Origin of the sequence: Microbulbifer sp. MLAF003 (assembly GCF_030012965.1) — a bacterium.
GTDB classification, from domain to species: Bacteria; Pseudomonadota; Gammaproteobacteria; order Pseudomonadales; family Cellvibrionaceae; genus Microbulbifer; species Microbulbifer variabilis.
Genome location: NZ_CP120232.1, coordinates 4,722,280 through 4,837,622, shown reverse-complemented (window position 1 = coordinate 4,837,622; position 115,343 = coordinate 4,722,280). Strand labels below are relative to the sequence as shown.

Below are 115,343 nucleotides of genomic sequence, written 5' to 3'. Positions count from 1 at the left end.
CACCGAAAAGTTATGATATTTTGGGCAGCAATGTCGAGTTTATTCAGTGGCTGATCGATCAGGAGACACAGGTGGAACGACTCGGCTCCATTTGTACCGGAGCCTTGATACTGGCCAAAGCAGGCTTGTTGAATGGTCATCGAGCTACTACCCACTGGGCAAATGTGGCAGCACTACAAGAGTATGCCGACATAGAAGTGGACCCCGATGCCATTTATATACGAGATGGTAATCTCTACACCTCTGCGGGGGTTACAGCAGGTATCGATCTTGCGTTGGCACTGGTCGAGGAGGACCACGGCCGTAGCCTGGCATTGTCGATTGCGAGAATGATGGTGCTCTACTTGAAACGCGATGGCGGGCAACAGCAGTACAGCACCCACCTGATGAATCAGCTGCAAAGTGATCGATTTGCCGGGTTGGTGGAATGGATTTACCAGAATTTAAAGGAGCCACTTACCGTAGAGAGGCTTGCACAGGAGTCCGCCATGAGTCCACGTAATTTTGCTCGATGTTTTTCTCGGGAATTGGGCGTAACTCCGGCACGCTTTATTGAGAGTATCCGGGTGGAGAAGGCCTGTCAGTTGCTCTCAGAGCAAAACTTGTCTCAGGAAAGGGTGGCTTGTCTGTGTGGCTTCCAATCCCAAGAGCAGTTGAGACGAACATTCCGCAGGCACAAGGGAATTCTTCCAAGTGAATTCCGCCGCCGCTTTCATTAAGAGCCAAATTTTACGGATTAAATATTTTAGCGGTTGTGAGAAAGTAATTTTTATTATGAACCAAATAATTTTTTTATAATAATTAAAAATACCTGTACTTTAATGCGCAATGATTAACTTATCCTGGATAAACATAAAAAATTTAAAAAATATAGAAAGTAAAAATAGATATATCCTAACCTAATAAAAAAGATATTTTTGTAAATCATACTGTTTTTACTTTATCAAGATGCTACTTAATCTACTCATTTTGGAACTATTGATGAATAGTACTTAGGATAGAGTATGTATGTGATTTTCAGATAAAAGATAGCAAAGGTAAAAAGCGGCTAGTGTCAGTTAAAAAGAGTGAAAGTTTACTAAATAGTACCAGCCCCCCTGTCCCAAGGTATGTGGTCTTTGCAATGTCAGAATTGGTCGTAACCGAGTCTCTTGATATACGGGTGGCAATATAACATTGAGAGAACCGGGCTTGGAGAGTTTTACTACAACTGTTACAGCCCATCCTTATGAATTTGGGAATAAGCTGATGAGTCATAAAAAATTCCTGCTGGGCAGTCTCGCTATTCTGTTATGCGTTGGTTACCTACTATGGCCTGTTTATCAATTTTATGCATGGTCACTTGACTCCCTGCCACTAAGCCCTTTTGGCTGGCGAGCCTTACCTGATAAGGCACCGTCGACACAGGTACTTTATAACGATGAATATAAATCCGCCGCAGAATATTCCCTAACCGTAATCGAAAAACACCGCGAGAAAATTGGTGCTCCGGCTATTTCTGCGGCAGTTTCAGCCTGCGGCGAGGTGGTCTGGGCTGGTGCATCCGGATGGGTGGATTTAGCAAGGCAAATACCAGTCTCCACTGAGACTCGTTTTCGTATCGGCAGCACCTCCAAGGCGTTGACCGGAACGGCTCTCGCAAGGTTGGTACAGAATGGGAGAGTTGATCTTGATAAGTCAATCGCAAATTATTTTGAAGTGATGCCGAACTCGGGATGGGCGGATATAACGCCGCGTCAGTTGGCCGCACATATGTCAGGTTTGCCACACTATAAGAATAATTCTGACTGGCTCGGTTTATATAAAACTCTAGCGCTGCGTAGTCATTACGAAAGTATGTACCAAGCTTTGGGGGTTTTTGATGATAGTGAATTGCTTTACAAGCCAGGCACAGAGTTCTACTACAGTAGTTTCGGTACCGTTCTTTTGGGTGCAGTCTTGGCTGAAGCCGAAGGGCAAAATTATCTGGAAGTGATGAGGAGGGAGGTTTTTAGTCCCGCCTCAATGAAAAATACAGAGGCATCACCGGTAAATGGAGATCCGACTCGTAATATTGCTCGCTTTTATAAAAGTAATGGTTTAAGTGGAAAGGAGCTTCGTCTACGCGAGTGGCGTCCGGTGGATTTAAGCCATCGATTGCCAGGAGGTGGTTTTATTTCTACGCCAAGTGATTTGGTTAAACTCGGCGCCCTCTATCTCGACGATCGCTACTTAAGCCCTGAAACCAGGGAAATATTTTGGACGCCACAAAAGCTTGCGAATGGAGATGTGAATGAGCAAAACTACGCTTTGGGTTGGCGTGTTCGAGAAATGGAAATTTCTGAGGTGGGTTTTTTGCGTGTTGTCAATCATGGTGGCGTCAGTCGAGGCAGCCAGAGTTGGTTAATGATAATACCAGAATACAAACTATCAATTGCGGTGAATATTAATCGCAAAACAAAAGTTTTCTGGGATTTTGGTAATGTTTCTATGGATATCGCTGCGGCATTTATTCGACAACAAGAAAAACTGGTTTGTAAATAAAAAAACTGGCCGAGGTTTTATGCCTCGGCCAGTTTCTAAAAATGAATGCTCATTATTAATGAGGGTTCATTTTTACTGGGTGTTCACCATGATCTCGGTTTCGGCAAATACCTGTTCACCGTTACCGTGGCTGAGGATACCCAGGGCTCGGGTACCGGGGGCGAGACCTATCCACTCTAGCTTGATATCGCCATTGCTGTTCATTTGTGCCTGAGACGGAGCTGTGAGCTGGGTGTTGCCACTGTCACCACTCAGGTTGAAGTTAAACAGGGTAAATGGCGTGGGGCCCTCTGCAGAGGCGTAGTCCACAACGAATACCGCATACTGACCTGCGGCGGGATTGACCAAATCGACAGATTCAGCGGAAGTCGGTGAGCCGCTGGTGCCCACTTCTGGGAAGTCGGGGCCGGGGCCATAGACTTGCAGGTCCAGATCATCGCTGCCACTCCCATCACCTACGTCAGCATCAAACAGAGCTACGCGGGCAAGCTTGGTGCCTTCAGGAATATCGAAGAAAATCAGCTGGTTATCTCCATCTTCAACGCTGCCAGGGAAAGCTACACCTTCAGCCAGGCCTTGAATACCAACTTGATAGTCACCGCTATAACCGAATGCCACGCCCAGGTCTAAGGCACCATCAGTACCTTCAGCTGTGACCAGCTGGGATGTGGATAACGGCACCGGGCGTACGGCAATGGGGCTGCGTACGTCCTGGCGTATACCAACAGATTTCCAGGTAAGATCACCAAACGCCCACTCGTTCATAGCCGCTTCTTCGGTAACCGTGAAAGTAACCTGAAATTCGGCACTTTCTCCTTCGCCCAGGCGCAGGACTTTTGGATTAACGCTAACCTCTACACCCTCAGGAGTGTTTACTGAGGCCCAATACCACTTCTGGCCGCGACCAACACTGGTAACACGTCGCTTGATGGTCTGGGTACCGACCAGATCACCGATGCCGATAGATGGCAGGTTCAGGTCACTGGAATCCAGTGAGTAGCCCTGAGAGACAAGCTCAGTACAGGTAGTTTCTTCGATAACCTCCGGTTGGTTTTCCGCACCACATAGAAATGCCAGGTAGTCGTTGAAACCGGCATCGTAGACTAACCCAGGGCGGAAGGCGGCGGCAGGTACAATTGCACCGGCCCCAATATCAAATGGATCTGCAGCTTCGGGTCCGAAGGACTTCAGCAGGTCAGTTCGCGCTGTGCTCATCAGGGCAGACTTGGCCATTGCCGGGCTCCAGTCAGGGTGAGCCTGCTTCAGTAGAGCCATAATACCGGCAACATGGGGGCTGGCCATGGAGGTGCCACTCTTGGTACCAAACAGGCTGCCACCGCTCAATACTGGAGAGGTACCTGCGAGGATGCCAACGCCCGGCGCGGCCACATCCGGCTTGATAATATCCGGCGCGCCGACGTTGTGGCCCCGAGAGGAGAAGCTGGCGATGCGGTCTTCGCGAGATATTTTCAACTCTGGATCCAGAATGCCAGCGGCCCCGGTATTTTCGACCAGCATGGCGCCGTCGGCATAGCGAATCATCACTCCGGGAATTGTGGTATCGGGGGCTGACATTACGATTGGATCCATACGATCCACGGCGGTGCCGTCGTTGTATACGACAATTGCTACAGCGCCGGCATCGGCCGCATTATTGTACTTCTCTGTGAAGGAGCAGCCGCCACGTTTTACCAGGGCAATTTTCCCTGCCATCTCCCCGGGGTTAGTGAGTTGGGAACAGGCTTCCAGTGGAGCACCGGCAACCAGGGCAGCAGACAGCAGACCGGTGTCCTCCATAGTTACCGGGCCACCCCCTTCACGGGCATCGTAAGTGCCGGAGACAGCTTCTGGTGCGTTTACTTGCAGGGCTGTGCCAAAACTCTGGTCATCTTCTGCGGCTGCTACCGCAGTGATCCAGGGTACGCCAGAGGGAGTTCCCATGGTCTCCGGAGCAGGTCCGCTGTTGCCAGCAGAAGTGGCGACAAATACGCCAGCGTCAGCAGCGAACAGGAAAGCGATATCGTCCGCGCCAGTGAAAACGGTACTGGAGCCGCCCACCGAGTAATTGATCACGTCGACGCCATCGGCTACGGCCTCGTCAATGGCCGCCATGGAGTCTGCTGATGAGCAGCCACTGTCATCGGGGTCTGGCGCATCCCAGCAGACTTTGTACGCCGCAACCCGGGCACGCGGTGCCATGCCGGTAAGGGTCTCACCTTCCGGTGTCACTACGCCGTAGTTACCGGCGGCAGTGGTAGCAGTGTGAGTACCGTGTCCGTCTGCATCGCGCGCAGACAGGAACTCATAATCGGCTAGGGTATTATTTGTGAGGAAGGCATCGGAGAACGATTTGGCCTTAATCAGCTTGTTGTTACAGGTAAAGGCGACGTCTTCCGGATTGAATTCGGTATTGCCAAATTCACAACCCTCGCCGATAAAGGATGCAGGTACGGGACCATAGGCAATATTTCGGCCGCGATTCCCCTGACGTGGGGTCGGGATATCGGCGAGACTTGGGTGCTCAGGATGGATACCGGAATCAATGACACCTACTATCACATCCTCACCTGTGATACCCCACAGCCAGGGGCTGGGGATACGGGTCAGGCCGAGAAAGTCCGCGGTGGAATCCGTGTGCATCTTAAGCAGGCGGTCCTCCCAAACACCCTTCACATCTTTGTGGCTACGAAGCGCTTCAGCTTCCTTCTCGCTCATCACTGCTGCGAAGCCGTTAAAGGCGGCTTCGTACTCATGCACCCTACGCGCGTCTGGAATAGATGAGAGCACTCGCTCGCGGCGGCTTTTAAGGAAGTTGGCGTAATGACGATAACTGCTGCTGCGAGGGTCCAGCTTGCGACGCACCTCCGATTTGGTGGCAGATAGTCCTGGAATGGTTCCGCTATAGGAAGAAAGTGGCTCGCCGTCCAACTGGACGATAAACACTTTCCTTTGTTTTTCCAGGCTGGGTACGAGTGTGTGTTTGGGTGTTTCTGCAAAGCTACTGGCCGAGGCCAGTATCCCTGCCAGAAGCGTGAAAATTATTTTTCTTTTCATCGATGTGTCCCGTTTTTATTTTTAGTGGCAGGCGGGATTTAGCATGAAGTAGGGACTATCCGCAGGTATAAACAAAATATATTTTGTTATATGCGGTACTGCAAAGTATTGCCTCCAAGCAGTGTGCACTTTTGGTTTGATGGTATTCCCCCAAGCCAAGATGGACAGAACCGCCCAGCTATATGCTTTTAAAGGAATATGTCGCGTAACTCAATGAGTGAACACTGAATTTAATACTTCACTCAAATTTGAACACAAAAGGATGAGAAATAAATACAGTTAAGTCATTTATGCCTGTTGGACTCTTTAATATTTGAGCGAGCTAAACCTGCCTATGGTACCGGTTCTTTTTAAATTCAGTTTTTAAAAGAAGTTTAGAGAACTCAGATAAATTATAGAATGCTGCTGTATTCATCTGGCACGGGGGAATGGTGGATATCTTTGTATTATGAATATAACAGGTGTTTTTGTTTATCAGGTGGGGTAGATAGCTTCCGTGTCAATAAAAAACCGACCAAAGCACAAGGCTTTGACCGGTTCCTAAAAGCATAATTCTTACCGCTTCTCAGCGAAGCGAATTATTGAGTATTAACCATAACCTCGGTCTCAGCAAAAACCTGTTCTCCGTTACCGTAGCTAAGGATTCCCAGAGCGCGAGTACCAGATGCAAGACCCATCCACTCTAGTTTGACGTTATCATTGCTGCCCACTTGTGCCTGGGAGGGAGCTGTCAACTGAGTATTGCCGTTGTCGCCGCTTAGATTGAAGTTGAACAGGGTAAATGGCGTGGGGCCCGCGGCGGAGGAATAGTCCACCACATGCACTTCATATTGACCTGAGGTAGGATTCATCATATTGACAGACTCGTTAGAAGTCGAAGATGTGCTGTCGCCTACTTCTGGACCATTAGGGCCGGGACCGTAAACTGTTATATCAAGATCGTCGCTGCCGCTACCGTCACCAACATCCGTATCAAAGAGGGCTATACGTGCCATCTTGGTACCCTCTGGGATATCGAAATAAATCACTTGACTAGCTTGGTCTTCAATACTGCTGGCTACTGTCTCAGCCTCAGCCAAGCCGCTTATGCTGACTTGGAAGTTGCCGCTATAGCCAAACACCACTCCCAAGTCATGGACACCATCAGTACCCTGTACATTCACTAGTTCGGAAGTAGATAGGGGGACAGGTCGCACAGCGATTGGGCTGCGTACTTCCTGGCGGGCACCTACGGATTTCCAAGTTAAATCGCCGAAGACCCACTTGTTTATAGCGGCAGTGTCAGTGGCACTAAAAGTAACCTTGAATTCTGCGCTCTCTCCTTCCCTAAGGCGTAGGATTTTTGGGTGGACATCCACTTCAATACCTTCTGGTGCATTTACCGATGCCCAGTACCACCTCTTTCCTGGGGCCACGCTGGTCACTCGGCGTTTCACTGTCTGGGTCCCGACTAATTCACCTATGCCGATTGACGGCAGATTGAGGTCGCTGGAGTCCAGGGAGTAATCCATGGATACCAATTCCTCACAGGTTGCAGGCTCTAGAATCTGCTCCTGGAACTCGGCACCACATAGAAATGCCAAATAATCATTAAGCCCTGCATCGTAGACTAGACCGGGACGGAAAGCTGCGGAAGGTACGATCGCGCCAGCACCAAAATCAAATGGGTCTGCGGCTTCAGGACCGAAGGACTTCAGCAGGTCGGTGCGTGCAGTGGTCATCAGTGCGGACTTGGCCATTGCTGAGGACCACTCAGGGCGGGCTTGCTTAAGAAGAGCCATAATGCCGGCTACATGAGGGCTGGCCATGGAGGTACCGTTTAATGATTCAAATAGGCTACCACCACTCAATACCGGTGAGGTACCTGCGAGGATACCGACCCCCGGTGCTGCGACATCCGGTTTAATAATATCCGGTGCACCAACGTTATGGCCGCGGGAGGAGAATTCGGCAATTCGATCCTCGCGGGATACTTGTAGCTCCGGATCAAGAATTCCGCTAACACCAGCGGTAGCGGCAATAAGCTCACCGTCTTTGTAGCGGATCATGACACCTGGGATAGTGGTATCTGGAGCAGACATTGAGAGTGGATCCATACGGCCATCGTCAGCCCCATCGTTGTACACTACGATAGCCACGGCACCCGCATCAGCGACATTGTTGTATTTACTTGTGAAAGAGCAGCTGCCGCGTTTTACCAGGGCAATTTTACCTTCCATTACTTCGGGGTTTTCCAGCGCGGTACAGGCTTCCAAGGGCTCGCTTACAACGATAGGTCCTGACAAAAGGCCACTATCCTCAAGGGAGACAGGTCCACCACCTTCCATCAGTTCATAGGTACCAGCAATAGCCTTGGGTGCATCGACTTGGAGCACAGTTGCGAAGCTTTGGTCATCCTCAGATGCTGCTACTGCAGTGATCCATGGAACGCCGGAGGGTGTACCCATAGTACGTGGGCCGGGGCCGTCATTGCCTGCGGAAGTGGCGACAAAGACGCCTGCATCGGCGGCAAACAGGAAGGACAAATCACGACCACGAGTAAATACAGTGCTTTCTCCACCTACAGAGAAGTTGATTACATCGACTCCATCAGCGACAGCCTCGTCAATGGCCGCCATAGAATCAGATGAGTAACAGCCGCTTCTGTCTGGATCTGATGCGTCCCAGCAAACTTTATATGCAGCAATTCGTGCTCTGGGAGCCATACCGGTGAGGGTTTGGCCATCTGGAGTTGCTACTCCATAGTTACCGCCGGCGGTGGTGGCAGTATGGGTTCCGTGACCGTCAGCATCTCGGGCGGACATAAACTCATAGTCTGCCAGAGTGTTGTTGGTAAGGAAGGAGGTGTTGAAGGCTTTGGCCTTGATCAATTTATTATTACAGGTAAAGGCGGCATCCCCCGGGTTGAATTCGGTATTACCAAAGTCACAGCCTTCGCCGGTGAAGGATTCTGGAATTGGCCCGTAGGGAATATCAACTCCTCGATTGCCCCGACGTGGCGTTGGTGTATCGGCAAGACTTGGATGCTCGGGGTGAATCCCTGAGTCAATTACACCAATAACAATATCTTCACCAGTGATGCCCCAGAGCCAGGGACTGGGTATTTGGGTCAATCCGAGAAAGTCCGCAGTGGAATCTGTGTGCATCTTGAGCAACTCATCTTCCCAAACACCCTTTACATCTTTATGAGCGCGCAGAGCCTCAGCTTCTTTCTCACTCATTACTGCGGCAAATCCATTAAAGGCTGCTTCATACTCATGTACTTTGCGGGCCCTGGGAACTGCGGAGAGTACCCGTTGGCGACGTGTTTTCAAGAAATTGGCGTAGTGGCGGTAACTGCTACTACGCGGATCCAGTTTGCGCTTTAGGGCCGGCTTAGTAGCAGAGAGGCCTGGAATAGTGCCACGGTATGCAGATAGAGGCTCTCCATCCAGCTGAACAATAAAAACTTTTTTTCGTTTTTCCAGATTGGGAGAGGGTGTATCGCTAGGGGCATCAGCGAAGCTGCCAGCTGAGGCCAACATTCCCGCAAGAAGCGAAGAAATAATTTTTCTTTTCATTGTAATTACCGTTTTATTTTTCTATCAGGAAGGATCTTTTTTTGAATAAAAAATTTTCTTCAGCTGCTTAATTTAAAAAATATTTTTTTAAATTGAGGTGGTGGAAGTTGCTCTTTCAAACTACGTCCATTTCTGATCTGCTGAATATTTAAAAAAACAGAAGAGAAATACCCGTCCTGCTATCAGCTTTTAAAGGAAAATGGCGTGTAATTCAATGCGGAGGTTCTGAATTTAGTACTCCAACTATATTTAAATGCGAAGTGGTGTGATAGAAAGACAGTAAAGGTATTAAGGTCCAGTAAATAACTCTAATTTTTATAATAAATAATTAGCAACAATGTTGTATTTAATATTCACTCCTAAAAATAGGAAGCAACATTAAATTTACTAACACGGCAGCTGTTATCTCACGGGAAATTGCTACACGCTTTGCATGCCATGTGAACTGGTTGCTAAAAGTATGATTCTGATCCCTTCTCAGCGAAGAGAATTATTTTCTTTTGTGTATCTGCCATAACCTCGGCCTAAAAAAACCTGTTCGCTGTCGCCAAGATGCTCAGAGCACGGGTGTAGGGGGCGGGGTCCTTGCAGTCAAGGTTACTGTGCCCAGATTGTTAATTTGAGCCCGAGAGAGAGGGGCGGTAGGTTGGGTATTACCCTCTTTACCGGTGATGTCCAAAGTAAATAGTTTGGAGCCTTATACTAAGCGAAATCTTCGACAAATACGGTATATTGGCTCGTTGTAGGACTGTGATGGGGTTAGCCCCCAGCTTACGAAAAACTAGTGTTTACAAAAGCGGCTGGGGAAAGCTTATAGTTAGGCAAAGCTCATAGATAGCGACACATTTAAACCAGCACAAATTGACTGAACTGTTTTAGGTCCCTGAAAACTTTAGTATCAGCCAGTCTAGGGTCCGGCTTTTCCACCAACTGTTGAAGAGTGAGTATACCTTCGCCGGATTGTACCAGTACTGGTTGGCAGCCTTTTTCCAGCGCCAACTGTAAATCCGCCAGCTTGTCGCCAATCAGATAGCAACCGTGCAGGCTGGTATCGAATTCCGCTTCGATTGCATCAAGCAGGCCCGTCAGGGGTTTGCGGCAACGACAGTTATCTTCAGGGCTGTGGGGACAGTAGAAAATCGCGGCGATCTCACCGCTGGCATCCTCTACCAGAGTACGCATTTTGGAATGCATCGCCTCTAGATCATCCAGATCAAATTGGCCCAGTGCCAAGCCGCTTTGATTAGTGGCAACTACCAGTTGATGGCCGGCCTGACTGAGCGCTGCCAGCGCCTCAATACTGCCGGGCAAGGGTTGCCATTCGTCGGCGGATTTGACGAATTTATCTGGATTTTCGTTGATCACCCCGTCGCGGCCGAGAATGATAATTGCCATATTCGTATCTCCCTAATCTGCGAGGCGGGGCTTAATGCCCCGCCTCAGCAAGTCATTACTTGGCAGGAACCAGCAGGGAAATATCGGCAACTTCGAGGAACAGTGCACGCAGCTGGGCCAGCAGCGCCAAGCGGTTGTTGCGCAGTTGCTCGTCGTCGCTCATCACCATCACATGGTCGAAGAAGTTGTCCACGGTTTCACGCAGCCCGGCCAGACCGGCGAGGCCTTCGGCGAAGAGTGCATCGCTATACAGCGGTTCAACTTCTGTGCGGGCAACCTGTACGGCGGCGAATAGGGCCCTCTCCGCTTCCTCCTGCAGTAGGGCTTCATCGACATTGCTGGGCACGGCGCCATCCAGTTTGGCGAGAATATTGGAGACGCGCTTGTTCGCTGCTGCGAGGGCACCGGACTCCGGCAGCTGGCTGAAGGCGTTGACCGCATGCACACGATTGTCGATATCCAGCGGTCGTGACAATTTTCGCGCGGCAACCGACATAAAGACCTCGGCGGCAATGCCCTGATCCTCGTAGCGGGCGCGGAAGCGCTCAAGTACATATTGCAGAGTCTGCTCTACCACCTTGTCGTATTCACCCAGGGCGGTGCGCGGATAGTTGTCACGGGCCAGTTCCAGTAACTCGCGCAGGTCCAGATCGAGGCGCTTCTCTACGAGAATGCGGATAATGCCCAGGCTGGCGCGGCGCAGGGCGAAGGGGTCGCGGGAGCCGCTGGGAGGCTGGCCAATGCCAAAGATACCCACCAAGGTATCGAGTCGGTCTGCCAGGGCGATTACAGTACCGGTGTCGCTGACGGGCAGCTCGTCACCGGCAAACTTGGGCATGTACTGCTCGTACATGGCCTTGGCTACATCCAACGGCTCGCCATCATTTTCGGCGTAGTAGTAACCGGCGATGCCCTGCATATCGGCAAACTCGAACACCATCTCGGTAACCAGGTCTGACTTACACAGGCGGCCGGCGCGCTCGGCCCAGTCGCCGTTACTACCGGTTTTCTCGGCGATAGTGCGGGCCAAAGCGGAGACCCGCTCGGTTTTGTCGTAGACGCTACCCAAATGCTGCTGGAAAACGATCTGGCGCAGTTTTTCGCGGCGTGATTCCAGGCTGGTTTTCTTGTCAGTTTCGAAGAAGAAGGCGGCATCTGCCAGGCGTGGGCGGATTACCCGCTCGTTGCCGTGGATAACCTGGGCGGCATCCTGACTCTCGATATTGGACACGGTGATAAAGAAAGGCAGCAATTGGCCGTCTTCATCCACCACGTGGAAATACTTCTGGTGCTCCTTCATGGAGGAGATCAGGGCCTCGGCGGGCACTTCCAGGAAGCGCTCTTCGAAGCGGCCAGTAAGGGCGACAGGCCATTCCACCAGTGCAGTCACTTCGTCGAGCAGATCGTCGTCGATGACCGCTTCACCATTGACGTTGTTGGCTTCGGCAATCACCTGGGCACGAATGGCTTCACGGCGTTCGGCGAAGTCCGCCATGACGTAGCCGGGTTCGCGCAGAACCTGTGCATAGTCGTGGGCGGAGTGGATCTCCAGCTCCCGATTGCAGTGGAAGCGATGACCACGGCTGATGCTACCGGCTTTTAAGCCGAGTACTTCACCATCTACCACCTTGTTGCCGAACAGCATGACGAGCCAGTGTACCGGGCGCACGAACTCCTCGCGGCGTGCACCCCAGCGCATACGCTTGGGAATGGGAAGCTGGGCCAGGGCTTTCTCGACAATACCAGCCAACAGGGATTCAGTTTCAGCGCCTTTTTGCTCGCTGATAAAGGCCAGGCGCTCGCCTTTGTCGGTCTCTTTGCGCCCGAGTTCTTCAATGGTTACGCCATTGCTGCGGGCGAAACCCTCAGCGGCTTTACTGGGCTTACCCTCTTTATCGAAGGCGGCTTTGACGGCCGGGCCCAGCTTTTCAATTTGCTTGTCCTGCTGTTTGTCTGCCAAGCCAAACACCGCTACTGCCAGGCGGCGGGGGGCTGCGTAGGCTTTAACTTCACCAAAAGACAACTCGGCGCCTTTGAGGCCCTGGGTAATACCATCGGCGAAAGCGCTCATTAATTTGTGTAACGCTTTTGGTGGCAGCTCTTCAGTGCCCAGCTCTACCAGAAAATCCTGAGCCATTACTGCTTCTCCTCTTGCTCGATGTCTTCCACCAAAATATCTGCCCGCAGTGCTTCATCTGCCAGGGGGAAGCCTAAGGCGCGGCGCGCATCGTAGTAAGCCTGTGCCACGGCGCGGGCCAGGGTGCGTACACGCAGGATATAGCGCTGGCGCTCGGTCACTGAGATGGCGTGGCGCGCATCCAGCAGGTTGAAGGCGTGGGAGGCCTTCATGACTTGCTCGTAAGCGGGTAGTGGCAGGCCCAGCTCGATCAGGCGCGTGCTCTCGCGTTCGCAATGATCGAAGGTAGCGAACAGGAATTCCACATCGGCGTGTTCAAAGTTGTAGTGGGACATCTCCACTTCATTCTGGTGGAAAACGTCGCCATAGGTGACGGGGCTGCCATCCGGGTTGCGGGTCCAGACCAGATCGTAGATGGACTCGACACCTTGCAGGTACATGGCGATACGCTCCAGACCATAGGTGATCTCGCCGGTAACCGGGTAGCACTCGAGGCCACCGACCTGCTGAAAGTAGGTAAACTGGGTGACTTCCATACCGTTCAGCCAGACTTCCCAGCCGAGGCCCCAGGCACCCAGGGTTGGGGATTCCCAGTTGTCTTCTACGAAGCGAATATCGTGAATAGCCGGGTCCACGCCCATGGCGCGCAGGCTGTCGAGGTACAATTCCTGAATATTGTCCGGGGACGGCTTCATTACTACCTGGTATTGGTAATAGTGCTGAAGGCGGTTGGGGTTCTCTCCATAGCGGCCATCGGTGGGGCGGCGGCAGGGCTGTACATAAGCCGCATTCCAGTTTTCCGGGCCTATGGCGCGCAGGAAGGTCGCCGGATGAAAGGTGCCGGCGCCCACTTCCATATCCAGAGGCTGTAGAATGACGCACCCTTGGCGCGCCCAATAATCCTGCAGGGCAAAAATGAGTCCCTGAAAGGTACTGAGATCGTATTGCTTGGACACCGCTATCTCCGGATCAGTATCTGCTGTGGGCAAAGGGACGCAATTATAGCGGTAGCGGCTGCTGCGCTTAAAGCGTTGTGGTCACGCTGATGGTTTGAACCGCCATACTTGGCTTTAGGGCCGCCAAACGGCGGTATTTTTGTATAGGAAGTTGTTGCATTGGATATTAAGGGGCACCTGGCTGCAGGTGCACTGAAACTGATTGGCAGATTACCGCTGTCCTGGTCGAGGTGCCTAGGGCGCTTGGCTGGCAAGACGGCGGTGTTGTTGCGTACCGAAGGTCTGCGCCTGAGTAGAATTAATCTGGCGCAGTGTTACCCGGCGATGAACCCTAAGCAGCGGGAGAAGCTGGCCCGGGAAAGTGTGGTTAATACCGCTGTCACTGGATTCGAGATGGCGAGTATTTGGCACCATCCCTGGGCGGTCAATGAAAAGACCATAGTGTCGGTACGCAATCAACACTTGTTGTCTTTAGGAGAAGAGGGTGGTCGCGGCACCCTGGTATTAATGCCGCACACAGGCAACTGGGAAATTTTTGGTATGTACCTGGCGGCTATGGGGCCGTCTATGGCATTGTACCAACCGCCCAAAATTGCTGAGTTGGACCCGGTGATTCGCGGTGGCCGCGAGAAGACCGGCGCACAAATGGTACCCACCAATATCCATGGTGTGCGCTCCCTGCTCAAATGCTTGAAAGCCGGTCATGTCGCGATGGTATTGCCGGACCAGGAGCCCGATATGGGTGGGGATTTTGCCCCTTTCTTTGGGCGGCCGGCATTGACCATGACACTGGCTCACAATCTACTGCAACGCACTAAATGCCACGTGGTATTCGGTTTTGGCAAGCGTGTGGAAGGGGGTTTGAATTGGTGTTTCTGCCCGCCGAGAACGCAATTTACAGTGAAGAGCAGAAGGTCTCCCTGGCGGCGATGAACCGTGGTGTAGAGGCCTGTATCGCCCAGGCACCGGAACAGTACCAGTGGGAGTACAAGCGCTTCCGCAAGCAACCGGAAGGCAAAAGCAAAATTTATCGCAAGAATAGATAGCGCTGCCGTGTGGCAGCCCTATCTAAGTGATTGTCGGACTGGTTTCAGGCAGCGTGACGAAATGCCACTATCACTGGCATACGCGCTGCGCGCCAAGCAGGGAAAAGCCGCTGACAAAGCCGATCGCCAGAGCCAGTATGGCGCCCTGCAGGAACAGGTCCGGCGACATCTCAAAGCTGAATACCACTTGAGTGAAGCTACCACCCAAGGTTGAGGTATTCAGCCCATCGAAGAAGACAAATGCAGCTAGTGAGCCCAGAAGTCCACCCGTTACTGCCAGTACCATGGCCTCGGCGATGGTGCCGCAAAAAGCTGAAAAGTTGCTAAAACCCAAAGCGCGTAGTGTGGCAATCTCCTTTGCGCGATCTGCAACAGATGTATACATGGTATTAAGGGCCCCGGCGAGGGCACCGAGAGCCATTACCGCGCTGATAATCCAACCGAAAGTGGCTATGTACTGCAGTTGTTTGCCCTGGCTGGCAAAGTACTCCTGCTCTGTCTGCACCTCCAGATTTAAGCGTGGCTCTCGCTCAATACTATCCTGCAATGGCTTTATGTCGCTGTCATTTTGCAGCTTTGCTCGGATTGACTGGTAGCTATTTCCGCGATTGTAGTGGCTCTGAATAGTTTTTATGTCCGCCCAGAGTTCGCTCTCAAAAATATTACCTCCTGTGGAAAAAACACCAACGACTTTCCACAGGTTCTTGCCAAAACGTACTTCCTTTCCTATTTCGAAGCCATTGAACTCCCGCAGCACGCCTGCTCCCACAACCATCTCGTTGGTTCCAGGAGTAAACATGCGTCCCTCTACCAATTGCATATTCGTGCGCATATCCATGCCGGTCTTGTTGAGTCCGCGCAAAGGAATATTCGCCTCGGTACCACTGGATTTCTTAATACCATCGACAATCACATAGAGCTCTGGTGAAACCAGTGGACCATTGGCATCGCGGGCTACTCCAGCTGATTCCCCGATAAGATTGACCTGATCCTGCAAGATTACTGAATTGAGCTCGGTTGATGAGCCCTCCCGCATAAGGATAGCGATCTGGCTTGAGCCAGCTCCGCGCATGGTCTCCTCAAAGCCTTTGGCCATGGCGAGAAATGCCAGCAATATGGCTACTACAACTGCCGAGGCCAGTACCATGGCTAAAGACATCCACAGGCGCCGGCGCAGGCTGCCAAGATTCATGAGGGTCACTGAGACTATTTGTGCAATAAGAGAACCCATTATTTTCCCTCCATATAGGAGTTTTGCTGCGATTCGTAAAAAAGAAAAGACAGCGAAGCCGAGTATCAGCTGATTTATTGTTGACGGTTAAATGCCGTGACGATGTTTAGGCGCAGAGCATTAAATGCTGGCAGTAACCCGGTAATTAACCCTAGTAAAAGCATAAATACCAGCGCTTGCAGGGCGATATTTCCGTCCAGAATCAGGTTGGGTAGAAACCTGGCAAGGAAAGTTTTAACACCCTCGACCAGCAACCAGGCTGCGGCAAGACCCGAGAGTCCACCGACCAGCGCGACCAGCATGGATTCCGAAAGCACCATACGGAAAATTCTGCTACTGGAAAAACCTAAAGTTTTCAACACAGCAATCTCCCCGGTGCGTTCGCGAATAGCCAGTGCCATGGTGTTGCCGACCACAACCAGAATGGTGAAGAAAGCGGTAAATACAACTGAGAAAATGATCAGTCCAATATTTCCGATTTGTTCAATAAAAGCCTTATTAAAGGCCTTTTCAGTGCTGGTATCCGTTTCATTTTGAGAGTTGGCAAAAGTATCATCAATAGTTTTCGCCACTTTTTCATTGAGGGAAGAATCTTCAGTGGTAAGGGCCATCCAGCCGATCCAGTCACCACCAAATGTTTGGGTTTCCATAAAATACTTATAGTGGAAAAGCATCTGACGTGTATCGTATTGTTCAGTATCCCCTTTAAAAATTCCGGATACTACAAACTCCCAGGTGTAGCCACCGTCTTTGTGGGTGAAAATATTGGAGGAAATTGGAATCCGATCACCAATTTTCCAACCATAAATTTGCGCGAGTTTTTCACCGACTAAAACGCCCTGACGATTGTTGAACCAGGCCCTCTTTTGGTCTTCGGGAACAACAACTTCCTTGTAAACCCTTAGGTAAGATTCTGGTTCCACTGCCATAGAGACTACTTGTCTTGCCGGTTCCTGGTAATAGCCGCCAAACCAATTAAGATGGGTAACGTCCTTTACCCCCTCTACTGCGGCAACTTTTTGGTAGTACGCAATGGGTAGCGACTTGGTAAAATTTATACGATTAAAAACCACTAAACGATTGTCTGCAGAAAGTTCCACACTGGAATTTAGTGCAGTTTTTAAACTGGTAACCGCGCCAAAAATCAGAAAGGCAATAAATATGGCAAAACATGTGAGGAAAAGCCGTAGAGGCTTTCTCGTCATGTTTTTATAAATTAAATAAAATTCGTTCATGCCACTATTTCCCTCTGCACAAATTGCCCTTTATCGAGATGCAGGGTGCGTTTGGCGTATTTGGCTGCAGCGGGGTCGTGGGTGACCATGACGATAGTTTTTCCATGGTCGCGATTTAGCAACTGCAACATTTCCAGGATTTCATCGGCAGTAGCACGGTCCAGATCTCCTGTGGGTTCGTCACACAATATCAGTTTGGGATCGGAGACAATTGCGCGGGCGATGGCCACTCGTTGCTGTTGACCACCGGACATCTCGCTAGACATGTGTTTGGCGCGATCGCTCAACCCCACAAGAGCGAGTGCTGTTTCCACATTTTTACGTCGTTGCGCTTTAGATAGCTTGGTCAGCATTAGTGGCAGCTCCACATTGCGCTGCGCATTCAGCATTGGCATTAAATTGTAGAACTGGAAAATAAAACCAATATTTTCCGCTCTCCAGCGAGTCAGGGCACCTTCGCTAAGAGAATCAATACGTGTACCGTCAAACCAGACCTCGCCACCACTGGGTTGATCAACACCGCCTAACATGTTTAGCAGAGTGGTTTTACCTGAGCCGGATGGCCCCATGATAGCGACAAAATCCCCCCGATCTATGGTCATGTTGAGGTCGTCAAAGATAGAAATTTTCTCTTTGCCTTTGACAAAATTTTTACTGACGTTCTTTAATTGAAACAACACATCTTCTGACATCTAAAAATCCCTCTTAATATAAAATGAATGGTGATGTCGCCTGTGCCGCTAGATAGCCAATTCCTCCCCGGCCAGGAACCCAACTTTGACACCCATATCCGGCAGGATACGAGGGTCTTTGTCATCAATACCAATACGTACCCGCACAGTGGCCTTGGCGCGATCGGCGGTTGGAATAATGGCAATTACTGTTGCTGGAATATTCCATTCCGGGTAGGCGTCCAGATTGGCATTTACCCGCTGTCCAGTAGATACGCGGCCGATAAATGCTTCATTGACGTCTACTTCGATCTCCAGTGAGTTCATGTCCACGATGGTACAGATGCCTGTGCGGGTGAAGCCACCGCCAGCAGAGCTGGGGGCGACAATTTCACCAGGCTGCGCATTTTTTTGTGTGACGATCCCGGTGAAGGGGGCGCGAATAGTGTGATCTTCCAGCCGTTCGCGCTGACGTTCGGCTTCGAGTTTAGCGACCTCAATGTTGGCTCGGGCACTTCTTAAGTCGGCCCTGAGGCCCTCCGCACTTGCCTGGCTCTGGGTAAGCTGCGCTTTGCTCGAATAGTTCTTATCGCGCAGTCCCGCAAAGCGCTGATACTGTCGTTCGGCTTCTTTTAGTTTGGCGCTGATACTGGCTTCCTGGGCTTGCAGCACCTCTATCTGGGCTAAGGCAAAATCCAAGCTGACCCGTGCTTTTACATCATCGAGACGTGCCAGCACCTGGCCCTCACTGACTTGCATTCCCTCCTCGACATCCACACTGCTGATCAGGCCCATCACTTCTGCAGATACTGTGGCCATGCGCCGTGCTGTAATGTAGCCGGACGCATTGAGGACGGTTTCCATCCTTGCGGGGGAATTGTGTGTAGGTGCTGATGCAGTGGAGTTTTCTGGTCGAGCTTGCACTGGTGACTCAGGGGCTGCTCTTCCGTCAGTAAGTTACCAGCGGCAAATCCTATTACCAGGCCGGCAATGGTGCCAATAGAGGCCGCCAAAAGGGTTTTCCGCGGTGATGAAGGTATTTCTTGAGCCGCATCCCGGTCAATTTTTAACTGACCGAGCAACTCACTGGTGTTTCTGCTCATACAGCCATGTTCTTATTCGTTACTTCCTGTAGAAGATAACTTTGGCAGAAACTAAAAAATATTGCTATGCGTCAAGCGTCCAAGGAGACGGGGCAGTTTTAATGGCGCCAGAAAGCCGGAGTCAGTAGTACCAGCAAGGTGAAAATTTCCAGGCGGCCCATCAACATGGCGAGGATCAGGAACCACTTCGCCACCTCATTGACGGAGCCATAATGGGAGGCCGCATCCCCGAGCGCGGGTCCGATATTACTGAGGCAGGAGGCTACGGTGGTCACAGAGGTAACAAAATCCTCGCCGGTGGCGATCACAATAATTGAGAGAATAAAAAACGACAGCACATAGACGGCAAAGAAACCCCATACGGCATCGGTTACGCGGTCGGGTACGATTTTGCGGTTGATCTTAATGGGGATCACCGCATTGGCATGTACCAGGCGGTTTAGCTCGCGCATGCCGGATTTCATGATCAACATGCCGCGCACGGCCTTGATACCACCAGAGGTGGAGCCGGCACAGGCGCCGAGAATCCCTAGGAGTAGCAACGCATAGGGAAGGAATACCGGCCAGGCTGAGAAGTTTTCAGAGGCAAAACCCGCAGTAGTACTGATTGAGACCACCTGGAAAAAGCCGTGTAGCAGGCTGTTTCCGGGCGAGAAAATATTCAATATCCACAGGTAGCAACTGATCAGCAAGCCGGCGCCCAAAATAAGCATCACGTAAAAGCGAAATTCGGAGTCGCGCCAGTAGTGCTTTATGGTTTTGTTACGAAAGGCGTAAAAGTGCAAGCCGAAGTTGATCGCTGCGGTAAACATGAAAATGATACAGATCACCATGATCGCGCGGTTGTGGGCGTAAAAGCCCATACTGGCATCATGGGTGGAGAAGCCGCCGTTGGCTACGGTTGAAAAGGCATGGCCAACGGCGTCGAAAACGGTCATGCCGGCCCACCAGTAACCGATACCACACAGGATAGTGAGGATTACATAAATCACGATCAACGCTCGCGCCGTTTCGGCGATACGCGGTGTTAATTTGGTGTCTTTCACCGGTCCGGGAATTTCCGCTTTGTATAACTGCATGCCACCAATACCGAGCATGGGCAGGATAGCCAGCGCAATAACAATTACGCCGATGCCACCAAACCACTGCAATTGCTGGCGGTAGTAAAGGATTGCTGGAGGCAGAGTGTCCAGGCCGGTAATTACCGTGGCACCAGTGGTTGTCAGTCCGGAAATCGATTCGAAAATCGAATCGGTAATACTCAGGTCTGGCTGTGGGCTGATAATGAAGGGCAGGGAACCAAAACTACCAAGGATCAGCCAAAATAGCGAAGTCACCACAAAGCCATCCCGTGTACGTAGATCCTGGCGCAGGTCATGCACAGGTAGCCACATAAACAGACCGGTAATCAGGGTAATAGCAAAAGCGGCAATAAAGGCACTGTGGGTGTCGTCGCTATACCATAGGGACACCACGATAGGCGGCAGCAGTGTCAGGCTGAACACCGTCAGTAGAATTCCAAAAACTCGCGCAATTACCGCTATTCGCATTGGCGCCTATTAGCCTGTTATCTGTAGTTTCTTTATGTGGACGAAAGGAGTAGTGATCGCCGGAGTTATAAATCGAATTCTGGCTTTAGAAAAAGCCGAAACCCACCTGGAACAGTTGTTCCACATGGCGTGTCTGGCGGCGATCTACCAGAAACACAATTACATGATCGTCACTTTGCACAATCACATCATCATGGGCCATCAAAACTTCACTGCCATTTTCTGTCTCACGCACAATGGCTCCGATAGAAGCGCCATCGGGAAGGTCGATGTCCTCGATTTTTTTACCAACCACCTTAGAGGTGCGTTCATCACCATGGGCGACAACCTCAATGGCTTCAGCTGCACCGCGGCGCAGGGAGTGGACATTAACCATGTCACCACGACGCACATGGGTAAGCAGGCTACCGATCGTATTTTGCTGTGGTGAAATAGCAATATCGATCTCACCACCTTGTACCAGGTCGACATAAGCACGGTTATTGATGAGGGTCATTACCTTGCGCGCGCCGAGCCGTTTAGCCAGTAGTGATGACATGATGTTAGCTTCGTCATCATTGGTGAGGGCGAGGAACACATCCGTATCCTCGATATTTTCCTCCAGCAACAGTTCCTGGTCAGAGGCACTACCGTGCAAAATAATGGTGTGGGAAAGCTCTTCGGACAGGAAGATACAGCGCTCGTGGCTCTGCTCAATAATCTTGACTGAATAGCGGTTTTCCAGCTTGGTGGCGAGACGCAGGCCGATATTGCCGCCACCGGCAATGACTACGCGTTTGTAGCCGTGCTCCAGACGGCGCAATTCGCTCATTACTGCACGAATATCAGCGCGCGCAGCGATAAAGAATACTTCGTCACCGGCTTCGATAACTGTGTCACCCTGAGGAATTATGGGACGGTTGCGGCGGTAGATGGCTGCCACCCGGGTATCCACCTTCGGCATATGTTCGCGCAGGTAGCGCAATTGGTGCCCCACCAGAGGGCCGCCCTGTACCGCTAATACCGTAACAAGCTGTACTCGGCCATCGGCGAAGTCCAGCACCTGCAGTGCGCCGGGGTGTTCCATCAAGCGTGCAATATATTCTGATACCAGTTGCTCCGGACTAATCAGGACATCAATAGGAATGGCCTGGTTATCGAACAGCTCTGGGTGACGCAGGTAGGAAGAGGCGCGAACCCGTGCAATTTTAGTGGGTACGCGAAACAGTGAGTGTGCAATCTGGCAGGCCGCCATATTGGTTTCATCGTTGTTGGTCACCGCCACCAGGATATCGGCATCTTCAATACCTGCATCCATCAGTACGTCAGGATGAGAGGCGTGGCCGATAACCACGCCGATATCGATACGATCACGAAGCTCGCGCAAGGTTTTCTCGTCGCTGTCCACCAGGACAATATCGTTGCGTTCTGAGGCCAGGGCCTCCGCCAGTGAGCCGCCCACCTGGCCGGCGCCGAGAATGACAATTTTCATATCGGATGAGACTCGCGGCCCGCGCCGCTGTTATTCGGCTTTGCTCAGCAGAGCGTAGTAGAAACCGTCGCCGCCACTGTTCTGGGGCAGAAGCTGTATCCCCACAGGCTGCTTTTCTCCCCAGGACTTGCCGTTTAGCAGTTCAGGAGTATTGTCGCTCGCATCTACAGTCTCCGCAATGAAAGCCGCGACAACTTCACTATTTTCCGTTGGTAGTACTGAGCAGGTAGCATAAACCAGGCTGCCACCGGGTTTCAGCAGACCCCAGCTGGAGCGTAATATCTCACCCTGCAGCCGAGCCAGTTCGGCAATATCTTCATCGCGTCGTAATAATTTGATATCTGGGTTGCGGCGGATCACACCAGTGGCGGAGCAGGGGGCGTCGAGCAGGATACGATCAAATTGCTGCCCATCCCACCAGGCCTCTGGTGCGCTCGCATCAGCACAGATTAACTGCGCACTCAGCCCACAGCGGTCGAGGTTCTCCCGCACACGATCAAGGCGATTTTCCTCGATATCCAGTGCACTTAGCTCAATAGTGGGCTGTTGTTCCAGCAGGTGGCAACTTTTGCCGCCCGGTGCCGCACAGGCGTCAAGCACCTTCTCGCCAGGTAGAGGATTGAGCAGTAGCGCCGCCAATTGAGCAGATTCATCCTGCACGCTAACCAGCCCTTCTGTGAAGCCCGGCAAAGCGCCCACCGATACCGGCTCAACCAGGGTGATACCAACTGGTGATACCGGGCAGGGTTCTGCGGATAGGCCGGTTTCAGCAAGCTCCTGCAAATAATCCGCACGGGAAATTTTGCACGTATTTACCCTCAGGGTCATAGGAGGGTTGGCGTTGTTGGCACGGAAAATTCCTGATGCCCGATCTGGCCAAGCGGCTTTGATACGTTGTTGTAGCCATGCAGGGTGTATGGAGCTGAATTGGGGGTTGCCGGATAGTTTGCGCTGTAGTTGTTCGCTGTTGCGTAGTGCATTGCGCAATACGCCGTTAATCACCCCGGTAGCTCGATCCAAGCCCAGACTGCGCGCGGCGTTTACCGTAGCTGAAATAGCCGCATGATCGGGAATACGAGTGTATTCCAGTTGATATAGGCCCAACAGAATCAAAGCGCTGACCAGGGTGTCTCCGGGCTTCCTGCGCAGCAGCTTGGCCGCGATTAATTGCAGTCGCGGTGCGTAGCGGGCGCTGCCGTAACAGAGTTCGCGTAGGAGTGCGCGGTCGCGCTCCTCTACCTTGTCTTCGGCCTTTGGTAACAGGCGTGCCAGCGAACCCTGCTCTTCCAGTAGGGCGGCGATAATTCGAGCGGCTTCGGCGCGTACATCTCTACTCATCGTATTGTTTCACCCAGCAGCGTGCCTGGGGCGAACTGCTCTCGATAGCCTTTCAGGATTTCTGCTGCCGGTAGGGCCTTTTTGCCAGGCAGTTGCAGGAGTTGTAGGCGCAGGGCCTCGCGGCCACAGGCAACCAGGATACCTTCATCATCGCTGGCGAGGATAGTGCCGGGTGCCTGATCGTGACAGCCGCGCTCTAGTGCGGCACTGTAAATACGTAACCGCTGCTCGCCTTTTTTATCGAGGTAGGTAGTCCAGGAAACCGGGAAGGGGTTAAAGGCGCGGATCTGTCGTTGCAGCTCCTCTGCGGATCGCCGCCAATCTAGACGTGCCTCTTCCTTGGAAATTTTATTAGCGTAGTTGGCCTGGTTTTCATCCTGGATTTCTGGCTTGGCTGTGCCGGAAGCCATTTTTGTCAGGGCTTCAATCAGGGCAGGACCGCCGAGCTCTGCCAACTTGTCGTGCAGACTTCCGCCAGTCTCATCCTGTTCAATGGCACAACGGCGTTCCACTATAACCGGCCCTGTATCAAGGCCAGCCTCCATTTGCATAATGGCCACGCCACTCTTGAGGTCCCCAGCTTCTACCGCGCGCTGTATGGGCGCGGCACCGCGCCAACGTGGCAATAAAGAAGCGTGTACATTGACACAGCCCAAACGGGGAGTATCCAGAACCGCCTGGGGAAGAATCAGGCCATAGGCCACCACCACCATTATATCTGCGCGTAAAGATGCAAGTTCGGCCTGGGCATCTTTGTCGCGCAGGTTCAGTGGTTGGTACACTGGAATATCGTAGGAAAGGGCTAATTGCTTGACCGGGCTGGACAGCAGCTTCTTGCCCCGACCCGCCGGCCTGTCCGGTTGGGTGTATACGGCAATGACATTGTGCTCACTATCTAGTAGCGCTTGCAGATGCACGGCGGCAAAGTCCGGCGTGCCGGCAAAAATGATATTCACTGGCTGATTCTCAAATCGGAGGAAATAGCTGGCGCCGGATATGCCGGCGGCCAGCCTTCTTTATCAGGCGCGTCGGCGCTGGGATTTTTCCAGCTTGGAGCGAATGCGGTTGCGCTTGAGTGGGGAGATGTAATCCACGAACAGTTTGCCATCCAGATGGTCGACTTCATGCTGGATACATACTGCCAATAGTCCCTCTGCTTCAATGGCAAAGGGTTCACCATTGCGATCCAGGGCCTTGATCCGCACTTTACGCGGGCGCTCCACGGTCTCGTAGAAGCCTGGCACGGATAGACAACCCTCATCGTACTGGTGGATTTCCTCTTCCAGTACTTCGATTTCCGGGTTGATAAAGCCGAGTGGCTCGCTTCCATCCTCGGATATATCCACCACCACAATGCGCTCCTGCACATTGACCTGGATAGCGGCGAGGCCGATGCCGGGTGCGGCATACATGGTTTCAAACATGTCGTCCAGCAACTGGCGATGTGCATCGGTCACTTCAGCGACCGGTTTTGCGACCTCGCGTAGACGAGGATCGGGAAATTCCAGTATCTCGAGTTTAGCCATAACACCTGTGACAAACTTCTAGTATTCGTTGAACGTGCGCTGATAACATTATGATCGCGCTCAATATTTACCGAGTGGACCCCTGATTTTCGCTGGCGCTTTGCGCCCGGGTCCGGCTACTTTCCACCAGAGAGTAGCCCGGCGCTGAGAATTATAGCGATAAAGAGCATAGGAATGCTTCCATGAAAAAAATAATCCTGGCCGCTGTTTCGATGCTGGCGGTTGCCCTGGGCACTGAAGCCCAGGATCAGGTACGCCTGAACCCCAGTCATCCCGATGCTTATGTAGTGCAGAAGGGCGATACCCTGTGGGATATCTCCAGTGAGTTTCTGGTACAGCCATGGTATTGGCCCGAGATCTGGCAGGTGAATCCTCAAGTGGAAAACCCGCACTTAATTTACCCCGGCGACAGCTTGCGCCTGGTCTATGTGGATGGACAGCCTCAGTTACAGCTCCAGCGCGGTCCACGGGCTTACCAGCTGTCACCAGGAGTGGATGGCAGTCGCCTGACGCCCCAGATCCGCCGTGAAGCGGTAGAAAATGCTATCCCTGCGATTCCTCTTGATGCAATAAATGCTTTTCTCTCGCGTACCCGTATCGTTGAACCCAACGCTTTTGAAGGTACGCCCTATGTGGTGTCCGGTTCCGATAACCATATCCTGATGGGCGCTGGAGATACCATTTATGCACGCGGTGACTTCGAGGCCCCCTTGGCCTCTTATGGTCTATACCGTCCCGGACCGGTTTATGCCGATCCTGTCAGTAATGAAACCCTTGGTCGCCAAGCGTTGGGTATCGGGGAAGTTGACCTGCTGCAGTTGGACCCGGATAGCCTGCCTGGATTCTCAGTAGCCACTTTGGGAGTGGCCAATACGGCTCGCGAGATTCGCCTGGAAGATCGCTTGATGCCGGTAGAGGAACGCTCAATCGAAGCATTATTTCATCCCAGTGCTCCAGCTCTTCCCATAGATGGATTGATTGTCGGAGTGGATGAAGGAGTTACCCAGATCGGTAAGTTCGATGTGGTTATCCTCAATCTGGGAGACCGCGATGGCATAGAGCCGGGTAATGTTATGGCTGTTTACAAGCGCGGCTCCGTTGTTCGCGATCGTATTGTCGGTGACAGTGTGAAATTGCCTGATGAACGCGCTGGTGAGATGATGGTATTTCGCACCTTTGAAAAGATGAGTCTCGCCCTGGTGCTTGAGGCAGAGCGCCCCCTGGCTGTGATGGATCTGGTGCGCAACCCTTAACGTAGCCCTATTCTCTGCGGCGGATCTTGCTGTTTGGACCGCCGCTCAACCAAAAAACAGAGTAAACGGCATGGATGCGTTAACCGCAAGCATGGCCCTACTACGCCTAGAGGGCATAGGCCCCGCCCGATATTGGCAATTGCTCGAGCACTTCGGTTGCCCGCTTCAAGCCTTGCAGCAACTCCCCAATACCCTGTTATCTAAACTCCCAGCACGAGCCCGATCCCAGTGGTATGAGTTCACCCGATTGCAGGCCCAGAGTGCCCTAATCAGTTGGGTTGAAGAAGAGCGTGCTCGCTGCGTAGAGAATGGGATTCATTTAATGTGTTATGGGGATACTGATTATCCAGTTCTATTAAGTGAAACTTCCCGACCACCTCCGGTACTTTATCTTCGCGGCAGGACAGAAAACCTTTGCTTGCCACAGATTGCTATTGTGGGTGCCCGCCGCGCTACCAGCGCCGGCTTGGATAATGCTCGCGCGTTTGCCGCAGAGCTCGCCACTGCCGGTTTCGCAATCACCTCTGGACTTGCCCTGGGGGTAGATGCGGCGGCGCATCTCGGAGCCCTGTATGGAAGGGGGGCAACTATTGCAGTGTTGGGAAGCGGTGTGGACCGAATCTACCCTCGTCATAACCAGAGGCTGGCAGGGGATATTCTCGAAAGGGGCGGAACGATTCTCAGTGAGCTGCCTTTGGGTAGTAGTGCCGAGGCCAAAAACTTCCCTCGCCGCAACCGTATTATTAGTGGGCTTTCTATGGGGGTGTTATTAGTTGAAGCTGCGTTGCGTTCCGGCTCCCTAATTACGGCGCGCTTGGCACTGGAGCAAAACCGAGAAGTGTTTGCCATTCCTGGCTCGATTCACAATCCGATGGCTCAAGGCTGCCACCACCTGATCAGGCAGGGCGCGACTTTGGTTGAGACCAGTGGCGACATCGCCTCCCAGTTGGGGGGCTACTGTCAGAGCCTGTTTCAGCGGAAAAAAACCGTGAAGTATTAGAGGGGCGCCAACAGGTTATTGTGGATGCCCTCGCTGGCGGCCCCCGCAGTATTGAGCAACTGGCTATGGATAGTGGGGAAGGTTCGGGGGAGTTGATGGGGTTGTTGTTACAGTTGGAACTGGAGGGGCTTTTAGAAGAATTACCCAGTGGTTATCAGCTAACTGCCCGCGGTTCTGCTTGCTGTAGGTTGGCTGAGAAAGATCTAACTTAAAATGAAGTTGCTTGCCGATGCAGTGTAGCCATTTATTCAACAGGTAAAGTGCGAAATTGAACACTTGCAATGAATACGTTGGGTGGGTGCTGGACTGTACAAATAGTCATGGTCTTTTCTGCCGCAGGTTGGTCCAGCTGTGGTGAGTAAATGTAATTAATCTGATATTAACAATAAATTATCCTGACTTTTATGATAAAAATGTATTTCATGTTTTATGTATTTTGAAAATACGTAGAAGGACAAAACTATGAAAATACAATTTATAAGAATAATTATCCTTCTAATAATGATGCTGGGCTTGGCTGCATGTGCAGTGCAGCCCTCGATCACCGATTCTTTGCCACCACAAAACTTCACAAAAGAAAATTTACTCTCAGGTGCTGTTCTTTTGGGGCACCCGGTATCAGATACCGATCTTCCCGATATAGATATTTTGGCAGTGAATGATGAGATGCGGTTGCTTTTGGGGTCGGTCGATGGTGTAACCGATAGTGATCGCCTTAATACCCTGGTTGGAAGTTTACAAGGTAACAATTTCTCAATTTATTATGATGCTGATGCCACCCTAGAAGCTTCTAAAGTATTTGAAGAGCAGCGGGGTAACTGTATGGCGTTTAGTGCCTTTATGGTTGCTATGGCTCGAGAACTGGATATAGACATAAAATTTAATGAGGTGTTTATACCAGAAACTCGGTATTTTGAAGGTCAGCATACTTTTGTTTACCAACACATCAATGTCATTGCCGATGTTGGAAATGAGCACCGTGTCTTGGATTTCAATTTTGTTGATTACACTCCAGCCTATCGCCAAAAAACACTTGGAGATGATGAAGCATTTGCCAGATTTTATAGTAATCTGGCGATGGACTTTCTTTCTAAGCGAGATATAAATCGGGCATTTATTTACTTACGCAAAGCCTTATCCTTGTCTCCCGATGCGTCAGACCTTTGGAATAATTTGGGTGCAATCTATCGCTCTGCGGGGTATTCAGACCAAGCTGTCGATGCCTACGGGGTATCTCTTGGACTGGATAATACTAATTTGATTGCCCTGAGTAATTTGGAGAGAGCACTCAGAAACCGCAGTGATTTTGATTTGGCGAATATTCTCTCTGAGCGGCTACAGGGGTATCGAGAACAAAATCCCTACTACTGGTATGGCATGGCCTTGGCTGCCTATAAACAAGAGCACTTTGAATTGGCACTCAAGCGGGCCAAGGACGCGATCTCTCTGGAAAGAGCTGATCACCGTTTTCATTTTCTCCTGGGGATGGCCCGCTTCAAGGTTGGTGATGGTGGCTACCGGAAGAGTTTCAGGCAAGCGTTGACCCTTTCGGTAACTGATGGGGATCAAGAACGTTACAGGAAAAAACTGGATACTCTCGGAATAAGAGATATAAAGCCAGTATCTTCGATTGGAAGGGTCAGACATCCAGAAACCACACGCCCATGGTGGTGGAACCCGTGAGTCAGGCGTGGCTCTAACCAGGTAAAACTGGAAGAGACTCATCTCGGCAAAACAAGGATGTTCAAATATTAACCAGAAGGAGTTGTTGGTAGCGGCAACACCTTGTGCCCAACTGCACAATCGGCTAGATTGCCGCGCTTCCCCCGCTTCGACAGTAAAGAGAGTTGAAATGAGCAAGCCTTTTGTAGCAATCCTGATGGGTTCCGACTCCGATCTGCCAGTCATGGAAGCCGCCTTTGGTGTGTTGGAAAAGTTCGATATTCCTTTTGAGGTAAAAGTCACTTCCGCCCACCGCACCCCGGAAGCCACACATAATTACGTTACCGATGCCGACAAGCGCGGCTGTGCAGCCTTTATCTGTGCCGCGGGTATGGCTGCGCACTTGGCTGGTGCAGTGTCTGCCACCACCCTGAAGCCGGTGATAGGTGTGCCGATTAACGCTTCCCTGGATGGCCTGGATGCCCTGTTATCCACCGTACAAATGCCTGGTGGCATCCCGGTGGCAACTGTGGCGATTGGCAAGGCTGGTGCCAAGAACGCAGCCTATCTGGCTGCACAGATTATCGGTTCTTCTGATGCTGAAATGCACCAGAAGCTGGTAGATGAACGTCGTGCCAATGCCGAAGCGATTATTGCCAAGGATGAGCAGCTGCAAAAAGACCTGCAGCAGCGCAAAACCAAGTAATTCGTCGCTATGTTGTATTCACCGCTCGCTGTAAAGCAGGCCGCCCGAGCCCTGGCGGCGGGCGGTGTTATTGCCCACCCTACCGAATCTGTGTGGGGGCTCGCCTGTGACCCAAATAATTTACAGGCGGTTCGGCGTTTGTTGCAATTGAAGAACCGTCCACTGGAGAAGGGCCTGATCCTGGTTTCCGGAGAGGAGGCGAGTTTTAGCGAATTACTCGACCCCCTCAGTGATGAGCAGCGCCAGCAATTGCATGCAACCTGGCCTGGTCCGGTTACCTGGTTGGTTCCCCATTTGGGCCGCATCCCCTACTGGGTCTGTGGCGCCCATCCGTCAGTGGCCTTGCGTTGCACTGACCACTCATTCACCGCAGCGTTAACACGCGCTTTTGGCGGTGCTATTGTATCCACTTCTGCCAACCCGGCGGGATGTCAGCCCGCTCGCTATAAGTACCAGGTATTGCGATATTTCGGCGATGCGCTCGACTTTGTCGGTGGAGGCTCCACCGGCGGCCGCAATTCACCAAGTGAAATCCGCGATCTGCTCAGCGGAAAATTGATGCGCGCGGGTGGTTGATTTCTGATAAGCAAAAGCAGTGTTCCCCATGAATGATATAGATACCAAGGAAGTAAAAGCCTACCTGCTGAATCTGCAGGATCGCATCTGCGATGCCCTGGGCGCCGAGGATGGGCGGAAATTTCATGAGGATGCCTGGGAGAGACCTGGCGGTGGCGGCGGGAGAACCCGAGTGCTGGAAGAGGGCAACCTGATAGAGAAGGGCGGTGTGAATTTTTCCCACGTCTACGGCGATGGCCTGCCGCCCTCTGCTACAGCGAGCCGTCCTGAACTGGCCGGTTGTTCATTTGAGGCCATGGGTGTCTCCCTAGTAATTCACCCTCGTAACCCGTATGTGCCCACCAGCCATGCCAATGTACGTCTATTTGTCGCTAAAAAGCCCGGTGCCGAACCAATATGGTGGTTCGGAGGGGGATATGACCTTACCCCTTACTACGGTTTTGAAGAGGATGTTGTGCACTGGCACAGCACAGCCAGGCAGGCATGTGCCCCGTTTGGCGAGGATACCTACCCACGCTTCAAGCAATGGTGTGACAAGTATTTTTACCTGAAGCATCGCGATGAGGCTCGCGGAGTGGGTGGCCTGTTTTTTGACGATTTTAACGAGGGGGGATTCGACAATGCTTTTGCCTTTACCCGTGCCGTGGGCGACAGCTACTTGGATGCTTATCTGCCCATAGTGCAAAAGCGAAAAGACACTGATTTTGGCGAGCGCGAACGCGAATTTCAACTGTACCGTCGTGGCCGTTATGTGGAGTTCAATCTGGTGTTCGATCGCGGCACTTTGTTTGGTTTACAAAGCGGTGGGCGTACCGAGTCGATCCTGATGTCCCTGCCATCATTGGTCAGTTGGAAGTACGACTGGCACCCCGAGCCGGGCTCAGCAGAGGAAAAACTCTATACAGATTTTCTGCCACATCGGGACTGGCTATAGCCGGGGAATTTGTCACAACGGAGGTATGCCGTGCATCAATCGCGACTGGAAGGCATCAATTCACTGTTTCTTGACTACCGACGCCACTTTGAAACAGGGGATGCTGAGCAGATTGCCGACTTTTACCGTTTTCCCCTACATTACTACCATGAGGACGGCAGTAAATCGGCAATTGATCGCGAGGCTTTTGTAAAGCAAGTAAGCAAGCTACTAAACGCCTATCGTCGTTTAGAGGTTTGTCAGATCCTTGGCACAGTAACAGAGGTTATCGAGTTGAATGAATTCAGTAGCCTGGCCAGTGTGCGCTGGACATTGCTACACCCCAAGGGAGAAGAAAAAGCAGTTGAGCTTTACAGCTCCCAAACCCGCTATTTGCTCACCGAGACAGAATCGGGGCTTAAGATAGACGGTCTGATTATTGTCGATGAAAGCGCCAAAATTCGCGAAGCGGTAAGGGCGCGCAAGAGGTCACTTTCATGAGTGATCGCTATGGAGTTGTGGGCAATCCTATTGCCCATTCCCTCTCCCCAGAAATTCACATCGCTTTTGCCAAGCAAACCGGCCAGGATCTTACCTATAGCAAATTGCTTGCACCTCTGGATGGATTCGCCCATAGCGTGCGTACTTTCTTTGCGGAGGGTGGCCGTGGTTTGAATGTTACAGTGCCATTTAAACTGAAGGCATGCGAGTTAGCGGACGAACTCACCGAGCGCGCTGCCGCTGCCGGAGCAGTGAATACTCTGATACTTCGACGAGATGGGCGGCTACTGGGTGACAATACCGACGGTGCCGGCTTGGTGGCCGATATCCGTGACAACCTGGGATGGTCAATTCGTGACAAGCGAGTTCTGCTGCTGGGCGCTGGCGGTGCTGCGCGCGGAGCCCTTTTACCACTGCTGGCAGAGCAGCCGGCTCATTTGCATGTGGCTAATCGCACCGCAGACCGGGCTGAACAATTGGCAGATGAATTCTCCCATTATGGCGCCCTCAGCGGAGGTGGTTTGCAGGGGTTGTGTGGTAGTTTTGACCTGGTGATCAATGCCAGCTCCGCCAGCCTGGACAATGAGCTGCCGCCATTGCCGGATCACCTGTTCGCTCAGGGGGGCAAAGCCTACGACATGGTGTATGCCACCGGAGCCACTCCTTTTGTGCATTGGGCTCATGGTTTGGGTATCGAGGCTGCAGATGGGTTAGGTATGTTGGTGGGGCAGGCAGCGGAATCATTTTTCTTATGGCGTGGTGTACGCCCACTGGTGACCCCCGTGATGGCCAGGCTGCGCCGGGAATTGAATAACAACAATAATTAGAGGAACTGGCTGTGCGTGAGTTGGTACGCAAATTATCCGTGTGTTTTGCTGTTGGTTGTTTTGGCGGGCTTTGTTATGCGCTTGGCCTTTGGGCTATGGGGCAATACGGTTTTACTCAGTGGCTGGGAGTGGATCTGGCTCCTCGGCTAAGCAACGCCTATTTATACCAGCGTATTGTTTGGGGTGGCCTTTGTGGGCTGTTGTTCCTGTTACCCTGGCGAAATACCTGGCTTTTGCGTGGCGCACTGCTCTCATTGGTGCCAGCTGGCTTAATGTTGCTCTACCTGCTGCCCCAGCGCGGTTACGACTACGGCGCCTTTATGCTGGGGCAACTGACTCCGTTAGTTATAATCCTGGCTTGTGCCATTGGCGGTATAGCTGCTTCCGGCTTACTGCGACTCCAGGGCAAGTAAAAAAATTGCCGGCAGACATGGCCGGCAATGTATTCAGGCTTCGAATTCGATCTCGATAAGACTGCAACTTTGGGTGTGGCCCATGGCGCGTTTGATGGTTGGATAGACTGAAGCAGTTGCCACGCTCACGCCCAGTTCAATCCGCTGTTTCATATCGAGCTGGACACCGATGCGCTCATCCAGCACCGGATCGATATTCTTGTAACTCGCCAGTGCGGTGGAGAAGTCATAAATATCTTTTAGCGCTTCAGGCAGGTTGCTGCCGCCCTGGATACAGGCTTTGACCACTGCCGGATCTATTTCCGCTTCCAGCGCCATACGCACATTGAGCTGCAGGCAGGCACCGCAGTCGGCCACCTGCATGGCTGCCAGCTTACTGACCCAGAATATATCCAGTGGCAGGAATTCCCTATGCATGGATAGCGGTTGGAAATTGGCGAACTTTTCATAACCCTGCGGAGAGCTTCGCAAAAACTCCCTGAGGTAGTCCATGTCGTAGCGGTATCTACGGGAGAAAGTGTCCATTTCCTCTAGACGCTGCTGTTCATTCATATCGTAGGCTCCTGGTTGCCGATACTAGAAAGTTGGGCTCAATAGGCCCTGCAGCTAAGTTTTATTGTTATTTCCGTTAGGAAGAAATTAGCTTCTATCGGTAATTTCGATAGGTGGGCTGTAGTAGTTGCCGTATAGGCGCCTAGCCTCGCGTGCGAACCAAAGTCCAGCCTGGCCCTGGGCTGTTCTGGCCGACCAGAGCAGGTCGACATCCAGGCTCCAGGCACTGAGCGCGCTGGTTAAGTTTAGCTCTACTAATTTTCCGCTCTTTAGGAAGGGGCGTGCCAGCTCATATGGAGCGTTTACCCAGCCGACGCCTTTACAAGCTAGATCCAGAGCTTGCAGTAGGGAGTCACAGATCCAGATTTGAGCCGAGAGTTGCCAGCGGTGCTGGCTGGTCACTGATGCGGTGATAATCTGCCGGTACTGGGCAGCCTCACTGAGGCTGGCACTACTCTCTTGCGCCAGGGCGTGATCAGGGCTGGCGAGACAGAGCACAGGCTGTCGACCGAGGGTACTGAAATCCAATGCATCAGGGTAATTTTCCCGAGCATTTACAAAGGCGAAGTCTACGGTACCTTGGGCCACACTGCCCACAGCATGCTCGCCGTCGGCGCTGCTCAACTGTGGGGAAAATGCTTACTGAATGTCGCCAGCATGTCGTTGAGGCGGTCAGGCATAACCAGCTCTTCAAACTGGACTCGCAACAGTGGCTCCTCTCCGCATTGGTAGGAGTCCGCAGCCTGCTGGAAACGATGCAGCTGTCCCAGGGCCTGACGGGCCAGAGGCAGCAGGGCCTGGGCTGCTGCAGTGGGCTGGGGATACTTTCCACTGCGATCGAACAGAACTAGCCCCAGGTCGAGTTCCAGGTTTTGAATGGCGCTACTCACTGAAGACTGTGCGCGGCCCATTCCCCTGGCGACAGCAGAAAAGGATTTCTCTTCGCACGCGCGCACGAAAGTGTGCAGTTGATCGGTATTGAGGTTGAGCATGGGCACTCTTTAAATCAGTGAGTGTTTAGTACTGTTCCTGCAACAGGTACTGTTCTTTGAGGTTCACATAGTTCTCAGCAGAATAACGGAAGAAAGCCCTTTCTTTTTCGGATAGAGGGCGAGCTTTCTTGCAAGGGGCACCTACATAGAGGTAGCCACTTTCCAGGGTTTTGCCCGGTGGCACCAAGGCTCCTGCAGCTAGCACCACTTCATCCTCAATCGTTGCACCATCCAACACAATGGCACCGATACCGATGAGCACTCGATTGCCAATGGTGCAGCCGTGCAGGCAGGCCTTATGTCCGATAGTGACATCTTCGCCAATTGTCAGGGGCCAGCCGTCAGTATTGAAAGGGCCGGCATGAGTGATATGTAATACAGCCCCATCCTGTACACTGGTCCGCGCACCTATTTGAATACGGTGCATATCGCCGCGTACCACGGCCATTGGCCATACGGAGCAATCATCCCCGAGAGTGACATCGCCGATCACAGCCGACTGTGGATCGATATAAACACCATTACCGATTTGCGGGACTTTCTCGCCGGCAGAGTCGTTGTGGCTGCGCAGTGGGGACATAAAGAAGCTCCTGTACAATGAATCCTCTATCATAGCTGTATCCTATTTCGAGCACAGGGTCCTGTATGTCCAATCCATTACTGAATATCCCGCTACTTCCGGCATTTGACCAATTGCAGCCGACACAGGTCGAGCCGGCAATCTCCGAGCTGATCGCCCATTGTCAGCAACAGTTACAGCAGGGCTTGGATAATCCGGGCTGGGAAAATACGCTGGTACCCCTAGAGCAGGCCCAGGACGAACTGAACCGCGCCTTCTCTCCGGTGAGCCACCTAAACAGTGTATTGAGTGGTGAGTGGCGCTCGCCCTATGAAGCTGCACTAGCGCAAGTGACTGCTTATTGGACCGAACTGGGTCAAAATCGTGAGCTGTATGAGGTTTACCAAGAGCTGGCTGCCGCTCAGGGATTCGATAGTTGGCAACAAGCTCGTAAAAAGTCGGTGGAATTGGGCCTGCGGGATTTCGAGCTCAGTGGTGTTGGGTTACAGGGGGTGCCCGTGAACAATTCGCAGCCAACAGTCGCCGTTTGGCAGAGCTTTCCAGCCAGTTTGCCAATAACGTGCTGGATGCCACAAATGCCTGGACTTGGCACACTGAAGATGAAGCAGAGTTAGCGGGCTTGCCGCAGACTGCGTTAGCGGCTGCAAGCAGCGCCGCGCAGGGCAAAGGTAAAAACGGTTGGTTGGTTACACTGGAGGGTCCCTGCTATCTGGCAGTAATGACCCATGCGGATAATCGCGAATTACGTCGTCAGGTGCACTTGGCTTTTGTCAGTAGGGCTTCTGAAGTTGGTCCGAATGCTGGTGAATTTGATAATTCCGAGGTGATGGAATCCATTTTGGCTCTGCGTGCGGACCAGGCTCGACTATTGGGTTTGGACAGTTATTCTCAGCTATCCCTGGCCAGCAAAATGGCGCCAAATACTGAGCGTGTACTGGAATTTCTTAACGACTTGGCAAAGCGGGCAAGGCCGGCTGCTGAGCAGGAGATGAAGGAACTCAGTGAATTCGCCAAAATAGAATTCGAATTGGATGAATTACAACCCTGGGATATTGCCTGGGTAGCGGAGAAGCTTAAGCAAAAACGCTATGCCATCAGCCAGGAAGAACTACGCCCCTATTTCCCCTACGCAAAAGTCGTCGATGGATTGTTTGCGGTCGTTGAGAAGCTTTTTGGAATTACTGTCGAGGAGGATACCTCAGTTGCTACCTGGCATGACGATGTGCAATTTTTCTGGCTACTGAGGGGCGGTGAACGTATTGCCGGCTTCTACCTGGACGCGTTCGCCAGGGAGAAAAAGCGTGGCGGCGCCTGGATGGATACCGTGGCAACCCGTCGCCAGACTGAGCAAGGAATACAGTTGCCCATTGCATATCTCGTTTGTAATTTCAGTCCAGCTGCTGGTGATATGCCCTCTCTATTAACACATTACGAGGTGACCACGCTGTTCCATGAGTTTGGTCATGGTTTGCACCACATGCTCACGAAAATTGATGTGGCAGCTGTTTCCGGGATTAATGGTGTTGCCTGGGATGCTGTTGAGATGCCCAGCCAATTCCTGGAGAACTGGTGTTGGCAACCACAGGCGATAACCATGCTCTCTGCACATTTTGAAACCAGTGATCCTCTGCCGAAGGAACTGCTGGATAAGATGCTTGCGGCAAAGAACTTCCAGTCCGCCATGTTTACTGTGCGTCAGCTGGAATTTGCATTATTTGACTTCCGCTTGCATTGCTGTGAAGAGGAATTGTCCGCCGAGAAGATCCAGCATCTGCTTACTGAGGTACGCTCTGAAGTTGCCGTGGTGCCTGTGTCGGCACAAAATCGTTTCCAGCATGCATTTAGCCATATTTTTGCCGGCGGCTATGCGGCAGGGTATTACAGTTATAAGTGGGCGGAGGTGCTGTCTGCTGATGCTTTTTCCCTGTTTGAGGAGAAAGGCATTTTTGATGAAACCACTGGCAAGCGATTCTTGCATAGCATTCTAGAGCAGGGAGGTAGTCGTGATGCACTTGAACTGTTTACTGAGTTCCGTGGTCGAGAACCCCAGATTGATGCACTGTTGCGCCACTCTGGTATCGAGCAGCAAGAACTGAACATCAGCCCGGCTTGAGAAGCCTCCATATCATGAAAGATTGAGCAGTAGTCATGATCAGTACAGAAAAGCCTGATGGGAAAAAGAAATCGCAGAAAAAACGTTTCATTGCAGGTGCAGTCTGTCCGCGCTGCAGTGAAATGGATCGGATTGTAAATTACCAGGAGGAGGGTAAAAATTATCGGGAATGTGTTTCCTGTGGGTTTAAGGATGAAATCCGCTTGCAATCTGCGCCAACGGAATTGCTAACAAGAGTCAGTTCCACGCAAAGGAAAGAAGTACGTGAGGAACCTGTCAAACTTATTCAGCCGCCCCAAAAAAATAAAAAGTGAAAAAGATATATTTGTTATTGACCCTGTTGGTAGTCGTTTTTGTAGTAGGTTTGTACGGCCTTGATCGTTACCGTGAGATCAAGAGGCATCAGCAAGAGCAGACAGCTCACTTGCTGGCTAGCTGTGTTAACCAGGGAATTCTGAGCTTATTTCGCTTGCAGGCAAATGACTGGAAAAAACACCCGAATTTCTATCGTGAGCAGCAGCAAGTACTGAATGCAGATATTGAAGCATTGCCAAAAAAATTTTGGACGGAAAACCGTTTGAATCCTGGCGGTATGCTGTGGAGATCTGTGAGAAATTGACCAGGAATACCAATCTGCAACATATCACTATTTTTCGGCCTCTCGGCGAACTGGCTTCCGCAGAAATGTCAGATGCCAGAACTTTCAAGAGAAAGGAATCGCTGCGTAAGCGTAAAAAAATCATCGGAGGGCTTAAGGAATCCGCCCGTGCTGCAGACAGATATCTGAGAGATCTGCAGAGTGATATTAATATTAAGCTGCAGGCCTACCGGTTCTCAGATCAAGAGAAGGAGAACATCTGGAACCGAATTAATTCTGAAGTGCTCGATTATTATCAGAAGGGTAGTTTCTCCCTTAAAAGAGCAGAGATCTATCTTGAGCGGGTTTCTAGTTTCTATCGGCTGATGGCTGAAAATACCAGAGGGTATACTGTGCGAAATGGTAGCCTGTATTTTTACGACTCCAAACTCCGGTCAGAGGTAGAAGGACTGAATCGTGCGATGCTACAGGGGGAGGGTGAGTTTTTTGCCAACTATACCCAGATCGTTGCCCGGAAGCAGATACCGGTATCTGTCCACTAAAAAAATGGTGAGCGGGTTTTAATGCATTATTATGCCCGCTCAGTATTTACCATCCTGAAATTATAGTTTTTATAGTTTTCATTTCTCTGCATTGATTCGTTCACTCTGTCTGTACTAATTTCTTTTTGAGAATAACCGGAATGAATATTCCGCTTATTCTGAATAGTTTGTTGTATCGGTGTATTTATTTTGTTGGCATGCTCCTTTTTGTATCCAGGAGTCGGTTACAGTGTAGTATCGATAATAAACTATGAGCCCCACAGAACGTGCACTAATCCACAAAAATAAGCTGAACCATATGCCATGGTTGCCCCAACTCTGGGTTAACCACCAACTAGGGAAGAAAACTACAATAGTGGCAATAAACATTGTATCGCGCATTTTTCGACTTCTACCGGCACCAATAAAAACTCCATCGAGTTGATAGCTCCATACCGCTATTAGCGGTAAGGCACAAAGCCACCAGTACACGTGATTGGCCTGTTCTATAACAGTACCGATATCAGTAAACAGAGAGAGAATAACTGGCTGTGCCACAACCAGAAGTATGGTAAGGCCTATAGCGCTGCCGAGAGCCCAGATTCCAGCACTGTGAACGGTTGCCTGGAAGAGCTTGCTTGATTTTTTAGCAATGGACTCTCCTACCAGCGCCTCAGTGGCATGTGCAAAGCCATCAAGGGCATAAGAAGTAATCATCAAAAGCTGGAGCAGAATTGCGTTGGCAGCCAAAACAGAGTCGCCTTGAGACGCCCCCTGGGCCGTGAAAAAAGTCAGTGTCAAAAGTAAAAGACATGTTCTAATAAATAGGTCTGTATTAATGTGGAGTAATTCGATCCAGGGCTTTGGATTTGCCCAGGGAAGAAGCTGACGCTTACATAACAGGTTAACGATGTCAGACCAGATATCGCCATCTATCCGGCGAAGTAAATAAAAACCGAGTACAAAGGCAAATAGATCAGCGCTTACGGTAGCAACTGCGGCACCCTTTGCGCCAAGGCCAAGGCCGAGTATCAGTAGAAAATCCAGGCCAATATTAAGAATATTGGCGGCGAGTAATATATATAAAGGAGCGCGGCTATCCTGCCTGCCAATAAAAAATCCGAGTATGGCAAAGTTGGCTAGCGCGATAGGGGCGCTTATCAGGCGTATTTGTAAGTAAGATAATGCATGAGGGCCAGCTTCAACACTGGCATTCATCCAACCGACTATGTGGCTTAGTAAGGGAAAGGCAATTATTTGAAGTAAAACCCCGAGGCAGAGAGCCAGTAGCAGTGCGCGTAATAGCCAATCAACTCCTCCCTTATCACTTCGGGCTACTAGGCCGGTAGTGCCCATGCGAAGAAAACCGAAGGCCCAAAGTAGCATGGACATGACGCTCGCACCTACAGCCACTCCAGATAGATACTCTGGCGAGGGTAGGTGTCCCAGAATTGCGGTATCCACAGCCCCCAATAAAGGGACAGAGATATTGCTCAGAATCATGGGCCAAGCAAGGTTCCATACCCTTCGCAGTGGTTGTTTGTCGAGTTGTGAATGCTGCATAGGAAAAGCCACGGAAAATATATTTTTGCCGGCTAGGCATAAGTATCGGACTGAGGTGTACTAACTCAGTTGAAGTAAGTCGATTGCATAGTGCAGTTAACGGGCTTTCGGCATGATCTGTTAGAGCTTGAAATAATCACACGGCATAAATGAAGAGATTGGTACCAGTTTTACCTATGGTGCCAATGCCAACCCGTCGACTAGATGGCGGATTGATGATATCGCAGATTATCCTGGCGTAAAAATCTTTTGTTGCTAAGCTGTCGATTATGCCATATCTGCATGGTAAATCTTGGCCGAAAAAATATTGAAATATTTATCTTTGATTTAAACAGAGGTTGATTGGATTTTGCTTAATGAACCTCGGTTTATGGGACTTTAAAATAGTAGTCATATTTATCCAAAAAAATCGTCTTGTTACAAAGTATCTGTAAATAAGCTCATACTTAGTAAGAGCATCTCAAAATAGTGATGAAATTTATTTGTAATTCCCTAACAAGTTGGAGCACACGAGCATAATTTTTCGCTATAAGCGTCGATTGACTTTTCGGTAGCAATATGTTCCCGTTGTACCTGCAGTAGTTGCGACAAATAAGAAACACAGGTTGTTGGTTGTACCTTCCGGACGACGACATCTGAAGTAAAAAAATCTTTTACTAAGAATAACAAGTTGCACTGACGGCAGTAATGCGGAGTTATCTCTCCGCCCAGTGTATGTAGTCTTGTGTTACTACAGTATGTCCACAATTTTTGTGTGGAATTAACCCTGTATCGCCATATGGTACTGGGAGATTTCAGTTATCCGTGAAGGCCAGCGGCCAAAATAAAATTTCGGGTTTCCCTGTGAAGCCCGCAACCACGGAGATCTGTAGGCGATGTTGAGAGGCTTCGATCGGCTGTTCGCCTTGCTGGCTGCTTCGCTGACCACCCACTCTACAGTGGCGGAAGAGCAAGCTGTTGAGCGCTGGGGGGTCAATATGCCCAAAGGGGTAACGGAAGTTGCCCAAACCACCTATGAACTGCACATGCTCATTTTTTGGATTTGTGTGGCCATAGGTGTCCTGGTTTTTGGCGTCATGTTCTATAGCATGTGGCGGCATAGAAAGAGTAAAGGGCACCAGGCTGCACAATTCCATGAGAGCACCGCAGTCGAGTTGGTGTGGACAATTATTCCCACCGTTATCCTGATCCTGATGGCAATCCCTGCCACAAAAACGCTGTACGATATCTACGACACAGATAAGGCTGATCTGGATATCATGATTACCGGGTATCAGTGGAAGTGGAAGTACGAATACCTGGGCTCTGATGTTTCCTTCTTCTCTAACCTCTCCACGCCCCGGGCACAGATTAATAATCAACAGCCCAAAGGGCCCAACTACTTGCTGGAAGTGGATGAACCCTTAGTTGTTCCTATTAAGAAAAAAATTCGCTTCCTGATTACAGCCAATGATGTAATCCATGCCTGGTGGGTACCGGATCTCGCTGTTAAAAAAGATGCAATACCGGGTTTTATAAACGAATCCTGGACACGCATTGAGGAGCCTGGAATTTACCGCGGTCAGTGCGCAGAACTTTGTGGCAAAGACCACGGGTTCATGCCAATTGTTATCAAGGCGGTCCCAGAAGAAGAATATACTGCCTGGTTGGGTGGCCGGGCTGAATCCGCTGCGAAGATACGCAAATTGACTGAGAAAAATTTTACCTTTGATGAGCTTTTCGCCCAGGGGAAAAAGTTTACAACCGTGCTTGTGCTGCCTGCCATCAAGCAAATGGCAAAGGTGTACCCGGGGTTTTCCCGGCTATAGCTGGATCGAAAATAGCCACCGGGCCACTGGATACTCACCTGGATATCGTCATTGATGGCTCCCAGGTAAACCCTGCCATGCAGGCATTTGGAGAGCAATTGTCTGAAGTAGATCTCGCTGCGGTAATTACCTACCAACGCAATGCCTTCGGCAACGAAATGGGCGACACAGTTCAGCCTATTGATATCCTCAATTTCAAGAATAAGCAGTAAATGCCCGGAGGAAATTTAGCATGGCACATGGTCCTCAAGCTGGATTAAAGCGGTGGCTTTACACCACAAATCATAAAGACATAGGTACCCTTTACCTATGGTTTAGTTTCGCAATGTTTTTCTTGGGCGGGTGTATGGCGCTGGTGATTCGCGCCGAGCTGTTTGAACCGGGCCTGCAGATTGTGCAACCCGAGTTTTTTAACCAAATGACCACGATGCATGGGCTTATCATGGTATTCGGTGCAGTTATGCCGGCTTTTGTAGGCCTTGCCAACTGGATGATCCCGATGATGATCGGCGCTCCGGATATGGCTTTGCCACGTATGAATAACTGGAGCTTCTGGATATTACCTTTTGGGTTCGCGATGCTCGCATCCACACTCTTTATGGAGGGCGGTGCCCCTAATTTTGGCTGGACTTTTTATGCGCCTCTCTCCACTGAGTACGCACCACCCAGCGTAACCTTCTTTATTTTTTCTGTGCATATCCTTGGTGCCTCCTCGATCATGGGAGCTATTAATATTATTGCCACCATCTTGAATATGCGCGCACCTGGCATGACATTGATGAAAATGCCGCTATTTGTTTGGACTTGGCTGATCACTGCATACCTTTTAATTGCCGTGATGCCTGTTCTCGCAGGTGTGGTAACTATGATGTTGATGGATATTCACTTTGGAACCAGCTTTTTTAGTGCTGCTGGCGGTGGAGATCCTGTGTTATTCCAGCATGTATTCTGGTTCTTTGGGCATCCTGAGGTTTACATTATGATTTTGCCGGCATTCGGCATTATCTCGGCAATTATCCCTACTTTTGCCCGCAAGCCGCTATTTGGCTATAGCTCCATGGTATACGCCACTGCGGCGATCGCTTTTCTGAGCCTGATTGTATGGGCGCATCATATGTTCACTGTGGGTATGCCAATCGCCGGTGAACTTTTCTTTATGTACGCAACGATGCTGATCTCAGTACCTACTGGTGTAAAGATATTTAACTGGGTATCCACTATGTTCCGTGGATCAATGACTTTTGAGACCCCGATGCTGTTTGCAATCGCATTTATTATCCTGTTTGCGATTGGTGGATTTTCAGGATTGATGTTGGCGATCGCTCCAGCAGATTTTCAGTATCACGACACCTACTTTGTAGTAGCTCACTTCCACTATGTTCTTGTCCCAGGAGCTATATTCTCCATTACCGCGGCTGTTTATTATTGGCTGCCTAAGTGGACGGGCAATATGTACAACGAGACCATGGGTAAAGTGCACTTCTGGCTGGCTTTTATCGGTTTGAATCTCACGTTTTTCCCTATGCACTTTGTTGGTCTCGCCGGTATGCCAAGACGAATCCCGGATTACGCATTACAATTTGCCGACTTTAACCAGATGGCCAGTATAGGAGCCTTCCTCTTTGGTGCGGCACAGGTGGTATTTCTATTTAATGTGGTACGCACTGTAATGGGGGGTAAAAAGGCTACCGAGCAAGTTTGGGATAACCCACAGGGGTTGGAGTGGACTGTACCTTCACCGGCTCCATACCATACTTTCAGTACGCCGCCGGTTGTTCGTTAATCTTTGGATAGCTAATGAGAATCAGCAAAAATAGCAAAGTTACTGCGAAATTGCTGGCGCTAGCCGCCAGCATGCTGGTATTCGCTATATTTGTTATGCCGCCTCTCTACGACGCTTTTTGTGAAATTACTGGTTTAAACGGTAAAACAGGAGGGCGTTACGAGGCCGTGCCTGCAGCTATAGATACCAGCAGGTCAATCACAGTCCAGTTTGTAGCGAGTAATAATGACAATATGCCATGGAAATTCTCTCCCAGTGTTATGTCGATAGAAGTACACCCGGGTGAGATCATGGATACTGTGTTTCTCGCATTTAACCCTACCAAAGTGGATATGATCGGCCAGGCTATTCCAAGCTTGGTACCGTTTAAGGCAGCGCAATATTTCCATAAAACCGAGTGCTTCTGTTTTAATCAGCAAGAGCTAAAAGCAGGGGAGAAAGCGGAGCTACCTCTTAGATTTATTGTCGATCCAGATATACCTAAAAATGTGAAAACCATAACCCTTTCCTACACGCTGTTCGATGTTACGGAAAGAATTTCTAAAAATGTCGATAAAAATAATACCAAGTCCGCGCGAGAGGGATAAAAATATGGCTACTGAAAGCAGTTACTATGTACCCGAACAGTCTAGGCTGCCAATATTTGCCACCATTGGTTTGTTTTTGATTGCTTTTGGTGCTGCAAATTGGATCAATGGTGGCAGTTCTTATGTTTTCTTTACTGGTGCGCTTACCCTGGCGACTGTGCTGTGGTTCTGGTTTGCTGCTGTCATTAAGGAAAATATGGCAGGTTTGAATAGTGAACAATTGAAGCGATCTTATGTATGGGGGATGGGTTGGTTTATTTTCTCTGAAGTTATGTTCTTTGCGGCATTTTTTGGAGCATTGTATTACATAAGAAATTTTTCTGTCCCCTGGCTCGCAGGAGAGGGAGAAAATGGTATTTCCAATATGTTGTGGGAAGGTTTTGAAAATACCTGGCCACTCTATGTGACTCCAGATGCAGCAGCCCATGGTGATACTGCAAAATTTATAGGGCCAAAAGATGTTATTGATCCTTGGCACCTTCCATTGTGGAATACACTCATTCTGCTGACTTCCAGTGTCACAGTTCACTTCGCTCATGTTTTTCTTAAAAAAGGTGAGCGTGGAAAGTTCAATGCATGGTTGGGAATTACAGTAATTCTTGGAGCCGTATTTTTGTACCTACAGGCGAAAGAATACTATGAAGCATATCAGCACTTAGGGCTTACGTTAGAATCCGGAATTTATGGCACTACATTTTTTATGTTGACCGGATTTCATGGTGCCCATGTGACCCTGGGGACCATCATGTTATTAATTATGTTGTTGCGATCTGTAATTGCTCAGCACTTTAAACCTAATGATCACTTTGGTTTTGAAGCTGCGAGCTGGTACTGGCATTTTGTAGATGTTGTTTGGGTTGGCCTCTTTATCTTTGTCTATGTTCTTGGAGCTTAGAATCGTTGTATCTTTGATTCCCCCTTTACAGAAGTAGAAGGGGAATCAAAGAATTAATATTTGTCTGCCCAAGGTGCGCTCTTAGCGAGAATTCCACTCTCGAAACCGTACCAAATAGCTAATAAGAGTAAAGCGGCAAGGGAAATTCTGATTCCCAATGCATACAGCGTACGCTTTGATTGGGGGCTCCCATATCCCGTAGTAGAAAAAACAAAGCACTGGAAAGGCTGACCAGTACCGCAAGAAATAGAACCACAATAACTATCTTCAGCCACATATTATTATTTTCCATCAGTGATGTAGTAACGTATGAGAGTAGAGATACCATCAGTTCCTACGAAAAATACCAGTGTAACACTGATTCGTAACTGGCCTATAACCCTCTTCTCAATAGGCTTGTTTCCAATTTTAGTCTCATTGGGATTTTGGCAATTGGAGCGAGCAGAATATAAAGAAACCATTCGCGAAGAGATTGATGCGAGGTTGTCCTTACAACCGGCAAGACCTGATGCAAATTTAGATTTAAGAAGATTTACTCCAGTAAGTTTGTCGGGGCAGTACACCGGAGAATACTTCTTATTGGATAACCGGACTCGAAGTGGACGGGCAGGTTATGAAGTCTTACAGGTTTTTATATCCGCCGACCAAAGGTGGTTGATAAACCGTGGATGGATACCCTTATCAATGAACCGAGATGTACTTCCAAAAGTTTTTTATCCAAAGAACCCTATAAAAATTATAGGTTTTCTCTATCCTGTTGCAAAAAAAACTTTAAATAATCTGTCTGCTCAAGAAAAAAATCGGCGAATACAGTTACTCGATAAAAATCTGATGAAAAAACTAGATCTATATGATGCATCTTGGGTGATCAGACTTAGTGCCGATTCAAATTCTGCATTAGTAACTGACTGGAATTTCATTAAAAATAGTGCAGAGCGTCATAGAGCATACTCCGTACAATGGTTCTGTATGGCAATAGCTTTGGTAATTTTATGGGTGTTCGCGGCTACCAATTTTGGTAGGCTCTTTGGATATAAATAGAAATAAATGAAGGGTTGCTGGAGTGGAAAATAAAGAACAAGTCTCTACCTCTGAATATGCTAGTAAAACTACCAGCTATTTTTCTTCCAGAAAGTTGCAAGGGATATCAATTGTTGCATCTGTCCTGTTGCCCATGATTGCAGCATATATTGTTTTCTATACCGGACTTGGTATACCCAACAAAACTACTAATCAGGGAGAATTAATTCAACCTCCAATAAAAATTAATAATCTCAAAGTGTCTTATCAAGGTGAAGAAGAGATATTTCCATTAGATGCGTCTCCAAAATGGCGGTACCTGATTATTGGAGGCTCAAAGTGTAGCAATGAGTGTGAACAACTTCTGTATACCAGTCGTCAGGTGCATATACGCCTTGGTGAAAAAGCACACCGAGTGGAGCGGCTTCTAGTAACTGGTGCACCAATATCTCTTGAAAAACAAGAATATTTTAGGGTTGAACATCCACGTCTGAAAATTCTGCAATTGAACGAGAATAGTATCCGAACTTTACAGGAATTGGCAGCCCTTCAGAATGTAGATGAAGTCAAAGCGCTTCTCATTGACCAGGAAGGCTTCGCTATGATGGCTTATGACAACCATCATAGCGGCAATCAGTTGTTGAAAGATATTAAACGATTATTGAAGTACTCCTATGAGAAATAAAAAGGATCAGGGGATGGAGTCGACAACTAATAGGAATAGTAATGCACGTCCGAATTTTGGGTTACGTTCAAAAGTGGCGTTAGCGGGCTGTATTTTGGCAGTAGTAGTGGTCGTTTTAGGTGCATTTACTAGATTGGTTGATGCTGGCTTAGGTTGCCCCGATTGGCCTGGTTGTTATGGACACCTCACTTGGCCAGATGAGGCTCATGAAATTCAGTCTGCCAATAAAGCCTTTCCAGATGCTCCTGTGGATGGCAGCAAAACCTGGCCAGAGATGGTTCACCGCTACTTTGCAGGGATACTTTTATTGGTGGTTGCTACTTTGACTTACTTGAGTTGGCGTAGCCCAAATAAACGCACGCTTAAGCAAACTAATTTGTTGATGGCTCTTATTGTTTTGCAAGCAATATTTGGGATGTGGACTGTAACGTTAAAACTCTGGCCGCAAGTGGTTACCGCTCACCTACTGGGAGGCATGGCCACATTGTCTATGTTATGGCTTTTGATAGAACGTATGAGAAAAACCCCCATTTATATTCCGGTGGATAAATACCGTGCTCTACAGAGGTTACGTCCGCTAGCGTTTTTGGCCGTTTTAGTTATCGTATTGCAGATCGCTTTGGGTGGATGGACAAGCTCCAATTACGCAGCACTCGCATGTCCGGACTTTCCTACCTGCCATGGAGAGTGGTGGCCACAGGCTGACTTCCAAGAGGGATTTAATATTACTCAACAAATAGGGCCGAACTATTTGGGGGGCTTTGGAGAGTGATGCACGTACGGCTATCCATCTTAGTCATCGGATCGGCGCTCTACTGGTGACCTTGGTAGTGTTCACGTTGGCGATACTGAATTGGAGAGTAGGTCTACATCGTTGGGCACTGATTCTAAGTGGACTTCTTTTATTTCAGTTAGGTCTGGGTATAGCAAATGTCATTATGTTTTTACCTTTACCTATTGCAGTTGCACATAACGCGGGTGCGGCCTTACTACTGTTAGTCACTTTGACTTTTTATTATCGTATTCAGATTGTTCAACCATCGGGTATAGAAGATAGTGAAGCTCAAACTAATTTAGTATTACCAAGGTCTGCTCTGACTGGCGAACTTTAACAAGAATAGGTTCATATCAGGGAAGTTAGGAGATCAATAATATTATGACCATACAAACTGCTAAATTAAATTCAACAAACTGGCGTGACTACTACGAGCTGACTAAACCTCGAGTAGTTATGCTGATGATACTAACTTCAGTAATTGGTATGTTACTTGCGGTGCCGGGTATGGTGCCATTGCATACTTTGATATTGGGGAATATTGGGATTGCACTATGTGCTGGGAGTGCTGCAACAATTAATCATTTAGTTGATCGGTATATCGATACTAAAATGGCGCGCACCAGTAACAGACCAGTAGCGAAGGGGAGGGTTGAGCCACGTAAGGCACTGGTTTTCTCCCTGGCACTTGGACTGCTTGGTATGGTTGTGCTTTTGGTTTTTATAAACGCTTTAACTGCCTGGCTCACACTCATATCGCTATTGGGTTATGCAGTTATTTATACTATGTTCCTTAAGCATGCCACTCCACAAAATATTGTAATTGGCGGCCTTGCCGAGGCTGCGCCGCCTTTACTTGGTTGGACGGCGGTTACTGGTGAAATCCATGGCCATGCCTTGTTGCTTGTGCTGATAATTTTTGCCTGGACCCCACCACATTTCTGGGCGTTGGCAGTACATAGGAAGGATGATTATGCCAGAGCTAATGTTCCTATGCTTCCTGTTACCCATGGCGTGCCATATACCAATTTGCATATTTTGCTGTATACATTCATCTTATTCGCAGTAAGTCTTTTACCCTTTGCCACTGCTATGCTGGGTTGGCTTTACCTCTTGGGTGCGATTGTACTTGGCTTGGGATTTATTTATTGGAGCCTGGTAATGTTGCGTGGCAGAGATCCCAATGCAGGCATAGAGACATTTAGGTATTCCATTATTTATTTGATGGCACTTTTTGGCATTATGTTGCTAGATCACTACTTAATAGCGGTGTAAGAATATGAATCATAGTGGATTAAATAATAATGATATGCTAACTGAGCAACGTCAGAAACGTGGTATTCGTGTCACAATTGCTATTTTACTGTTATTCATAGTAGCAGTATTAGTCGGCTTTGTTCATAAGTTGAGCCAGCCACGAGTAATAACAGATTCCGAATTGCGATTAAATGGTGCGGTAAAACTTCAGAAGGCAAGGATATTAGATAATTTTCAGTTGGTTTCAGATACTGGAGAAGTATTTCATACCGATAGCCTAAAAGGCCAATGGACTTTAGTTTTTTTGGTTTCACACACTGCCCAGATATTTGTCCTACCACATTATCCACTTTAAATAGTTTTTATCAGCTCCTTGACGGTAATACCCGGAGTAATACCGAAATAATTCTGGTCACTGTTGATCCGGCCAGGGATAATCCAAAAATTTTACATGATTATGTACGTTACTTTAACAAAGAGTTCCATGGAATTACTGGGGATTTTTTTGAAATAAAGCGTTTTGCTAGCCAACTCAATGTTCCTTTCAACAAAGTAATGCTGGATGAGGGCGGTTATACGGTTGATCATGGTTCTCAGGTGGTGTTAATAAACCCCTTTGGCCATTATCATGCTTTTTTTAAGGCACCTTTGGATCCTGCTAAGTTAAAATTAACTTATCGCTCAATTCGGGCGACATTTAATGGTTGATTTTCAGTTATATTCATTATATTTAAAGAGGGGGAGGATCGCTTTCCAAACGGTGATCTGAAGATGCGAAATAGTATTTCTGAGACTAGAAATTTATTAGATAGAGAAGGTATTCCCTGGGGAGCACCAGCTCTTTTATCTCTGTGTGTAATTCCTTTTGGTTGGGCGGGTCTGCTAGCACCAGTTATCTGGTTTGTATTGGTAGGGTTGGAAGTAAGTAAAGGTTGGCGGCGCTTTACCCTATATTTTATTGCGGTTATTTCTATGCTAGTGGCTGCTTCTAATATCATCCCTGGCAGTAATCGCTTACACGTCTTGCCACCTTATTCAGATAGTAGTGGAAATCTCATATATGCTGGTTTTAATGTCGGTAAAGCAATTGTTTCAATTGCAATACTCGCTTTTATGTTACGATTACGTCAGACGATAAGAATTTCTGATCTCCGCTATCTACTCTTGGCTATTATTATTCCTGTAATTACAGGTATGTTCCTTTATGGTCCATCGATAAAATTATCTTGGGTGATTTTTTTGCCGCGCTTATTAACTTAATTATTGTTTGTGTTAGTGAGGAAGGTTTTTTCCGTTGGATATTACAGAGAGGTCTGGAGGAGGGGCTGGGCCGCTTACGATGGATTTCCGTTCCTATTATTGCAACTCTGTTTGTTCTACTACACACTGGCTGGTCGGCCAATTCTGCTGCTGTTTTGTTATTGGGGATCGCCTCATTATGCTATGCAATACTGTGGTATATGTTTAGAAACTTTTGGATCTGTGTGTTGGCACATTGGGGGGTTAATTTCCTCCATATGCTAACTCTCCCTTATCCGTTGCCTGGCTGATTGATGAATAACAAGCCTTTTAAAACTGATAAATTATCCTGTAAAAAATTGATTAGTCTGGGTGATAATTGAATTCTGGAATTTATTTTATGAAAAAGTATTCTCTTATTCTGATAATACTGTTGACTGCTTGTAGTAATGAAACAAATGTTGACTTGCAGACTCGGGCACGAAAACTGGTTCAAGAAAATATTTTGATTGATGGTCACATCGATGTTCCTTATCGTTTATCTAAGGAAAATGTGGATGTTGGGTTATCGACTACAGGAGGCGATTTTGACTTTCCAAGAGCGAAAAGTGGAGGTTTAAATGCGCCCTTTATGTCGATTTATATCCCGGCAGAAAAAGAGAAAGATGGTAGCGCTAGAGCGTATGCGGATCAGTTAATAGATAATGTTGAAGAACTGGTGGGCAAACACCCTGATAAATTTGCTATTCCTATGTCCTTGAATCAATTGAATAGACAGGTAGCACAGGGCAAGCTCTCCTTCCCTCTAGGAATGGAAAATGGTGCTGCTATTGATGGTAGTATCGAAAACCTCCGGCATTTCTATAATCGAGGGGTGAGATATATCACTCTGACTCACTCAAAGAGTAATCATATCTCTGATTCCTCCTACGATAAAGAGCGCCCTTGGCAGGGGCTAAGTGATTTTGGTAAGCAATTAGTTCAGGAAATGAATGTACTGGGTGTCATGGTTGATGTATCTCATATTTCTGATCAAGCTTTCTGGCAGGTACTGGAGATTTCCCAAGTTCCTGTAATAGCTTCTCATTCATCAGCGAGGCACTTTACGCCTGATTTTGAGCGCAATATGAGTGATGAAATGATCAAGGCCCTCGCCAAAAAGGATGGCGTAATAATGATTAATTTTGGTTCAACGTTTATCAGCGCCAAGTCCAGAACGTCTTATGCTGAAATTAATTCGGCGGTCGATAATTTTATAAAGGAGAGAAACTTAGTAAAAGAAAATACTGAGGTGAAAAAATATACAGAAAAATTACAAAAAGATAAATTCATTTACGCAGATCTAAATGATGTCCTTGATCACTTTGATCATATTCGAGATTTAGTAGGTGTTGATCACATAGGAATCGGTTCTGATTTTGACGGCGTTGGAGATAGTTTACCCGTCGGCTTGAAAGACGTATCTGAATATCCTAATTTGGTTCTTGGTCTGTTGAAACGTGGTTATAGCAATGACGATATTAGAAAGATTCTTGGGGGTAATTTATTACGTGTTTGGCAGAGGAATGAAGATTTTTCTGCCATGCAGAAGATTTGAGTGCCTGTTGAAGCCTCATTATTAAACTATGCTGTCACTAGTTTATTCTCTCAGATGTCATAGCGGATAGTAAATCTGTTGAAGAAAAAGGCCGACACTGTTAGTCGTTCTAAGAAATTCCGATTGGTAATTGGTTGGATCGGATTGTTGGTAGCTATGCCATTTTTCTTCTGGGCTTTGTTTGGCCTTTTGGGAATGGTTCCTTCAATACTTCAAGTTTTTGGAATAACAGGGATGCGAATACCTGCAAGCATTACAATAATCGGTTTGTTAATGGCGGCTGTTGGATTTTGGGATTATGACTAGCGTAAAGGGGAAATAAAGTGCTAAAAATGTCTGATCTTTTTATCATGTTGGCAGTTTTCATATCTTTTTTCCTGTCGGGGTTCTTATGGTTCAATGGATATAAAGAACAAGGAATTTTTACTGCCTTGTGGGTGCCGAGTATTTTAGGGTTTGGTATCTACTTTAAAGTGTCTGCACTACTAGCGCGCCGAGGCTAAATGTGTCTGATTCATTTATTTTAACAATTGGAATTAGCGTTTTTATTTGCCTGTTGATTGGTGTTACTTTAACTGTATATGAGTTTCATAAAGCGGGCTCAGAGTTGGTGAAAAAAAGTCTAACGAGAATTAAGCTATAGAATTGTAAGAACTGAGTATTGTTGCGCTAGTTGATTGTTGAAAATAAAAAAGGGAAGCTTCAAGCTTCCCTTTTTTATTGGATCAGTGGTTACTTTTTATTTAAAAGGTGTAAGTCATCTTGCCGTAGATAAAGCGACCACGAGGATCGTGTTGAGATTCAACATAACCATACAGGTCAGTGTTTCCGTCGCCAATCGCAAATGGTGGCTCTTCATCGAATACATTGTCGGCACCCAAGCTCAGAATCATATTTTCAAAACCGGTAAAGCGTGCCTGTAGATTCATGGTCATAAATGAATCTACGGTGCGTGAGCTGTTGGTGTCATAGTCAAGGGTGCCATCGAAATCAATATCTGGCGTATCCTCAAACTCACCAATGTAACTCAGACCAGCACTGAAGCCGAAAGTATCAAAGGTCCAGTCAGCAGTAGCATTCCATCGATGCTGTGGATACTCGTATTCTCCAGCTAAATCCCTGGTGAGGAAGGCGCTGCCCTCAGAGTTCAGTTCTACTCTTTCAAACTCTGCCAGGTAGGAATAGTCCAGGCGAAGTCCTAAATCACCGCCTGCCAATTCGAGCCCACTATAAACTACGCTTAGATCTACGCCCGATACTTCTTGTTCGCCGATATTAGTGAAGCCGCTGCGAATAGATTGTAGAGCTCCCAAAGACTGACCGGCTACCGGTGTATCCCGACGGCAGATAGTGCTGCTTTGGTCATTACAGTACTTGTTGTAAAGGTAGCCAAAAGGTACTTCATCAATCTTTCCTTCTTGGGTGATATTCCAGTAATCCAGCGATAGCTGTAGGCCTTCGAGGGGCTGGAAAACACCACCGATATTGAAGGATTCTGATTCCTCAGCATCCAAGTCAGGATTTCCGGAGTAAATAATGGTGTAGTCGGTCTGATTGCAATATGTATCGTTAACCTCACATCCATAAGTGTCGATGAAGAATAGAGACTCTTGTGAATCTCCAAGACCAACCTGTGCCAGTGATGGAGCACGGAACCCGGTACCCCAGGACGCGCGAAGGGATAGCATATCGTTGGCTGTCCACAGGAGGTTGGCCATGGGATTGGTGGTGCTGCCGAAATCGCTATAGTCGTCGTAGCGGCCAGCCAGGCTCAACTCAAAATTGGCTGGCAGTGGAATGGCAAACTCAACATAGGCCGAGGTGATATCCCGGCTGGCTTTGGCGGAAACTGATTCTGTACCAAAGATCAGGCCACGCTGGAACTGGTCGTCGGGGATATCTGAGGCTTTTTCCTCACGGTACTCAAGGCCTGCTGCCATGGCGATAGTCCCGTTACTGGTATCAAACAAGTCGCCATTAATGGAGAGGTCGTAAGCGGTAAGATCAGACTTGCCCTGGCGAACCAAACTGGTGGTAATCGCATCAATCACTGAATCGGGGTTTTGGACCCCACCAAAGGGGTTGTAACGCCCGGCATTGATTTCCTGCTGGAGCAGGTCGGTGCGCACCCAGCCCTGGGAACGGTCCCCGGTTTGGGTCGATTCGCTGCGTGAACGCTGTACAGAGGCTTCCCAGTCCCATTCAGCAATACTACCGCGCAGGCCGAAAACACCGCGCAAGTTGTCTGTCTCGATATCCCATTGGCGCGCACCGGCATCCACGGTGCGATAGCGGAAGATGTCCACATCCTCACCGAAAGGATTGTTGGGGTGATCGGCAGGTACATAGAGGCCTGCATCACCATCCAAGGGCGTTGGGGCTCCTTGGGCTACAGAAGTATTGTGCTGAACAGCGATTTCGCTGAAGAATTCGATATTCTCATTGAGGTCTGTATGGCCCAGCATTAACAGGCCTGTTCGCTCGGCCTCCGGGGTAATTAAGGTCCAGGGGCCGTAGTCATATACACAAACCTCGCCGGTATCACGATCCTCCGGGCAATTGGGATCAGGCAGAATGGTCCCATTGCCCAGGGTAAAGCTGCCTGGGTAACCGCGGGAAGAGCGAAAATCCATACCGCCACGTCCAGACTGATTCGCTGTATCCAGGCCGCTGCGCTCTGTACTCGCCAGGCGGCTGTTTTTGTGGTGATCCAATATAACGGTGAAATTGGAGTTTTCCCCATTGATGCCCCAAACCGCGGAGAAAGACTGCTCGTCATATCCATCTGCACTGCCATAATCCATGGATACTTCAGTGCCTTCAAAGTCCTTACGCAGTACCAGGTTGACCACACCGGCTACCGCATCAGAGCCGTAAATAGCCGAGGCGCCATCCTTCAAGACTTCCACACGCTCAACCGCAGCCAGGGGAATACTGTTGATATCCACGAAGTTAGTGGTAATGCTTTCGGCGAAAGCGCTGATAGCGACTCGCCTGCCGTTGACCAGTACCAGGGTGGCGTCGGCGCCCATACCGCGCAAACTAACTGCCGCTGCGCCATTGGCGGTAGAGTCCTGGTTGTTGCCGCGGGTGGAAAAGGTGCCGTTACCAGCTGCGGGGTTTTTCTCAAACAGCTGCTGCAGGTTGGTGTAACCAGACCTCTCGATGCTTTCGCGATCCATTACCTGGACCGGAGTGGCATTTTCAAATTCTGAATTGCGACTGATACGGGAGCCAACAACAGTGACTTCCTCTATAGCACCTTCCTCTGCAGCAAGGAGGGTTTGCGGGGTTGTTGTTGCGGCCGCAGCCAAGATGGCGCTGGCCAATACGTTGCGACGGAGAGTGAATTTTTCCATGTTTTTGCTCAACCTTTTTATTGTCATAGTCCGTGACTGGCCCAAAGTGGCTGGTCGTCGGGCAACACTAGCAATGGCGATAAATTGAAACAATTGGCTGGAGGCGGGGCTCAGGCTTATTGGGGAAATAGGTGATATGAGTCACCTTAAATAGATCATATGTGCGCCAAAATACGACAAGTGGCACTTATCGATTGATTTATACAGTGAATATTATTTTGGCGTTACTTGCTTCTGGATAGGCGTATCTGGCAGACGAGAAAAAATATTGCAGCAGCCAGGACGATAGAGGGGCCGGCGGGCGTATTCCACAAAATTGAAGCCATCAGGCCAAGTATGACGGCAAGGCAGCCGATCAGAGAGGCTAGCAGTGCCATCTGTTCCGGTGTATGGGAAAGTTTTCTAGCGGCTGCTGCGGGAATAATCAGTAATGCAGTGATTAGCAAAACACCGACTACTTTCATGGCAATAGCGATCAGTAGTGCCAGCATCAGCATCAGAGTCATGCGCACCCTTTCCACCGGTACGCCTTCGACGGAAGCCAGCTCTTCGTGCAGGGTAAAAGCCAGAAGTTTTTCCCACAGGAAGTAGAGCAGCGTCAGAATTCCCACCACCGTGATGCACATAAGTAGCAGGTCCTGACCGCCGACAGCGAGAAGGTCGCCAAGTAAAAGGGAGAGTAAGTCCACTTTTATTTTGAACAGGCTCACTGTCACTATGCCAAGGGCCAGCATCGAATGGGATAGAATGCCGAGCAGGGTATCCACTGCCAATTTCTGTCTGCGCTGTAGATACATCAACAATATTGCCAATAGACAGCAAGTGGCGCCTACAGCCAGCGTCGGCATGATATGCAGGATAAAGCCTAGAGTGACGCCGAGTAGAGCGGAGTGAGCCAGAGTGTCACCAAAGTAGGCCATGCGTCGCCATACGGCGAAGCACCCCAGGGGGCCACTTACTACAGCGACTAGCAGGCCGGCACCGAGGGCGAACCAAAGAAATTGACTGTGCAGTAATTCGCCGAATTCCACCACTTATTTTTGCTCTCTTTTTTTGCCGCTGGAGGCTGTATCGGAGTGGTCGTGGATGCAGTCCCCTACAATCGCTATATCACCGCCTAATTTGTGCTGGTGGTTATGTTGATGGGTATAGGGAGCCACCTTGTCACCAAAGAGTTCCAGGTATGCGGGATCCCGGCTCACCTGCTCCGGATGACCATGGCAGCAGATATGCTGGTTTAGGCAGAGCACTCTGTCTGTAGCGGCCATTACCAGATGCAGGTCATGTGAAACCAGTAGTACCCCGCAACCGAGCTCGTCGCGGAGAGTGGCGATCAGCTGATACAGCTCGCTCTGTCCACTCACGTCTACTCCCTGAGTGGGCTCATCCAACACCAGTAATTGCGGTTTGCGGGATGCGGCGCGGGCGAGGAGGACTCGCTGCATCTCGCCGCCGGAAAGGTTGGCCAGGTTGGCTTTGAGTAATAGCCCTGCTCCCACTCTATCCAGTGCCTCTTGCGCCTGAAGAGGGGTCATACTGGCTTGGCCCAGCAGCAAAAAGCGCTCGACGGACATTGGCATGGAGCTGTCGATATGCAACCGCTGGGGCATATAGCCAATGCGCAGCCCCTTTTTGCGCCAGATGTTGCCACTGGTTGGCTTAGTAAGGCCAAGTAGTAACCGCAATAATGTGGTCTTGCCGGCACCGTTCGGGCCGATCAGGGTGACAATTTCCCCCTGATCTAGCTCCAGGGAAACGTCCCTAAGCAACTGCCGGCCGGCAAGTTGTAAAGCTATGCTGTCGGCGGTAATTAGTGGCGCTGAAGAACTCAGGTTGTTATCTCCGGAGTTGGCGGGGAAAACCATATTATGTTTGTAGGCCCTTGGGTGCTTGGTTGCCAGATGCTCCGAAGGGTAATCGGGCTGGCGGCTTAAGGCCGCTTGTGATTATATCGCAGTTTTGTGTCGTTAAATGTCTCCCATGTCTCTCTCTGTACGTACTTTGTTTTCTTCTGCGCTGATTGTGCTGATTTTATGCCTATTCGCTTGTGGTAAACCTCAACCTGTCGATAGGACGGAGCTGGTTGTGAGTGTGCGTCCTTTGGCATTGATTGCTCGCGAAATCGCTGGTGAGGAGACACCGGTGCGGATACTGATTCAGGGGAGTGATCCACATCATTACGCCCCTAGTGTGTCTGAGCGCGCCCTTCTGGAGCGCTCGCTACTCCTGGTATGGTTGGGGCCGCAGATGGAAGCTGTTCTCGCGAAGCAGGCGACCTTCTTGCCTGAACAAAGGCAGTTGCAACTGCTTGGCGCGGCCGACTATGAGTTCCAGGGTGCGAGTGCCACTGACCCACATGTCTGGCTGCGCCCACGTAATGCGGCGATTGCTGCGGCCCAGATAGCAGAGCGCCTGGCCGAGCTGCAGCCTCAGCGGGCCGAGATCTACCGGGCGCGGGCGCGGGATTTTTCCAAGTCTATGGCCAGCCTGCAAAAGGTGTTAGATCGGGCACTGTGGGGTTACCGCGATGTGCCGGTAGTGGTGACCCACGATGCCTATGGGCATTTCTTCGGCTCTGCCGGGGTACAAACCCATGCCCTCAGTGATAGCAGTGGCGTCAGTCACGGTGTTCGGGCAATGCTTGATCTATCCGCGGTAGAGAAGGGCTGCCTATTTGGCGGGATACCGGAGAATGATCGCGACAGACAGTTGGCCCTGCATTTGGGCCTGGAGTATGCGGCTCTGGATCCTCTAGGGGAGAAATTAGCCGCCGGCGCCAGCTATCAAGACCTGATCGAGTCCCTGTTAATTCAGGCTCGTGCTTGTCTAAGCCAGATTCCTGATAATACAACCAAGCTGGGCGAAGTACCGGGTTGATGTTCAGGAGGCTTGTGGAGTTTGGAGAAGGTGCCCGGCAATAATCTTGCCGGGCATGAAAGAGGTCGGTGGTGGTTAACCAGCATTGGTGGTATCACTTTTCAATTGCTGTAATTTCTCGGCGCGCACCGCTTCGCGTTCAGCTTGCTCGCGCAGTTTTTCCAGTTGGCGCATCTGGCGTTTTAGTAAGGCTTTTTCTTGTTCCCTTGTAGCCTGCTCCAGCATCAACTCGTGCCCCTGCGTGTGTGGAAATACCGCTGTGGCAGAATTTGCCTTTTGGGTCTTCTCCGTTTCACAGGCTGAAACCGCACCAGCCGGTGTGGCCAGAGAGTGGGCGGCAAGTATAAGAGCGGCGTACATCACTCCTCTCATAGTTAGAATCCTTCCTTTAAACATCTGATGGGTATCGTTTTCCGGAAAATAAAAGGTCCCGCGCCGCCTGCAGGCAGCCAGTTGCCAGAAGTTCCCGGGGAGATAGCGAATGGTTAAGTCGCTACCCGCAAGACTAGTAGAGACTGGAAATATGGTGAGGTTGCTGCGCCGATAGTTATCGACCTTACGTCGAGGCGAGTTGGCTTTGATGCAATGTGGGGTACAGAGGCGGCAATTGCCTGTGAAGGATCTCGATAGGCGGAAAAACTATGTGAAGGGCGTTATCCTATCAGCCTGCCATTCGCGCCAAGCGCCCTAATAAGCAAGCAAGATTCCCATAATTTATGAGTAAACAAGATACCCACGCCGCCCCTCTGATCCTGGTGGATGGCTCGTCCTACCTTTACCGCGCTTTTCATGCCCTGCCGCCACTGGCTACCACCCAGGGTAAACCCACCGGGGCAGTGCGTGGTGTGATCAGCATGCTGCGCCGCCATTTGAAGGAGCATCCGGATAGCCCTGTAGTGGTGGTATTTGATGCCAAGGGCAAGACTTTTCGCGATGAGATGTTTGCTGAGTACAAGTCCCATCGCCCGCCTATGCCCGACGATCTGCGTGAGCAGATTCAGCCGATCCACGACATCATCGACGCCATGGGACTGCCGCGCCTGGTAGTTGATGGTGTTGAGGCGGATGACGTAATCGGTACCCTGGCTTTGGAAGCCCAGCGCAAAGGTCAGGAAGTCATTATCTCCACCGGTGATAAAGATATGGCGCAACTCGTGCGCCCCGGCGTCACCCTGGTCAATACCATGTCCAACACTGAAATGGATAGTGATGGTGTTGTAAAAAAATTTGGGGTTGGGCCTGAGCTGATTATCGACTTCCTCGCCCTGATGGGAGATAAGTCCGACAACATACCCGGTGTTCCCGGAGTAGGTGAGAAAACTGCACTGGCATTGTTACAGAATCTAGGCGGAATCAAGGATATTTACGCCAATCTGGATGCTATTGCGCCTCTAGGTTTTCGCGGTGCCAAGACCCTCGGCAAGAAAATGGCGGAGCATCGCGAGGCGGCAGAGCTTTCCTACAAGCTTGCGACCATCAAAACCGATGTAGAAATGCCTTACCATCCACAGGACCTGCACAATGCTGAGCCTAATACAGAGGCATTGATAGAACTGTTTACACAAAATGAATTTCGCGGCTGGTTGGAGGAGCTGACCAGTGAGGAAGCCGATGAAGCTATGGCTGAGGCTGTTGAGCGGGATTACGTTACAGTGACGGATATGGCGGAATTTGATGCTTGGCTGCAGCAGCTAAAAGACTCAGATATGTTCGCCTTTGATACCGAAACCACGAGCCTTAACTATATGCAGGCAAAACTGGTGGGGGTGTCTTTTGCCGTTCAACCACACTGCGCCGCGTACGTTCCCCTGGCCCATGACTATATGGGGGCACCTGAGCAGTTACCCTTTGAAGAGGTTTTGCAAAAACTAAAGCCCCTGCTGGAGGATGCCAGGCAGAAAAAAGTGGGTCAGAATCTCAAGTACGATAGTCATATTCTGGCCAATTACGGCATAGAGCTCAGCGGCATCACACGGGATACCATGTTGGAATCCTATGTGCTTGATAGTACCGGCAGTCGCCATGATATGGACAGCTTGGCGCTCAAGTACCTTGGTGAGCATACGGTGCACTTTGAGGATATTGCAGGAAAAGGTGTAAAGCAGCTCACTTTCAACCAGATTGAGCTGGATAAGGCTGGCCCCTATGCGGCTGAAGACGCGGATATCACCCTACGGTTACACAATGAGTTGGATTCACGGTTGAGGCGGGAGCCAACTCTAATAAAGGTGCTCGATGAGATCGAGATGCCACTGTTGCCGGTACTCGCGCGTATGGAACGTAGTGGTGCCTATATTGATGCGAAGATGCTCGCGGAGCAGAGCGCGGAGCTTGAGCAGAAAATGCGAGAGCTGGAGCAACAGGCCTACGATGTAGCAGGTGAGGAATTTAACCTGGGCTCCACCAAGCAGCTTGGCGCCATCTTATTTGAGAAACTTCAGATTCCGGTAATTAAAAAGACCCCTAAAGGAGCACCTTCTACGGCAGAGGCGGTGCTGCAGGAGCTGGCTCATAACCATGAGCTGCCGGCCCTGATCATGCAGTACCGAGGTTTGGCAAAGTTGAAAAATACCTATACCGATAAACTGCCAAAAATGATCGACCCCAGCAGCGGGCGCGTGCATACCTCTTATCACCAGGCGGTGGCGGCCACAGGTCGCCTGTCTTCCAGTGATCCCAATTTGCAGAATATTCCTATTCGCACTGAGGAAGGACGTCGAATTCGTCGAGCTTTTACTGCCGACCCCCGAATTAATGGTGGCAGCGAAATTATCGCGGCGGATTATTCACAGATTGAGCTTCGTATCATGGCGCATTTGTCTGGCGACAGGGGGCTTCTGGATGCCTTTGCCCAGGGAGCGGATATCCACCGCGCCACCGCAGCCGAGGTCTTTGAAGTGGCTTTGGGCGAGGTGAGCGACGAACAGCGCCGCCGCGCCAAAGCGATCAACTTTGGTTTGATCTATGGCATGTCCGCTTTTGGCCTGGCAAAGCAATTGGATATTCCGCGCGGCGATGCACAGACTTATATCGATCGTTATTTCGAACGCTACCCGGGTGTGTTGCGCTATATGGAGGAAACACGTGCCCAGGCTGCAGAAAAAGGCTATGTCGAGACGCTATTTGGTCGCCGGCTGTATCTTCCGGAAATTAATTCGCGCAATGGTATGCAGCGCCAAGCCGCTGAGCGTACAGCGATCAATGCGCCCATGCAGGGCACCGCCGCTGACATTATCAAGCGCGCTATGATCGCCGTTGATGCCTGGCTCACTGAAGAAAAGCTGTCTAGTAAGCTGATTATGCAGGTGCACGATGAACTAGTGCTTGAGGTACCCAAAGGGGAGATAGAGACAGTGGCCAATGGTTTAGTGGAACTGATGCAGGGTGCCGCCCAATTGCATGTGCCGTTAATTGTCGATGTCGGCCGTGGCAAAAGCTGGGATGAGGCCCACTGATTTTGCCTTAGCTGGGATGAGGCCCACTGATTTTGCCTTAAAAGCACTTTGGCGCCACAAGATGGATATACCATCGTGACTTTTGTCACCTTGGCGGTTACACAGGTGCTTGTTTGAAGAAAATAGCGCCAATCTTCGTGTTTTGATCGGCGTTTTTACTTTCTTTGCATAAATTCGTGGAACTGTTCCGGCGACAGACTTTCTAAAAAGGCAAGATTGTTGGAATGCGTCATCATCCCCCAAGGAAGTCAGATGTTTGCCCCGGAACTCCCCCAAGTCCGGGGCATTTTTTTGCCCTAAGACTTCTAACTCCCACAACCTAAACTGTTAATGGTTTAAGCCATTTGGCTCCAATTGGCAGAGCTTCTGGCGTTCTGCTGGTCTAGTCTGAGCACAACAGAGAATTTATTCATTCTGGTTTTTCTTCAGGCTTCTTTATCCCAGGGACACTATCGTGCCTGGCCAATTGTCTGTTGGAGGCAGTGGATGCAGAGCCAAGCCATAGCGCTGGCGACAGAAGACATAACTTTGAACGCCTCGCTCACGCTGCCACAGGGGGCGCGGGCACTGATAGTGTTTGCTCACGGCAGCGGCAGCAACAGGGCCAGTCCGCGCAATCTGACTGTTGCCAGTAGACTGAATGATGCTGGTTTTGCCACATTGTTGTTTGACTTATTGAGTGTCGAAGAGAGTCGCGCCGATGCTTCTACTTGCGAGTACCGCTTTGATATCGACCTGAGCGCAAGGCGCCTTGTGGAAGTTCTGGACTGGTCGGCCCATGAGGAGAGCACTGAGCACCTGAGAGTTGGTTTGTTCGGTGCCAGTACAGGTGCCGCCGTAGCCCTAGTGGCTGCCGCTGAGCGGCCGTCCCTGGTAGGCGCAGTGGTCTCGCGCGGTGGTCGGCCGGATCTTGCTGGCTCTGATCTGCCGCTGGTGAAAGCGCCGACGCTGTTGCTGGTCGGAGGGGATGACAAGCAGGTATTGGAGATGAACAAAGAGGCCCTGACGCATATGGTAAATGGTCCTCGGTTACAGATTATTCCCCATGCGGGTCACCTGTTTGAGGAGCCCGGCGCCATGGATGAGGTAGTGCATCTTACTAGCCGCTGGTTTCGCACGAACCTGTTATGAGCCGTTTGAAACTTTTCAGTCTGGATGCCGGTGCCGATTTTGGCGGGCGAGTGGCGGCAGCCCTTGGAGAGCCACTGGCTCGACATGAAGAGCGCTATTTTGCTGATGGAGAGCACAAAGTGCGCCCCCTTGATGATGTGGAGGGGGCAGACGTATTCCTGGTGCAATCCTTATATGTCGACCCTCATAGCAGTGTGGATGAAAAATTGTTGCGCAGCTTGTTTTTCATTGGAGCTTTGCGGGATGCCGGTGCAATGCGGATAACCGCGGTGATGCCTTACCTGTGTTATGGACGCAAAGATCGGCGCACCAACCTGCGCGACCCACTGCCTACCCGCTATCTCGCCAGCTTATTGGAGGCGGTGGGTGCGCACACAGTAGTGACATTGGATGCCCATAATCTTTCCTCCTTTGAAAATGCTTTCCGCTGTCGCACAGTACATTTATTGGCCGAATCTCCACTGTTGGATTTCGCCGTACCGCGCCTGGCGAATGAAACGCGGCCATTGGTTGTGCTGTCTCCGGATGAGGGTGGCATAAAGCGGGCGGAAAAATTGCGCAAGGCACTGGGTGAGCGATTACAGCGTCCGATTGGTAGGGTGTTTGTCGAGAAGTACCGGCGTGGAGAGCAGCTGACTGGTGGCACATTGGTCGGTAAAGTTGCCGGGGCTGCGGTCGTTATCGTAGATGACTTGATTGCCAGTGGCGCTACGCTCTGCTGTGCCGCAGGTGCTGCGCAGAGAGCAGGAGCGGAACGGTTATTGGCGCTGGCCAGTCACGGCCAATTTAGTGGTGATGCTCGAAATGAATTGGCGCGCCTCCCCTTGGAGTGTCTGGCTGTCACTAATTCTTTGCCTCAGGTGAACTTGCCCAAGAATTGTGAATTGGTGGATTGTGCCCCCCTGGTGGCCGAAGCAATCCGCCGCCTGCATACCGCCGGCCCGGTGAGTGAGCTAACTATTTGAGGGCGCGTGGGAGTTGAGAATAACGCCATAATTGCTACTGGCGCCTGCTTCGTTGATCTGGTTGCGTTGGTTTCAACGGATAGCTGGCAGTTTACATTTATTTACGCAAGCCCTGGGAACAAATGGGGGTGGTGATGTATCAGAAAGTACAGATCATTGTTGCTCCCTAACCCCAAAGCGTTCAGCTTTTTAACCCCGGACTTCCCCAACTCCGGGGTTTTTTTGTCCCAGAAGATTTTTTTCTTACGAGAGTTACCCTCCGTAAGTCTCCTTTTCATTGCGTGAATGGAATCTATTTCCTGAATTTATTTCTTTGTGAGCATAGTATTTACAGTTCTTCGATGATACCGGTTGGTGGCTGGGAATGTTTCTGGCACCAGCCTAGCCTTCAAGTAGGTTAAGGATGTGTTATCAAGGAACCCTCAGGCGTATCCGTCCCCCTGGATGCGTCTGGAAGTGCCCCACCCCAAGGGCACTGACCCCTAGCCGGCAGCCCCCATCTGCCGGCTTTTTTTATTCGGTGTAGCCCCCTCGCAGATTTGCAGAAAAACCTTCCTGACTTACTTGCAAATGATAATGGTTCGCATTAATGTTAATTGAGTTCTAACAGGGGGGTTACCGTGAATTTACGTTACCTATGTGCAAATCACCGTCAATGGTTGTTCGATAACAGGGATCGTGCAGAAAAGGCGTGGTTAGACTGGATGGAGCGCGGCAGGCTCCTAATAGAAGATGGACATCACTCGGAGGCTATTCCTTATCTGGGGTGTGCTTTTGATGTTGCCGGTATGTTGCTGGCACGCCAGTGGCCCAGCTATGCCGTTTCTGCGCAGCGCTTTAGCGAGAGCGCGGCCAGCCTGATGGAAGCTTACCGGGAGCAGGGCGATGAAAAATTACACCACTACATCCTCGCGGGAGCCAGTTCAGTACTCGCCCGCCAGCTGGGAGAGCGCGATAAAAATAAGGTTGCCGCTGAATGCATTAGTGCCCTCTACCCAGATGGCTCAGGAGAATTCATGTCAGCAGTCCCCAGAGGCAAAGCCGCAACTGGAGCCGAAACGAGTTGGCGCCTGCACTGAGGAACAGTCTCCCGCTGGGGAGCCTTCGGATTTGCTCACAGTTGCTATTCGCGAGGAGACTCTTGTTGAGTTATTGGCACAGCGGTACCTCTCTGCTGAAGAGCTATTCTGTCCAACGCCCAGGGCGCATCAACGGTTGCGCAAGGTCTTATTACGTGCCCTGATGCCAGTTGCGAAGCGCGGTTAGGCCCAGTGGGGTTAAATAGATCTGGCGGCCTTTGAGTCCCCGACCTCTCTGGTCGCCACCTTATTGATATCTACTGTACAGGTCTTGAGCAGTGGGGAAGGTATTGGTGGCAGTTTGGAGCCTGATCTGGGATTCGTCCCCCCGGTTGAGGCTCCTTCGGCAAGTGATACATTAGCCCCCTGCTGTATTTCCCTCTACTGGTGGGGCAAGCCATGCGTTTAATTTACGCTCCAGTTTGTCCAATCCAGCTTTCTTGGTGGAGGAAAAAGTCTGCACCGTTACACCACGGTCGAGGCCCTGCTGTTTGATGGCCTTTTCTACAGCAAAGCGGGCATTGTTAGCGGGGCCATTTTTTAGTTTGTCTGCCTTGGTGAGTAGGATATGCACAGGCAGACCGGCTTCAACGGCCCATGTGAGCATATGTATATCGAACTCTTTGAGAGGTTGTCGAATATCCATCAATAGCACCAGGCCTTTCAGGCAGGTGCGCTGCTCCAGGTATTCGGCCAGATGGCGTTGCCATTCGTCCTTCATGGCGCGGGCTACTTTGGCGTAGCCGTATCCCGGCAGGTCCACCAGGCGCTGTTGCTCGGAAAGGCTGAAGAAGTTGATCAGCTGGGTGCGACCAGGGGTTTTAGAGGTGCGTGCTAATTTGTTATTGCCGGTAAGGGCGTTTATGGCGCTGGATTTGCCCGCATTGGAGCGGCCGGCGAACGCTACCTCCGCACCTGAGTCCTCTGGACACTCAGTCAGGGTGGGGGCACTGGTAAGAAATCGTATAGTACGATAGTTCAGTTTTTGCGGTTGGGCTTCAAATTCGGTAATTGACATCGTTTAAGTCTGCTGATTCGGTACACTCGCTTGGCGCGCAAGTATATAATGCCGCGGTTTTCGCGTCGCAGGACTATTGGGGGCGACACGAAACGCCATATCTCAGCGCGCAACGGGACGACGTATGAACAGCATTATCAAGAACACTGCTCTGGCACTCGGTTTGGTTATCGGCCTGGGGGCCGTACCCTTTGCAATGGCCTCGGGCGATGCTGCTGCGGGCAAGGCGAAAGCCGCCCAGTGCGCCGCTTGTCACGGTACTGATGGCAACAGCCTGGCCCCGGCCTTCCCAAAAATTGCCGGCCTCGGCGAAAAATATCTCTATAAGCAGCTCAAGGACATCCAGGACAAAACCCGCGATGTGCCGCAGATGATTGGCCAGCTGGATAACTTCAATGACCAGGATCTGCAGGATATTGCCGCTTACTTCGCTTCCCAGCCCATGCAACTCTCCGGTTCCGAGGCGATCGCCATTAAATTAAACAGTGGAGACAGTGTTGACGGCCTGGCGTTCGGGCGCAAGCTGTACCGAGCCGGCAATATGGAGACCGGGGTGCCCGCATGTATGGGTTGTCACTCTCCCACTGGATTGGGCAATGCGCCCGCTGGTTACCCGCGTCTGTCCGGTCAGTATCCCGAGTACATTGAGGCTCAACTTAAAGCTTTCCGCGCTGGTACCCGCGATAATGATGGCGATACCCGCACCATGCGTACCGTAGCCAAGCAGCTCTCTGATGCAGAGATTAAGGCTGTGGCCAACTACATTGCTGGTCTGACAGAGTAAATCACCCAGTCACAGTAACGAGAGGCCGGTCACACACCGGCCTTTTTTGTACCCGAAGCTCGCTTAAAGGCCGGGGAATTGGGTAAAGTATTGCAGCTTTTACGGCGTTTCCTTGCGAGTGGCAACGGGAACTTAAATAATCTGCGTTGTCTATTGTGTCCTCAGTGGTCCGCCAGCCAGTCGCAAGCCGGTATTCGAATCACGAATGTACAAGTTGGAGAAGACTTATTATGAGAGCAGTTCTCGCCCCAATAACGATGGTAGTGGCTGTATTGTTCAGTCTGGTGGCCTGCGCCCAGGAAAGCGGCGAGTTTAAGGCTGGCCAGCACTATCAGGTACTACCACAGGCGGTTGCACAAAAGAGCAATAACAAAATCGAAGTTACTGAAATGTTCTGGTACGGCTGTGCTCACTGCTACCATTTCGAACCTACTCTGGATCGCTGGAAAAAGAATATGCCCAGTGATGTTGCTCTGCTTAAGTTGCCCGCCATTTGGCAGCCTGTGATGGATGTGCACGCGCGCCTGTTCTACGTGGCTGATGCTATGGGTGTTCTGGAGAAAATGCATACTCCGCTGTTCAATACTATCTACAACCAGCGCCAGATGCTGGCTACCCGCGAGGGACGTAATTGGAAGCCGGACCTGCAGGCAATTGAAGCCTTGTTTAACAAGCACGGTGCTGACGGTGCCAAGGCTGCCAAGCTGATGAACTCCTTCGCCATCAACAGCAAGGTTAAGCAAGGTATGGCCAATCAGCGTGCCTACAAAATGACAGGTACTCCAGAAGTGGTTGTAGCCGGAAAGTATCGTATCAGTTCCTCATTGCCAGGCTATAAGGGCAAGAGCAACTCCCAGGAAGTGATGCTGCAGGTGGCGGATTACCTAATCGCTAAGGAACGCGCAGATCGCGGTTGACATTCCTGTTGAGACAAACCCCGCCTTGAGCGGGGTTTTTTATATCCGGCGTTCCTGTAGGACCAATCTTTAGACCAAACTTGTGCCTATGCGGCGCCCTTTGGCTGCAATGCCCACCGGGAAGTACCCATGAGATACAAATGGATCTGGCTCTGCCTTTGCTTCCTGGCCCTGTCCCCTGAAATTCTGTTGGCACAGCTTGCCCCAGAGAACGACAGGCTGGCTGCGCGAGCCAGCAACCTCCTCTCCTATATCGCAGTGGACTACGGCGACGCTGTGGATGGTGGCAAGTTGCTCGACTCCGGGCTCTACCAATTGCAGCAACAACATGCCATTCAGGCTCTGCAGTTGGTGCTGCAGCTACCAGATCGGCCTGGCCGTAACTCTCTAGAAAAGGGAATCACCGAATTAGGTAAGGCTATAGAGCGCAGGGAGAGTGGGAAAACGGTGAGGCGGCGCGCCAATGAACTGGCCGACCGATTGGCGGCTCTTTACCAAATGCAAAGGTCACCGGCCCACACACTGCCGGCAGCGAGCCTTGCTATGCCTCTCTATCAAGAGCGATGTGCCAGCTGTCACGGTGGCCAGGGTGAGGGTGGAGTGAGCGGGCCGGGTTTTCTCGAAGCATCCCGAATAGGCAATTTCAGTCTCTATGACCTCTATAACACTTTGGACCCCACGGTTGATGAGATTCATGGACTTGATATTGATGGCAGTCTGACTGTCTGGCAGCGTTGGGCACTGGCAGTGACCGTGGCTGCTTTTTCAGTTCAAGGTCAGTTGCCTCCGGCTGCAGATATCGCTGAGCGTTACCCAGCCCTGGTGGGCTTGCCCGGTCTGGCGGTCACACGCCCGGTAGAATTGCCAGCTGATGCACAGAAGGCTTTGATGTGGTGGCGTGCCCACCCTCACTTAGTGCGCGCGCTGGAGCCCCCGTTGGCCAGGGCTGATGGCCTGCTGCAACTGGCGCTCACGGATTATCGCAGTGGAGATAAAGCCGGTGCCTACCACAAGCTGATGCTCGCCTATCGCGAAGGTTATCTCCCACTGCGGTCACAAATTGAAGTTCGGGACCAAGTACTAATGAGCCAACTACAGTCGCGATGGCAGCTGCTTCGCAGTCAAGTATTAACAGGTGCGCCGAATACTAAGGTAATTGCCTCCTTCCAAGACCTGCGAGCCATGCTGGCTTCGGCACAGACCCGAATCGAACCAGCAGTGGACAGAGGCTATAAATTCTTTGGAGCTTTGCTGCTCTTTATCGTGGCCCTGGTGTTGGGATTAACTCTGTGGTGGGGGCTGCGGCGGAAAAAGCTGTCTAAACTTTAAGGAGGTTTGTGCGCCAGAACAGAGGTCGTTAGCTGAGGAAGTCCCAATGGCAAGATCCTTCGTTGCATCACTGGTTCTTTTTAGTAGTCTAACGGCCCAGGCCGCGGAGCCACTGGACGCCTTCCCGGTGGAAGTGGAGGGAAAGCAGCGCCATGTTATTCAGCTGCCAAAAGTAGTGGATGAAAGCCGTTTTATGGTGGAACTGGTGCCAGGAAAGAGTGAAGTCGCAGATTGTAACCTGCAAAGCTTCTCTGCACCGCTGGAGCGCCAGTTATTACCGGGCTGGGGCTATCCCTACTATGTTTTGTCTGAACTGAAGGCAACACCTGATACACAAAAGGTATGTGCTCCGGGGTCTGAGTCGAGGCGCTTTATTCGCGTGCGGGCTGAAGGCCTTATACTGCCTTACAGAAGTAGCCTGCCGCTGGTGGTGTACATGCCACAAGGTGTACAGCTCAAGTATCGCGTGTGGCGGGCGGATAAAAATATGTCTGATGCGCGCACCCGGTAAAGACCGCTCTCCTTCTCTTGATCAAACCTATTTATTCCATACGCCTTTCTGGCGTCTCATTTAATATTTTTAATGCTTCTAATGCCACTGTGGGATTTTGCGTCTAGCCTTACTAAGCAAAGGATGTGAAAAGGAGCGCCTAAGCAACTTTTCACGCCGGTCGCCAAGGCTGTAACCGGACAGGAAAATTGGTGGCAACCTGGCCGCCGTTCGCAGAAACTCCACCTCGCGGTAGCTTCCGCGGGCTGACACAGTAGAGTAGCGCATGAAGTATTTGCGTCTTTCCCTATCGAATCGTGTCCTGGTTTCCCTCTTTCAGACTTATGCCGTCGTCTTGGTGCTTTTTCTGCTGTTGCCACTAGCAGCTGCAGCGGAGTCAGCGCAACAGAAATGGGCTGGCAACTGGCTGGTGGTTAGCGAGGGTGATGACCAATTGGTTTGGCAGCTGAACGCCGATGGTTCTGGCTATGCCTATGGCTTTAACTCTGGCGGACGCCTGACCCATGGATTCGCAATCAACTGGCAGCTCGATGGTGATCGAGTGCGGGTTCGCACCGGCGCTTCGGTTCACTGTAAGGGCGGTGTGGTGTCAGTGGCATTTCGGGGTTGGAGTAAATCCACGCTGCTATTCGCAGTGATTGATGGTCGACACTGGCTGCAGGCGGGAGGTGGCTTACTGAGCTTCCAGCGTCGACTCAGCAGCTGGCGTACACCGAAAGCGGGTAGCAATTGTCCGGATATTGCCAGCTGAGCGCTTTTCAATGTCATTTCAGGCTCGAAATGTCAAAGCCAGGAGTAATCCACTCAGGGAAGAATTTGCCAACCTCCGGAGAAGCTTCGTGATTCAGAGGTGCCTGACTGTCGCTCTGATATTTATGCTCACCTGTACCTCGGTATTTGCGAAAGAGGAAATTAATAAGAAAGAAAAAGAGAAAACGCGAGTCGATGGTTGGCATGCACAGTCTCGCCTTAATGCCAGTCAGTGGGTTGGCGCCTGGTTAATCTCCAGAGATGGTGAAGCCCGCCATGTCTGGAGTTTAAAACCAGATGGTACTGGTCGCTCTTACGCATTTCTACCGAATAAGAAAGGGAAAATGCAGTTTGCTTTTGGGTACGATATACATTGGTACTTTGACCCATTCACACAGATGGCAAATATCAAAACCGGCCGCAGGATTATTTGTCGTCGTGGAAAAATATATCCGTATTTCCTGACCCTGAAATCTTATGAAAGTGACTATGCAGTGCGGGGAAAGTTTGCTTGGCAGACTACCTGGACGGAAGTGAGTATCGGCCGCAATAGGCTGCATAAATCTCTGGTGGTTTTTGTTGCCCCCTCTCTGCTTGGCACGACCCGGAACGGGATGCGCCTTGCCCGGAATTTCCTAGCCTGGATCTTGAGAAAGATATCGATTCAGCCTTGAAAAGCTGGGAGAGAGAGGAGTCCCCGGATTTAGAAGTGGATACTACTCCGGCTCAAGGTGAACCGGAATTTGAGGGGGAGGAATTAAAAGAAACTGCAAAAAAAGGCGTGAAGAAGCGCAAGCGAAATTAGAATAAAAATCTCCAAGCCTAAGGGGTGCTCCTAAACAGAACATGTTCAGAGCATCTGGTCATTTTTCCAAGAATTCATAGCTGGTGGCTTGTGGATACAAGGTAGCTATTGGTTATCAATCGCTGAAGGTCTTCAAAAAAATGGCATTAGGATATGAGTGCTGAAGTCTCCCTCGCCAAGATCTTGCGAAATATGTATCCAAAACTGCAGGAAGAAACTTTCGTTTTTTGTCAGGTGTCTGATACTCGTCTCGAAGAAATACTGGCGGAAAGCCTGTGTATCTTCCGCGAAGGGGAGGGCATGAGTGCAATAATGCCGTTACACCTGGCCCAACAATATGGCATCGCCTCTAGCGCACCATTTCGACAGATTACTTTACAGGTATTTTCTGGACTCAGTGCGGTGGGGTTGACTGCAACTATCGCTGGGGAGTTGGCAGAAGCCGGTATCGTTGCCAATGTGGTGACTGCTTTGCGTCACGACCATATCTTTGTTCCGGAAGACAGCGCCGAACGCGCCCTGCAGCTATTGCGGGGTATAAGCAATCGGGTGCAGTACACCTGAGCGAAAGCCAGTGCGAATCAACTATCCACAGGCCCAACCCCACGGAGAGATTCGCCAGCTCTTGCCAGATCTGTTCTGCGTTCCGGGCACCGTAAAACTGGCTCCCGGTGTGACTATTAATCGTAATATGGCCATAGTGCGTTGGCGAGAAGATCTAACTTTGATAAACCCCGTACGTCTGCGTCCTCAACAGGAGGAAAAGTTGCGCGATCTCGGTAGCGTCCGCCATGCAGTCCGTCTCGGTTACCATCATGGCCAAGATGACCTCTATTACCGAGATCATTTCGACCTTACCTTTTGGCGGCAGGTTGGCTCTGATTTTTATCCCCCTGGTGCTGACCGGGTGATCAGGGAGAATGGAGAGTGCCCTATACCTGATGGACGTTTCCTGGAATTTTGCCACAGCCGTTTTCCAGAGGCAGTGCTTTGGTTGCCGTTTAATGGTGGTTTGCTGCTGAGCTGTGATGCCTTGCAGTATTGGGGTAGTTGGGGTGGTTGTAACTGGTTTGGCCGCAATCTCTTGCGCTTATCCGGTTTGCGTTGTGGAATGCAGATTCCACCTGCATGGCGCACGCGTATGACCCCGGATGGAGGTGACCCCAGTTATCATTTACAGGTCGACTTTCGGCGTTTGCTAGGCCTAAGTTTCCTACATCTATTGGCTGCCCACGGTGAATTTTGTCCTGATTGCGCCTATGAAAAGGTAGTTACCGCCGTGGAGCGGGCTTTCCCGGGGATTGATAAGGCAGCCTGAAAGTTATTCCGATACCAATTTTGGGTAAATAATCGCTAACGGTATTCTGCACGCAGTTACTGTCTATCGTGATAAGCTTGCGCCCCTTTTACTGGCGGCATCAACCCGTCGCGATGGTTTATTGAGAAGTAGAGCTCCCATGAGAAGCAAGATCCTGTTCAGTGCCCTTTTGGTGGCCCTGTTGGTGGCCTGCACCACTGTCCCCACGACTTCCGCTCCCAGTGCCAATACCGACCATATCCGCCGGGATGTGGATTACTTGGCATCGGCTGAACTGGAAGGTCGCGATACCGGCAGTGAGGGTTATCGCAAGGCTGCACAGTATGTTGCGGAACAGTTCGAACGTATGGGGCTGGTCCCCGCCGGTGATGAGGGTTACTTCCAGGACGTGCCTTTCCGCAGTGCAAGCTGGAATGGTGCAGAGCCTAGCTTTGTCCTGAAAGGGAAGAGTGGGCATGTCACTTTCCGTTTTGGCGAGGACTTTATCGCAGGTCCATCGGCGGTCAGTGAGCGCAGTAGCCTGGAAGCAGATTTGGTGTTTGTTGGTTACGGAATCGAGGCCCCTGAGTACAACCTCAATGATTATGCTGGCTTAAATGTTCAGGGCAAGGTGGCGGTGATCCTGAGTGGACGTCCCGAGAGCCTACCCAGTGAAGTTGGAGCCCACTACGCTTCAAGCCGTAATAAGCGTGAAACTGCCGCCCGCCACGGGGCCGTCGGCTACATCACCGTATATACTCCGGAAAGGGAAAAGCGTCGCCCCTTTGCCCGCTATGCCGAGCATCGTCACGATGACACCTTTGATTGGGTTAATAGGGAAGGCAACCCGGGCAGTGCAACTCCCGGGTTGCACCCAGGCGTTATGCTCAGCAGCGAAGCAGCGGCCAAGCTATTTGTCGGTGCGCAAAGCAGCCTGGAAAGCATCTTCAGCGATATTGAAAAAGGTCAGAATCCGAAGGGATTTCCACTGCCTTACAGTGCAGCACTAGGTACTAGTTCCAAACATAAGGAAATTACCAGTCCCAATGTGGTGGCAGTATTACCTGGCAGTGATCCCCTTTTAAAAAATGAATATGTAGTCTTCTCGGCCCACCTTGATCATATTGGTAAAAAAGAGGATGGCCAAATTTACTATGGTGCTCAGGACAATGCAGCAGGCATAGCAGTAATGCTGGAAACTGCGCGTCTGTTCGTGGAATCCGGTCATGCACCACGGCGCTCACTATTATTTGTGGCTGTGACCGGAGAAGAGAAAGGGCTGTTAGGATCAGATTACTTTGCTGAATATCCTACCGTTCCTTTGCAGTCTATAGTAGCCAATATCAATCTTGATATGCCTATGCTGCTGTACCCGTTTCGCGACATTATCGCCTTCGGTGCCGAGCACTCGTCCTTGGGGCAGATTGCCGAGCGTGCCGCAGTGCGCAGTGGCTTAAAACTGAGCCCAGATCCCATGCCGGAAGAAGTGATCTTTGTTCGCAGTGATCACTACAATTTTGTGCGCCGAGGTATTCCCTCAATTTACCTGATTACTGGACGAGAGGCTCAGGATCCAAATATTGATGGTACCGCTATGCAAGTGGCCTTCCTGAAAGAGAGCTATCACAAGCCCGGGGATGCTCCCGATGCAGGGGTGAATTATATAGCTGCCAAGCAGTTTACCGAGGTAAATTACCTAATTGCCAGGGAAGTGGCAGATGCTGAGGGCAAGCCATTCTGGTATGAGGGGGATTTCTTTGGGGAGTTGTTTGGAAGGTAGCCCGTAAAAACTTCTTATTAAATCTATAAAAAATTTGTGAATGGATTCTTTTCTTCTGCAAGCTATACGATTGAATGCCATATGGCTGGTTACAAAGAGCAGAGCTTTCAAATTCAACCTGGTCTGAATGGTTGGAACATAGGTAATATTCTAATTGGCGGCCTTATTGGTATGCTGATAGTGGATCCTGCTACTGGTGCAATGTGAAAATTACCTGAATCGGCAAATATAACTTTACAGTCAAATACTGCATCTATTCCTAAGGGCGGACTGACAATAGCTTCTATTGATGAAGTTCCAGATGAAGCAAAATCACAGTTGGTACGAGTGAAGTAACTTAGGTAGTTTTGCTGGAAAAACCACCCAAAGGGTGGTTTTTTATTCTGATGATTCCTGTTTACATAACTCCAGCCATCGTTCAATTCCCGCACTTCTATATTTTTGTGTGTGCAAAGCGAAATAAAACTCTCTGTGAAAATCCCGTTGTGGTACAGGCAGCGCAATTAAAGAGCCTCGTTTTAATGCGTCAGCCAGTGAAACTTTAGATAGACAGCTAATTCCAAGACCGGCTTCCACGGCTCGTTTGATAGCCTCTGTGTGCTGTAGCTCTAAAAGAATGTGCAGACTGGGAAGTAAGCCAGCCATAGCCCGGTCAAAAGTCTGGCGTGTACCGGAACCGGGTTCCCGGGTAATCCAGATGGCTTTGAGCAGATCTCTGTCTGTTAGGCGCTTGCGTTTGGCCAGGGGATGAGAGGGGGCGCAAAAGACGACCAATTCATCACTGCGCCAGGGAATCATTTCCAGATCCGGGTGATTAAATTCACCCTCGATAAGCCCAAGGTCCAGCTCAAAGTTAAGCACCCGCTCTGTGATTACTGATGTATTAGCGACCTCCAGCTCCACTCGTGTGCCGGGCTGCTCTTCCATGTATCGCGCCATTACGTTTGCTGCCAGGTAATTGCCGATGGTTAGTGTTGCTCCTATTTTTAGGCGCCCGAGATCACGATGACTGGCCAGGCTCTGTTCCAGTTCCTGTGCCCTTTCCAGCAGCTCCTCCGCCTTGGGCCATAGTTGCCTGCCCAGCTCATTCAAGCGCAGGCGCTTGCCGGTGCGCTCAAACAGGCGCAGCTCAAACTGCTGTTCGAACTCCTTAAGGGCGGTGGAGGCGGCGGACTGGGACATGCTCAGGCTCTCTGCTGCGCGGCTCACATTCTCGTGATGAGCACAGGCAAGGAACACCTCCAGTTGGCGCAAGGTATAGCGCAAAGGGAAATCTCCACTTGATCGTTAAAATAGATAAGGAATATCGAAATATCCCACTTTGCCAATAGATCTTCCAGGGCTAAAATTCAACTATCAAGAGACTCGTGGAATAACCGGTTTTAAGTTTATGTCCAAATTGAATATAGAGAAGGTGTTGGAAGTCCGTCATTGGAACGACACGCTGTTTAGCTTCAAGACCACCCGGGATTCGGGTTTTCGCTTTGAGAACGGACATTTCACGATGATCGGCTTACAGCAGGACAACGGTCGTCCACTACTGCGCGCCTATTCCATTGCCAGTGCCAACTACGAAGATGAGTTGGAATTCTTCAGTATCAAGGTTCCCGATGGCCCCCTGACTTCCCGCCTGCAGAAGATTGTGCCGGGCGACGAGATCTACGTGAGCCAAAAACCCACCGGTACCCTGGTGGCCGATCACCTGCTGCCGGGCAAGCGCCTGTGGTTGCTGTCTACGGGCACCGGCTTGGCACCTTTCATGAGCATTATCAAAGACCCCACTGTCTATGAGCGTTTTGACCAGGTAATCCTTACCCACGGGGTGCGCTATGTCTCTGAGCTGGCCTATCAGGAGCAGATCGAGAATGAGCTACCTGAGCATGAGTATTTTGGTGAGATGGTACGCGAGCAACTGCTCTACTACCCGACTGTGACCCGTGAGCCCTACCGCAATACCGGTCGCCTGACCGACTTAATGTTGTCCGGAAAACTTTTTACAGATCTGGATGTGCCCAAGCCGAATGTTGAAGAGGATCGCTTTATGCTGTGCGGTAGCCCGGCAATGCTGAAGGATCTCACCAATATCCTAGATGACTGGGGATTCAAGGAGACACGCGCAGGGGTACCGCACGAGTATGTGATTGAGCGCGCTTTCGTCGAAAAATAAGTTGGCCAGTCCAGCGATAAAAAACCACCCTTGCGGTGGTTTTTTTATGGGTGAAATACAAACTCTCGAAACTATCCTGACCTTGTGAAACCCTTGTCTTCTATTTTGATTTGAGGGTGAATTTGCTGGGAGTGGCTAGATGAAGCAGTTTTCCCTGGGAGTACTACTGTTTTCCTTCCTGTGGTTAGGTGCCTGCACGCGGGTACCGGAGGGGGTTGAGCCAGTACAGAATTTCCAGCTGCAGCGCTATTTAGGCCACTGGTATGAAATAGCCCGTTTGGATCACTCTTTCGAGCGCGGGTTGACCCTGGTAACTGCGGACTACAGCCTCAATCCTGATGGTTCCGTCGCGGTCATCAATACGGGTTACTCAAAAGCACGTGATGCCTGGCAATTAGCGGAGGGGCGGGCTGAGTTTGTCGGTTCCAAGGATGTAGGCCACTTGAAAGTATCTTTCCTTGGTCCCTTTTACTCTTCCTATATCGTAATTGCCCTGGCAGATGATTATAAATATGCGATGGTGTCCGGATATGACAAATCCTATTTGTGGATATTGTCCCGCACCCCAACTATGCCAAAGGATGTACTGGAGCAATTTATACAGAAAGCCAAGGCGATGGGTTATCCCGTCGATCAGCTGATATTCCCCAAGCAGGAGGCGCAGCCGGGTAATAAACCCTCCGCGCAGTCTTCAAGATAAGGGCCTGTTTAAGATTCTGCGCTCCCTCCACCAGCTTGTGCAGACCAATAACAGCAAAATCAAAGCCGGCCATTGGCGCTCAATAGGCATTTTGCCTGAGTGACGATTATCAACTGGCCCCAAGCGTGCGGCGGCCATTTGTCGGGCCTCCCTGGCATTTAGGGACCGTTGCCACTTGGGCCAGTCCTGTTTGGCAAAGATATAGAAGTTTAATACCGGCTCCCCATCCATATCAGTCTTAAGCTGATGCCAGCCAGAACCCTGTGGCCAGAAGCTGTAGCACTGGCCCTGGGAATTACTACTTACGGCGACACCACTGATGGGTAGGGAGTTTTCTTGGGAGCTTAATAATATTGGTCTCTGATTAGAAAAAAGTGGGCTGCATAGGGTGGTGCGTTCCTGAGTCCGCGGTAACTTATTGGAGAGGGTTACTGGCGGCTGACTACCCAAATGCTTGAGTTGGTAATCAATAATGGACTTCCACAGGCTGGCGAATTCAGTAGCAAACCCACTGGTTAGCCAGCGGTGGCTGTCGCTAAATAGAATAAAACCCAAGTGCTGCGTCTGGGTTGAACGTCCCCAGAAAAGGGGAGTTTCTTCATTATCCAGTAAGAAGTCACTGGAGCTGGGCTGCACGGCTATAAAGCCAGAATTGCGCAGTGGGGGAATCTCCGTATTGGCCGCTTTTTGGTAGCCAAAGCCGGAGTGTAAACGGGTATCTTCTCCCTTTTGCAGAGGCATGGATTGGGCTGCAGCGTATTGGAGAAACTCTTCAGAGCTATCGCCACTGACTAACCATAACAGTGACTTTGTGGTGGCCAGCTCGCTGAGCTGATGTTTTTGTTGAGAGGAGAGTTGCGGCCACAAACTGCTATCGAGAATGACTAAATCGAAGGGACTTTCCTTTGTGAGTAGATCCGCAGACTCGGTAAGTGGAAGCCCATTGAGAGTCTCTTTTCTACTAATTTCAGGTGCCAACTGGGTCATCACTTGTGCTGCTACACCGGATTGACGCAGCCAGCGGGAGAGGGCGGCTGTCTCAAAAGAGGGGCGTGCCAGCCACAGTAACAATTTGGGCTGGAGCGGTTCTCGCACCAGGATGGGTAAAGGATCTGTATGGATTTCGCCGGTTTCGCTTTCCGTCCGTACTCGGTATAGCTGGGGGCCCGCGAGTTTTGGAGTGGCAGTGAGTTGTGCCTGAATTGCTTCTCCCACTTTCAGCTCAAGACTGTCTTCAATATGGCCGTAGGGATTGAGCAGACTAATTTGTCGGTTTTCAGTCAGTGGCTGGTTGTTGTGAACCTTTAACTTTAAAGAATCACCCAGGGTAATTCGCCGCTGCCAGTCGAATTCCCAGCTGCTATCAGATTCCTGGATATTCGATAGCTCCAGGCGCACTGGTGCCAGGTCCCGCAGTTTGTCGCGGCCGAGTGGCTCCCCATTGAGGGAGATATTTTCCACACCATTGAGATTTATTGGATGTGAACTCGCAAGCGCTTTGCTGTCGATAGAGATATTGCGCTCGGCGGGAATGATTGCCGGTGGCTGCCAGAGCATCCAGGCACTTAACCAAATCGCCAGTTGCAGGCCATAGTCGAACGGTTTGGCGCCTCGGCGGCGCAACAGTACGAGTGATGCTAAACAGGCCAACAGGCACAGGCCGGGTATCAAGAAATCAATCACAATGATTTCCCCCTTGCTGGTGTAGCCAACGGCTGAAATGGCCGTCGGCCTCTGTTTGCAAAGGCAGTGAAGGCGCAGATTCCGGTGCTGGCAGTAGCTGATAGAGCAGCTGATTCAGGGAGTTTGTGCAATCAATGCAATTCGGTTGCTGGTGGCGCTGCTGGTATAAACGCAGCTGTTTGGATAGCTCCAGGCCGAGATCCAGTGATTGCTCTGTGGCTAGCTCATTTATCTGCACCAGCAGATCGGTATCGAGTTCGGCGCCAGCATCTACCTGGGCCATTAGGGCGAGCACCTGTGCTCTTTGTTTTTGTTCAAATGCACTGTCGACAGTTTCTGGCGCTACGTCTTCCCGTTCACCGCTAAGCCGGCGGCTTTCGTCTATGGGGGGCGCCTCGAACCCGACTCTCTGTAAGTAAATACGCGAAGCCTGCTGTACTTCCTTGATAAAGCGCAGAGCCCGGTGCTGATGGGGCAGGGAGGCCTGGGGCTCTATAACCGACAGGTCGCGCCAGGAACTCCACATGGCATTCAGCGCGTTGCGCAGTAGCTCCTTGGTCTGGGGGTCGAACAGGGTGGCATGTTCAGAGCTGTCATGCTGATGCCCGGCGGAAGCGACTATGCGTGCTGCCTGTTGGAAGTGGGAATCCCGCTGTACGAAGGGAGTCGCATTTTCTTCGCCATGTGCCTGGTGCTCACCTTGTTCTGTATGATCGTGGCTATGGCCGTGTTCGGACTCCTCTTCATCATCGTGCTCCTCGGTCTCTGCGCCAGAATGCTCCGCTTCCGAATCCTCTTCGCCGAGAAAGCGGCCGTAGCGCATGCGCAGCAAATTCTGTTCATAGGCTAAACCCTCGGAGCGTTTGCGAAATGCCTCCGGATGCAGCTGTTCTCGCTCGGATAGCAGGGCCTCGGTATCAATAATCAGCTGGCGTTGGCTGCGGAAGTACTCCGGCAATATTTTAATCGCCATACCCTCGCTGTCGCTCAGCCCGAAAATCTCTTCTTGCGGCCAGCGCAAGATAAAGTGTTGGCTCTTGGCAACGTTGGCGCTGGGCTCGCGGTTATCCCTGGCTTCCAGATACCAGTAGAGTTCATCTCCCGCTTCCATGGAAAACTGGTGGATGGGCAGGGTGAAATCGTAGCGAGCTGCTTTCTTATCTTCCGAGGGGCTTGTTGATAAAGCAGTGGATTGCAAACTGGTGAGTGGAATACGCTCTTCGCGAAAGCGTAAATTTTCCCCGGTGCCGCTGGCGAGGGTGACCAATAAATCTGCAGAACTCACCTGGTAATCATCACTAATTATTACTTTCACGGGAATACCTTGGGTGCTCCCTTGAATGGTATCGACGCGCAGGCTGGGTGCCTCAAAGGTAAACTCCGGGGCACTGTCTTTATGCACCCGAATATTATGGATTTCCGGCAAAAGTATTTGGCTCTCCGCGAATTGCACTGAAAGCTGGTAAAAGTCTGCCTTAGCGATAGTGCGTTGTAATTGCCATTTTTTACTGGGTAGATTACCTAGCGGAGAAAAGGCGAAGCGCTCAGTTTCAGCCAACATTTCCAGCCCTTGCACCGGCTGATTCAATTCGAGTTGCCACTCGACCTTGGACTGCTCCGGCACATCGATTTGTAGGGATTGGCTTTCGGCTGTGAGCCCAGTGTAGGCGGGCGGCTGGATATGGGTTGCCGCGCGCATTATGGCAAGCTTTTCGGCAACGGGAATAGCTGTATTTTGTTGCGTGGTCTCAGTTTTATCCCCGGTGAAGTGAGAATCGCTCAGTACAAATAACAATAGTCCCAGGCAGGCACCAAAAGCATTTGTCAGGGCACTGCGGAGTTTTTGGACCGAAAGGCGACCGGTCGCCACTTTCCAGCAGTTGTTGCAGCGCTGTTTCGATACGCGCGCGCTGTAATTGCTGCAATGGACTTAGGTTGGTTTTCTGTTGGCTAAGCAACTGGCTGCTGTCTTGCAGCTGTGGATATTGTCCATCCAACTGTCGACATAGGCTTTCAGGGCTTGGGCGCCAGCTGCGATCCAATAGAATTGCTACAACAATAATTCCGAGCCAGGCGAGCAATAGCCACTGTGGCCAGTCGAATACAAAAATACCCAAGCCAGCCAGAAGGCTGAGGCCAGTGGCAAGCCAGAGATAGGGCCGCAGGGCTGCCAGTTGCCAGCGCCTGCGCACAGCGTTAAGGGTTAACTGACGCTTATCCATGGTCAGCCTCCCCATTACTAACAGTTGCCATAATGGCTGCAGGTCGCGATAGGGCAATTAGGCGTTCAAAAGCCAGAAGTAACAGTAGGGCGATAATTAACCAGGGTTGCAGTTGTTCAATACGACGGTTTTCCACCTCGCTGTCTTCTACAGGAAGGCCTGCCATTATTTTGCTAGCAGACCAGTGGCCACGATTTTCGTGCTGTAGCGACCAGTCTTGCCCAGACCACTGCTGCCATAAACGTTCAGGTAAATCTGCGCGGCGATAAAACACCTCGCTGTACCAGTCACTTTCGTAGCGCAGCCAACTTCCCCGTCCCACTGAGGCCACCTGAGTTGACTGGCTGTTATCCACAGCAACGAAGTTGAGATTATCGGTAGGGGGGATACTGTTGTCGGTGATTAACAGGCCGCCATCTGTAACAAATTCCAGCACGGCTTGTGGCAGGGGTGCGAGGCCTGTGTAGATCAACCAATCTGTCTGTTCGGCGCTGGGCGCCTTTTCTTGTTCCTGAATATGCACCGATAGTCCTGGCATTTTACTTTGCCAGTCTTCCAGCACTGGCGCCCACCAACTGGGCGGTTTGCCCATTAAAGCGATACTCGGTAATACCGGGCTCGGAGCTGTGGATGCTTTATCGAGGCCATGCCACTGCCAATGGGGACTGACTCTTAGTGCCTGGTGGGACGCTGGAACTCCGTTGTTTATCAACAGGATATGAGCCCTACGCAAATCCGCCCGGCGTGATAGTGCTGATAGAGTTTTCCACAGGTCCACATTTTGTGGTGGGGGTGAGGTTACGGAAGGTGTTTCTGGGGATAACCACAGCACTTTATAACCTTCCCCCACAAGCTGCGGCAGTGAATTGTGGATAAATGTATTCGCTTCGCCCGCCCCAATTCTGGGGTCCACCAGTATCACGCCCTCTTGGGGATAAATTTCCCGTTTAATCAGCGGCTGAGCCAACAAACTTGTCAGCAGGGCGACGATTAGCAGGCGCAATAGCAGCAACCACTTGTTATCCACAATAGGGCGGCGCGCGCGACTCTGTGAATATCTTTGTACCCATTGCAGCGCAGCAAAGGAGATCTGCTGTGGATTACTTCGGCGCAGCAAATGAATGGCGATAGGGATAATCAGGGCTGTGAATAGCCATAGCCACTGTGGGGATTGAAATAAGTTATTTATCCACAACATCTCAGCATAACCTGCCGTGCAGTTGAATAAATTGCCGCAATGACTTTTCCACAGGCTGCTCGATAAGGTCGGTCTGTAGTGAACATTCCTGTGTGGCAAAGCGTGCTTTTAACTCGCTCTGTGCATGAGCAAAAGCATCCAGGTAAGACTGGCGTTGCCGCTCGGCGTCCACTTCTAAAGTTGCGGGCGTACTGGCGCTTACTTCTGGATTGAGCAGCTTTAGCTCTCCGCCAAAAGGAAAAGTCTGTTCTGCCTCAATTAACAATTGCAGTGGCAGGCAGGGGCGGCCGGCGGCATGCAGGCGTGCGACAAAATCGCCGATCTCATTACCTTGTTCAAAAAAATCACTCATCAATACCACCTGACAGGGCCGCTCAAAGTATTGCCACAGCGGCGCCAGTTGAGCGCGATCTGGCCAGTGGTCGTTGGCGTCGAGTTGTTGTAGCTGAAGAGCGATTTGACGCTGGTGGCTCTCGCCCTGGCCTTCCGGCACATAAACCGTCCGACTGCTGTTAAACGCCAATAGAGAAAAGCTGTCTCCCTGGGCGTTGAGCAGCCAGCATAGGCTGGCAATCCAGCACTTGGCGTAATGCAGTTTATTCAGGCTGGGCTCGACAAAGCTTGCCTGGTCCAGGGAGGCGCTGGTATCGAGCACAAAGCACACGTGCATACGGCTCTCCTGCTCGGTCTCGCGCACATAGTAGCGATCACTGCGGGCAAACAGTTTCCAGTCGATATGGCGGATGGAATCACCCGCTTGATAGCCTCGGTATTGATGAAATTCCAGGCCGGTGCCTCGGCGCTGGCTGTGTTGCACACCGAGCATCACGCCCTCGGCGATATGCCGCGACAGCCACACCAGGTCGCGACAACTGGCCAGGGTTTTGGGGGACAGGTATTCCACGCTGATCAGTCCCGGCCCGGTTCCGGCACCGCTGTCAGTAATTCGTCAATCAGCTGTGGCATCTGCACGCCATCGGCCTGGGCCTGGAAGCTGAGCAGCACCCGATGGCGCAGCACTGGCAGTAACAGGCTGCGGATATCCTCGCGGGTGACGGCGAGGCGTCGTTGCAAAAGGGCCCGCGCCTTGGCGGCGAGAATCAGAGCCTGCCCCGCGCGGGGACCGGCGCCCCACTTGATCCACTGTTGCAGGGTATCGCTGCCGCTGGTTTCCATGCGTGTAGTGCGCACTAGTGTCGCCACGTAGCGGTACAGATCGTCGCTGACATGAATTTCCCGCACCAGTTTCTGCATTTCGCGCAATTGCTCTGCATCCAGGCTGGGGCTGGGTTTGACCCTGCTGGCACCGGTGGTGGAGCGCAGGATTTCAACTTCATCCCGCTCATCGGGATAGTCGATATGAATATTTAACAGGAAGCGGTCCAGCTGAGCTTCCGGCAGTGGATAGGTGCCGGCCTGTTCGATGGGGTTTTGTGTGGCCAGTACGAAATAGGGATCGGGCAATTTGAGTGTTTTACCGCCCACCGTTACCGAGCCTTCCTGCATGGACTCCAATAGGGCTGCCTGGGTTTTCGGCGGTGTGCGGTTAATTTCATCGGCGAGCAGGATATTGGTGAAAACCGGGCCCTGCTGGAATTTAAAAAAGCGCTTGCCGGTGCTGTGATCCTCTTCGAGGATCTCACTGCCAAGAATATCTCCGGGCATTAAATCCGGGGTGAACTGTACCCGCTTAAAATCCAGCGCACTGGCATCGGCGAGGGTTTTTACCAGCAGGGTCTTACCCAGCCCCGGCACCCCTTCGAGCAGGGCGTGGCCCCCGGCCAACAGGCAGATCAACATCTGCTCCACCACGGGTTTCTGGCCGACAATCACTCGCGCAATCTCCTGTTGCAGATTGTCGAGGCTGTGCAGTTGTTCTTCGATACTATTTTCCAGGGTGGTCAGCATAATCAGCTCGTCAGTGCGTAAATAACAATGTTCACCGCAAATTTTGTGTTATCGATGGCGAGCCAGCGTTTGTTGCGGTAGTCGTAGTCCCATTCGCAGCCGAAATCTTTGTTGCTGTAAAGCACGGCGATACGGCCGTTTACAACAATGGCTTTCAGGTAGTCGTGTACCAGATCATCACCCCAGCCATTTAATTCAAAGCTGGTTACCGGCAATTCATCGAATTGAAAGAAACAGCGGTAGAGGTCGTGATCGTCCGGGAGCTTTTGCAGGCAGTCTTCGCCAAACAGCTCGGTCATTTGCGCTTCGAAGGATTTGGCAAAGAGACCGTCGATATCGTGGTTGCAGTCGTCGACAAATATAAAGCCACCGCGATTGACGTAATCGCGAAAATTCTTTGCCTCTTCCGTGGTGAATTGCACCAGCTTGTGTCCGGCCAGGTAGCAGAAGGGCGCCAGCAGCACTTTCTTATCGGCCAGCGGCACTATGTGTTCTTTGGGGTCAACCCTGAGATTGGTGTACTCCACCAGAGAATTGAGCAGGTTGGAGGGCATGCGCTGATCTACATCCCAGTCACCGGATTCGTACATCAAGCGGGTGAAATAAAAATCGTAGTGCTCCTGCGCACTACCCGGTGCGGTATTTTGTGCGCGTGTGCCCAGCGGCAGCGCTGCGGCGCAGCTACCCAGGATCAGGCGCTGGAGAAAAGCCTTGCGGGTGAGGGACACGAGATAACTCTGTTACTGCGTTGGTTTTTATTGTTGAGAGCAAAGGAAAAAGGTGCTCCATTCGAGACACGCTGTAAATACATCCCTGTACGCTCGTAATCGGCATCCATGCCTCATACGGTCTCAAACGGAGCACTTTCTTTCCTTCTACCCATTTATTTTCAATGCTGGGAGCTGACTGGTTTGCTGGCCAGCTCCCGCCTGGATCAATGGCTAGCCCAGCTTGCGCTTGGTGTTAATCACATTGATACCGTCGAAGCGTGCAGTGGAACTACCGTGGGATACCGCACTGGTTTGCATCGGCTGTCCCTTACCGTCAAAGAAGGAACCACCCAGGCGGTAATCATCTTTGTCGCAGACCTGCGAACAGGCATTCCAGAATTCCTGGGTGTTGGACTGGTAAGCGACGTCCTCCACCATGCCGGTAATCTTGCCGTCTTCAATTTCGTAGAACAGCTGTCCACCAAACTGGAAGTTGTAGCGCTGCTGATCGATGGAGAAGGAACCGGCACCCACAATATAAATGCCTTTCTCCACATCCTTGATCATATCGTCGACGCTCAGCTCCTCCTTGCCAGGCAACAGCGAAACGTTGGACATGCGCTGGAATTGCACGCTGGACCAACTATCTGCGTAGCAGCAGCCGTGGGATTTCTTTTGCCCCAGCATATGTACCTGATCGCGGGTGGCCTGGTAGTTCACCAGCACACCGTCTTTTACCAGATCCCAGTTGCGGGTCTTCACGCCTTCATCATCGTAGCCGACGGCACCGAGAGAGCCGGGCTGTACCTTATCGGCAAACAGATTGACCTTGTCACTGCCGTATTGGAATTTGCCGCTGCGCCATTTATCGATAGTGGCGAAAGAGGTACCGGCAAAATTGGCCTCGTAGCCGAGTACGCGGTCCAGCTCCAATGGATGGCCGACAGATTCATGGATGGTGAGCCACAGGTGGCTTGGGTCCAACACCAGGTCGTACTTGCCCGGTTTGACCGATTTAGCCGTGAGCTTTTCCTTGGCTTGTTGCGCCGCCAGGCGTGCGTCTTCGGCCATATCGTAGGAATCGCGGTAGAGCACTGTCTGCGCTTGGATCTTGTCTTCGGCGCGGCCATCCAGGTATTCAAAGCCGCGTCCTACCGGCTGGCTGAGGCCCTGGCGGGTGCGGAAGCCGCCGGTTTTCTTGTCCACTGCGGTAACCGAGAAGGGCGCCCACAAACGGTGAACATCCTGGTCGATATAGGAGCCGTCGGTAGAGGCAAAATACTTTTGTTCATTCACCAGGTACAACATGGAGTTGATATAGCTGGCGCCGGCATCCATAGCGGACTTGTTCACGTCCATCAACAGATCCACCTTGTCGGCCAGGGGGATCTGCATAGCGTTTTTCTGGATGGGTGTCTGCCAGCTCACCTCGCCGTGGCCTTTTACCGGAGCCAGCTGTACTGGCTCCTGCTGGTATTTGGAGTTGGCCTTGGCCGTGGCTACTGCCTGGCGGGTGGCGCGAGCGACGCCATCGGCTGTCAGGTCATTGGTGGCAGCAAAGCCCCAGGTGCCGTTGGCAATAACCCGAATCCCCATGCCGATAGATTCGGTGTTCACCACGTCCTGCACTTTCATCTCGCGGGTGATCACGTATTGATTCAGGTAGCGACCAATACGCACATCGGCATAAGTGGCGCCGAGTTTAGTGGCGGTATTCAGAGCTACATCGGCAAATTCTTTTTTTACCGAGAGATCAATACCGCTTTGGGTCAGTTTGCTCTCGGCCACCAGATTGCCGGACAGCGGCAACATGGAAACACCCAGGCCGGCACCGCTGAGCTGGAGAAATTTTCTTCTATCCATTTCGTTATCCTCGATGGGTGCTGGCGGTTAAACGGCGTCGGAAAGGCTGCTGAAAGTAAAATCGCGTACTTTCAGTGCGGGAATCATGGCTGATATGCCCCACATCCCCACTCGCTGGGGTACGCCCATATCCTCAATATTGTTGAGCATGATTACCGGGCTCTCGTTGAAGCGGAAGTTCTTCACCGGGTATTTGATCTTGCCGTTTTCGATATAGAAGGTGCCGTCACGAGTGAGGCCGGTGAGCAACATGGACTGCGGATCGACCATACGGATATACCAGGTGCGGGATACCAAAATGCCGCGGCGGGTATTTTTGATCAGTTCTTCGGTGGATTTATCGCCGCCCACCATAATCAGGTTGTTGGGCTCGGGGACCACTTCGCCTTTGCTTTGCTCGGCCCAGTAGCGACTGCGCGCCAGGTTTTTCACCACGCCATTTTTCACCCACTCGATGCGTCCAAGCTGCATAAAGTCATCGTCGGTCCAGGGTTGAGCTGGCACATCGAGACTGGTGGGGTCGGAGTAGAAATTTACGCGCTTGTCGAACATCTTCTCGCCGGTACGGTTGCCGCCGCCCTTCTTGCTCATAAAGCTGCGGCCTTCGTCGGCACTGCGCGCATCGAAGCCGCTCATCATGTAACCCACCAGGCCGGACACCGCATTGGGCTCCAGGATCACGGTGTACTTGCCCGGTTCCAGGGCGCGGGCTTCCTGGGACAGGACCGCCTTGTCGATGGCCACAGAGGAAGTGCTGCCAGTATTCATCGCGCCGAAATCGGTAACGTCACTTTCAGCCCAACCGGAACCCAGGCCATTCTCGGTGCGCATGGTTACGGTGAAGTTGGCAGAGGTAGAAGCGTGGTAACCGAACAGGCCTTTGCTGGTGGCGACTGCCGCAAAAGAGCGCTGGTCTTCCAGGTAACCTGCGGCAACCACTTTCTTTTCCTTGGCTGCAATAATGGAATCTGCCGCAGCCTTGGCGCGCTGGTCTGGAGTGATATCTGCGGTGGACTTGGCGAAGCCGTCTACGCTGACATATTTCTGCGGTCCAAGCATCGGCATGGCTTCCGGGTTTTCCGGAGACAGCTTGGCCAGCTCTTCGGCGCGACGCATCACTTTTTCCAGGGAGGCATCGCTGAATTCATTGATGGTGGCCACACCGGATTTCTTGCCGAAACGGGCCTCTACAGCCAGCTCGATATCGTTGACGATGCCACTGGTGGAAACACTGTTGCGCGCGTAGCGAATATTGCCGGTCTCGCTGCCGGCCAGTTGCGCGCTGGCTTCATCGGCGCGGCTGTATTTTAAAACCTTGTCGAGAATACGCTTCGCTTCACTTCTACTCAGAATTGCCATTGCCTTTTCTCCAATTACTTATTCTTGTGCGCCCTTCAGGAAATCTTGCGCTTGGTATTGATTACATTAATTTTGTCAAAACGGGTGGTGGAGCAGCCGTGGGATACGGCGCTCACCTGGCTGGGCTGGCCTTTGCCATCGAAGAAGGTTCCGCCCAGGCGGTAATCACTGCTGTCGCATATCGCCGAGCAGGAATTCCAAAATTCCTGGGTGTTGGACTGGTAGGCGACGTCCTCAACCTGGCCGACGATCTCCCCGTTTTTGATCTCGTAGAACAGCTGTCCGCCGAACTGGAAGTTGTAGCGCTGCTGATCAATGGAGTAGGAGCCGCGCCCGACGATGTAAATGCCTTTTTCCACATCGCGGATCATGTCTTTGGCTGAGTACTTCTTCTCGCTCGGAGCCAGGGAGACATTGGGCATGCGCTGGAATTGCACGCTGGACCAGCTATCGCCATAGCTGCAGCCGTGGGATTCCTTTTGGTCGATCATATGTACCTGATCGCGGGTAGCCTGGTAGTTCACCAGGATGCCGTCTTTTACCAGGTCCCAACGCTTGGTTTTAACCCCTTCGTCGTCATAAGCGACGGCACCGAGGGAGCCCGGTTGTACTTTGTCGGCAAACAGGGTGACTTTGTCGCTGCCGTACTGGAACTTGCCGCTGCGCCACTTATCCAGGGTGGCGAAGGAGGTTCCCGCATAGTTGGCCTCGTAACCCAGCACGCGGTCCAGCTCTAATGGGTGGCCCACAGATTCGTGGATGGTCAGGCATAGGTGCGAGGGTTCCAGTACCAAGTCGTACTTGCCCGGATCGATGGATTTAGCCGAAAGCTTGGCCTTGGCCTGCTCTGCCGCGAGCACCGCATCCTCGGCCATATCGTAGGAGGCTTTGTAGAGCGTGGTCTGTCCGCGAATCTTGTCTTTATCGTGGCCAGCCAGGTATTCATAACCTCTTCCCACTGGATCGCTGAGGCCATTGCGCGTTTTGAAAGCACCACTCTTTTTATCTACAGCGGTCACCTGCATGGGCGCCCACAGGCGGTGGATATCCTGGTCGATGTAGGAGCCGTCGCTGGAAGCAAAGTATTTCTGCTCATTGACTAAATACAAGGAAGAGCGGATATAGCTGGCTCCGGCTTTGAGTGCACCGTTATTAACATCCATCAGGAAATCGACTTTCTCACTGATGGGCACCTGCAGGGCATTCTGTTTGATCGGTGTCTGCCAGGAAACCGCGCCTGCGCCTTTAACCGGTGCCAAGCGCACTGGCTCGGTCTGGTATTTCGCGTTGGCCTTGGCAACCGCAACCGCCTGGCGTGCGGCGCGGGCAACGCCATCGGCAGTCAGATCGTTGGTGGCGGCGAAACCCCAGGTGCCATTGGCGATTACGCGGATACCGGCGCCGAGGGATTCCGTATTGACGATATTCTCCACGTTGGTTTCGCGGGTCATAACGTACTGATTGAGATAGCGACCGATGCGCACATCGGTATAACTGGCTCCGGCTTTGCGCGCCGTATTCAGCGCGACATCTGCCAAGTGTCGTTTGTGCGAGCTGTGCATGCCCTCATTGAGCAGTTGCTCGGCGCTGACCTGAATGCCCTGTAGTGGTAATAAAATACCACTGGAGCCGACGCCGGCGATCTTGAGGAATTTTCTTCTTTCCATTGGCTACCTTTATCCCCCCAATAGGGTTTGGGGGTGTGCTTATTGTTATTGTGCCCGATACATACAAGAGGCCCGGCCGGGCGCCTTGTCCAGACAACAAACCTATACAGGTAACAGGCCATGATTGCTTTTGTAAAGTGTTGGTTCGGTGAAATGAGGTTTGCTAGGGGCAAATGGTTACGGAAAGAGGAGGCGGATGAATCAAGTTGCTAGATGGCTGCGCGTTGGCGTACCTCAGAAAAAGTCGTTTCTGTAAGCAGTTTACCATTACGAAACACTGGTCTCAGTAAATTCTTGTAATGATTTACATCCTCCAGACGAATGGTTCTGAAGTCGCCATTTTCGCATTGAATCAGGGCCAGGCGTCCGCGCTTGGATTTTTTCTCTGGCCCTGTGCGCGGGTCCTTGTAGATGTCCCGCCAGATACCATTGATGCGAATAGCACTGGCTTTCATGGCAAAGCTCATTAAATCCCTATCGACTTTTTGCAGCAGCCCGCCTCCCATACCGAAAGCTACATTCTCAGCACTTTGCTTATGCTTCTGCATTGCCTGCAGTATTTTGGGAATAGTGAAGCGAGAGATGCTATCTCCCTGGATAACACGAATATACTCAGGCAAAACACGGTAACCTTTGCTGTTGATGTGAGCTCCAAATATATGCATCAATCGCTCTATACAATCGACAACGATCTGCACAGGGTTGCCGGAGTCTGGGCGGATAACCAAGGTCCCACCACTGTTTTGAATCGTGTTTTTTAATTGGCCACCCCAGATATTTTCCACTGCGTGCCATAAATCATAGCTATCACTGACCACAGCAACGGTTTTATTTTTACCGGAAAAATGCTGCAGAATGTTTTGATAGGCCAATGCTTCCCCATCTCGGCCCCACGCGGTGATGGTGCTATGCTCCGCCGCCGGAATAGAAAATCCGGGCATATCGGCATGGTAAAAATTTCTCGCACCTATTATTCCCGAGAGAGTATCTGTTCCGTGAAAATTCACCAGATGAGCCATACCGCCCAACATGGCACTTTCCAAGCTACTGGCCCCACGCGCACCGAAATCGTGTAATTGGAAGGGGAGACTCTTTTGGCTGTCGGCCGTTTGCTGTAAATAATGCGCAATGAGTTTTTTAATTTCCCGGCTCTGTGTGGCGACAGTACAGGGATACCAGAGAGCACGCACTAGTGCGGTCTCAAGATAACTGGTCAACCAGAAACAGGATGGGCAGGTATTAACAATTTGTGCCATGACATTGTGTAAAGGAATGATGCCTCCCTCCTCTACAGCACAAATCTCTAAAGGCAGCAGTCCTCGATGTTTACTGACGATATGTTCCCAGCCTGCGCGATTAAAGGGCAAACCGTGGGTTTCGAGTAGCTTTTTTGCCTCTACGATATTGGCAATTGTGATAGGTCTTTGTAGGTACTGCTTAATAAAAGCTTGTAAACCAAAAAATACCGTTTCAGAAAATTCCCCGCCGCGGCACTCGATATAGCTGCTAATAAATTCCGTACCTGGTGGATATTGCAGGTAGTGGCTGGCTTTATAGCTATCGACATTGAGAATCAGGTTTTCTATCGACATTACATCCGTCAGTTGGCGATGGAACTACTGGATGTGTCGCCAAAAGCCCGTTTCTGGGTGTGGGAAACAAAAATATTTTTGCGGAAATTCATCTCTGTTAGGATGTGTAAATTAAAACAACTGGCGGTAATAAGAACAATTCCTTACAAAAGTCTCCTGAATTATAGATAGCACAGTTACTAGCATAATATTTTCCTGCGTCGGTTGGTTCTGCCGTACTAATAAGCCATATGAGTTTTAATTGACCCTGTGCATAGTGGTGTGTACTTTTGTATACATGGCAGGTAAGGGATCATTATGCTCAATAAAACACAATCTATATCGGCACGCCTATCGGCGGAAGATTATGCATATTTGATGTCGATTGATCGCAATGGGGCGGTCACCCAAAGTGAAAAAGTACGCGAAATTATTGCAATGGCGAGGGAGTCTATTGGCGGGGATTGTCTTTCCCGCAGCTATCTCTCCTCTGCAGAGGCCATGCTGCCATTAAAGGCTCGTTATCTGGAGGAAAACCAGCGGAGTCTGTTGATTGAGGCGGTAATGGAGTTGCTCACAGAAGGTGCCGCCATTATCAAAGTTTGTGCGGGTAAAGAGCCAATGGCACCGGAATTGGAGAAAGACTTGTTGCCGAGTGTCGAGGCTTTCCTGGAAAAAATGTTGCTGATGTCACAACAGAGTAATCCACGGAGCATTCACCGTGATTCCGCCGTGAGAATTCGTGAATGCCTAGAAGGTGAAACTGCGGAATAAGTATCCGCACAAATGAGTTTTATGCTTAAACAAGCAGCAGTATTCATCTTGAAATAAAAGCGGTAATTCAGCAGCCCGTTTTGGGAAGTAATTAATAAAGTTTGTCAGAATTTGAGGGACTTGGTCTGGCTTTATTGGAAATTGAAATAGTAAAAGGAAAGATGATCTTGAGAGAAGGATTAATTAAGCGCATTTCACGCTTAATCTCTGTGTCTGCGAATTCAGTCGTGGGCTCAGTTGAAGCCGCTGCGCCAGAGTCAGTAATGGAACAGGCAATTCGGGAAGTGGATGATGCGATTAAGGATGTGCGAGGCCAGCTAGGGAAAGCAGAGGCATCTAAGTATCTAAATAGTAGAACGTTAAACGACGAAAATACACGTCATAAAAATTTAGCTGAACAAATTACCATCGCTATAAATGAAGGTCGTGATGATTTGGCTGAAGCCGCCATTGCCAAGCAAATGGATATTGAGGTGCAGCTTCCAATTTTAGAGAAAGCGATCAGTGAAAATGAGATAGAAATAAAGGAGCTAGGCTCCTATATTCTTGCTCTGCAAGGTAAGAAGCGGGAAATGCGTGAGAAATTGCAAGAATTTATCGCGGTCAATAAAAATGTAAGAGGTAGCGTTGTTGCTGATGAATATGGTAGGGATAGAAATTCGAAAGCCCAGGTAGAACAAGCTACAGATGCATTTAATCGAGCAATAGATAGTACAGCTATATCGACATTTGATTCCGAAATAGATGCCAGCAAGTTAGCAGAGCTTGAGGAGTTTGCACGAAAGAATCGTGTGAAAGAACGTTTAGCCAAAATTAAGTCGGGGGGCTGATGATATTCTTGTTGGAAGATCAAAACCTGATCTTCACTGGTGCGCTAATTTTAATGTTTATGATAGCGCTTCTTGAAGGTGTGATGACATTGATTGGTGTTGGTATTTCAGATCTACTCGATAACATGCTGCCGGATATTGATATCGATGGGCCGGATGGTGGTGCAACAGATGGATTGACTAAAGTTTTGGGCTGGTTGCGCTTTGGCGAAGTACCAGCACTGATTCTTTTAGTGGCATTCTTGGTTGGCTTTGGTGTTACCGGTTTACTGATCCAGGTGTTTGTTGAGTCTACTTTGGGTCTGTTATTACCGGGCGGCCTGTTGGCCCTGGTAGTTTTTTTCCTGGCGCTGCCACAGGTGCGCTTTGTTGGTAATTTACTGCGGCGTTTCGCTGTCGGTGATGAGTCTGAAGCGGTGAGAAGAAACTCCTTTATTGGCAGAGTCGCGGTAATTACTGTCGGTAAAGCCGAGGCAGGATCACCCGCAGAAGCACGCTTTAACGATGAATATGGCACCACGCACTATGTGATGGTGGAGCCTGATGAGAGTGAAACTTTTAACCAGGGGGAAAAGGTGTTACTGGTAGAGGAGTTAGGTGTGCATTTCCGTGTGACTCGTCCAACCAGCGAGCACCTGATGGAAAGTAATTAACTGGAGAATCTAGAAGTGATAGGAAACCTACCCATTGTAGTATTTATTGCCGGTGCAATACTGGTTGGCCTGATTGTAATCGGTACCATTTTCGCGCGGCTTTATACCCGTGCCTCTAAAGAACGTTCGTTTGTACGTACCGGCATGGGCGGGCAAAAAGTCATCATGAATGGCGGTGCATTGGTATTACCGGTTTTACATGAAATTATTCCGGTAAATATGAATACCTTACGTCTTGCGGTATCCCGCAAAGAGCATCAGGCGCTAATTACCAAGGACCGTATGCGCGTCGATGTGCTCGCTGAGTTCTATTTGCGTGTAAAGCCCGATGTCGAGGCGATAGCCAACGCGGCACAAACTTTAGGCCTGCGTACTTTGGACCCCGAAGCCTTGAAGGAAATGATTGAGGGCAAGTTTGTCGATGCGTTGCGCTCTGTGGCCGCTGAAATGGAAATGGCGGAGTTGCATGAACAACGCAGCCAGTTTGTACAAAAAGTACAACAGGTGGTTTCTGAGGATCTGTTGAAAAACGGACTGGAACTGGAGTCTGTTTCTTTGACCGGCCTGGACCAGACTCACAAAGAGTTTTTTAACCAGGATAATGTCTTCGATGCTGAAGGCCTTGCCAGCATGACCCGTTCTATTGAAGCGCGTCGTAAAGAAGTTAACGACGTTGAGCAAGAGACTATGGTACAGATCGAGAAGAAAAATCTCGAGGCAGAGCGTCAGAAACTGGAGATCGATAAAGAAAAACGCTACGCACACTTGGAGCAGCAGCGCGAGTTGGAAAATCGTGAAGCAGCACAAAAAGCAGATATCGCCCGTGAATTGGCTGCACAAGAGAGAGGCGCACGTCAGGCGGAGATCGAAGCTCAGCGTGAGGTTAGCCAGTCCCAGATTGCTGCAGAGCAGGCTACAAAATTGTTGGAGATTGAAAAGGAACGTCGCCTAAAGGAACAGGAAATTGAACGTGAACGTATCCTTGATGAGCAGCGTATCTCCAAAGAGAAATCTGTAGAAATTGCGGAGCAAGAGCGGGCAATTGCTGTTGCGGAAAAATCCAAAGAGCAGTCCCAGGCAGACCAGCAGGCCAACGTTGCACTGGCTGAAGCGGTAAAAGCAGAAGAGCAGGTGCGCACCGCCAAGGACGTGGAAGTGGCAGAGCGTGATAAACGTATCGAGATTATCGAAGCCCAGAAAGTGGCTGAGCGTCAGGCTACCGGTATTAAAGTAATGGCCGAAGCGGAGAAGTCAGCTGCAGAAGATAAAGCCGAAGCACTTCGCCTGCAGGCTTCTGCAGAGGCAGAGGCAATTCGTATTAAGGTTGAAGCAGATCGTGAGAAATATGCGGTGGATGCTGAAGGTCAGCGTCTGATGAACGAGGCATACAACAGTCTCAATGAAGCTCAGATTGCACTCAAGAAGGTGCTGAGCCTGCATGAGAATCTGCCCAATATTATCCGTGAGAGTGTTAAACCGATGGAAAGTATTGAGGGAATGAAAATTATTTCTGTTGAAGGTTTAAATGGTGTGGAAGGTCGTGCGTCCAGTGGAATTCTGGATGGAGAATCGGAAGCTAAAGGCCAAAGCCTGCCGGAAGCTTTAGTCGGTAGCGCTCTGAAGCACCGAGCGATGGCCCCTTTAGTGGATTCTCTCTTGAAAGAAGCGGGTGTAGGTAACTTAAGCAACCCCGTTGAGACTGAGGTTTAATATTTTTCAGATTTTGTAGATAAATGTTATTCAGGCTTTATTTACAAGTTATTCAACTGATAAAAACTCTAATTTATCAACCCAGGTCTTTAAAAAAACCTGGGTTATTTTCTTAGGGAAAGGAAATTATGAAACGCTGTACCAGTTGTAAAAAAGGTGTGCTCAAACCAGTTGTTATTGAGGAGTTGTTTCGTGCACATACCTGCTCTAGCTGCGGGGGAAACTGGATTCTGGTTGAAGACTATCTGACTTGGAAAAGAAAAACCCCCGAAAATCATTTTTCAGATAACTTAGATGTGCTGAATGAAGTGGTGGCAGAAGATACCAAGAAAGCTATTTTATGTCCGGTAACAGGCATGATCATGCAGAAATTAAAAATTACTGCAGGCAGTGAACACCGTTTAGATTATAGCCCGGCAATTGGTGGTATTTGGCTGGATAAGGGAGAGTGGGAGCTTCTGAAGGCTGAGGGGCTTGCTGCTTCTCTGAACTCTCTAGTCACTCATGAGTGGCAGAAAAAGGTTAGGGATACTAAAGCACAAGAGACTTTTTCTGAAGTTTATCGGAGCAGATTTGGCGAAGAGCTATATGAGAAAGTAAAAGAGGTCCGTGAGTGGTTGCACTCCCAAGAACAGAAAGCGGATATGCTTGCCTATTTGATAGCGGAAGACCCTTATTCTGCCGAGCGCTAGTTGCTAGTTTTTATAGTGTTATTGATCTGGGGGCAAGATTCACTCCTGTCCCCTTTAGCTAAATAATTGCTACCCAATTGTTATTCAAGTTGACTGTTGTTGGCTCGCTTCTTGATGGCATTAAGAATCACTAAAATCGATTATAAGATCGCTTTAATTATGATATAGAAGCTGCCTACATTTTTGTGATTGAATTTCTTCGTTTCTAAACGAGACGATAGGCTATCTAAGAATGGGAATTGTTTTCCTTATTTAATCGAGGAAAACATCATTGTCACCTAAATCATCCGTCTCTGGATTTTCTAAATCAATGTTTTAATAGTAAAAAATATTTGTATGAAATTGATAATTTGTTCTCATTTTTTTTCGAGAGGATTTTGTAGGCGTCTTTGAAAATTAAAATCTTGATGTTAATCTAATTTAGGTCGCTAATTTGTTTAACTGTGACAATTAACATATAAAAAAATAATTGAGTTAGGAAGATGACTATTAAAAAATTATTCTTAGCGGTTTCTTTAATTGTTTGTTCTTTTACTGCATTCCCTGCATTTTCTGCAGATCTGGTGTGCAACCTTAATGTGAAAGCTGGAGGAAGTGTATTTGGTAATGGCACGAACCGCTGTGGTGGTCTCGATTTCAGTTTTGGGAATTCAACTTCGGGAAGCTGGGAAATTACTAATATCACCAAGTCTATCGATCGTATTAATTGGGTGAAAGGTTGCAGCTCGGGCTTATACTGTTCCGTGACAGTAAGGGCTTATTCGCCTAACCAAGCTGAAGTCTATATACATTATGTTGATGGAAGTATTGAATACTTGGAAGGCTCAATGTTTTACGAAACTGGACATTAAGTTAGTAATTTAAGTTAGTAATTTGGCGCCGATTGTTCTATCGGCGCTTCTATCTATCAGTGGACATCTGCTTAATCAGATAATACTCACGCCAATTTTCTCGCTTCAATTACATGGCGAACCCTCTCATCATCGGCTTTTATTAAAGCCATGGAATACAAGGACTATTACAAAATTCTCGGTCTGGAGCGAAACGCTGATCAGGCGGAGATTAAACGTGCCTATCGAAAGCTGGCACGTAAATATCACCCGGATGTCAGTAACGAGGAGGGTGCAGAAGAGCATTTCAAGGAGGTAAATGAGGCCTATGAGGTGCTTAAAGACCCCGAAAAGCGTGCAGCCTATGATCAGCTAGGCGCCGGTTATCAGTCTGGACAGGACTTTCGGCCGCCTCCAAATTGGGATCAGGGATTTGAGTTTCATGGTGGTGGTTATACCAATGCTGACCCAGAGGCTTTTAGTGACTTCTTCGAAAGTCTTTTTGGCCGGGGTGGATTCAGCCAGGGTTACGGTGGCAGGCAGAGGCGCCAATTTAGTGCCCAGGGAGAAAATACCTATGCGCGAATTGCCATAGACCTGGAGGATAGCTACCGCGGTGCCACCCGCCAGATCACTCTGAAGCACTCGGTATTGGGTGCGGATGGGCGCCCGCATATGCAGGAGCGTACCCTCAACGTAAAAATTCCTAAGGGTATTACTGAGGGGCAGCAAATAAGACTGGCAGGACAAGGTGAACCGGGTATTGGTGAGGGGAAGCCGGGCGATCTGTATCTGGAGATCAACTTTAATCCCCACCCTCTTTATCGTATTGAGGCTAAGACCGTCTACTTGGAACTGCCTCTTGCACCTTGGGAAATCGCATTGGGCGCTAAGGTACAGGTGCCAACACCAGAGGGGGCGATCAAGCTGACAATTCCAGCTAACAGTGAAAATGGCAAAAAGCTTCGCCTTAAAGGCCGCGGCATTCCCGCCAAACAGCCGGGGGACATGTATGTTGTGTTGCAGACGGTAACACCGTCGGCGTCTACAGATGCACAGCGCGATGCTTACCATAAATTCAGCGAAGCGTTTGAATATAACCCGCGTAAGTCTATGGGGGTTGGGAGTGAGGATCAAAAAACTTGAGCGGGTGACCGGCATCCTCTTGGATGAAGATAGTGAGCTAAGCCTGAGCGAATTGTGCCGGGCTTGTGGAGTCCCTGCAGAGCGAATAATTGCCCTGGTGGAGGAGGGTGTAATCGAACCCCGCCACCGGGAACCACAGTGGCGCTTCAGTGGTATCTGCGTGCGCCGAGTTCGGCGGGCATATACCCTGGAGCGTGATTTAGGTGTCAATTTGGCCGGTGCGGCTCTGGCTATCGAATTACTAGAGGAAATTGAGAGGTTACAGGCACACTTGGCGCGGCTAGAGGCGCGCCACAGGCGTAAATAATATCTAGCGCACTGATCGCATGTGTGGACCTATAACCTCAATTTTTTCAATCCAAATGGCCCCACTGTAATCTTGTGGCAAGTAGTCTAACTCCTCCGGTTCATAGATACCGGCAAGGCCCCGCTTGCCACCTTGGTGATTTACCGCCATAACCAAGCTTCCCACCTGAGCTACCCGCGCAGAATAGCGATTGGGCCAGCCCCAAAGGGCCCATTTCCAAGTGTTGGGGGCAACCACTATGCTGTTGCGGCAGGCATCAGGCATGTAGCCACTCCAACCAATAAGCACATATTGCAGTGCACATTTCTTTGCACTGGTCTTGCTGAAGGCTAGTGCGTTTGGTCGTAATTCCCGGATCCTTTCTATTGGGCGGGTACCCCCATAAACCATCAGGCGGGAGTCAGTGAGTAATTGGTACTGGCGTAGATAGGCATCCAGTCGGTCTGCTTCCGTTGGGTCATTGCTTTTTATATTGATAAGAAATTGTCGATTCGGGAAGTGTTGCAGAACCTCCTTTAAAGTAGGTAGCTGTCCAATACCTTGGCCGCGAAAGGGAAAAGTTTCACCACCATCGAAGGTATAGCCGTAGCCAATATCGAGCTTCTTTAAGTCTGCGAGGGAATGTTCCCGAGTAACGCCTTTTCCATCTGTACGGCAATCCAGGGTCCAGTCATGAAAAACGGCAAACTCACCATCAGTGGTGGGGTGAATGTCTAGTTCAACAATATTTGCACCGTGAGCAAAGGCAGCCTCCATGGAGGGTATAGTGTTTTCCAGGTAGCTGTGTTCAGGTCGGAATATACGAATAGCTGTGCAATCGTCACGTCCCAGGTTATCGCGATTGTAGGTTTGGTAGACTCCACGATGGGAAATCAGGATGGGGTCCCCCTGGGGAGCCGGTGCCAGCCAGGAAGCATTGAGTAGATAAATCACCCCAAATCCGAGAAGAGAAGTCAGTACTCCAATTTTGATGATAGGACCCCGCCCCATAAAATTGTCTCCGTATTTCCTGTTGAAGGTGCGCCAATACTAGCTGGCTTTGGCTCAAAAAAATGGGCGCTGGGAGGGCAAATTATGGCGAATTGAGGCGGGGAACAGGGCGGCTGGAACCGCCCCGGATCTGACTAGAGTGCGGCCTTCGTGATAGTAACAGTCAGGTAACCAGTGTAGACAAGGTAGGCCGTCAATAGTGCGGCGCCTTCCCACCGATTGATACGTCCCTGGCCGCGGAAGCCGTAGGCGAATATAAATAAAGCAATGGTGAGGCCAATCACCATGGGCCAGTCCCTGGACAAGACTTCAGGGGGTACGCTCGACATAGGTGCAATGGTTCCGGCGATACCCACGACTGCGAGCAGGTTAAACATATTGGAGCCGACCACATTGCCGATAGCGATATCGTGCTCGCCTTTGCGTGCCGCAACTATAGTAGCGGCCAGCTCTGGCAGGGAAGTGCCGAGAGCAACGATAGTAAGACCGATAACCAGGTCGCTGACTCCGAGGGATTCAGCAATCGTAACCGCGCCCCATACCAGCATGCGGGAACTGATAATCAATAAGGCTAGGCCGGCCACCACCCAGAAAATAGCCCGGCCGAGGGGCATGGAGTGCTCCTCCAGTTCGCCAGCTACTTCGCCTTCTAATTGATCGCCCTTGTTACGCAAGGCCGAGAAAACACTCCAGCCGATGAGGGCGAAGAAGCCCATAAGCAGAATAACGGCTTCCCAGCGCTCCAGTTTGCCATTCCACAGGAATGCGCCACCTAATAAGGTAATTGCCAGCAATAGCGGCAGTTCCTTGCGTACGATTTTTGAGTGCACCGTAAGGGGAATAATGAGTGCACTCAGGCCGAGGATCAGGCCGGTATTGGCAATATTGGAACCGTAGGCATTACCCAAGGCGAGACCGGGGCTGCCGTCCAAGGCGGCAATAGCGGAAACCACCATCTCTGGTGCGGAGGTACCGAAGCCAACGATCACCATGCCGATCAATAGTGTGGGCATTCCGGCATGTTTGGCAGTGGCTGCAGCGCCTTCTACAAAGCGGTCAGCACTCCAAACCAGCACAACAAAACCGGCGATAATGGCGAGAGCGGCAAGAAGCATAGGCGATCCTCAATAGTGAGCATTCAGATTGGGGCATTGCCCGACAAACGGGTGGCGATTGTACCGGCTCTCTGCGCTACAAACAGGGTGTTACCCCGATCAACGGCGCGATAAGTGAAAATAAACGTAAATGTCCCGCCAGTCAGACGGTTCTGCTGCCAGTGTGAACTACAGTCAATGCATGGCCCGGTAAATCTGCGGGGTGACCTATGGGCAGCGCACTTTGGCGCGGCGCCTCGTTCAGCTGGTGGAGATGTCGGGTAAATCTACGCGGGTCGCACAAAGCAATGCGCGGCAGATTCCGCGATATCCATGTCACCGGCCACTCGCCGGGTATCTAGGAGGCCTATATGCAACTCAAAGCTTCAATTGGAATACTGGCCGCGGCGCTGGTGCTGACCCTGTCCGCTTGCGAACATCGCAAAAAGGAAGAGGAGATGGACAAGAAAGGGATGGCGACCATGGAGACTGGATGTTGCCAGCACGCAGAGAGCGCCTGCGCGGGTGATGTCACCAAGTCTCAATGTGACCAGATGAGCGGCAAGTTTCACAAAGACCATATGTGCCGCACTGATAATGGTAAGTGTGCCCGTAAGGAGCGCTAGTGATATCGGGTGTGGTTAGAGGCTCATAGGCTAAGGCCACACCCGAATTCCATCCGCTCAATACATTTCCCCATTATCTTTCCCTGATGGGTCATTTCCTGTCTTTTATTTAACTCTCCATCTGAACAAATCTCTGTGACTGAAATTAACCTCTTGGTAACCGCTGTAGGGTCCAATAACAGGGGCCCTTGACATTAGTTACATCTGCAACTAACTTCGTTTGCGCTTTAAATCCACAATCCGCAGCCCCCATCAAAGGCGCTGCGATGATAAGAAATGGAGGACCGCATGGCGGACTTATTTGAAAACCCGATGGGTCTTAACGGCTTCGAATTCGTAGAGTTTACTGCGCCAGAAAAAGGTATCCTTGAAACCGTATTTACTGCCATGGGCTTTGAGAAAGTCGCCCGCCACCGCTCCAAGGATGTTGAGCTATGGCGCCAGGGTGATATTAACTTTATCACTAACTACGAGCCCAACAGCCACGCCTATTACTATGCCCAGGAGCACGGCCCCTCCGCTTGTGGCCTGGCTTTCCGTGTGAAAGACGCAAAGTTCGCCTATGAAGAGGCCCTGCGTAAAGGCGCACAACCTGTACAGGTGAATACCGGCCCGATGGAGTTGCACTTACCCGCGATTAAGGGAATTGGCGGCGCTACCCTGTATTTGATCGACCGCTACGAAGATGGCGAATCCATTTACGATATCGACTTTAATTGGGAAGAGGGCGTCGATCGCCGCCCTGAAGGCTGTGGTTTCCATACCCTGGATCACCTGACCCACAACGTATATCGCGGTCGTATGGACTATTGGGCCAAGTACTACGAAGACCTGTTTAATTTCCGCGAGATCCGCTACTTCGATATCAAAGGCGAGTACACCGGCCTGCTGTCCAAGGCTATGACCGCGCCCGATGGCAAGATCCGTATCCCGCTGAACGAAGAAGCGGCCGGTGGCGGTGGCCAGATCGAAGAATTCCTGATGAAGTACAACGGTGAGGGTATCCAGCATATCGCCTTCGCCTGTGACGACTTGATTGCCTGTTGGGATCGCCTGAAAGAGCGCGGTATGGAGTTTATGACTCCGCCGCCGGACACTTACTACGAAATGCTGGAAGAGCGCCTGCCCGGCCACGGTGAGCCCACCGAAGAATTCCAAAGCCGCGGCATCCTGCTCGATGGCACTACCGAAGGCGGACAGCCGCGCCTGCTGCTGCAGATCTTCTCCGCCAATATGCTAGGCCCGGTATTTTTCGAGTTTATCCAGCGCAAGGAAGACGAAGGATTTGGAGAGGGTAACTTTAAGGCCCTGTTCGAATCTATTGAGCGCGACCAGCTCAAGCGCGGCGTCATTAAAGAAAAGGAATAAAAAACGGAGGCTTCAATGGGTATTAAGCGCATTCACCACGTGGCGTATCGCTGCAGGGACGCCAAGGAGACCGTGGAATTCTACCGCGACCTTCTCGGTATGGACTTCCAGCTGGCCATTGCCGAAAACGAGGTACCCTCAACCGGTGAGCCGGACCCTTACATGCATGTCTTTATGGATGCGGGTATGGGGAATGTGCTTGCCTTCTTCGAAATCCCCAACTCTCCAGAGATGGGGCGCGATGAAAATACCCCCAAGTGGGTGCAGCATATCGCTTTCGAAGTGGAATCCATGGAAGAGATGCTAGCGACCAAAGAAAAGCTGGAAGCGGCCGGGGTCGACGTGCTTGGCCCTACCGATCACACTATTTTCCAGTCGATCTATTTCTTTGATCCCAACGGCCACCGTATCGAGCTGGCCGCCAATACCGCCAAGCCTGGTATGCACAAGGAACTGAAGCGGGTTGCTGAGGATATGTTGGAAGAGTGGTCTCGTACGAAAAAAGCCCCAAGGCATGCCGCCTGGATGCATGGGGAAGAAGAATTTGTGGAAAAAACTGAAGGGGAGGCACAGTGAAGTTAGCCAGCCTTAAATCCGGCCGCGATGGTCAACTGGTTGTTGTCAGCGACGATCTTACCCGCATGGTGCCGGCCGGCGATATTGCCCCAACCATGCAGAGTGCGTTGGACAACTGGGCATCAGTCAGTGGTGAGCTGGAGAAACTGCACGAGCGCCTGCAAAACGGTGAGATCCAGGGGGAGACATTTGATCAAGCCCTGTGCGCTTCACCTCTACCACGCGCTTATCATTGGGCCGATGGCAGCGCTTACGTGAATCATGTTGAGCTGGTGCGTAAAGCCCGCGGTGCAGAGGTACCGGAGAGCTTTTACAGTGATCCGCTCATGTATCAGGGCGGTTCCGATACCTTCCTGGCTCCGCGCGAGCCGGTGAAGATGCCGCAAAGCAATGGCTTTGGCATCGACTTCGAAGCAGAAATAGCCGTGATTACCGACGATGTGCCTATGGGGGTGTCCGCCGAGGATGCGCTGTCCCACATCAAACTGATAATGCTGGTGAACGATGTTTCCCTGCGTGGTTTGATTCCTGCGGAATTGGCTAAGGGGTTTGGCTTCTACCAATCCAAACCCTCCAGTGCTTTCTCACCGGTATGCGTGACTCCAGAGCAGCTGGGTGAAAACTGGCGTGAAGGCAAACTGCACTTGCCACTGGTTTCCCACCTGAATGGCGAGAAGTTTGGTGAGCCCAATGCCGGAGTGGATATGACGTTCCACTTTGGCCAGCTGGTTGCCCATGCAGCCAGAACCCGCCCACTTTGTGCGGGCACCATTATTGGTTCCGGTACTGTATCCAATAAGTTGGATGGTGGCCCTGGTAAGCCTGTCGCAGAGGGTGGAGTCGGCTACAGCTGCATTGCAGAGATCCGTATGATTGAGACCATCCAGAATGGCTCAGCGAGCACGCCGTTTATGGACTTTGGCAATAGCATTGCTATCGAAATGCTCGATGATAAAGGCCAGTCAATTTTTGGTCGTATTGAGCAGACAGTGGAGAAGGTTTAATACCATTTTTTTGCGACGGCTTATACCATAGAAAGGGGTACCCGATGGGGCCCCTTTTTTATTATTTATATTCCAAGTTGGCGCATGGAAAGTAATGGCATTTGCCGCCGTATATTGGTCAGCTTTTCAGCTTCCAACGTGGCAGTGATGACTGCTTCACCCTCGCCGGCTCCGGCCAGGATTTCACCCCAGGGATCGATAATCGCTGAATGTCCCCAGGTACGTCTTTTCTCCGAGTGGATCCCCCCTGATTGGCTGCAATTACAAAGCAGCCGTTCTCGATCGCACGGGCTTGCAGCAGGGTCATCCAGTGTGCCCGCCCTGTGGTGTGGGTAAATGCTGCTGGCACCAAAAAATCTCAGCACCGGCTATGGCCAGCTGGCGGTAGAGTTCGGGAAAGCGCAAATCAAAACAGATACTGAGCCCCAGGGCACCCCAGGGCGATGTCGCCACACAGGGCTCGTTGCCGGGTTCAATACTGGCGGATTCACGATAGCTGCCGGTAGCGTCCTCAACTTCCACATCAAATAAATGTATTTTGTCATAGCGAGCCATTAAAGTGCCTCGATCGCCGAATAGCAGGCACGCTGAGCGGCTGCGCTTTCCCTCGGTAGGGCTACCGTCGGCTCGCTCCAGTAAGGGTATCGAACCAGCGACCAGCCAGATACCCAGCTCCTCTGCCCAACTCGCAAGCACGTGTTGAATGGGTTGTCTATCTGTATTGGTTTTACCAGAAATGCAAAATGGTTCGGCCACGGAAAAACTACCTTTATCCGAAAAATGTGCAAAGTTTTCCGGTAGCAGTATTAGTTTCGCGCCTCGTCCGGCGGCTTCCTTAAGCAGCTTGTAGGCCTGTGAAAGATTCTCTGTAACGCTTTCGCCGCTTACCATTTGCACCGCTGCGACACAAAGATTTTTCACTGGGGATCTCCTTTTTCTCCAATAGTTTTACGGAGTATGATAAAGCTGGAACCTTACGGGATAAATCTCAAGTACGCTTAAGTGTGCCAACTGTGGGCAGGTTGAGTATGCAATACTTGATAGTGATATTTTTCTCATTGTTAGCCCCGCTTGTCTAAATGTGTTTGTTGATGATTCCTTATTGGTTTAGCAATCTCTTGTTAGCGTAGACCCAAATTTTCAGAAAAATAATTTTCTGTAGATTTACAAAAAAATTCTATAGAGATTTGTGTTACATGTTATTCATAGTTTTATATCAAATAAAAGAACTATAGATTCTTAGAGGGCATGGTAATTCCGAAGGAATCTCTGATCAGTTAAATTTCTTTATTGAGTGGCTTTAGAGGTTAGCTACCTTTTTATATTGGGTAATAGAAAAACTCATCTTTAATCAACGAAATTTGGTCAGTGTCTCTCAATAATCCCCTTCAAATAACTGTTTATGCGGCGTGAAAAAATAGTGCCAGAGTCGATTTAAAAAGCTTTTTTATTCCCTGTTGAAGTTGAAAATTTTCTGCTTCAATATGATTTAACTTGTTGAATTGGTTGATTTTTTGTGGAGTTGTCAAAGCGGATGGCTCTGAATGCCTAATAGATTAGTCGAATTTAATCAGCTAAATATTGATAATTTTCACTATAAAATTGACCATAAGTTATGGAGAGAAAACATGCCAATGTTAACAGGCAGACGAGGCGAGCTGACTCGTTCAAAACAAGATGTTATTAATGCTGGAGGGTTGGTTCCTAAATTAGGTTTAAATGCCCATAAGGGCGGCTTCAAAGGATTTCTCGATTGTAAAAAAAGGTCAATGGCGTAATGGGCTGCCAATGTCCAAATATGGATGAAAAATGGCTTTATTACAGGGGCGTGGCTATGATGCGTGGCTTTGCCTTAGATCCGGGGTTACTTACCGTTCATGTAAAAGCTAATACTGCTGGTCTTCTTTCGTGGGCTGGACCTGGTAATGAGTGCTATGCCGGTCAGCAAACTCGATATACCTCACCTGACATGGCTGTATTTGGCTGGGAAGATGGCAAAGAAGCGTTGAAAGAGGTTTATAGAAGGCTCGAGATACCCAGTGCACCAACTAAGACTGCTTTCGATCTTTTTAGGCAACATCAAGTAAAGTTTGCCATGAGCCCTGACATGAAAGTTTTAGCAATGATCGTGAAGAATGGAGTCGAATATAGCTATTTTACACCAATCAAAACAAAAGACATTGAATTTGGTGGCATATATGATGGTGGCCTTCAGCCAAAAGAAGATCCGATACTTAAAATACTGAGAATTAGAAGAATACCGAAAGATTCGTCTCAATATCAAGAAGCTCTTAGGAAAATTGAGCGGGACAAAGCGATTGAATCTAAGCCATTTTTAGACATTGTGACAAAAGCACAACCAGTCAATTTAAAATGGTACCCAGTTAATTTTAGGCTTCCTCAGCCATATAGTGGCCTTGGTGTGGGGAGAAAGGAAAAAATAGGATTGTAATAATTCAAATATGCAACTAAGCCCATGTCAATTTGAATGTTGTGTTCAGGTAGGAGACTTCCGCAACTATCACTAAGTGCGTTGGTTATTGTGGAAATGCAGGGTTTACTCAGTCTTCTGGTATCAGCTCATGTACTTCATGTTCCTGAAGGGTAGCTCTGCTATTAGATCTTACAAGAGCGAGGGACTAGCTGCGTATATTGTGGGGCCGTAGGCATAACGGTTCCCACAATGATTTCACTTTGCACCTTTTCATGTAATCAACTTTCCATAAATCACAACCTTTCTTGGTTCATGGGTTATAGAAAGCAATCTCGCAGAGGGCAACCCATGTTAAGGTTGGTCGATCTAATTCTGATAACTAAAAACCGAGTGATTTAATGGAGAGCAGCGTGAAATCCGGCAAGGCCCTGGCAAAACACATTAAGCGGGTATCTGGTGTTATCTTGGCTACTTGTGTACTAACCCCCGTATCTTGGTCCCTAACAGCAACAGAACAGCTCCAGGGTGTGATTGAAGACCACTGGCAATACAGTCTGCGTGAGGACCCGATTACTGCGGGTCGTATGGGTGTGTCGGACTATAATCGCCAATTACCGGGGGTGGCTGCCGAGGACAGGGCACGTCGACTCAAAGCCGAAGAGGAATTGCTCCGGCGTCTGCAAGCGGTGGACACCAATGAATTGAACGATTCGGATAGGGTTAATCGCGAGTTACTCGCCTGGGTTTTGGAAAACTCTATTGAAGCCAATGAATTGTTCCTGGAGCGGGTGCCCCTCAATACTTTTTACAGTTTTTATAGCGCTGCCCTGGATGCCAATAGTGGTTTGGCGATGACCCGTGTTGGCGATTATGAGGACTATATCGCCCGCATCCGGGACTTTGGCCGGTATTTCGATGAGAATATTGCCAATATGCGTGAAGGAGTTCGCACAGGTTTTGTCTTGCCCAAAATAGTGGTGCAGGGCATAGCCCCCACCGTGCGAGCTCAAGTTTATAAGGATCCCACTAAGAGCAGCTTGTACAAACCTTTTGTTGAGATGCCTATATCAATTCCCCTGCAGAGCAGCAACGTCTGCGTGAAACTGGAAAAGCGGCAATTGAACAGGTAGCTATTCCAGCCTTTGCTCGGGTGGCAAACTTCCTTGAGGGAGATTATCTCAAAGCTGCCAGCGAAACTATCGGTGCCGAGAAAATGCGCGGAGGTAGTGACTATTATCGCCACAATATCCGTAACTATGTGACTCTGGATATGGACCCGTTAGAGATCCATCGAACCGGCCTTGCTGAAGTCAAGCGTATCCGTGCAGAGATGGAGGAGCTGATTAAGGAGTCCGGCTTTAAAGGGACTTTTGAAGAGTTTACCCATTTCCTGCGCACCGACCCGCAATTCTATGCTCAGACTCCGGAAGAATTACTTAAAGAGACTGCCTATATCTCCAAGCGCATTGATTACCTGCTGCCAGAGTTCTTTAACCTGCTGCCACGCACTCCTTACGGAGTGGTTCCGGTACCTAGCGAGATCGCGCCCAACTACACCACGGCTTCCTATAATCCTGCCGCTATTGGTGGTACCCGCGGTGGAGCTTACTGGTTGAATACTTACGGCTTGGATCAGCGCCCTCTGTACGAGTTACCCGCTTTGACCCTGCATGAGGCGGTGCCTGGCCACCATCTGCAGAATGCCCTGTCCCAGGAGCTTGAAAATGTGCCGGACTTTCGACGGAATCTTTATTTGAGTGCTTTTGGGGAGGGTTGGGCACTTTACTCCGAGCGTCTCGGCAAAGAAATGGGCCTGTACACTACGCCTTATGAGCATTTTGGGCGTCTCAGCTATGAAATGTGGCGTGCGGCACGCCTGGTAATTGATACCGGCATCCACTCCCAGGGCTGGACCCGTCAGCAAGCGCTCGATTTTCTATCCAGCAATACTTCACTTTCTCCCGCGAATGTGCGTGCAGAAGTGGATCGTTATATTTCCTGGCCGGGCCAAGCCCTCTCTTACAAAATGGGAGAAATTAAGATCCGCCAGCTGCGTGCGCAGGCGGAAAAAGAGCTTGGTGATCGGTTTGACTTACGTGTCTTCCACGATGCGCTGTTAAAAAATGGAGCCTTACCTCTCTCCATGTTGGAAGAGCAGATGCAAGGTTTTATAGAGGAGCAGAAATCTTCTTAAAATATCGTTTTGCAATCCCGCTCTCAATTGCTAAAGCGGGATTGCAAATGAGAAAACAGATGCGCTTCTGGCTAATTTCCTATTCACGCTAATAGTTCACATAAAGTCTATCCACCCCATGGAGTGGGCGTACTTTATTAGCATCCCGCTACACATAAGAACGACTACTCCTCTCAGGTAGGTAGGATTAATTTTAAATAGGCAGTGTGACCCTATCCACGCACCTATGATTTGTCCAATCATCATTAGGATGCCTACTATCCACGCAATATGTCCGGCAAGTAAAAATATAATTAAAGAGGCTAAATTGGTGGAGAAGTTTAGAGGTTTTGCCATCGCAGTAGATGTCAATATATCTTGTCCCCGGCAAGCTATACCTGACAGGGTAAAAAATGACCCTGTTCCAGGTCCGAACATGCCATCGTAGTACCCAATCAATGGAATTACCCCATATTTATATTTTCTGCTGGATAATTTTGGCTCCTCATTATTCTGAGTCAATGACGGGGAAATTAGGAAATAAACGGCAATAAATAAAAGCACTACAGGAATTATATATGACAAGATGTCAGTGTTAATAAATTGTACTGCTATTGTTCCAATAGCCGCACCAATAAAAGCCGGTAGCATTAAGCTCTTAATCCCACTCCAGCTTATTTTACTGCTCTTAATCATCATATAAGTTGCAGTTGCTGTACCGATACTGCCTTGCAATTTATTGGTGCCTAGGGCGGTTAAGGGCGGTACACCACTCAGAATTAAGGCCGGTACTGTTATCAGGCCGCCACCACCTGCCAATGTATCGAGTAGGCCGGCTATTACGGCAATAAAAAACAAAATAGACAATAATTCAATAGAGAAGCTTGCGAACTCCAAGAGAATACCTCCTATCGCATGTTGCTAAGACTTAACTTTCAATAACCTTCTTTATTTTTCTTCCACCATGTTAGGAAATTTTCCCCAATGGAATGCTGTGGTAGGGAGTGGGAATCTTTTTCTATCCCCTGTTCCTTTTCCATTTCAGTGACCTTTTTATTCGCTGTGCTAAACCAAACCTTGGGGTCTTTTATTCCCTGCTGTAGAGCATCGCCATAGAGTGCAGAACTGAACCAGGTGCGCTGGGAGTCGTCGCTGCAACCAAAAGAGGTTCTGTTATCGGCAGCGGAGGTAAATACGATACGATTTGGGGTGCTCAAAGGCTCAATCCACTGGCCGGAATAGCAGGCTGAAATTACTATCCACTGGTACCTTGCATTAAGGTTATCCAGCCATTTTTTTCCGTCTGCCACAGAGAAATCCTTTAGTGGCATTTTACCCTCGGCAATTGTTAAGTCGCCATTGCGTGCACCGTGGCTGACAAGGTGCACTAGCAGTAGGTCTTCCTGTGGGTCCAGTAACTGATCCAGGGCATTGAGACTTTCTTGGATACTGGTGCGGGTGGCGAGAGGAAAGCTGTAGCCGCCACCGTTACTGAGGCGCAGTACACGCTCATCAATACCAAAGGCCTTATCAAGGCGTTCTGACACCCAATCCAATTCTCTGGCAAATACCGGAGAGGTGCCATCACCGCCTACTAACAGCGTGTACACATCGCGTACACCAGGCCTCTGCGGTGCCAGTGCATCAATAGCGCTTTGTAAGCGATCACTCTCGCTGTAAAGGCGTGTTTCCGCCTCGGCTGCAGGAATTTCTTGTTGTGTACGCCAGGCCGCCTCACTGGGAAAATAGATGCCCTTAGCAAAATAGCCGGACTCTTCAATAGTATTTCCCTCGCCATCAATGCTCACACGCTGGCCTTCTCCATCCGCCTCTCCGTAGCGAAAGTTGGCGCGAATAGTGGTCCCATCAGGTTGGGTCAATTCACCAGCGCCAGAGTAAAAGCCGTATTCGAAGTCGCCTTTGTATCTGTAGCCTTTGTTATCTGAGTAGTCTCCGCGTAGAAACATTCCCTGCTCGAAAGTGCCTTTATATTGACTGCCATCTTCAGTGGTCAGCTCACCTTCACCGTGTGGACCGTAATCCAGAAACTCACCACTATAAGTTTCTCTGCCATCCCATTTTGCTGTGCCTCTTTGCAACTCCCCATCATTGAAATGACCCGACCATTCATTTTCACCACAGGTATAGCGGCCTTCGCCATGTGGTTCTCCATTGAGGAATTCACCCTCATAAGTACAGCCATCTGTTTTGGTAAGTAATCCCTGGCCGCTAATGCGGCCATTGTGAAATTCCCCGCGATAGTGATTACCATCGGGCCATTGCAACTGGCCCTGACCATGGAAAAGGCCATCTTGTAAGTCACCTTTGTATACAGAACCATCTGGCAGGGCGGTGCCGCCTGCAAACTGTGTTGGCTCGCAGGCACTGAGAAGAAGAAAAAGAGGGGTTAAGTAGGCGTATCTCATTCCATGGTCCATCATTGATGCTCTGGAGTGAGATTAACAAAATGGTGCCAACAGGGCTCTAGGCTTTATTCAGCTGCTCGAACTTAAGCCCGTATTTTTCCAGCAGCTGGCGTACCCGGTGGGAATCGTTGTTGGATTTTTTAGCTGTGCGGCTTATCTGAAAAAGCCGGCGCCCGGCTTCCGCCATGGAGCTGGATTCCTCACAGACTTGGATCAGTCCTGCCAGTTTGATCTGCTCGTAGTAATCCATCTGTTCAATATTGCCGGGGCCCAGTAGCGCTTCAATACGTGCAATGGGTAGCGATGACTCATTGGTAGAGGCTTGCCACTTTAAGCACAGTCGCTGGATTTCCTCTTCCACCACTTCAGTGGTAATACGCCCACCATCGGCGAGAGTGCCCATGCGCAGGATACTGGCGTTAAGGTCGCGAAAGTTAGCGGACCAGCTGGCCTCTCCTGAATGGCCAAAGTTGAGATATCTCTCCCGTGCCGCTTTATTGAAGCTCACTAAATGGCCAGACTTTCTGGAAAAAGCCTCCAGCTCAAAGTCGATATTGGGTTCCAGGTCTTCAATACGTTCACGCAGGGAGGGCAGGCGGTAAGTCCACAGGTCAATTCGGGCAAGCAGGTCCGCACGAAACTTACCTTCGCGGCTGTGCTGGACAAGATCCCGGTTAGTACCGGCGATCAGCTGGAAGTGACTGCTCACCTCTTTGTCTGAGCCAAAGGGCATAAAACGTTTGTGTTCTATAGCGCGTAACAGCATGGCTTGCTCGTCCAGTCCCAGCTCGCCGATCTCGTCCAGAAAAAGTAGGCCCTTATCAGCTTCCATCAACAGCCCGGGACGATGTGCGGTGGCACCGGTAAAGGCGCCTTTGCGGTGGCCGAACAGAGCGGACATGGCATTTTCGCCGCGCAGAGTAGCGCAGTTTACTGCTACCAACCCGCCTTCCAGCTTACCGCGCTGTTTGCGCAGCTCATAAACACGCTGGGCCAGTTGTGATTTACCCGCCCCCGTAGGGCCGGTTATTAATATTGGGGCGTCAGAGCGGATAGAGACCTGCTCCAGCTGCTCGATCATCTGGTTAAAAGCGAGATTATTAGTTTCAATGCCACCTTTCAGGTAGGTGGTGCCCTCTTGGTGTTCCCTCTGGAATCGCGAGGCAATCTGATCGTATTTGGATAGATCCAAATCGATAATTTGGTACTCGCCCGGCAAACCACTGTGCTTGCGTGCCGGGGATGTTTGTAGCAGGCGCCCGGGGAAATACCCCGCTTCTGTTAATAGATATAGGCAGATCTGGGCCACATGGGTGCCCGTGGTGATATGTACCAGGTACTGCTCATCATCCGGCTTGAAGCTATAGGCGTGGGCGAAATCCAGCAGGTTGCTGTATACGCTCTCGAAATCCCAAGGGTCGTTAAAGTTCACCCGGTGGTGGACCACTTCAGTCTCTGGAGAGACCCGTGCAATATCTTCGGTGACCTGGTCTGCCAGGTTCTTTGAGTGATTGTCGAACAGAAGTTCCAGACGGTCGATAAGCAGGTCTTCGTGCTGGCACATGGATATGTTTGGGCGCCATTTGTCCCAGCGCTTGTCACCTTTGCCGCGCCGATCTTTGCTGGTACCGAGAATACTGATAGCAATTGTCTTCATGCTATCTAAAATATTATTTTACTATCAAAAAAGATAGATATTTATGGCTTTCTTATTTCAAAGAAACTCTCAAGAGTTTTGGTATTAAAAATAAATTCCATAAAAAACAACAAGTTATAAAAAATTTCCAACTTTGATAAAAAGTTGGCACTCAATTCGCTATATCAATAGAAAAATGAAGCGTAAGAACATCGAGCGCGGTTTCAAAAGGAGTTAAAGATGAAACCAATGCCATATGAAGTGATGCAGGCAGGTGGGGTGCCGATTAAGTCTTGGACCCTGGGAGTGCCCTTTGAGGATGAAGCCAAGGCGCAGCTCAAAAATATTTCTCAGATGCCCTTTATCCACAAATGGGTGGCAGCGATGCCCGATGTACACCTGGGCAAAGGCGCCACGATTGGCAGTGTGGTACCTACCCTGGGGGCGGTAATTCCCGCAGCTGTGGGTGTGGATATCGGCTGCGGCATGATGGCGGTGCGAACCAGCCTTACAGCGGCGCAACTTCCGGATAACCTGGCAGGGGTGCGCAGCGCTATTGAACGCGCAGTGCCCCATGGCCGTACGGGCCGGCACCGGGGCAGGGGGAGGGATAAAGGTGCCTGGGAGAATCCGCCGGATGATGCACTTGCCGGTTGGGCGCCATTGGCAGCGCAGTTTGAGTTGCTTAAAGAAAAGCACCCTGTATTAAAAAATACTAATAACATCAACCACTTGGGAACATTGGGCACCGGCAACCACTTTATTGAGATGTGCCTGGATGAGCACGGTAGCGTATGGCTGATGCTGCATAGCGGTTCCCGTGGTGTGGGTAACCGTATTGGTACCTACTTTATCGAGAAAGCCAAGCGGGATATGGAGCGTTGGCATATCCATCTGCCGGATAGTGACTTAGCATATTTCCCCGAAGGCACAGAGCATTTCGATGACTATGTACTAGCGGTGGAATGGGCACAGGAGTTTGCTCGTATCAATCGTGAAGTAATGATGACGCGTACTATCGGTGCGGTGAAGCAGGCTCTGGGCATGGATTTCGAAGCGCGCATGGAGGCAGTGAATTGCCATCACAATTATGTTTCCCGAGAGCACCACTACGGCAAGGATGTGCTGGTGACGCGCAAGGGGGCTGTAAGAGCTCGTGTTGATGAAATGGGCATTATTCCCGGGAGTATGGGGGCCAAATCTTTTATTGTGCGGGGGCTGGGTAATGAGGAAAGCTTCTGCAGTTGTAGCCATGGTGCTGGGCGAGTGATGTCGCGTACCAAGGCAAAAAAACTGGTGTCCCTGGAGGAGCACCGCGCGGCTACCATCGACGTAGAGTGCCGTAAAGACGAAGGTGTGATCGACGAAACCCCATCGGCCTACAAACCTATTGAGAAGGTTATGGCAGCACAAAAAGACCTGGTGGAAATCGTTTACACCCTCAAGCAGGTAGTCTGCGTCAAAGGATAATCGGTGTCGGTCAGGGATAAGGCCTTCAGTATATAAAGAATGCCGGAGATAGTGCCCAACGGGCCGGTTCTCCGCAAACAAGTTTGAGTGTTTTTGTTCCAGTCAGCGGAGCCGGTTCTGTATGCCGGCCTGGCACCACCGCCGCTGGCGGCAGGTGTACCCTCTGGGCCAATCCTCAAACGCTAACTTTGTAGCTCAATTGGTAGAGCAACCGTTCTGTCGGTTGGTTACGGGTTCAATTCCCGTCAAAGTCACGTCGCCTGGAAAGCGATCTTAAGGGAAGGCGAGAGCCTGGGGTTCGAATCCCCGCAAAGAAACCCTCTTTGTTGAAATCTATCCGGGGCCCATTGTGCCTTATGGTTTCGGCAATTCGGTATTATACCAATTGCCAAACAAAAAGGTACTTCGGTGACAGTGTCGCCTTTCGTGGGTTTGCACTGTGCGAGCGGATTACAGGTTATGCATTGACTCTATTTTGACCAGGGATGCTGGCTGTATTTCCCAGGAGAGGAGAAAGAAAAAGTCTGCAAAACCGCTGTATTTTGCTCCTACTTTGTACAAGCGCTGGGCCACCCTGGGATCGGGTGGCCCCCACCCAAAAGGAATAAAAGATAAGAGATCGGAGAAATGAAGTCTCTCTTTAAAATATGGAAGATTGTGGATGTGGCTGATAACGAGCGTGCATTGCTGTTTCGCCGCAGTCGATTTGAAAGGGTATTGCCTCCTGGACGTCACCGTATCTGGCTGCTTTCCGGTGATGTGCGGGTGGAGACCTATGATATTACCGAAGTGGTTTTTGATGCGATTAAAGCAAAATTCCTTCTGAATACTTATGGACAAATATTGGGTGAATATTTGCAGTCCTATGAGTTATCTGATCATCAGGTAGGCCTTTTTTACCAGGATGGTCACCTGGTGGATATCCTTCCTCCTGGTACTTATCGCGCTGTGTGGAAGGGTAGTGAAACCGTGCGTGTAGGTATTGTAGATATTTCAAAGGAGTATTCCATTGATGACAATATATTGGGATTGCTTGGTCGTGGGGTGAAGGTCGGACAAATGCGTATTGCCGCTCAGGCGGTTAGCTACAACGAAATTCCCGATGAGCACGTAGGCCTTCTGGTTGTTAATGGCAAACTGGAAAAAACCCTGCAGCCCGGTCGTTATGGATTCTGGAAGTACAATCGCTCCATCGTGGTGAAATTGATGGACATGCGCTTGCAAACTATTGAAGTGAGTGGCCAGGAAATTCTTACCAAGGACCGGGTAAGTTTGCGTATAAACCTGAGCGGTAGTTTCAAGATTACTGATCCAAAGCGGGTAGCATTAAAACTCAGTGACTACAAAAGCTATATTTATCGTGAATTGCAACTATATCTGCGTGAAGCAGTGGGTACCCAGACTCTGGATAGCTTGTTGGCGGATAAGGATCGGCTGAATATTGTTATTGCTACGGGCATTCGTAAAAAAATAGCGGAGTACGGTATCGAGATCGTCAGTGTCGGTGTAAAAGACATTATTTTACCAGGCGATATGAAAATGATTCTAAATCAGGTAGTGGAAGCACAAAAAGAATCTGAAGCGAATTTAATAAAACGCCGGGAAGAGACCCAGGCCATGCGTTCCATGCATAACACCGCCAAGATGATGGATAACAATCCTGTGTTACTGCGGTTAAAAGAATTAGAGTCGCTGGAAAAGGTCAGTAATCGTATCGATAAAATTTCAGTATACGGCGGTCTTGAGGGTGTGCTTAATGATTTAGTGAAACTGCGCCCAACTGCTTGAATAAAATAAAGGCATCGAAACCATTTAGTGGTATTTAAGGGAATTATTAGTGATTGAGATTGATGGCGCCCAGGGGGAGGGTGGCGGCCAGATTTTACGGACTTCCCTCACTTTGTCCATGTGCCAGGGAATACCGATTCGTATTAAAAATATTCGAGCAGGCCGCAATAAGCCTGGACTATTACGCCAACATCTCACTTGCTTACGCGCTGCCAAAGCTATTAGTGATGCTGATGTTAGCGGTGAGCAGCTGGGGGCTACGGAAGTTACTTTTATTCCGGGAAAAGTACGATCTGGCGAGTATCATTTTTCCATCGGCTCGGCCGGTAGTACCAGCTTGGTATTGCAAACGGTGTTGCTGCCTCTTTTATTTGCTGATGGTATTAGTGAGCTGCACTTGGAAGGGGGTACCCACAATAAAAAGGCTCCAAGCTTTGATTTTATAGCCCAGGTTTATTTGCCTCTATTAGCGCGTATGGGCGCGGGAGTGGAGGTGGAG

General features: G+C 50.3%; 111 protein-coding genes and 3 pseudogenes (2 of these 114 only partly in view). 69 read left to right on the top strand and 45 right to left on the bottom strand.

Going from position 1 to position 115,343, the window contains the following annotated elements; all coding sequences use genetic code 11:
• Both P3339_RS23045 and P3339_RS23040 read left to right on the top strand, forming a co-directional pair.
• Positions 1–719 carry the 3' portion of a GlxA family transcriptional regulator gene (locus P3339_RS23045; RefSeq protein ID WP_020413870.1) on the top strand. 268 nt of this gene lie to the left of the window's left edge, so 719 of the gene's 987 nt are visible here — the last part of the coding sequence; its start codon lies beyond the left edge, outside the window; it ends in the stop codon at positions 717–719.
• Positions 720–1,191: 472 nt separating this feature from the next.
• Positions 1,192–2,523, top strand: a complete 1,332-nt coding sequence (locus P3339_RS23040) for a serine hydrolase domain-containing protein (RefSeq protein ID WP_282952034.1) — start codon at positions 1,192–1,194, stop codon at positions 2,521–2,523.
• 72 nt (positions 2,524–2,595) lie between these two features.
• On the opposite strand, the gene P3339_RS23035 is transcribed toward P3339_RS23040, so the two are convergent.
• The 5 genes from P3339_RS23035 to glyQ form a co-directional block, all read right to left on the bottom strand.
• Positions 2,596–5,577 (bottom strand): S8 family serine peptidase, encoded by a 2,982-nt coding sequence (locus P3339_RS23035; RefSeq protein WP_282952033.1) that lies wholly within the window; start codon positions 5,575–5,577, stop codon positions 2,596–2,598.
• Positions 5,578–6,155: 578 nt separating this feature from the next.
• On the bottom strand, positions 6,156–9,137 hold the full coding sequence (locus tag P3339_RS23030) for a S8 family serine peptidase (RefSeq protein ID WP_282952032.1): 2,982 nt from the start codon (positions 9,135–9,137) through the stop codon (positions 6,156–6,158).
• Between the two features lie 846 nt (positions 9,138–9,983).
• Positions 9,984–10,532: a D-glycero-beta-D-manno-heptose 1,7-bisphosphate 7-phosphatase gene (gene gmhB / locus P3339_RS23025; RefSeq protein ID WP_020413866.1), complete on the bottom strand. Its 549-nt coding sequence runs from the start codon at positions 10,530–10,532 to the stop codon at positions 9,984–9,986.
• A 55-nt stretch (positions 10,533–10,587) separates the two neighbouring features.
• Positions 10,588–12,669, bottom strand: a complete 2,082-nt coding sequence (gene glyS, locus P3339_RS23020) for a glycine--tRNA ligase subunit beta (protein WP_282952031.1) — start codon at positions 12,667–12,669, stop codon at positions 10,588–10,590.
• Positions 12,669–13,625 carry a glycine--tRNA ligase subunit alpha gene (gene glyQ, locus P3339_RS23015; protein ID WP_020413864.1) on the bottom strand — a complete coding sequence of 319 codons (957 nt, stop codon included), beginning with the start codon at positions 13,623–13,625 and terminating at the stop codon, positions 12,669–12,671. Before glyQ ends, glyS begins: the two co-directional genes overlap by 1 nt.
• 159 nt (positions 13,626–13,784) lie before the next feature.
• Between glyQ and P3339_RS23010 the strand changes: the two genes are divergently transcribed.
• Together P3339_RS23010 and P3339_RS23005 are read left to right on the top strand one after the other, a co-directional pair.
• Complete coding sequence (locus tag P3339_RS23010) at positions 13,785–14,558, top strand: lysophospholipid acyltransferase family protein (RefSeq protein WP_282952030.1); 774 nt, start codon at positions 13,785–13,787, stop codon at positions 14,556–14,558.
• Positions 14,495–14,671 carry an LpxL/LpxP family acyltransferase gene (locus P3339_RS23005; protein ID WP_282952029.1) on the top strand — a complete coding sequence of 59 codons (177 nt, stop codon included), beginning with the start codon at positions 14,495–14,497 and terminating at the stop codon, positions 14,669–14,671. The genes P3339_RS23010 and P3339_RS23005 overlap by 64 nt, the downstream gene beginning before the upstream one ends.
• 70 nt (positions 14,672–14,741) lie before the next feature.
• On the opposite strand, the gene P3339_RS23000 is transcribed toward P3339_RS23005, so the two are convergent.
• The 10 genes from P3339_RS23000 to def form a co-directional block, all read right to left on the bottom strand.
• Entirely contained in the window at positions 14,742–15,902 is a 1,161-nt protein-coding gene (locus P3339_RS23000) for an ABC transporter permease (protein WP_282952028.1), read from the bottom strand.
• 74 nt (positions 15,903–15,976) lie between these two features.
• The gene (locus P3339_RS22995) at positions 15,977–17,137 is read right to left on the bottom strand and encodes an ABC transporter permease (protein ID WP_020413861.1); all 1,161 of its coding nucleotides are present in this window, start codon (positions 17,135–17,137) and stop codon (positions 15,977–15,979) included.
• The gene (locus tag P3339_RS22990) at positions 17,134–17,829 is read right to left on the bottom strand and encodes an ABC transporter ATP-binding protein (RefSeq protein ID WP_020413860.1); all 696 of its coding nucleotides are present in this window, start codon (positions 17,827–17,829) and stop codon (positions 17,134–17,136) included. Before P3339_RS22990 ends, P3339_RS22995 begins: the two co-directional genes overlap by 4 nt.
• A 48-nt stretch (positions 17,830–17,877) precedes the next feature.
• On the bottom strand, positions 17,878–18,627 hold the full coding sequence (locus P3339_RS22985; RefSeq protein ID WP_282952027.1) for an efflux RND transporter periplasmic adaptor subunit: 750 nt from the start codon (positions 18,625–18,627) through the stop codon (positions 17,878–17,880).
• On the bottom strand, positions 18,603–18,911 hold the full coding sequence (locus P3339_RS22980; protein WP_282952026.1) for a hypothetical protein: 309 nt from the start codon (positions 18,909–18,911) through the stop codon (positions 18,603–18,605). The genes P3339_RS22985 and P3339_RS22980 overlap by 25 nt, the downstream gene beginning before the upstream one ends.
• Positions 18,912–19,009: 98 nt before the next feature.
• Positions 19,010–20,461 (bottom strand): TrkH family potassium uptake protein, encoded by a 1,452-nt coding sequence (locus P3339_RS22975; RefSeq protein ID WP_020413858.1) that lies wholly within the window; start codon positions 20,459–20,461, stop codon positions 19,010–19,012.
• Positions 20,462–20,546: 85 nt separating this feature from the next.
• Positions 20,547–21,932, bottom strand: coding sequence for a Trk system potassium transporter TrkA (gene trkA / locus P3339_RS22970; RefSeq protein WP_020413857.1), 1,386 nt, complete (start codon positions 21,930–21,932; stop codon positions 20,547–20,549).
• A gap of 30 nt (positions 21,933–21,962) precedes the next feature.
• Positions 21,963–23,270: a 16S rRNA (cytosine(967)-C(5))-methyltransferase RsmB gene (gene rsmB, locus P3339_RS22965; protein ID WP_282952025.1), complete on the bottom strand. Its 1,308-nt coding sequence runs from the start codon at positions 23,268–23,270 to the stop codon at positions 21,963–21,965.
• On the bottom strand, positions 23,267–24,226 hold the full coding sequence (fmt, locus tag P3339_RS22960; protein WP_282952024.1) for a methionyl-tRNA formyltransferase: 960 nt from the start codon (positions 24,224–24,226) through the stop codon (positions 23,267–23,269). The genes rsmB and fmt overlap by 4 nt, the downstream gene beginning before the upstream one ends.
• A gap of 63 nt (positions 24,227–24,289) precedes the next feature.
• Complete coding sequence (gene def / locus P3339_RS22955) at positions 24,290–24,796, bottom strand: peptide deformylase (protein ID WP_020413854.1); 507 nt, start codon at positions 24,794–24,796, stop codon at positions 24,290–24,292.
• A 182-nt stretch (positions 24,797–24,978) separates the two neighbouring features.
• Between def and P3339_RS22950 the strand changes: the two genes are divergently transcribed.
• The 10 genes from P3339_RS22950 to P3339_RS22905 all read left to right on the top strand — a co-directional run bounded on the left by P3339_RS22950 (position 24,979) and on the right by P3339_RS22905 (position 32,647).
• Positions 24,979–26,049, top strand: coding sequence for a LysM peptidoglycan-binding domain-containing protein (locus P3339_RS22950; protein WP_020413853.1), 1,071 nt, complete (start codon positions 24,979–24,981; stop codon positions 26,047–26,049).
• Between the two features lie 70 nt (positions 26,050–26,119).
• On the top strand, positions 26,120–27,049 hold the full coding sequence (gene dprA / locus P3339_RS22945) for a DNA-processing protein DprA (RefSeq protein WP_282952023.1): 930 nt from the start codon (positions 26,120–26,122) through the stop codon (positions 27,047–27,049).
• A gap of 20 nt (positions 27,050–27,069) precedes the next feature.
• Complete coding sequence (locus tag P3339_RS22940; RefSeq protein ID WP_282952022.1) at positions 27,070–27,261, top strand: DprA-like winged helix domain-containing protein; 192 nt, start codon at positions 27,070–27,072, stop codon at positions 27,259–27,261.
• A 250-nt stretch (positions 27,262–27,511) separates the two neighbouring features.
• A complete protein-coding gene (locus P3339_RS22935; protein WP_157533529.1) occupies positions 27,512–28,732 on the top strand; it encodes a tetratricopeptide repeat protein in 1,221 nt (406 codons plus the stop codon).
• A gap of 169 nt (positions 28,733–28,901) precedes the next feature.
• A complete protein-coding gene (gene purE, locus P3339_RS22930; RefSeq protein ID WP_020413850.1) occupies positions 28,902–29,417 on the top strand; it encodes a 5-(carboxyamino)imidazole ribonucleotide mutase in 516 nt (171 codons plus the stop codon).
• A 9-nt stretch (positions 29,418–29,426) separates the two neighbouring features.
• On the top strand, positions 29,427–29,993 hold the full coding sequence (locus P3339_RS22925; RefSeq protein WP_020413849.1) for an L-threonylcarbamoyladenylate synthase: 567 nt from the start codon (positions 29,427–29,429) through the stop codon (positions 29,991–29,993).
• Between the two features lie 28 nt (positions 29,994–30,021).
• Positions 30,022–30,927: an oxygen-dependent coproporphyrinogen oxidase gene (gene hemF / locus P3339_RS22920; protein WP_282952021.1), complete on the top strand. Its 906-nt coding sequence runs from the start codon at positions 30,022–30,024 to the stop codon at positions 30,925–30,927.
• Between the two features lie 30 nt (positions 30,928–30,957).
• Positions 30,958–31,407, top strand: coding sequence for a DUF6841 family protein (locus P3339_RS22915; RefSeq protein WP_282952020.1), 450 nt, complete (start codon positions 30,958–30,960; stop codon positions 31,405–31,407).
• Positions 31,404–32,234 (top strand): shikimate dehydrogenase, encoded by an 831-nt coding sequence (gene aroE, locus P3339_RS22910; protein WP_282952019.1) that lies wholly within the window; start codon positions 31,404–31,406, stop codon positions 32,232–32,234. Before P3339_RS22915 ends, aroE begins: the two co-directional genes overlap by 4 nt.
• A gap of 11 nt (positions 32,235–32,245) precedes the next feature.
• A complete protein-coding gene (locus P3339_RS22905; protein WP_020413845.1) occupies positions 32,246–32,647 on the top strand; it encodes a hypothetical protein in 402 nt (133 codons plus the stop codon).
• 33 nt (positions 32,648–32,680) lie between these two features.
• On the opposite strand, the gene P3339_RS22900 is transcribed toward P3339_RS22905, so the two are convergent.
• The 4 genes from P3339_RS22900 to P3339_RS22885 all read right to left on the bottom strand — a co-directional run bounded on the left by P3339_RS22900 (position 32,681) and on the right by P3339_RS22885 (position 34,771).
• Positions 32,681–33,199, bottom strand: coding sequence for a hypothetical protein (locus P3339_RS22900; protein ID WP_282952018.1), 519 nt, complete (start codon positions 33,197–33,199; stop codon positions 32,681–32,683).
• Between the two features lie 87 nt (positions 33,200–33,286).
• A complete protein-coding gene (locus P3339_RS22895) occupies positions 33,287–33,823 on the bottom strand; it encodes a substrate-binding domain-containing protein (protein WP_282952017.1) in 537 nt (178 codons plus the stop codon).
• On the bottom strand, positions 33,820–34,191 hold the full coding sequence (locus P3339_RS22890; RefSeq protein ID WP_282952016.1) for a LysR family transcriptional regulator: 372 nt from the start codon (positions 34,189–34,191) through the stop codon (positions 33,820–33,822). Before P3339_RS22890 ends, P3339_RS22895 begins: the two co-directional genes overlap by 4 nt.
• Positions 34,192–34,216: 25 nt before the next feature.
• Positions 34,217–34,771, bottom strand: a complete 555-nt coding sequence (locus P3339_RS22885; RefSeq protein WP_282952015.1) for a gamma carbonic anhydrase family protein — start codon at positions 34,769–34,771, stop codon at positions 34,217–34,219.
• Between the two features lie 65 nt (positions 34,772–34,836).
• Between P3339_RS22885 and P3339_RS22880 the strand changes: the two are divergent.
• The 4 genes and pseudogenes from P3339_RS22880 (at position 34,837) to P3339_RS22865 (ending at position 38,024) form a co-directional block, all read left to right on the top strand.
• Positions 34,837–36,884: pseudogene (locus P3339_RS22880) on the top strand (M3 family metallopeptidase).
• A gap of 35 nt (positions 36,885–36,919) precedes the next feature.
• Positions 36,920–37,198 carry a YheV family putative zinc ribbon protein gene (locus tag P3339_RS22875; RefSeq protein ID WP_020413840.1) on the top strand — a complete coding sequence of 93 codons (279 nt, stop codon included), beginning with the start codon at positions 36,920–36,922 and terminating at the stop codon, positions 37,196–37,198.
• A complete protein-coding gene (locus P3339_RS22870) occupies positions 37,195–37,503 on the top strand; it encodes a hypothetical protein (RefSeq protein WP_282952014.1) in 309 nt (102 codons plus the stop codon). The genes P3339_RS22875 and P3339_RS22870 overlap by 4 nt, the downstream gene beginning before the upstream one ends.
• Complete coding sequence (locus P3339_RS22865) at positions 37,500–38,024, top strand: hypothetical protein (RefSeq protein ID WP_282952013.1); 525 nt, start codon at positions 37,500–37,502, stop codon at positions 38,022–38,024. Before P3339_RS22870 ends, P3339_RS22865 begins: the two co-directional genes overlap by 4 nt.
• Positions 38,025–38,177: 153 nt before the next feature.
• On the opposite strand, the gene P3339_RS22860 is transcribed toward P3339_RS22865, so the two are convergent.
• Complete coding sequence (locus P3339_RS22860) at positions 38,178–39,566, bottom strand: MATE family efflux transporter (protein ID WP_282952012.1); 1,389 nt, start codon at positions 39,564–39,566, stop codon at positions 38,178–38,180.
• A gap of 875 nt (positions 39,567–40,441) precedes the next feature.
• On the opposite strand from P3339_RS22860, the pseudogene coxB reads away from it, so the two are divergent.
• The 4 genes and pseudogenes from coxB (at position 40,442) to P3339_RS22840 (ending at position 44,639) form a co-directional block, all read left to right on the top strand.
• Positions 40,442–41,586 (top strand): annotated as a pseudogene (gene coxB / locus P3339_RS22855) (cytochrome c oxidase subunit II).
• Positions 41,587–41,606: 20 nt separating this feature from the next.
• Positions 41,607–43,157, top strand: a complete 1,551-nt coding sequence (gene ctaD, locus P3339_RS22850; protein WP_020413836.1) for a cytochrome c oxidase subunit I — start codon at positions 41,607–41,609, stop codon at positions 43,155–43,157.
• A 14-nt stretch (positions 43,158–43,171) separates the two neighbouring features.
• Positions 43,172–43,744 (top strand): cytochrome c oxidase assembly protein, encoded by a 573-nt coding sequence (locus tag P3339_RS22845; RefSeq protein WP_282952011.1) that lies wholly within the window; start codon positions 43,172–43,174, stop codon positions 43,742–43,744.
• A 4-nt stretch (positions 43,745–43,748) separates the two neighbouring features.
• Entirely contained in the window at positions 43,749–44,639 is an 891-nt protein-coding gene (locus tag P3339_RS22840) for a cytochrome c oxidase subunit 3 (protein ID WP_020413834.1), read from the top strand.
• A gap of 118 nt (positions 44,640–44,757) precedes the next feature.
• Here the strand turns inward: P3339_RS22840 and P3339_RS22835 are convergent, their stop codons facing one another.
• Positions 44,758–44,916, bottom strand: a complete 159-nt coding sequence (locus P3339_RS22835; RefSeq protein ID WP_282952010.1) for a DUF2909 family protein — start codon at positions 44,914–44,916, stop codon at positions 44,758–44,760.
• 32 nt (positions 44,917–44,948) lie between these two features.
• Here P3339_RS22835 and P3339_RS22830 point away from each other — a divergent pair, with 32 nt between their 5' ends.
• From P3339_RS22830 to P3339_RS22795, 11 genes are all read left to right on the top strand, one after another.
• Entirely contained in the window at positions 44,949–45,680 is a 732-nt protein-coding gene (locus tag P3339_RS22830) for an SURF1 family protein (RefSeq protein ID WP_282952009.1), read from the top strand.
• A 22-nt stretch (positions 45,681–45,702) separates the two neighbouring features.
• Positions 45,703–46,344 carry a redox-active disulfide-containing membrane protein gene (locus P3339_RS22825; RefSeq protein WP_282952008.1) on the top strand — a complete coding sequence of 214 codons (642 nt, stop codon included), beginning with the start codon at positions 45,703–45,705 and terminating at the stop codon, positions 46,342–46,344.
• Positions 46,334–47,116 (top strand): COX15/CtaA family protein, encoded by a 783-nt coding sequence (locus P3339_RS22820; protein WP_353056866.1) that lies wholly within the window; start codon positions 46,334–46,336, stop codon positions 47,114–47,116. Before P3339_RS22825 ends, P3339_RS22820 begins: the two co-directional genes overlap by 11 nt.
• Positions 47,117–47,162: 46 nt before the next feature.
• Positions 47,163–47,456 (top strand): COX15/CtaA family protein, encoded by a 294-nt coding sequence (locus tag P3339_RS23720; RefSeq protein ID WP_353056865.1) that lies wholly within the window; start codon positions 47,163–47,165, stop codon positions 47,454–47,456.
• Between the two features lie 44 nt (positions 47,457–47,500).
• Positions 47,501–48,394, top strand: a complete 894-nt coding sequence (gene cyoE, locus P3339_RS22815) for a heme o synthase (RefSeq protein ID WP_282952007.1) — start codon at positions 47,501–47,503, stop codon at positions 48,392–48,394.
• A gap of 4 nt (positions 48,395–48,398) precedes the next feature.
• Positions 48,399–48,731, top strand: a complete 333-nt coding sequence (locus P3339_RS23715; protein WP_353056864.1) for a hypothetical protein — start codon at positions 48,399–48,401, stop codon at positions 48,729–48,731.
• Positions 48,665–49,084 (top strand): SCO family protein, encoded by a 420-nt coding sequence (locus tag P3339_RS23710; protein ID WP_353056863.1) that lies wholly within the window; start codon positions 48,665–48,667, stop codon positions 49,082–49,084. Before P3339_RS23715 ends, P3339_RS23710 begins: the two co-directional genes overlap by 67 nt.
• 63 nt (positions 49,085–49,147) lie before the next feature.
• Positions 49,148–49,636: a hypothetical protein gene (locus P3339_RS22805; RefSeq protein ID WP_282952006.1), complete on the top strand. Its 489-nt coding sequence runs from the start codon at positions 49,148–49,150 to the stop codon at positions 49,634–49,636.
• Positions 49,603–49,926 (top strand): CPBP family intramembrane glutamic endopeptidase, encoded by a 324-nt coding sequence (locus P3339_RS23705; protein WP_353056862.1) that lies wholly within the window; start codon positions 49,603–49,605, stop codon positions 49,924–49,926. Before P3339_RS22805 ends, P3339_RS23705 begins: the two co-directional genes overlap by 34 nt.
• 89 nt (positions 49,927–50,015) lie before the next feature.
• Positions 50,016–51,212, top strand: a complete 1,197-nt coding sequence (locus tag P3339_RS22800) for a dipeptidase (protein ID WP_282952005.1) — start codon at positions 50,016–50,018, stop codon at positions 51,210–51,212.
• Positions 51,213–51,290: 78 nt separating this feature from the next.
• Positions 51,291–51,518: a hypothetical protein gene (locus P3339_RS22795; protein WP_282952004.1), complete on the top strand. Its 228-nt coding sequence runs from the start codon at positions 51,291–51,293 to the stop codon at positions 51,516–51,518.
• Between the two features lie 437 nt (positions 51,519–51,955).
• On the opposite strand, the gene P3339_RS22790 is transcribed toward P3339_RS22795, so the two are convergent.
• From P3339_RS22790 to znuC, 3 genes are all read right to left on the bottom strand, one after another.
• Positions 51,956–54,571 carry a TonB-dependent receptor gene (locus P3339_RS22790; RefSeq protein ID WP_020413823.1) on the bottom strand — a complete coding sequence of 872 codons (2,616 nt, stop codon included), beginning with the start codon at positions 54,569–54,571 and terminating at the stop codon, positions 51,956–51,958.
• 224 nt (positions 54,572–54,795) lie between these two features.
• Entirely contained in the window at positions 54,796–55,605 is an 810-nt protein-coding gene (locus P3339_RS22785; protein ID WP_282952003.1) for an iron chelate uptake ABC transporter family permease subunit, read from the bottom strand.
• On the bottom strand, positions 55,606–56,436 hold the full coding sequence (gene znuC, locus P3339_RS22780; protein WP_282952002.1) for a zinc ABC transporter ATP-binding protein ZnuC: 831 nt from the start codon (positions 56,434–56,436) through the stop codon (positions 55,606–55,608).
• Positions 56,437–56,542: 106 nt separating this feature from the next.
• Between znuC and P3339_RS22775 the strand changes: the two genes are divergently transcribed.
• Positions 56,543–57,448 (top strand): metal ABC transporter substrate-binding protein, encoded by a 906-nt coding sequence (locus P3339_RS22775; protein WP_282952001.1) that lies wholly within the window; start codon positions 56,543–56,545, stop codon positions 57,446–57,448.
• 75 nt (positions 57,449–57,523) lie between these two features.
• On the opposite strand, the gene P3339_RS22770 is transcribed toward P3339_RS22775, so the two are convergent.
• Positions 57,524–57,808, bottom strand: coding sequence for a hypothetical protein (locus P3339_RS22770; protein ID WP_282952000.1), 285 nt, complete (start codon positions 57,806–57,808; stop codon positions 57,524–57,526).
• A gap of 356 nt (positions 57,809–58,164) precedes the next feature.
• On the opposite strand from P3339_RS22770, the gene polA reads away from it, so the two are divergent.
• From polA to P3339_RS22745, 5 genes are all read left to right on the top strand, one after another.
• On the top strand, positions 58,165–60,903 hold the full coding sequence (polA, locus tag P3339_RS22765; RefSeq protein ID WP_282951999.1) for a DNA polymerase I: 2,739 nt from the start codon (positions 58,165–58,167) through the stop codon (positions 60,901–60,903).
• A 486-nt stretch (positions 60,904–61,389) separates the two neighbouring features.
• Complete coding sequence (locus P3339_RS22760) at positions 61,390–62,034, top strand: dienelactone hydrolase family protein (RefSeq protein ID WP_282951998.1); 645 nt, start codon at positions 61,390–61,392, stop codon at positions 62,032–62,034.
• The gene (locus P3339_RS22755) at positions 62,031–62,999 is read left to right on the top strand and encodes a ribose-phosphate diphosphokinase (protein ID WP_282951997.1); all 969 of its coding nucleotides are present in this window, start codon (positions 62,031–62,033) and stop codon (positions 62,997–62,999) included. Before P3339_RS22760 ends, P3339_RS22755 begins: the two co-directional genes overlap by 4 nt.
• 620 nt (positions 63,000–63,619) lie before the next feature.
• Positions 63,620–64,078, top strand: coding sequence for a hypothetical protein (locus tag P3339_RS22750; protein ID WP_020413815.1), 459 nt, complete (start codon positions 63,620–63,622; stop codon positions 64,076–64,078).
• Between the two features lie 31 nt (positions 64,079–64,109).
• Positions 64,110–64,265 (top strand): hypothetical protein, encoded by a 156-nt coding sequence (locus P3339_RS22745; RefSeq protein ID WP_157533525.1) that lies wholly within the window; start codon positions 64,110–64,112, stop codon positions 64,263–64,265.
• 171 nt (positions 64,266–64,436) lie between these two features.
• On the opposite strand, the gene yihA is transcribed toward P3339_RS22745, so the two are convergent.
• Positions 64,437–65,096: a ribosome biogenesis GTP-binding protein YihA/YsxC gene (gene yihA / locus P3339_RS22740; protein WP_020413814.1), complete on the bottom strand. Its 660-nt coding sequence runs from the start codon at positions 65,094–65,096 to the stop codon at positions 64,437–64,439.
• Between the two features lie 124 nt (positions 65,097–65,220).
• Here yihA and P3339_RS22735 point away from each other — a divergent pair, with 124 nt between their 5' ends.
• The 9 genes from P3339_RS22735 (at position 65,221) to P3339_RS22695 (ending at position 73,269) form a co-directional block, all read left to right on the top strand.
• The gene (locus P3339_RS22735; RefSeq protein ID WP_020413813.1) at positions 65,221–65,880 is read left to right on the top strand and encodes a c-type cytochrome; all 660 of its coding nucleotides are present in this window, start codon (positions 65,221–65,223) and stop codon (positions 65,878–65,880) included.
• A gap of 230 nt (positions 65,881–66,110) precedes the next feature.
• Complete coding sequence (locus P3339_RS22730; RefSeq protein ID WP_020413812.1) at positions 66,111–66,797, top strand: thiol:disulfide interchange protein DsbA/DsbL; 687 nt, start codon at positions 66,111–66,113, stop codon at positions 66,795–66,797.
• A gap of 129 nt (positions 66,798–66,926) precedes the next feature.
• Complete coding sequence (locus P3339_RS22725) at positions 66,927–68,126, top strand: hypothetical protein (RefSeq protein ID WP_282951996.1); 1,200 nt, start codon at positions 66,927–66,929, stop codon at positions 68,124–68,126.
• A 46-nt stretch (positions 68,127–68,172) separates the two neighbouring features.
• Positions 68,173–68,637 (top strand): ecotin family protein, encoded by a 465-nt coding sequence (locus tag P3339_RS22720; RefSeq protein WP_282951995.1) that lies wholly within the window; start codon positions 68,173–68,175, stop codon positions 68,635–68,637.
• Positions 68,638–68,902: 265 nt separating this feature from the next.
• Positions 68,903–69,388, top strand: coding sequence for a hypothetical protein (locus P3339_RS22715; RefSeq protein WP_020413808.1), 486 nt, complete (start codon positions 68,903–68,905; stop codon positions 69,386–69,388).
• Positions 69,389–69,476: 88 nt separating this feature from the next.
• A complete protein-coding gene (locus P3339_RS22710) occupies positions 69,477–70,061 on the top strand; it encodes a hypothetical protein (RefSeq protein ID WP_282951994.1) in 585 nt (194 codons plus the stop codon).
• 284 nt (positions 70,062–70,345) lie between these two features.
• Positions 70,346–70,756 (top strand): ACT domain-containing protein, encoded by a 411-nt coding sequence (locus P3339_RS22705; protein WP_020413806.1) that lies wholly within the window; start codon positions 70,346–70,348, stop codon positions 70,754–70,756.
• 10 nt (positions 70,757–70,766) lie between these two features.
• Positions 70,767–71,510, top strand: coding sequence for a hypothetical protein (locus P3339_RS22700; protein ID WP_020413805.1), 744 nt, complete (start codon positions 70,767–70,769; stop codon positions 71,508–71,510).
• 139 nt (positions 71,511–71,649) lie between these two features.
• Positions 71,650–73,269 (top strand): M28 family metallopeptidase, encoded by a 1,620-nt coding sequence (locus P3339_RS22695; protein WP_020413804.1) that lies wholly within the window; start codon positions 71,650–71,652, stop codon positions 73,267–73,269.
• 378 nt (positions 73,270–73,647) lie between these two features.
• Here P3339_RS22695 and P3339_RS22690 read toward each other — a convergent pair whose 3' ends face one another.
• Positions 73,648–74,535, bottom strand: a complete 888-nt coding sequence (locus tag P3339_RS22690; RefSeq protein ID WP_020413802.1) for a LysR family transcriptional regulator — start codon at positions 74,533–74,535, stop codon at positions 73,648–73,650.
• 124 nt (positions 74,536–74,659) lie between these two features.
• On the opposite strand from P3339_RS22690, the gene P3339_RS22685 reads away from it, so the two are divergent.
• Both P3339_RS22685 and P3339_RS22680 read left to right on the top strand, forming a co-directional pair.
• On the top strand, positions 74,660–75,436 hold the full coding sequence (locus P3339_RS22685) for a ferredoxin--NADP reductase (protein WP_020413801.1): 777 nt from the start codon (positions 74,660–74,662) through the stop codon (positions 75,434–75,436).
• A 139-nt stretch (positions 75,437–75,575) separates the two neighbouring features.
• Entirely contained in the window at positions 75,576–76,136 is a 561-nt protein-coding gene (locus tag P3339_RS22680; RefSeq protein ID WP_020413800.1) for a lipocalin family protein, read from the top strand.
• Here P3339_RS22680 and P3339_RS22675 read toward each other — a convergent pair.
• The 11 genes from P3339_RS22675 to P3339_RS22625 form a co-directional block, all read right to left on the bottom strand.
• Positions 76,128–77,819, bottom strand: a complete 1,692-nt coding sequence (locus P3339_RS22675; RefSeq protein WP_282951993.1) for a hypothetical protein — start codon at positions 77,817–77,819, stop codon at positions 76,128–76,130. The two genes, P3339_RS22680 and P3339_RS22675, sit on opposite strands and share 9 nt — an antisense overlap.
• The gene (locus P3339_RS22670; protein WP_282951992.1) at positions 77,812–79,614 is read right to left on the bottom strand and encodes a hypothetical protein; all 1,803 of its coding nucleotides are present in this window, start codon (positions 79,612–79,614) and stop codon (positions 77,812–77,814) included. Before P3339_RS22670 ends, P3339_RS22675 begins: the two co-directional genes overlap by 8 nt.
• Complete coding sequence (locus tag P3339_RS22665; RefSeq protein ID WP_282951991.1) at positions 79,574–80,041, bottom strand: hypothetical protein; 468 nt, start codon at positions 80,039–80,041, stop codon at positions 79,574–79,576. The genes P3339_RS22670 and P3339_RS22665 overlap by 41 nt, the downstream gene beginning before the upstream one ends.
• The gene (locus P3339_RS22660) at positions 80,034–81,239 is read right to left on the bottom strand and encodes a BatA domain-containing protein (RefSeq protein WP_020413797.1); all 1,206 of its coding nucleotides are present in this window, start codon (positions 81,237–81,239) and stop codon (positions 80,034–80,036) included. Before P3339_RS22660 ends, P3339_RS22665 begins: the two co-directional genes overlap by 8 nt.
• A 1-nt stretch (position 81,240) precedes the next feature.
• Entirely contained in the window at positions 81,241–82,143 is a 903-nt protein-coding gene (locus P3339_RS22655; RefSeq protein ID WP_282951990.1) for a DUF58 domain-containing protein, read from the bottom strand.
• A gap of 5 nt (positions 82,144–82,148) precedes the next feature.
• On the bottom strand, positions 82,149–83,147 hold the full coding sequence (locus tag P3339_RS22650) for an AAA family ATPase (protein WP_282951989.1): 999 nt from the start codon (positions 83,145–83,147) through the stop codon (positions 82,149–82,151).
• 2 nt (positions 83,148–83,149) lie between these two features.
• A complete protein-coding gene (locus P3339_RS22645; protein ID WP_282951988.1) occupies positions 83,150–83,875 on the bottom strand; it encodes a DUF4159 domain-containing protein in 726 nt (241 codons plus the stop codon).
• A gap of 213 nt (positions 83,876–84,088) precedes the next feature.
• On the bottom strand, positions 84,089–85,720 hold the full coding sequence (locus P3339_RS22640; protein ID WP_020413793.1) for a TldD/PmbA family protein: 1,632 nt from the start codon (positions 85,718–85,720) through the stop codon (positions 84,089–84,091).
• A gap of 27 nt (positions 85,721–85,747) precedes the next feature.
• Positions 85,748–87,079, bottom strand: a complete 1,332-nt coding sequence (locus tag P3339_RS22635) for a TldD/PmbA family protein (RefSeq protein ID WP_282951987.1) — start codon at positions 87,077–87,079, stop codon at positions 85,748–85,750.
• Positions 87,080–87,114: 35 nt separating this feature from the next.
• The gene (locus P3339_RS22630; protein WP_020413791.1) at positions 87,115–88,746 is read right to left on the bottom strand and encodes a TldD/PmbA family protein; all 1,632 of its coding nucleotides are present in this window, start codon (positions 88,744–88,746) and stop codon (positions 87,115–87,117) included.
• 209 nt (positions 88,747–88,955) lie between these two features.
• Positions 88,956–90,338 carry a nicotinate phosphoribosyltransferase gene (locus P3339_RS22625; RefSeq protein WP_282951986.1) on the bottom strand — a complete coding sequence of 461 codons (1,383 nt, stop codon included), beginning with the start codon at positions 90,336–90,338 and terminating at the stop codon, positions 88,956–88,958.
• A 297-nt stretch (positions 90,339–90,635) separates the two neighbouring features.
• Here P3339_RS22625 and P3339_RS22620 point away from each other — a divergent pair, with 297 nt between their 5' ends.
• The 8 genes from P3339_RS22620 to P3339_RS22585 all read left to right on the top strand — a co-directional run bounded on the left by P3339_RS22620 (position 90,636) and on the right by P3339_RS22585 (position 97,259).
• The gene (locus tag P3339_RS22620) at positions 90,636–91,091 is read left to right on the top strand and encodes a hypothetical protein (protein WP_020413789.1); all 456 of its coding nucleotides are present in this window, start codon (positions 90,636–90,638) and stop codon (positions 91,089–91,091) included.
• 101 nt (positions 91,092–91,192) lie between these two features.
• Positions 91,193–91,921, top strand: a complete 729-nt coding sequence (locus P3339_RS22615) for a PspA/IM30 family protein (protein ID WP_282951985.1) — start codon at positions 91,193–91,195, stop codon at positions 91,919–91,921.
• Positions 91,921–92,574, top strand: coding sequence for a YqiJ family protein (locus P3339_RS22610; RefSeq protein ID WP_282951984.1), 654 nt, complete (start codon positions 91,921–91,923; stop codon positions 92,572–92,574). The genes P3339_RS22615 and P3339_RS22610 overlap by 1 nt, the downstream gene beginning before the upstream one ends.
• Before the next feature lie 15 nt (positions 92,575–92,589).
• The gene (locus tag P3339_RS22605) at positions 92,590–94,284 is read left to right on the top strand and encodes a flotillin family protein (protein WP_020413786.1); all 1,695 of its coding nucleotides are present in this window, start codon (positions 92,590–92,592) and stop codon (positions 94,282–94,284) included.
• Between the two features lie 128 nt (positions 94,285–94,412).
• Entirely contained in the window at positions 94,413–94,976 is a 564-nt protein-coding gene (locus tag P3339_RS22600; RefSeq protein ID WP_282951983.1) for a TFIIB-type zinc ribbon-containing protein, read from the top strand.
• Between the two features lie 482 nt (positions 94,977–95,458).
• The gene (locus tag P3339_RS22595; protein ID WP_020413784.1) at positions 95,459–95,827 is read left to right on the top strand and encodes a hypothetical protein; all 369 of its coding nucleotides are present in this window, start codon (positions 95,459–95,461) and stop codon (positions 95,825–95,827) included.
• A 150-nt stretch (positions 95,828–95,977) separates the two neighbouring features.
• Entirely contained in the window at positions 95,978–96,952 is a 975-nt protein-coding gene (locus P3339_RS22590) for a DnaJ C-terminal domain-containing protein (protein WP_282951982.1), read from the top strand.
• Positions 96,933–97,259 carry a chaperone modulator CbpM gene (locus tag P3339_RS22585; protein ID WP_020413782.1) on the top strand — a complete coding sequence of 109 codons (327 nt, stop codon included), beginning with the start codon at positions 96,933–96,935 and terminating at the stop codon, positions 97,257–97,259. The genes P3339_RS22590 and P3339_RS22585 overlap by 20 nt, the downstream gene beginning before the upstream one ends.
• A 3-nt stretch (positions 97,260–97,262) precedes the next feature.
• Here the strand turns inward: P3339_RS22585 and P3339_RS22580 are convergent, their stop codons facing one another.
• Positions 97,263–98,249 (bottom strand): glycerophosphodiester phosphodiesterase family protein, encoded by a 987-nt coding sequence (locus P3339_RS22580; protein ID WP_282951981.1) that lies wholly within the window; start codon positions 98,247–98,249, stop codon positions 97,263–97,265.
• A 134-nt stretch (positions 98,250–98,383) separates the two neighbouring features.
• Entirely contained in the window at positions 98,384–99,364 is a 981-nt protein-coding gene (locus tag P3339_RS22575; RefSeq protein ID WP_020413780.1) for a calcium/sodium antiporter, read from the bottom strand.
• 350 nt (positions 99,365–99,714) lie between these two features.
• Between P3339_RS22575 and P3339_RS22570 the strand changes: the two genes are divergently transcribed.
• From P3339_RS22570 to P3339_RS22555, 4 genes are all read left to right on the top strand, one after another.
• A complete protein-coding gene (locus tag P3339_RS22570) occupies positions 99,715–99,969 on the top strand; it encodes a hypothetical protein (protein ID WP_282951980.1) in 255 nt (84 codons plus the stop codon).
• A gap of 288 nt (positions 99,970–100,257) precedes the next feature.
• Entirely contained in the window at positions 100,258–101,337 is a 1,080-nt protein-coding gene (gene hppD, locus P3339_RS22565) for a 4-hydroxyphenylpyruvate dioxygenase (protein ID WP_020413778.1), read from the top strand.
• Between the two features lie 15 nt (positions 101,338–101,352).
• Positions 101,353–101,913: a VOC family protein gene (locus tag P3339_RS22560; protein WP_020413777.1), complete on the top strand. Its 561-nt coding sequence runs from the start codon at positions 101,353–101,355 to the stop codon at positions 101,911–101,913.
• Positions 101,910–102,917, top strand: coding sequence for a fumarylacetoacetate hydrolase family protein (locus tag P3339_RS22555; protein WP_020413776.1), 1,008 nt, complete (start codon positions 101,910–101,912; stop codon positions 102,915–102,917). Before P3339_RS22560 ends, P3339_RS22555 begins: the two co-directional genes overlap by 4 nt.
• Positions 102,918–102,982: 65 nt before the next feature.
• On the opposite strand, the pseudogene P3339_RS22550 reads toward P3339_RS22555, so the two are convergent.
• Together P3339_RS22550 and P3339_RS22545 are read right to left on the bottom strand one after the other, a co-directional pair.
• Positions 102,983–103,224: pseudogene (locus P3339_RS22550) on the bottom strand (nitrilase-related carbon-nitrogen hydrolase).
• A complete protein-coding gene (locus P3339_RS22545) occupies positions 103,221–103,838 on the bottom strand; it encodes a nitrilase-related carbon-nitrogen hydrolase (protein ID WP_282951978.1) in 618 nt (205 codons plus the stop codon). Before P3339_RS22545 ends, P3339_RS22550 begins: the two are co-directional and overlap by 4 nt.
• 623 nt (positions 103,839–104,461) lie before the next feature.
• On the opposite strand from P3339_RS22545, the gene P3339_RS22540 reads away from it, so the two are divergent.
• The 4 genes from P3339_RS22540 (at position 104,462) to P3339_RS22525 (ending at position 107,545) form a co-directional block, all read left to right on the top strand.
• Complete coding sequence (locus P3339_RS22540) at positions 104,462–104,695, top strand: hypothetical protein (protein WP_282951977.1); 234 nt, start codon at positions 104,462–104,464, stop codon at positions 104,693–104,695.
• Between the two features lie 20 nt (positions 104,696–104,715).
• Positions 104,716–105,369: a hypothetical protein gene (locus P3339_RS22535; protein ID WP_282951976.1), complete on the top strand. Its 654-nt coding sequence runs from the start codon at positions 104,716–104,718 to the stop codon at positions 105,367–105,369.
• A 392-nt stretch (positions 105,370–105,761) separates the two neighbouring features.
• A complete protein-coding gene (locus P3339_RS22530; protein WP_282951975.1) occupies positions 105,762–106,481 on the top strand; it encodes a DUF885 family protein in 720 nt (239 codons plus the stop codon).
• On the top strand, positions 106,418–107,545 hold the full coding sequence (locus P3339_RS22525; RefSeq protein ID WP_353056948.1) for a DUF885 domain-containing protein: 1,128 nt from the start codon (positions 106,418–106,420) through the stop codon (positions 107,543–107,545). The genes P3339_RS22530 and P3339_RS22525 overlap by 64 nt, the downstream gene beginning before the upstream one ends.
• Before the next feature lie 96 nt (positions 107,546–107,641).
• Here P3339_RS22525 and P3339_RS22520 read toward each other — a convergent pair whose 3' ends face one another.
• The 3 genes from P3339_RS22520 to rtcR are packed head-to-tail and all read right to left on the bottom strand — an operon-like array spanning position 107,642 to position 111,607.
• Complete coding sequence (locus P3339_RS22520) at positions 107,642–108,421, bottom strand: TSUP family transporter (RefSeq protein ID WP_282951974.1); 780 nt, start codon at positions 108,419–108,421, stop codon at positions 107,642–107,644.
• A 38-nt stretch (positions 108,422–108,459) separates the two neighbouring features.
• Entirely contained in the window at positions 108,460–109,950 is a 1,491-nt protein-coding gene (locus P3339_RS22515) for a C13 family peptidase (RefSeq protein ID WP_282951973.1), read from the bottom strand.
• Positions 109,951–110,008: 58 nt separating this feature from the next.
• Positions 110,009–111,607: an RNA repair transcriptional activator RtcR gene (rtcR, locus tag P3339_RS22510; protein WP_282951972.1), complete on the bottom strand. Its 1,599-nt coding sequence runs from the start codon at positions 111,605–111,607 to the stop codon at positions 110,009–110,011.
• Between the two features lie 219 nt (positions 111,608–111,826).
• On the opposite strand from rtcR, the gene P3339_RS22505 reads away from it, so the two are divergent.
• From P3339_RS22505 to rtcA, 3 genes are all read left to right on the top strand, one after another.
• A complete protein-coding gene (locus tag P3339_RS22505; protein WP_020413769.1) occupies positions 111,827–113,056 on the top strand; it encodes an RtcB family protein in 1,230 nt (409 codons plus the stop codon).
• Positions 113,057–113,683: 627 nt separating this feature from the next.
• Positions 113,684–114,844, top strand: a complete 1,161-nt coding sequence (locus P3339_RS22500; RefSeq protein ID WP_282951971.1) for a slipin family protein — start codon at positions 113,684–113,686, stop codon at positions 114,842–114,844.
• 49 nt (positions 114,845–114,893) lie between these two features.
• A protein-coding gene (rtcA, locus tag P3339_RS22495) for an RNA 3'-terminal phosphate cyclase (protein ID WP_282951970.1) crosses the window boundary here: on the top strand, positions 114,894–115,343 show its 5' end (the start). It continues 570 nt past the right edge of the window; 450 of the gene's 1,020 nt are visible here — the first part of the coding sequence; it begins with the start codon at positions 114,894–114,896; the stop codon falls past the right edge of the window.

Excerpts from the sequence above, each read along its gene's own strand:
- P3339_RS22535 (WP_282951976.1), top strand. The coding sequence starts at position 104,716 with ATGGATGAAAAATGGCTTTATTACAGGGGCGTGGCTATGATGCGTGGC.
- P3339_RS22660 (WP_020413797.1), bottom strand. The coding sequence starts at position 81,239 with ATGTTGTGGATAAATAACTTATTTCAATCCCCACAGTGGCTATGGCTA.
- P3339_RS22800 (WP_282952005.1), top strand. The coding sequence starts at position 50,016 with ATGAAAAAGTATTCTCTTATTCTGATAATACTGTTGACTGCTTGTAGT.
- P3339_RS22595 (WP_020413784.1), top strand. The coding sequence starts at position 95,459 with ATGACTATTAAAAAATTATTCTTAGCGGTTTCTTTAATTGTTTGTTCT.
- polA (WP_282951999.1), top strand. The coding sequence starts at position 58,165 with ATGAGTAAACAAGATACCCACGCCGCCCCTCTGATCCTGGTGGATGGC.
- P3339_RS22575 (WP_020413780.1), bottom strand. The coding sequence starts at position 99,364 with ATGCTTCTTGCCGCTCTCGCCATTATCGCCGGTTTTGTTGTGCTGGTT.
- P3339_RS22730 (WP_020413812.1), top strand. The coding sequence starts at position 66,111 with ATGAGAGCAGTTCTCGCCCCAATAACGATGGTAGTGGCTGTATTGTTC.
- purE (WP_020413850.1), top strand. The coding sequence starts at position 28,902 with ATGAGCAAGCCTTTTGTAGCAATCCTGATGGGTTCCGACTCCGATCTG.
- P3339_RS22790 (WP_020413823.1), bottom strand. The coding sequence starts at position 54,571 with ATGGAAAAATTCACTCTCCGTCGCAACGTATTGGCCAGCGCCATCTTG.
- P3339_RS22515 (WP_282951973.1), bottom strand. The coding sequence starts at position 109,950 with ATGAGATACGCCTACTTAACCCCTCTTTTTCTTCTTCTCAGTGCCTGC.
- P3339_RS22995 (WP_020413861.1), bottom strand. The coding sequence starts at position 17,137 with ATGAACGAATTTTATTTAATTTATAAAAACATGACGAGAAAGCCTCTA.
- P3339_RS22840 (WP_020413834.1), top strand. The coding sequence starts at position 43,749 with ATGGCTACTGAAAGCAGTTACTATGTACCCGAACAGTCTAGGCTGCCA.
- P3339_RS22725 (WP_282951996.1), top strand. The coding sequence starts at position 66,927 with ATGAGATACAAATGGATCTGGCTCTGCCTTTGCTTCCTGGCCCTGTCC.
- P3339_RS22580 (WP_282951981.1), bottom strand. The coding sequence starts at position 98,249 with ATGGGGCGGGGTCCTATCATCAAAATTGGAGTACTGACTTCTCTTCTC.
- P3339_RS22680 (WP_020413800.1), top strand. The coding sequence starts at position 75,576 with ATGAAGCAGTTTTCCCTGGGAGTACTACTGTTTTCCTTCCTGTGGTTA.
- P3339_RS22560 (WP_020413777.1), top strand. The coding sequence starts at position 101,353 with ATGGGTATTAAGCGCATTCACCACGTGGCGTATCGCTGCAGGGACGCC.
- ctaD (WP_020413836.1), top strand. The coding sequence starts at position 41,607 with ATGGCACATGGTCCTCAAGCTGGATTAAAGCGGTGGCTTTACACCACA.
- trkA (WP_020413857.1), bottom strand. The coding sequence starts at position 21,932 with ATGAAAATTGTCATTCTCGGCGCCGGCCAGGTGGGCGGCTCACTGGCG.
- P3339_RS22860 (WP_282952012.1), bottom strand. The coding sequence starts at position 39,566 with ATGCAGCATTCACAACTCGACAAACAACCACTGCGAAGGGTATGGAAC.
- P3339_RS22835 (WP_282952010.1), bottom strand. The coding sequence starts at position 44,916 with ATGTGGCTGAAGATAGTTATTGTGGTTCTATTTCTTGCGGTACTGGTC.
- P3339_RS22665 (WP_282951991.1), bottom strand. The coding sequence starts at position 80,041 with ATGGATAAGCGTCAGTTAACCCTTAACGCTGTGCGCAGGCGCTGGCAA.
- P3339_RS23715 (WP_353056864.1), top strand. The coding sequence starts at position 48,399 with ATGAATCATAGTGGATTAAATAATAATGATATGCTAACTGAGCAACGT.
- rsmB (WP_282952025.1), bottom strand. The coding sequence starts at position 23,270 with ATGAGTAGAGATGTACGCGCCGAAGCCGCTCGAATTATCGCCGCCCTA.
- P3339_RS22950 (WP_020413853.1), top strand. The coding sequence starts at position 24,979 with ATGAAAAAAATAATCCTGGCCGCTGTTTCGATGCTGGCGGTTGCCCTG.
- yihA (WP_020413814.1), bottom strand. The coding sequence starts at position 65,096 with ATGTCAATTACCGAATTTGAAGCCCAACCGCAAAAACTGAACTATCGT.
- P3339_RS22625 (WP_282951986.1), bottom strand. The coding sequence starts at position 90,338 with ATGTCGATAGAAAACCTGATTCTCAATGTCGATAGCTATAAAGCCAGC.
- P3339_RS22760 (WP_282951998.1), top strand. The coding sequence starts at position 61,390 with ATGCAGAGCCAAGCCATAGCGCTGGCGACAGAAGACATAACTTTGAAC.
- P3339_RS22805 (WP_282952006.1), top strand. The coding sequence starts at position 49,148 with ATGCGAAATAGTATTTCTGAGACTAGAAATTTATTAGATAGAGAAGGT.
- P3339_RS22695 (WP_020413804.1), top strand. The coding sequence starts at position 71,650 with ATGAGAAGCAAGATCCTGTTCAGTGCCCTTTTGGTGGCCCTGTTGGTG.
- P3339_RS22925 (WP_020413849.1), top strand. The coding sequence starts at position 29,427 with ATGTTGTATTCACCGCTCGCTGTAAAGCAGGCCGCCCGAGCCCTGGCG.
- P3339_RS22720 (WP_282951995.1), top strand. The coding sequence starts at position 68,173 with ATGGCAAGATCCTTCGTTGCATCACTGGTTCTTTTTAGTAGTCTAACG.
- znuC (WP_282952002.1), bottom strand. The coding sequence starts at position 56,436 with ATGGTTTTCCCCGCCAACTCCGGAGATAACAACCTGAGTTCTTCAGCG.
- P3339_RS22770 (WP_282952000.1), bottom strand. The coding sequence starts at position 57,808 with ATGTACGCCGCTCTTATACTTGCCGCCCACTCTCTGGCCACACCGGCT.
- P3339_RS22630 (WP_020413791.1), bottom strand. The coding sequence starts at position 88,746 with ATGGAAAGAAGAAAATTCCTCAAGATCGCCGGCGTCGGCTCCAGTGGT.
- P3339_RS23710 (WP_353056863.1), top strand. The coding sequence starts at position 48,665 with ATGGACTTTAGTTTTTTTGGTTTCACACACTGCCCAGATATTTGTCCT.
- P3339_RS22640 (WP_020413793.1), bottom strand. The coding sequence starts at position 85,720 with ATGGATAGAAGAAAATTTCTCCAGCTCAGCGGTGCCGGCCTGGGTGTT.
- P3339_RS22650 (WP_282951989.1), bottom strand. The coding sequence starts at position 83,147 with ATGCTGACCACCCTGGAAAATAGTATCGAAGAACAACTGCACAGCCTC.
- aroE (WP_282952019.1), top strand. The coding sequence starts at position 31,404 with ATGAGTGATCGCTATGGAGTTGTGGGCAATCCTATTGCCCATTCCCTC.
- def (WP_020413854.1), bottom strand. The coding sequence starts at position 24,796 with ATGGCTAAACTCGAGATACTGGAATTTCCCGATCCTCGTCTACGCGAG.
- P3339_RS22685 (WP_020413801.1), top strand. The coding sequence starts at position 74,660 with ATGTCCAAATTGAATATAGAGAAGGTGTTGGAAGTCCGTCATTGGAAC.
- cyoE (WP_282952007.1), top strand. The coding sequence starts at position 47,501 with ATGACCATACAAACTGCTAAATTAAATTCAACAAACTGGCGTGACTAC.
- P3339_RS22975 (WP_020413858.1), bottom strand. The coding sequence starts at position 20,461 with ATGCGAATAGCGGTAATTGCGCGAGTTTTTGGAATTCTACTGACGGTG.
- hppD (WP_020413778.1), top strand. The coding sequence starts at position 100,258 with ATGGCGGACTTATTTGAAAACCCGATGGGTCTTAACGGCTTCGAATTC.
- rtcR (WP_282951972.1), bottom strand. The coding sequence starts at position 111,607 with ATGAAGACAATTGCTATCAGTATTCTCGGTACCAGCAAAGATCGGCGC.
- P3339_RS23035 (WP_282952033.1), bottom strand. The coding sequence starts at position 5,577 with ATGAAAAGAAAAATAATTTTCACGCTTCTGGCAGGGATACTGGCCTCG.
- P3339_RS22875 (WP_020413840.1), top strand. The coding sequence starts at position 36,920 with ATGATCAGTACAGAAAAGCCTGATGGGAAAAAGAAATCGCAGAAAAAA.
- P3339_RS22600 (WP_282951983.1), top strand. The coding sequence starts at position 94,413 with ATGAAACGCTGTACCAGTTGTAAAAAAGGTGTGCTCAAACCAGTTGTT.
- P3339_RS22885 (WP_282952015.1), bottom strand. The coding sequence starts at position 34,771 with ATGTCCCCACTGCGCAGCCACAACGACTCTGCCGGCGAGAAAGTCCCG.
- P3339_RS22715 (WP_020413808.1), top strand. The coding sequence starts at position 68,903 with ATGAAGTATTTGCGTCTTTCCCTATCGAATCGTGTCCTGGTTTCCCTC.
- P3339_RS22900 (WP_282952018.1), bottom strand. The coding sequence starts at position 33,199 with ATGAATGAACAGCAGCGTCTAGAGGAAATGGACACTTTCTCCCGTAGA.
- P3339_RS22505 (WP_020413769.1), top strand. The coding sequence starts at position 111,827 with ATGAAACCAATGCCATATGAAGTGATGCAGGCAGGTGGGGTGCCGATT.
- P3339_RS22610 (WP_282951984.1), top strand. The coding sequence starts at position 91,921 with ATGATATTCTTGTTGGAAGATCAAAACCTGATCTTCACTGGTGCGCTA.
- P3339_RS22635 (WP_282951987.1), bottom strand. The coding sequence starts at position 87,079 with ATGGCAATTCTGAGTAGAAGTGAAGCGAAGCGTATTCTCGACAAGGTT.
- P3339_RS23030 (WP_282952032.1), bottom strand. The coding sequence starts at position 9,137 with ATGAAAAGAAAAATTATTTCTTCGCTTCTTGCGGGAATGTTGGCCTCA.
- P3339_RS22735 (WP_020413813.1), top strand. The coding sequence starts at position 65,221 with ATGAACAGCATTATCAAGAACACTGCTCTGGCACTCGGTTTGGTTATC.
- hemF (WP_282952021.1), top strand. The coding sequence starts at position 30,022 with ATGAATGATATAGATACCAAGGAAGTAAAAGCCTACCTGCTGAATCTG.
- dprA (WP_282952023.1), top strand. The coding sequence starts at position 26,120 with ATGGATGCGTTAACCGCAAGCATGGCCCTACTACGCCTAGAGGGCATA.
- P3339_RS22980 (WP_282952026.1), bottom strand. The coding sequence starts at position 18,911 with ATGAGCAGAAACACCAGTGAGTTGCTCGGTCAGTTAAAAATTGACCGG.
- P3339_RS22755 (WP_282951997.1), top strand. The coding sequence starts at position 62,031 with ATGAGCCGTTTGAAACTTTTCAGTCTGGATGCCGGTGCCGATTTTGGC.
- P3339_RS23000 (WP_282952028.1), bottom strand. The coding sequence starts at position 15,902 with ATGGGTTCTCTTATTGCACAAATAGTCTCAGTGACCCTCATGAATCTT.
- P3339_RS22570 (WP_282951980.1), top strand. The coding sequence starts at position 99,715 with ATGCAACTCAAAGCTTCAATTGGAATACTGGCCGCGGCGCTGGTGCTG.
- P3339_RS22705 (WP_020413806.1), top strand. The coding sequence starts at position 70,346 with ATGAGTGCTGAAGTCTCCCTCGCCAAGATCTTGCGAAATATGTATCCA.
- glyS (WP_282952031.1), bottom strand. The coding sequence starts at position 12,669 with ATGGCTCAGGATTTTCTGGTAGAGCTGGGCACTGAAGAGCTGCCACCA.
- P3339_RS22890 (WP_282952016.1), bottom strand. The coding sequence starts at position 34,191 with ATGCTCAACCTCAATACCGATCAACTGCACACTTTCGTGCGCGCGTGC.
- P3339_RS22990 (WP_020413860.1), bottom strand. The coding sequence starts at position 17,829 with ATGTCAGAAGATGTGTTGTTTCAATTAAAGAACGTCAGTAAAAATTTT.
- P3339_RS22985 (WP_282952027.1), bottom strand. The coding sequence starts at position 18,627 with ATGGCCACAGTATCTGCAGAAGTGATGGGCCTGATCAGCAGTGTGGAT.
- P3339_RS22820 (WP_353056866.1), top strand. The coding sequence starts at position 46,334 with ATGAGAAATAAAAAGGATCAGGGGATGGAGTCGACAACTAATAGGAAT.
- P3339_RS22500 (WP_282951971.1), top strand. The coding sequence starts at position 113,684 with ATGAAGTCTCTCTTTAAAATATGGAAGATTGTGGATGTGGCTGATAAC.
- gmhB (WP_020413866.1), bottom strand. The coding sequence starts at position 10,532 with ATGGCAATTATCATTCTCGGCCGCGACGGGGTGATCAACGAAAATCCA.
- P3339_RS22775 (WP_282952001.1), top strand. The coding sequence starts at position 56,543 with ATGTCTCCCATGTCTCTCTCTGTACGTACTTTGTTTTCTTCTGCGCTG.
- P3339_RS22590 (WP_282951982.1), top strand. The coding sequence starts at position 95,978 with ATGGAATACAAGGACTATTACAAAATTCTCGGTCTGGAGCGAAACGCT.
- P3339_RS22620 (WP_020413789.1), top strand. The coding sequence starts at position 90,636 with ATGCTCAATAAAACACAATCTATATCGGCACGCCTATCGGCGGAAGAT.
- P3339_RS22540 (WP_282951977.1), top strand. The coding sequence starts at position 104,462 with ATGCCTAATAGATTAGTCGAATTTAATCAGCTAAATATTGATAATTTT.
- P3339_RS22830 (WP_282952009.1), top strand. The coding sequence starts at position 44,949 with ATGAGAGTAGAGATACCATCAGTTCCTACGAAAAATACCAGTGTAACA.
- P3339_RS22845 (WP_282952011.1), top strand. The coding sequence starts at position 43,172 with ATGAGAATCAGCAAAAATAGCAAAGTTACTGCGAAATTGCTGGCGCTA.
- P3339_RS22935 (WP_157533529.1), top strand. The coding sequence starts at position 27,512 with ATGAAAATACAATTTATAAGAATAATTATCCTTCTAATAATGATGCTG.